The following is a 110,697-nucleotide window of genomic DNA, read 5'->3' as shown; positions in this document are numbered from 1 at the left end:
TTTAGGCCATATCGGGGTTCCCGCGGCCGCTCAGCTCATGAATTTCATCGTCCTGACAGCCGTTCTGTCCTGCCTGAACTCCGGGCTTTATACAACATCACGGATGCTGTATTCACTGGCAGAGCGTAATGAAGCGCCGCGGCGGTTTATGAAACTGAGCAAAAGAGGCGTACCGGTTCAAGCCATTGTCGCCGGCACCTTTTTCTCCTATATTGCCGTTGTGATGAACTATTTTTCTCCTGACTCCGTATTTTTGTTTCTGGTCAATTCATCAGGGGCAATCGCACTGCTCGTCTATCTCGTCATCGCAGTCTCACACCTGAGAATGAGAAAGAGAATTGAACGGACAAACCCTGAATCTCTTAAAATCAAAATGTGGTGCTACCCATACTTAACCTACCTGACGATCATCGCTATTTGCGCCATCTTGTTATCTATGCTGTTTATCAGCTCAATGCGGTCTGAATTTCTGCTGACAGGATTTATTACATTAGTGGTCCTTGCCTCATATGTATTCCACAAAAAACAAAAACCGAAAGAGAACGCTTCCGCAAGCCGGGTTGCGCAATAACCGCAAACACCCGCCCTCAAAAAAGGGCGGGTGTTTTTTTAACCAACCTGTTCCAGACAGCATTAACTGTAGTACAGGATTTCAATAAATGATAAGGACAGGATGAATAATGGCACTTGAAAAATTTGCAGATGAACTGCCGATTATCGAAACACTGAAGCCGCAGAAGACATCAAACGGCAGCACGTATTATGAAGTCACGATGAAGGAATGCTTTCACAAGCTGCACCGTGATCTCCCGCCGACCCGGCTGTGGGGCTATAACGGTTTGTTTCCCGGCCCGACGATCGACGTGAACCAAGATGAGAACGTCTATATTAAATGGATGAATGACCTGCCGGATAAGCATTTTCTCCCTGTGGACCATACCATTCACCATTCAGAGGGCGGCCATCAGGAACCCGACGTCAAAACCGTCGTCCATTTACACGGAGGAGCAACGCCGCCGGACAGCGACGGCTATCCGGAAGCCTGGTTCACACGGGATTTCAAGGAGAAGGGGCCTTATTTTGAAAAAGAGGTATACCACTATCCAAACAAACAGCGCGGGGCGCTATTATGGTATCACGACCACGCCATGGCAATTACGAGGCTCAATGTGTACGCCGGGCTTGCCGGCATGTATATCATCCGCGAGCGAAAAGAAAAGCAGCTGAAGCTTCCCGCCGGAGAATACGACGTACCGCTTATGATTATGGACCGCACGTTAAATGACGACGGTTCCTTGTTTTATCCGAGCGGGCCCGATAATCCTTCCGAAACGCTGCCGAATCCTTCAATCGTTCCATTCCTTTGCGGAAATACCATTCTCGTCAACGGCAAAGCGTGGCCGTATATGGAAGTCGAACCGCGGACATATCGTTTCCGTATCCTTAACGCCTCAAATACGAGAACATTTTCCCTCTCGCTCAATAATGGCGGCCGGTTTATTCAAATCGGTTCTGACGGCGGACTGCTCCCCCGTTCTGTCAAGACACAGTCCATCAGCTTAGCCCCGGCTGAGCGGTATGATGTGCTCATTGATTTCTCCGCTTTTGACGGAGAACATATTATTTTAACGAACGGCACCGGCTGCGGGGGCGACGTCAATCCGGATACCGACGCCAATGTGATGCAATTCCGCGTCACAAAACCGCTGAAGGGAGAAGACACCAGCCGGAAGCCTAAATATCTGTCAGCCATGCCTGATATGACATCAAAAAGAATACACAATATCAGGACGCTTAAACTCACAAACACGCAAGACAAATACGGCCGGCCGGTTTTAACACTCAATAACAAGCGCTGGCATGATCCCGTGACAGAAGCGCCGCGGCTCGGCTCAACGGAAATCTGGTCGATTATCAACCCGACGCGGGGAACCCATCCGATACACCTGCACTTGGTTTCCTTCCAAGTCCTTGACCGGCGTCCTTTTGACTTAGAACGTTATAACAAATTCGGCGACATTGTGTATACAGGCCCCGCCGTCCCGCCGCCTCCAAGTGAAAAAGGCTGGAAAGACACCGTGCAGGCGCACTCCGGAGAAGTCATCAGAATCGCGGCGACATTCGCGCCTTACAGCGGACGGTACGTATGGCATTGTCATATTTTAGAACATGAAGATTATGACATGATGAGACCGATGGACGTCACAGAAAAGCAGTAATCCCCCTTTTTGAGAAGGGGCTTTTTTATTTATACAAAAAGAAAAAATAAGGATCCGCTTATTTGCATATACTGTAATAACAGGAAGACGGTGCACCCTCATTGGAAATATGGATAGAAAAAGGAATTAGGAGATTAGGGAAAAGTATGAGACAATGAAGGTGTGCACGAAAATTCATAAGGGAAGAAGTGACTTTATGTCTTACTACAACAAACGTAATCAGGAACCGCTGCCTAAAGAAGATGTCAGTACGTGGGAATGCACAAAAGAGGACTGTATCGGCTGGAGCAGAAAGAATTTTGCCGGCAGTGATACCCCGACTTGCCCCCTTTGCGGCAGTAAAATGATCGACGGCGTCCGTTCGTTGGTGAATCTCCAAAACAACAGTCAAACGGCATCAAGTTAGACCTCCCTTTTACGAGTCTCAACATAGAGAAGGCCTCCATGTCTCATGAGAGGCCTTTGCGTTATCATGTCCTTTTACGATGCAAAGGAGCAATGAACATGAAAAACGATCGGCAGCAGAAAGATCTCAAGGAAATGGCAAAACAGCAGAAAATGAACCTTGCCGCACAGTCATTCATCGAATCACTCCATTTTGCCGTTCCGATTCTCCGTTTTTTCAAATGGCTCGCCTCAGCCGCAGCCAGCTTTGTTCATTAAAAAACACCCAGCGGGCGCTGAGTGTTTTTTTCATGATTGGATAACGGAAAAACTGTTGATAATGCCATTGTCATTTTCCCAGACTTTTTCACATTTTTTCGTATCCAAATGATAAGCATAAATGGTCCTGACCTTCGCGTTCCGTCCTGTTTCATCCTTCAGACGCTTAGCGCCTTTGGCTTCCGCCATGAAATAAATGATGCTGCCGTCTTTAGAAAACTGAGGCTGGGCATCAATCAGCGGAGTGAAATCCTTCCCGTTTGAGATAATCGTTTCATCTTTTTTCGTTTTGACATTCATCAGACGGATGGACGCTTTTTGTTCAGTCCCTTTTTGTGTATAAGATGTAAAGACAAGATTTTTGCCGTCCGGTGACATCGCGATGTCGCTGATAAACTGTTCAAGGTTTGTCAGATCCTGAAGGTGATCGCCCGCCCCTGCCGCAAACCGTATATTCGTCGGTTCAGGGTCAACCCCCTTCTCATTTGCCTCATCCGTTTTTTTATAATCCTCTTTCACGGAATAATGCAGCAGCGCAAAATCGTTTTGGCTGCGGTTATAAAAGAAGCCGCTCACACTGTCGTCTTTCTCATCCGCCGCAGGGTACAGGTTTTGATAGCGTTTCGTTTTCAGATCAAAAGACGCGAGACGGAAAATATCTTCATCCGCTTTTCCGAGACGGAAATAAATGTGCGTCTTATCCTTGGATAAAAACAGACTGTCAGCGCTTGCCGATCCTTTATAAAGCACCGTCTTCTGTTTCGTCTTCAGATCAAGCTTATACAGACGCATCTCATTCTGATCATTATTACCGACATAATAGAGCACCTGATGGGCGTCATCCAGCGCAAACGCCGGATATGCCGAAAGCTTTTCCTCGTACAGCATACGGCCGTCTTCGTAATATTTCGTCATCAGATCTTTGTCTGTAATGGAAACAAGCAGCTTGTCATGGCCGCCGGAGACAACGGCTTTTCCGCCTCCGTCGCTTTTTCCTTTGATCAGTAAAACGGCCGCGATGACCGCCGCCGCCAGAACAGCGGCTGCGAGGATCCAGATCCATCGTTTCTTATTCATTATCAATCTCTCCGTCAATCAGAAAAAGCAAGAATAGTCTCCTTGCTTTTTCTGATGGTCTATTTTAATAGCTGTAATGTCCGGATACTCTTCCTTTGCTTAACGGATATCCGAGCGCTTTGAACGCTTTCGGGCTGACATCCAATACGGCATTCGGCAGACGGCCTACATCATTTTTATATACTGTGATAACCTTTTTCGGTTTTGCTTTAGCATAAGCTCTGATTTTCGTTCCGTTTCTCGGAACGTCAAATCCTAATTTTGTCGAGCAATCCCAATGTCCCAGTTTTTTACCGGAAGATCCTTTTTTACCGACTCCATTATACCATGTAATATTTCCGTTCACTTTTTTAGCACTTGCATCAGAAGAGTAACTGATCGCTCCCAGCGTACTTCCTGCTAAAATCAATAATGCTAAGAATAACTTCTTCAAGCTTTCGTCCCCCTGATTCTTTATTCTAGGCAAAATTATACACCAAGAAGACGATTATAATATTTCAATCACTTTACATGTTCATTACAACGCGACGGAGACACGCACACAATATTGACACAATTTCCAATTCTATATAATCCCATGGTAAATTATACTACAAAATTTAATTCATAAGCGTTATAATATCCCTAGAGTATTTCTGCATTCAATATGGACTTTTTATAAGGCCTATTGATAGTTGCGTAATATGATATATTTTGAGAAATCAGGCTTTAGGAAGCACTTTTTTTCCTTTTAAACCGTGGTTCATATTGATCATGTACCTATACTCGTTTCCATCAGACTAGGAGTGATAATCAATGAAAGCGGCAAGATGGCACAATCAAAAAGACATTCGAATCGAAAACATTGATGAACCTAAAGCAGAACCGGGAAAAGTCAAAATTAAAGTCAAATGGTGTGGGATTTGCGGAAGCGACCTTCACGAATATCTGGGAGGTCCGATCTTTATTCCGGTCGGCGAACCCCATCCGTTAACTAAAGAAACGGCGCCTGTCACAATGGGTCACGAATTCTCAGGAGAAGTCGTTGAAGTGGGCGAAGGCGTCAAAAATTACAGTGTCGGCGACCGTGTCGTCGTGGAACCGATTTTTGCCACACACGGACATCAGGGAGCCTATAACCTTGATGAACAAATGGGATTCTTAGGCTTAGCGGGAGGCGGCGGCGGATTTTCTGAATATGTGTCCGTTGACGAAGAATTGCTGTTTAAGCTTCCTGAAGAGCTTTCTTATGAACAGGGCGCGCTTGTTGAGCCGTCAGCGGTAGCGCTTTACGCCGTCCGTCAAAGCAAATTAAAAGCGGGCGACACGGCAGCCGTTTTTGGCTGCGGACCGATCGGGCTGCTTGTGATTGAAGCCCTGAAAGCAGCCGGCGCCACAGATATTTACGCGGTTGAACTTTCACCGGAACGTCAGGAAAAAGCGAAAGAACTCGGCGCTATCATCATCGATCCGTCAAAAACGGATGATGTCGTTGAAGAAATCGCAAAACGCACAAACGGCGGCGTTGATGTTTCTTATGAAGTGACAGGCGTCCCTGTCGTTCTCCGCCAGGCGATCCAGTCAACAAGCATTGCCGGTGAAACGGTTATCGTCAGCATCTGGGAAAAAGGAGCGGAAATCCATCCGAACGATATCGTCATCAAAGAACGTACCGTAAAAGGCATTATCGGATACCGTGACATCTTCCCTTCCGTTCTCGCACTGATGAAAGAGGGCTACTTCTCAGCAGATAAGCTCGTCACGAAAAAAATCGTGCTCGACGATCTGATTGAAGAAGGCTTCGGCGCTTTAATCAAAGAGAAAAACCAAGTAAAAATCTTAGTAAAACCGAATTAAACCGTTCAGCAAAATAAACAGACACATCCAAAAAGAGCCGTTCAGGCTCTTTTTTTCGTCCCTTCGTCTTTCCTTCCTTTTCCTTTTAAAAATGATCCGCTCTGCGCAAACTATTTTTCACCCTGTTCCGTCTATCCATAGGTAACAGCCTATGATACGTATTTTTAAAAAAGGAGCCCTTTAAAGCAATGAAGAACGAAACAGCCAAAGCGTCGCTTGTGACGTGCATAACTGAGCGCAAAGAAGACTTTTACCGCCTGGCATACAGTTATGTAAAGAACAAGGATGACGCGTTAGATATTGTTCAGGAATCAATTCAAAAAGCGCTGACATCAGTCGAATCCGTCAAAAACCCCGATGTGATAAAAAGCTGGTTTTATAAAATTTTAGTGCGTACGGCCATTGATTATCTCCGCAAACAGAAAAAACTTAAAGTGATGGACGATGAAACGATCGAGTTTTTAAGCCGCGGAAAGGAAGATCACTACAAAGACACGGACCTTCATGAAGCGCTTGACGACCTGCCGCATCAATATAAAACCATTATCATTCTGCGTTTCTTTGAAGACTTGAAATTAGAAGAGATCGCGGACATTACGGGGGAAAACATCAACACCGTCAAAACACGCCTTTACAGGGGGCTGAAGCTCATGCGCATTCAGCTGACGAAGGAGGATCTTTCTTAATGGAAAAAAGATTAGAACAATTAAGAGAAGAGTATAAAAGTGTGCCCATTCCTAAAGAACTGGACAGCATTGTCGAAAAAGCCCTTCAGCACAAACCGAAGAAAAAACGAATCGTGATGTGGCCGACATCCGCGGCAGTCGCTGCGGCCGTCTTATTTACCGCCGTAGTCAATATCAATCCGGATGCCGCACAAGCCATGTCTAAAATCCCCGTCATCGGGAAAGTCGTCCAAGCCATCACATTCGTGGAGATGAAAGAAGAAAAGAACCAATCAAGCATCGATGTGAAAACGCCTGCTCTGTCCGGCCTTTCCAATCATGAACTTGAAGACAGCATCAACCGGCATTATATGAAAGAAAGCAAAGAGCTCTACCGGGAATTTATGAAGGCGACCTCAAAAAGCAAAAAAGGCCACCTCAGCATCTACAGCGATTATGAAACCGTAACTGACACATCGGATCTGATCTCAGTCCGCCGTGATATCGAAAAAACCCAGGCTTCATCTTATACCCAAAGCCGATATATCACGATTGATAAAAAGAATGAGGCCGTGCTTACGTTAAAGAGCTTATTCAAAGATGACCGTTATATTAAAGTCATCAGCCAAAATATTAAAGAACAAATGAAAAAACAGATGAAAGAAGATCCGAATAAAATATATTGGGTCGAGGAAGATGATATGACGGAGCCTTTCAAATCCATTCATGCCGATCAGAATTTTTATATTACAGATCAGCACAAACTTTTCATCTCATTTGATGAATACGAAGTAGCACCCGGATATATGGGCGTTACAGAATTTAAAATACCGACCTCCGTCATCTCAAAGCTGCTTGTCGGAGACCGCTACATCAGATAAAGAAAGAAAAAAATCCATGATATCCGCAGATCATGGATTTTTTCTTTTTCCCCGGCAACAGCCGCTTGCACAGGGGAACCCTTTCATATAACAGACGCCGGACGAGGGCTGAAAAGTTTAAGAAAATCACAACATTTCATTCATTTTTTCTGAAACAAAATCCCCTTCCGAATGCGTCTATCTAACGGAACAAATGGAAGACTGTACAGAAATCTGCCATAACCATCCGCAAAACAGCGAGAATTTCCGCACACATTATTGGAGGAATACCATGTCAGACAAGTCACTGAATCATCGCTATATTCCCGGACTGGATGGACTTCGCGCCTTTGCCGTCCTCGCAGTTATCGCATATCACCTGAATTTTAATTGGGCCGACGGCGGTTTCATTGGTGTTGATATCTTTTTTGTTTTATCGGGGTATTTAATCACATCTATTATATTGCCTGCCCAAGGCAATGACATCACCCTTGATTTGCGTGATTTTTGGGTGCGCCGGATCAGACGGCTTCTGCCGGCGGCTTATCTCATGATTATCACGACAGTCATTTGGGTCGTATTATTTAATAGCGAGCTCCTGCATACCGTACGCGGAGATGCGGTCTCCTCACTTTTTTACATAAGCAACTGGTGGTTTATCTTTCATAAACTTTCTTATTTCGACAGCTTCGGCTCTCCTTCGCCATTAAAAAACCTTTGGTCGCTGGCGATTGAAGAACAGTTTTATATCATATGGCCTTTCCTGCTGCTTGCAGGAATGCACATATGTAAAACACGGGCCCGGCTTGCGGCAGCGGTCACATTCATCGCGTTATGCTCAGCAGTCGTGATGAGTATGATGTATGTCCCTGGCGGAGATCCGATCCGCGTTTATTACGGGACGGACACCCGATCATTTGAATTGCTTATCGGCTGCGCTTTAGCTTTAGTGTGGCCGATGAAACGATTATCTTCCAAACGGCTGCCGAGCAGCATGAAACACCTGCTTCACGGGACGGAGCTTGCCGCTTTTGCCGCGCTGTTGCTATGCGTCTTTTACACGGATGAATATGAACCCTTCCTGTACAAGGGCGGCATGCTTTTGATCAGCATCACCGCAGCGGTCCTTGTCGCATGTATATGCCATCCGAGCAGTTTTTTGGGACATGTCCTTTCATGGAAACCGCTTCGCTGGATCGGAACGAGATCATACGGAATCTATCTTTGGCATTATCCGGTTATCGTGCTGAGCACACCCGTGCAGGAAATCGGAAATCCGGTTTATTGGCACCGTCAGAATCGGCGCCACTTTCATTCTTGCCGAACTTTCTTATCATTTCATTGAGAAACCGATCCGCACTGCGGGCTTCAGGCCTTTTTTCCGCCGCGTGTTTTTGAACCGCTTTCTGGAATGGAAGACGTCCTCTGTCATCAGCAGAATGTCGCTCGGCCTCATTCTTGCCGCCATCCTCGTATTTGCGGGCGGGCTGTCAGGAATAGCCGAGGAGAAAAAACAGCCGCAATGGACATACGCGCAAAGCGGGCAGCAAGAAACAGCCGCCTCTTCACACAAAACGGCTGATCATGATAAACCGGCAAAAGAAGATGACAGCCAGAAAAAATACGGCGGCGAAAAAACAGACGCCGCATCAGACAAAAACAAGAAAGAATCAACAGGCAAATCAGATACGAAGAAAAACGAAGACAAAAAAGAGCAATCATCTCAAAAAACGGCTGATTCAAAACAAACACAGCCAAAAAAAGAAGTGCTGGCCATCGGTGACTCCGTGATGCTCGACATTGCGTCATACCTGCGACAGTCCCTCCCTCATGTCACCATCGACGGAAAGGTAGGAAGACAAGTCTCTCAAGCACTCCAGCTCACATCGGAATACGCGTCATTTAATCAGCCGAACAAAGCGGTCATCATCGAGTTAGGGACGAACGGCTATTTCACAAACAGCCAGATTGAATCACTGATCAGCTCCTTTTCAAAAGCTGATATCTATCTTGTCAATACGCGTGTGCCGCGGCAGTGGGAAAGCAAGGTAAACGAGTCATTGCGCCAGCAGGCCGAATCACGCAAGAATGTCACCCTTGTCGATTGGCATGCAAAAGCATTGCAGCACCCTGAATACTTTACACCCGACGGCGTACATCTCATCCCTGAGGGATCAAAAGCGCTGACATCCCTCATCGTCCAAACCATGAAATCATGACAAAAAAAGAGGCCTCAAAAGGCCTCTTTTTCGTATATCGTCAGGCAAGCTTCTGTCCGCAATTCGGGCAAAAATTCGCGCCTTCCGTTTTCGTTCCGCAGTTCGGACAGAATTTCGGCTTAGCCGCTCCTTCTGAGCCATTTGCCGGTGCCGTCCCCTGATTCTGCTGATTTTGACTTTGCTGCGGCTGGTTCTGCTGATTTTGATTCATTTGGTTCATCATTTGATTTGCCATATTCATTCCCATCATCATGCCGGCCATATCGGAGGCTGTGCCGCTTCCGCTCATTTTGCCGGATGACATTCCGTCAGTCATGGAAATCTGCTGATAGCGATTCACATCGCCCACCATGCCGTAAGAAGCGTTCTTCGTAATCATATCCTGAACTTCCTGCGGATAGTTAAAGCTCATGATATTGAAGCCCGTAATCGACATCCCGTCTCCGATCAGCTGCATATCAAGATCTTCTTGAATCCCTTTTCCGATTTCAAATGAATTCGACTGCAGATTGAACATGTCTTTTCCTTCTCTGGTGATCCATTTCATCAAAAGCTGATCGAGAATAGACGTAATCCGGATTTTAATGTCCTCTACTAAATAGCTGTCTTTGACACCCGCAATCTTATCAATCAATCCGATGTAGTCAATGACCTTGAAGTTAAATGTACCGTTTGCGCGGATCGGCATACCGCCCGGCATTCCCGCCGCCGGAATGTTGATGGCGTTTTTTGTGCCCCACTTCACGGTGAACTCCTTCGTATTCACAAACAGCACTTCCGCCCGCATGCCGCTGTTAAAGCCAAACTTAAACCCTTTTAACGTCGATAGAAACGGAATGATTTCTGACTCGATATCATAATCGCCGTCATCACGGAAGATCCCTTCAATCTTCCCGTTGTGTAAAAAGATGGCATCCTGTCCCGGCCGGATGATCAGACGGCTGCCTTTTTTAATTTCACGGTTGTTCCATTTATAGAAAACCATGTCGTCTCTGAATTCTTCCCATTCCACCACATTCGCTAACTGATTTCTGAAAAAACCCAAGTATGCTCAAATCCTTTACGTAAAATTTAAAAACTTCCTTTGCTTCCGCTGTAAGACGTGCCGCCCCTCGTGACTCCGCCGTCATTGTCATTATCTTTGTCAGGCTTTCTTTCTCTTGTAACGTCCGTCCGGATATATGTGTCGTGCTGGTCCAGCACTTCAGACGTATCGTGATCCATATACGTGCTGCCGGTGACGGTGACCCTGCCGCCGGAATTGTACACCATCACAGTGACGGCAATTCCGGCTGCGGCTGCGGCGATAATCAGCTGAAACCACCACGTGAGCAGCAGATTGTCAGACTTGTTCTCAGGGTTTTTCCCCATATCTTTGTAGGACATTTTAATATAAGTCTCAAACGCCTTTTCGTAATGGCCTGCGGAAATGTCTGACGAAATCGTATTCCTGATCGTATTCAGCCGGCTGCTGTTCAAATACGTCTCCGCCTTTTTGTATCCGGAGATAAATACTTCCCGATCTTTCATATCAATGGTCAATATCGCCGTGCTTCCGTGAAAATGACTGTCATAAAAATCACCGGCGTACTGCGCGATGTCCTTACCGCCCGTTCCGTTTGCGGTAAGAATAATAAAATCGGTATGGCGCTTTGCCCCCAGCTTCCCCGCCAATTCCTCGAGTTTCTTAGTTTCATCCTTCGTTAATAAGTGAGCATTGTCATAAACATATTGCTTCTGTTCAGCGGCAGACGCTGATGTATGTAAAGAAAAAGACAGCATCAGAAAAAGGACGAAGCAAAAGAGACACGCTTTTTTTATCGATACTTTCATCAAAAACCGCCCCCTATCATAAGTGAGACGAGTCTTAATGCTAAAAACGTGCCGGCTGTAATGCCGCCGAACCACGCGGCCACTTTTCCGGCGCTGATCGGCGGTTTGCCGACAACCTTGCCCGTCTGCCCGTTCATCGCAAAAATGTGCTCAGTCCGCTCATAATCATAGCTGACCATCCAGACCGGAAGAAGCACGTAAAAACTGCTGAGTTTATCCGTCTGAATCTTTTCATCTGTAATGTCAGCCGTCGTATAGCCGGAGAAGGTGGATCTGATATAAGAATCAATATAATGGCTGATTTTATCCTTCGCCCGCGGAAAGAGATCGTCATCGGTATAATTGTACTTTTCCGCTATATATCCCGCCAAATAGGCTGTATTAAACTCCTTCAGCTCACTGTAAGAATAAGGCTCCAGTTTGTCCATTAATTCATCATTCATTTTTTCTGAAGCGTCGACCGGAATTTTGAGATAATCAAGATTAATATCGCGGTACGCGTTGTAATACTCGGTCTCCGTCACCCGGTATTCTCCATCATCATAGTGATGCACTCTCGTACAAACGGCATTGACCTGAACCTTGCTGTTTAAGTCAAACATCCAAAACGGCACGTACATACCGGTTATGTTCTTCACCCGATCGGCATTCATAAATCCCTTAGGTGTCAGGCGGCCGTTTCTGCACCACTTTTTAAAAGCGCTCATGGCCTCTTCTTTGCTGATCGTAAAAGGAATCACCATGGAAGGCGCGAGATTTCCCGATAATCGATCGGCGAGAACGGCCGCACCTCCGCAAAACCCGCACATCGTTGCAGTCGTCTCCGCCTCAGTCATTAATACCGCGCCGCAGTTCTCACAGTGATACTCCTTCGCCTCATTTTCAGAAAATCTGGTCGTAATATACTCTTTAGGCAGGCTTTCTATTTGATCCTGCCGCCCGCAGCTGCGGCATGTCAGCTTGCCAGATGAACTGTCAAAGACCATATCATCGCCGCAGTTCGGGCATTTATAAGAAATGATCATTCTGTTTCTCTCACTTTCTCTTTATATCGGACAAAGCTCAGCCCGCTGTCTATTGATCTTTACTGAAAAGCATTTTCTGCTTGAGCGCCGCCAGTTCATCATCGACACTGCTTTGATTGCTGTCATATTTAGCCGTCAGCTCGTCAATATCGTCTTTCGGAGACGCATTCAGCTCCGCCATCGCATTGGCATGATCAAGCGCCCGGTTGACCTTGTCTTCCATTCTATCGAAAGCTGTCATCGATTGGCCCGCATTTGAAACAGAGGATCCCAGTTTGTTCATTTTCTCCTGTGTTTTTGCCACAGACCACTTCGCTTTAATGGCATTTCGCCGCGACTCAAGCTCCCCGATATCGGCAACAAGCTTGTCATGCATGCTGCGCATTTGAGACGCGTTGGAAGAAGCAAGCTGATAAGCCGTTTGCAGCTCAGTCAGCCTTGATTCAACGGCTGCTTTCCTTTCCAGAAATGTCCGCGCATCAGCTTCATTTCCGGCCTGTAAAGCTTTCATCGCGTAGCTTTCCATCTTTTCGGCCTCAGCCTGGCATTCCGTTAACGCTCTTTTCGCCCGCTGTTCCTCAGCCATGACAGAAGCCGTCTCCGCCTTCACTTTTCCTAAATCACTGTTCAGATTCCGCAAATATTGATCAACCATTTTTTCAGGGTTCTCAGCTTTATCCAGCAACGCATTAATATTGCTTGACATAATGTCTTTAAATCGTCCTAAAATACTCATTTTTCATTTTCCTCCCAAAATTAAATAGTAACAAGTTCACAGTTATATATACTGGTTTTTTTCAAAAAAGTTTCATTTTCTCATGAGTTTATGTATAAATATATAAAAAAAGTCTCATTCAGCCCATTTATGCCGGCGGATATTCTTTATAACCAAATACAATGAAAACAAAAAATAAATAAACAGCCCGATCATCAAACCGCTCACTAACGGATAATGCTTCGCAGAATACACAAAGAAATCCAGCTGCGATATCTGTTCGGGACTTGTGATCGTATCCGTATTATTCAGCAGCTTTGAAAATTTAGCCGTATAATTCCAATCAAACGAATCAGAAACAAGCTCACTCCCCTGATACCAATTCACAGCGGCGAGGCAGAAAAAACAAAAAACAGAAAACGCGCATTGCACGATAAGAAAAACATTTTTCATGTAAAGCATTCCTCCGCGGTTCAATTTCTTATGCCGTCACACTATACATGACGGCAGCAGCAGAAACTTGGTTTTACTTCGATTTTATAAAAACATTATTGTATGTACTTCACATTGGTTCAATTTACTGGATATCCCTATAAAGTATACCGTATATCAGAATGGGTTTCAGACCTAAATAAAAAGGATGCTTCCCGAAGTCCGATGAATTTCAAGAAACATCCCCGATATTTTACAGAGAGACTTCAACCTCTTTTAAGCTAGGCAAAGCATCGATCGCACCGATTTTAGTGCACACGAGCGCCCCTGCCTTATTGGCAAATGACACAATATCACGCAGCTTCGCAAAATCTTCAGCTGCCGTCTGAATTTCATCCGTGCGTGCCAGCTGATACAGCGCTGCGCCGACAAACGCGTCTCCCGCTCCCGTTGAGTCTATTGATGTCACCGGAATGCTCGGAATGATATCAAGATCCTTCCCATTTGAAAGAAGGGTCCCGCTTTTCCCGAGTGTCACCGCCACAATGCCGGCCCCGATCTCATGAAGGATTGCAACACCTTCTTTATGATCTTTCGCACCGCTGCTCAAGCTCCTCGTCACTGACTTTCACAAAATCACTTACAGCAATTGCTTTTTTGGCGGTGCTTATAAACTCTGAAACTATTCCCTTCCATAAATCCTCGCGGTAGTTAGGATCGAAGGAAACAAACTGTCCATTGTCTTTCGCAATCGACATCAGCCGTAAATAGGCCGTGCAAAACGGATCTGATAACAATGCCGTCGCTGAGCCGAAATGAAGGATTTTCGCATCGTTTACCTTTTCCAGATCAATATCCTCCAAAGTAAACAAAGCATCCGCTCCTCTGTTAAAAACAAAGTCGCGCTCCCCATTTTGTTTTAATGAAACAAACGCAAGCGTTGTAGGCGCTTTCTCATCCATGATGAGCATAGAAGTATCGACGTGTACGGCGTCTAAAGTCTGCTTCAGAAAGTACCCAAACGGATCCTTGCCTGTTTTTCCGCTGAAAGCCGCGTCTCCGCCCAGTTTCGCGATGGCCGCTGACACATTCGCCGGCGCACCGCCCGCACTTTTTAAGAAATTGCGTCCTTCCGTCAAATCAACATCATCGGTACAAAAGAAATCAATTAACAATTCTCCAATACAAATAACAGATTGGCTTCCCACATTATCACACTCATTTGTCAGTTCTCGATTATAGTTTCAGTATAGTGCTTTCTCTCATAAATACAACCGTTCACATAGAATATTTTAAATTTTACATATACTCATCTTGCAGCCCTTTGCTCCAGTTCAGACATCATCTGCTTATATTTTTTTTCAGTTAAAGGATAAAGAGAAATGAGAATAATAGACAGCAGAATGAACAATCCCGGAATGAGCGCATTCATATTTTTAATCGCATTCAATGACGATACCGTCTGATCGGTATTCGCGGCATACCCGGCGATTCCGAGATAAACGGCCGAAAATGACCCGGCTAACGCGACTCCGAGCTTATTGATAAAGCTCATGCTCGATATCACCACGCCATCAGCCCGGACTCCGGTTTTCCATTCCGCATAATCAACACAATCGGCAACCATTCCCCAAGCAAGGGTATTCAAAGGCGTCGTGAAAAATCCAGAAACGAAGAGCCAAAAGAAAATAAGCGGAATCGAAGAATACGATGTAAACTGAAGGCCCGCATAAGAAATAAGCGATAACGCCGCCGTAATCATCATGACTTGTTTTCTGCCCCGCTTCTCAGAAAAGAAAGGAATAAACAGATTGCTGATCAGCGCTGCCCCGAAAAACAACACGGTTCCTAAAAACACAAATTCCTTATGATTGACGTTATACGTAAAATAGTACACCATCGTGCTGAGTTTAATGTTAAACCCGATCGCAAACGCCAAAAATGAAGAAACCAAAATGAGCAAAGGCTTGTTTCGGAACAAAACAGATAATGTTTTTTTCATTCCTTGTTTTTTTCTTTTTTCAGGCTGAATCCGCTCCCGTACAGTAAAGAAACTGAACAAATTCAAAGCGATGCTCACCGCCGCATAGATAAGCGCCGTCATCTGGAATCCAAACGCCTGGTTTGTCCCGCCGATGGCGTCCGCAAGCGGTGTCGCACAGGAGATCGATAACAGAATTCCGATATAAACCAAAATCATCCGGGTCGTCGTCAGAACCGTCCGTTCCTCCACGGAATTCGTCATCCGCCCCGTTAAGCTGTTGACCGGAATCGTCTGCATGCTAAAGGACATCCCAAGCAGAATATAGGTGATGTACGCATAGACCATGTTCCCCGTCTCGCCGAAATGAGGGGTCGTAAAACATAAGAACGTAAATAACGCAAAAGGAAACGCCACCCACAGCAAATACGGCCTTGCCTTTCCCCATCTTGTATTCGTCTTGTCTAAAATCACGCCCATAATCGGATCAAAAATAGCGTCCAGCACTCTTACGATCAGAAACAAAGCTGCTATCACCGCAGGCTTAATGCCGCCGACGTCTGTATAGTAGAATAATAAGTATGCGTTTACAAATTGAAAGATAATATTGTACGACATATCGCCGAATCCATATCCGATCCGTTCAATCCAGGTCAGGCCGTGATGTTTCGTCTTTACTGCCGCTGCTTTTTCTGTTTCAATCATCATATCCCACCCCAAGAATCCGTTTTCATTTCCAGTAAACAAAAGGGAGAATGCAAAGATCCTCCCCATTCACTCAGCGATTTGGATACACCATCACTTTTAAGCATTCATTTTTAAATTGGAATGCCCGTTCCATCGCTTCTTGTGTCTGCTCCAGTGAATACTGATCCGTTACAAGATGCTTCGTGTCCACAATGCCGGAAGCGAGAAATTCAATTCCCTTCGGATACGTATTGGCATAACGGAAGATCCCGTATATATCAATCTCGTTATCTGCAATAAACGGCACATTGAGCGGGATTTCGTTCTGAGAAGGCAAACCGACAATCGCCAATTTTCCGCCCCGGCGCACGGAAGCCAGTGCGGATTGCAATGCCGCCGGATTCCCCGCTGTTTCCCAAGCAGCATCAACGCCTCTGCCATTTGTGATCGTTTTGATTTCTTCACCGGCATCCTGTTCCCGGATATTGATGACGTGCGTCGCTCCCATTCTCTTCGCGGCATCTAACCGCAGCGGCTCCAAGTCGGTCACAATGATTGTGCCTGCCCCGTATGCTTTCGCTGCCGCAACGGCCATTAACCCAACAGGGCCCATTCCCATGATCGCAATCGTTGTCCCGGGCTGAAGCTTCGTTCTCACGGCCGCATGAATGCCGACAGAAAACGGTTCAATCAAAGCCGCATCTTCATAGGAAAGAGAATCCGGAATCGAAAAAACAAAGTCCTGACGCATTTTGATATATTGGACAAATGCGCCGTCAACCGGCGGTGTCGCCAAAAACTGCACATCCGGACAAAGATTATAACGCCCTTCCTTGCACGCCTCACAGCGTCCGCACGTGACACCAGGTTCGACAGCGACACGGTCTCCCACCTTGAATTGATCGACAGACGATCCGACCGCGGCAATTTCTCCCGCGCATTCATGACCGAGGATAAATGGTTTTTCCACTATATAATTGCCTATTCTGCCATTTGTATAGTAATGCAGATCCGATCCGCAAATTCCGACAGCCATCACCTTTATCAGCACTTCATCATGATTGATGTCAGGGACGGGCAATGTTTCGATTTTGATTTCTCTCGTGTTATGCATAACTGCCGCTTTCATGTTTTGAGGCACTTTGTGAGTCATTTGGCAAATTCCTTTCTCTGCTCTGAAATGTAAGTGCATACATTTTTGTTTTCTCTGTTACTGCCACCATTTTAACTTCTTTTCAAGACGTTCAACAGCCTTTCCTGCTGTATAAAAGGACAGCCGCACTGTACTTTTTATTTTTTCATATACAAAAAACACTGAATTGATAAAATAGTACTAATAGGAGGTGCAGGCTAAATGGCTGAACTAGAAAACCGGATACAATTTGCAGAACTGCTGGCACCTGCTGTCAAATCGCTGAAACTTCATCCTGATTACAAAGTCAAAAGGACAAAAAACGTAAAAGCAGGACAGACTTATATAGACAAAATTGCACTCAGATTAGGCGTTTCCTCTAACACGATCAAAAGCTGGATCGGACAGATGGGCGCAAACTATATCCCCGGACGAATGGACGACGGAAAACTGTTCGGAATGATCTGGATCATTATAGAAAAGACTGACATGGGTCCTGAATGGCTGACCGGCCTTCTGGAAACCACCACCATTCCCGTCATCAAACCCGCATTGCCCGCTTGGACAGCGTCCTGTCTAAAAAAAGCAAAAATACTCCGGAAAGACGGATCATTCGGAGCGCCGAGTGATGAAGACGTTGAAAAGGCAGTGAAGCGGCTGTTTCACGACAGACCCGGCCTTGAAACGAATGCGCTTACAGAACAGCCTGTGACACATAACCTGCCGTCACGCCGGACGGGGAACTTTATCGGCCGCGGCTTTGACATGGAAGCGATCCGGCAATGGATGCTGTCTCCGTCACCGGTCTGTTTAATCACCGGCTGGGCCGGCATGGGAAAAACGACAATCGCCCTTGAAGCGGCCTATTCGTGTATCGGCGGTTCTTCAGATTGGACGGCATTTTGCAGCATCATCTGGATCAGTGCTGACTGGAAAGGATTGAGCTTCAGCGATTTTTTAAACACGATCGCCTATCACCTCGGACGCACCGAACAAATCGACAAATCAATCAACGAGAAACGGTTCGTCGTCCGCAATGCATTAGCCGCTCATTCAAACGAAAAACCCGTACTGCTGATTATTGACAGCATCGATATGGCGGAACGTGACATTCACGAATTTATCATCAGCCTTCCGCAAGGTGTAAAAGTCCTCCTTACGGCGCGGGAAAACGTAAAACAAACATACCGGGACGGCCTCGGAGAAATGGAGGCCATCCAGCTGAGCGGCCTTGAGCAAACGGATGCCCTTGAATTTTTTCAGCAAGAAGTGCACCGCTGTCTGAAAACATGCAACCTCCCGCATAAACGGGAGAAGCTGGAGCAGCTGTTGAAGCTATCGCCTGACCTTAAGAATGAATTCATCTCGGCAGCCGCCGGCAACCCGAAGGCCATGGCACTCAGTATCGCTTACATGTCGGACGACGACATCCCCGCTCCGCAGCTCATTCAAGAACTTAAACAAGCGGGCTACTCATTATTGGAATTGTTTGAGGTTCTCTTTGGCCGCACATGGGACAGATGTCATGAAGACACACGGAAACTATGGCAGACGCTTTGCTTTTTCGCTAAGCCCCCTGATGAGAAAAGTTTAGCGGCAGCGGCCGGATTAGACGCCCGCCGTTTTCATTTCGCTATTGAACAAATGCGGTCATATGCCCTGATTCAGCCGGAACGAAACGAAGGAAGAACACAGTACTCAGCGCATCAAACCGTTGTTGCTTACGGAGAACAGCACTTATCCGAACATCAGGAATTTGAAAAAGAAGCCCGCAGCCGCTGGGCGCATTATTATATTGATTATGCGGAAACCCATATAAAACGGGAACAGCCCAATTCTGTCTATTGGAGCTATCTGCTGGGACGGAATTTAGAGCAAATGAAAAAGGAATGGCCGAATATCCTAAAGGTCATCGAATGGTCAAGCGAAACCGGACAACATGAAACCCTGATCGAACTCATCACCCGTATCAGTCATTTTCTAAGCAGAATCAACCTGCCCCTGCGAATCGAATACGGATTAAAATCCGCCGATGCCGCCCGTCAATCAGGCGAACACACGCGGGAAGCTTACTTCAGGATCGACACGGCAGGCTGGGCGCTCATGGAAGTCAATGATTTAGACGGAGCTTTGCAGCAGGTAGAAACCGGCCTGAAGATTCTGGAACAATCAGGAGCGCCGGATCACGACGACTTGAAAGTATGGGGGCTCGCCCTGCAATCGAGGCTGCTGTTAAAAACCGGAGACCCGGAAAAAGCGGCAGCAATGCTGGACGACATAAAAGATCAGCCCGTCTCGCCCATTATCCGGCACAGGGTTCTTCTGGTCCGCGGCGACCTGAGTTTCGCCCATTCTCACTACGAAGAAGCCATCACATTATACGAAGCGGCAAACACAACCAGCGCCGCATACGGCGGCGAAAAAACGATAGAAGCCTATTTCAATTTGGGCATGGCTTACGTGAAGTGTAATCAGCTCGAAAAAGCGGAAAAAGCCTTTGAACAGATGCTCTATGACAAACATAACGCCAATCAAGTTGAGCTGATCTATTACTATTACGGAATGGCACAGCTGTTGTACCGTAAAGGAGAGAAACCGAAAGCGATCGAATCGAATCAGAAGGCGATTCGTCTGATTGATTCGTGGGAGCCTGGGATTGGGATTCGGGGTGAGGTGGAGCAAATGGACATTCTCATTTAAAAGACAACTACATTGCGGCTAGCGGTACGAGCTTTGAAAAACACTCATAACCTTGTTGTTTTTAAAGATAAAAAGGTATCTTTATCAGTACAGTAAATTGATTAAGATACCTTGATTGAAAAATTAATATTTCACAGAAAACAAATTTCTAAAGTTAAACTTTTTAACAAGAAGAGGTTAATACTTATACAGCCGTATTAATGCTGTACTGTAATATAATGTTTTAGTTCACCTGACCAATATCTTCCTCCCCACTCCTGTCCAACTTGCACATCATACTTACCTGCAGGAAGATTTTTCGTTGAAAAACTCACACGAAAATTACGTGAACCAATACTATGCAAAATATCTTTTCTGGCAATTACTTTACCTTTATTATTTAATATAATTACTGAAAAGCCATTATCTAAATCCCTAGCCAAAGTACCAGTAACCACAATGGAAGTAGCTCTTTTCGTATATGTATTAGCATCTGTTTTAAATTTGATTGTACCTTTCGAATCCATAGCAAATGCTTCTGACCCACCTGCGAAAATGATAACTCCCAAAAGTGCTGCTGTAAACAGTGTCATTACTAACTTTTTCATCTTTAAAATTCCCCTTTTCTTTTTAATATTTTAAATCCACAATTATAATAACATATCCCCCTAAAAAAAAGAGGTTTTTCCATATCCTTCTTCTGAGAAATGAATAAGTATGATAGAAATTTATTAATATTAATGCAAATTTGAGTTTCTTGTGAAATGAATCTTAAAATTTGAAGTATCATCTATAAAACCTTTGCCAAGGTGGCCAATAAACCCATATACTCGAATAAAAAATTACAAAGTGTTAAACAAATACACTTTTACAAAAAATTTTATTTTTTTCAATTCTAGTAGGCGGATGTGAGGAGAATTTGTTCGCGCGCATTTTATTTGCCTGCTCGAAATAACGAATCAGTTATTATTTTCATCTGCAGAATCGCGTTCTATTTTTTCATAGGATTTTTCCTGAAACTTTAAGTGTTTTTTCCAACCTCTTCTTTTCTTATGGTTTTCCCATACATGCAGGGTGATGACTTTTCAACGGATCTTTGATTTTGTGCAGTTCTAAAGCAGAGGGTATGATGAACACATTTAAGAATTGATCTATATCATCAAAGCCTTTTCAGTCAGTTATTGTGTATGTGAATTTTTGTATATCTTTTCGATTGTTTTCTTGTGCATTTACTCTTGTTGGACATTGGCTTTAAAATAAGTGAAGACACGTCCGGCTATTATGATTGATAGCCTGAAGTACAATTTTATCAAAAACACCTTGTAAGTCGGTTGTATTTTCATAAAGTTAGTGCATTTCTTCTAGTCTATAATGAGTGGTGCAGAATATTATATCGTTGATATTCAATCCAAGAAACCATATGTTACGCCCCTCCCACACAACTATTCCTAGAATTCCAAGCGCCCAATGGATATGGGTAGAAAACACAATGTGAATAACAGCATGATAAGTGACACTATCCCTAAATATCTCCTCATGTTTCCCCCTTTCTCTTTCCTTCCATACTATTAAATTTATTTTTATAATAGCTTATATCTTGAGAAAACAAGACTATTATAATACTCTTGATCTGCATTTAAAATTGGCTTAGTGTTATTATTTAATAAAGATCTGTGCAATGAAAACTCTTTCTGTCCGATATACCCTTAAGTATTCCTAATCAACATTATGCTGGTGAGTTCAAATATTTCTTCATTCAAACTCTAGTTCTTCTGCTCTTTTTCAAGATCCAAACAATTAATGCAATAAAAACGATGTTAATTATAAACGCAGAAATAACATAAGTTTCATCTGAAACGCCAATATACTTCCCTTTCGATTCTAAGAGATTCCTTACTTGCTTACTCCATAAAGAACCATTCAGCGAACTATCGTCTGCTCCAAATGTAATTTGTGCTGTTTCCTTATTGTTGCTTGTAATATTAACACCATAAAATACTGTATACCTATTGTTATAAAAGATAGGCATATAAGAATAGTCAGAAACTAAAGGCTTTACCTTTTTGGCAGGTAATGATACGTACAAAATCGCAGAATAATTACCTATCCCTGTTTCAAATTGCTCTGCTTTAATAAACTTCGTGTTTGAAGGTAGATCAATATTATAAAAATGCTCAAAAATTTGAATATCTTCTTCCGAAAAATCTGTTAATTGGTAGTAATGCGGATCAATAATACATTTATGAAAATACCATCCATTAAACAATAAAAAACAGGCACTTATTAAAATTACTAATACTGCCTTATATATAATCTTTAACTGTATCACAATGATATGCGCCCCCCTCATAATATGCATTATAACGCTTTTCCCAAAAGTAAATCAAAACAGCGATTTACTTTTGGGAAGAATTAATTATTCAGATTTTATTTTTTCTTTAAGGCAATCTGCAAATGCTTGTGCAATTGCTTGACCATCCTCTTGGGTATAATTATTAACACTAAAATGCTGTTTAAATTCCAAACAGACAGGATTGTTGGTGTTTAAATAGTACTCTGCATCCTTAGTAACTGCTTCAAATGAATTATTAAATCTGTTTTTGAAAAATTGAGAGTATCTTGTACTATAGCCGGTAGTATAGTATTCTTCAAATACCTTGTAAACTGGTTGTGAGGCAATCCCTGTTCTTGTATTCATAGCAAGGTTAACAGCGTCTACATCTCCTAATAAATCCGGAAGTCCAAATGTACCAATTTGACCTCCTATTAAATCTATTGCAGCATCATAAGTTGTTTTATAATTAGCATTATATTTGACAGTGTCTCCCCCTACTGTAATTAAATCACCTGCCCATCCTGCAAGATCTTGTATCATTCCTACAGAACTATGAATTATTGCATTAAAAGTGGCCATCATATGTGCGTCATCTAGTGTCAGTTTAGAAATTGGATCTATCAGGATTCTCTTTTCTTGTCCCTTCAATACATCATCAGCTATTTTAACAAAATCTGATTCAATAAAATCCGCTGTTAAAATCCACAATAAACCATCATATTCATCTTTTCTTAGATACTGGGCAACTAATTCATTTGCCTGTTGAGTAATATTCCCGACCGGATTAGGTTTATTTCCTTCCTTTTTAGTAACATAATCTACTGCTGTATTATATAAAACTTTTAATTGATTTAAGAACTTATTATTTGTCGTCGAAACATAATCGTTACTATTTTCTTTATTATAAACTATAGAATTAACGCCTTTATCCTTGCCCGATGAGATATTATTATCAATCTCTATTTTCCCAAGCCCATCCCCTATACTCCTTGTTTTAATTTGGTCAAATGCCCAATCGGTGGGAAGTGAATAGCCGCGGTTACCGCTAAATCCTGAAGACATATCACATACAAAACTACTGACTGAGTAACCTGCTGCGGCCACGCGGCTACAAACATTTCTCGCGCCATAAATACCAATTTGATAACCCCTATTGAGTTGGGCAAATGTCCTTTTAATTGCTTTAAAATAAGGGAGTATACGACTGGTAACCTCACCGTCAACAGCGTCGTAATCTACAGTAAAATAAATAATAGTATTTTCTTTAAAACCATATCCCTTAGCCGCACCAATAGCTGCTCTTGCATCGAATACCCCTTGAGTTTCTGTAAAATAAGAAGCTTCAGTTGATTTTCTCTCGTAAATTGGAAATACGCTAAGACCTGCAGCAAATATAGTCTCTAATTCAGGCAACGTCATCTGATGCGATCCAGTAAGGTATCTCCCAACCGTTTTATACCCGTTGGATTTCAAAGTTGCTGCTCTGGCAGCATTAATTGGTGTCGCACAATCACAAGCTGTTCCTTTCCTATCTTCGTCACCTTTGCTTACTAAAAGAGATGCCCAGGTCTGCATTCCAGCCACTCCATCGGCAGGTAATGCTGAAAACCTTTGAAAATCAATAAGTGCTGTTCTCATATTTTCATCGAAGATACCATCAAATCTTCCTGGATTACGATTATTACAGTACAAAGCATATTGTAAGAGCTTTACAAAATTAGCTTTTGTGCTACCCATTGAGATTGTCGGGCATTTTGATTTTGTAGCAGGTCCAAATGTTCCAGTTGGTTCTGCTATTCCTTCTTCGACCTGGAGTGCGTAAATTAAAGCCTCATTAGTTTGTCGGGAGTATCTACCGTCACATGGATTAAGGCCAGTGACCTTATAATATTTCCGATTCAGCTCTTGTTGAATATTACGAATTTTGGCATCTCCTACATTTACAAAAGCGTCCATATTTAATAGCGCTTTAAAGATTATAGGAGTTGCAATTCCATCTTGATTAGACAACCCTGCATCAGTTTGAAATTTTTTTATAGCAGCCTTTGTACCATCACCATAGGTTCCTGTAAAACCAGTTGGATTATATCCCTTGCAATACAATGCACCTTGAAGAATCATAATTTGATTTCTTGTTTTTTCATTCGAAGAATCAGATTTAGTTGATAATGTAGGACATTTTGCCATAGTAGCCGGTCCAAATGTTCCAGTAGTTGACGTAATTCCTTCTTCAATTTGTAATCCTGTAATCAAAGCCTCAATCACAGGCCACCCTGTTTTTCCATTTTCATCAATTTTTACATAACCTGGCCTGTTTAAGTAAACAAGATTTACCCATTGTTGAACTTTTTTTACCATTTCATCCATTTTTCCCACTCCTTATTTTTTGTTAGTATGGTACTTTCATTTAAAGGTGGCAAACGTATGACAAATTAAGAGTATCTACTCTTACTTCAAAAGATGTAAAGAATAAAACCTATGAACACAAATCCTTCTACAAGATTTGTAACAAAGTCATATACCTTGATGCAATTGAATAAATTATTCTAATTTATTCGTAATTTGAGATTAATGATAGAAATAAAAAAAGGCCTCTCACAAATTCATTGAACTTGTGAGAAGCCTCGAACATTCATAAATAGATCAAAGGGGCATCAAAATGACGTCCGTTGCCGACAAACCCTTGTAAATCAAGGGTTTTTTGTCGGTTTTACATCATTCCGCCCATAGATCAATCTCTTTCAAGAACATACATTCCTATTCATTTGAGCAATTCGATATTTGTTTTTTCGCTCGATTGCCCTCATATCTCTCATTGATATTCATATTTGAATTTATAAATCGTGACCAATTGTGTGACCAAAATTGAACCCTTTTTTATTGTGATGCAATTAAGCGGGATGGTAAAAATTATATTTTTTTAAGTCCTCCGTAAACTGCTCCATTTGCTCCGGCTCCAATGTAAGCTTCCACCGTTTTGGAATTTATAATAACTCCAAGCCATTTGAAGCCGACAACAGACTCTACATAAATCCGGGAGTAAACTTCTCTATATGCATATCCCCCATAACTCGCGTCTCTTTCAGCACCTAATTTTCGTACTGATATGTCGAGGCCCGAACCACCGAAATGTTTGTTATAATCTCCGTCCTTTTGTGCAACAGAGACTTTTTTTCCGTTATATTCAAATCGGCCTTCAGCCCATAATGTAAACAATTTTGCTCCATTAGTACCGTAACCGATTCCAGTAGTTCTTTCTGTTCTTGTACTAAGTTTTGCACTTGCTTGATCGTCGGAATCTTTAGGTGCAGAGACAGTTTTTCTCTCAATAATTTGAATATCTCCAATATCGCCCACGAAGACTTTCACAGTGCTGTTTTCATTTTTAAACGTGAAGACTTTTCCTAATGATTCTGTTTTATCTTGTTCAAAAATAAAATCGTTAATATTCAATGCCTTCCCTTTATATTTATCCAGTTGGGATTTCATTTCAGGAAAAACATTATTTGTTGATAAGTTGGGATTGTTAAATGCACTTGGTGTAGGATGATTTTTGTAGTGTTTGGAAATTGTTTTTTCAATTTTTTCTAAAGAAGAGTCTTTTGGCAGAAATTCTATGCTGTCTTGTAATAATGGCACAGCATTTTCAACGTAATTTTTAATCTGTTCTTTGTCCCTCTGAGAGTCTTTTGGTTCGACCGCACTTGCCGTCCCTCCGTAAATACTGGTAACAAGCGAAATACTAAGTAAAAAGAATAGAATCTTTTTCATTTTATTACCTCCGTTTATATTCACCCCGCTTGTTATACATTTCTATACATTTTTACTTTTCCCTTCCAATTATTTTTCGGGAATAATGATAAATCAGATAAATAACTAAAAGTATCAATAGTGCAAGTGCAATTATATAGATCGGGAGAGCCAAAAACGAAGCATAATTTGCTACTAAAACCAAGCCAAGCACAGTAAGTGCCATTAAGCTTATAAACCTCAGTAAAATCATATCTAATCCTCCCTTTATGATTTATCCTCATTTTAACAAAAAACAACCCCGACCAAAGGGCTGTTTTTTGTGATTTGTGAACATCTACATATTAATATTCAGTTTAATGCAAAATATCCTCCAGTTTCGCTTTTGTCTTCGGCCCATAAATCCCGTCAGCAGGAAGACCATACATAGATTGGAATCGTTTGACCGCGTTTGCTGTTTTCGCGCCATATGCGCTGTCGATTCCGAAATTCTTTGCGCTCTTATCCGGGTAGTAATGAAGAGCCGCCAGCGCCGTTTGAATCTGTTTTACGGCCTCCCCTCGGGTCAACGGGCTTGTGACTTTAAAAATACCCGCTGGCAGGCGGAAAGATGATTTTTTGCTGCTGGATGGTGAGCCGGCCGAATCCGTCAGCTTTATTACCTGTCCGACTTTGATTAGATTTGGATTCTTGATGCCGTTCAAGCTTTGCAGGGTTTTCATGCTTACTCCTGTTTTCTCTGCAATTACAGAAAGGACATCGCCTTTCTTGACGGTGTACGTCGCCCCGCTGGTCTTTGAATCTGTTTTTTGTGGTTTGGATGCTTTTTCACCCCCAAGACGTTCTAATTCTGCAGCAATGGCCGCTTTCACTTGATCCCAGCGCCCCTCAGAAAGAATAAGATGCGGACAGTATTTTCCGTTCCAGTCCTGATGCTTTCTGATTTTGTCAACGCCCCATCCGCGTTCTTTAAGAAGTTGCGCCACAAACTTGATAGCTTGCGCCTCTGCTGCTCGGTACCGCGCGCCACCTGACTTACTGTAGCAGATTTCTACCGCGATAGACTTACGGTTCCCGGTTCCGTTTGTGCCGTCGCCAGAGTGCCAAGCGTTCCGATCCAGGGGAATTCCCTGAATTACCTCTATATCATCGACGGCAAAATGATAGCTTGTCGATTCGCTGTTACCGGTCATATAACTGATTTCATTGGCGGCTGATGCATCGTTTGCCGTGTTATGAATAGTAATATACTCTGGCGTCATTGGGTTCGGGCATTTCAGGGCGTATTTTTCACTTGGAACTAATCTTTTTTTGACTGCAATTGTCATGAAAAATCTCTCCTATTCTGTTTTGAAATATAAAAAGGCCGCCGAACGGCAGCCCTTACTTGGTTAAATCGTTCTGTTTTAAAACGGCTTTTTGCTTATGGCCTTTTTCAGTCACATAGTTGTTTTTGAACCATGCTACCAGTGACATGATGATCGTAAATCCGATGGAGCCGCCTAAATAAACCGCGTCCGCAAGGTCATTCACTTGATCATCTGCAATCGGTAGCACATCCTTACCAAACATCACTAAAACTTGGTTTACGAGAGCAATAAAAAGAAGCACAGTCCGGACGACTGTACCTTTGTCGAATTTTTTCATATGTTGTTTTCCTCCTTATTTTTGCAGCAGGTTATACATGATCGCGATAGCCCCGCCGATAAAACCGGTGCTGACTGCTGTTATTATGGCCCCTGTGATGGTCCGTTTGATCCAAGTCGTATTTTCATCAATTTTGTTCAGCTTTTCATTTAATGAAATGATTTGCTGATCATGCCTGTCTGAAGAACGCTCAAGGACACTCACTCGTTGTTCAAGAGTCTTTTGCCCGGCTTTAACCTCTGTAATTTCTTTTTGTAAAGCATTCACTTCCGGTACCTCCGTCATTTGTGACATTAGTACGCCCCCCTTTTATCTATCTCATACGCTTCACCTCCTTCGAGGCAAAATAAAAACACCTATTCGGTTACAGGTGCTGGTTCACTACGGCCTTCATTTGCTGACAGTGCAGCATTTAATTGTTCTTGAAGTTCCTCGCGCTTCTTTTGAGCAAATGTATATAAAGCTTTGTATTCGGCGCGTTCCTTATTCTTTTGATCCAATTCTTCTTGCAGTGAAATAGATTTATAGATTTCAATCTGCAGCTGTTCCTGAAGCTGCTCTTTTGTCATTTCTTGCACCCTGTTCCCCTCCCTATTCTTGATCCGGATACGCATTACCGCGTTCGTTTTCTGTAATTTCATCATATTCCGCTTGTGTGATGCGGCCTTTCTCAACGGCTTTTCTCATTTCAACGGTCAAAACAGTTCCATTTTTCCAGCAGTCTTCAAAAAAACCGAAGAGAACGCTTCGATTCTCCAATGAAATTTCCTCCGCTTCTTATGATTGATTCATTAAGAGATTGCAAACACGCTGAAGATCAAGAGTTCTAGCTTTCAAATTTTCCTCTTCATCAGTTTGAGAACCTTCGCTTTCTTCTTTAATACGTTCAATATCTTCCGTTGATAAGCCCTCAGTCCAGCAGTTATTTTCAAAATCTCTTTTAACCATAAAAAACTGTTCGGCCGGAGCTTCATAAAAACCTTCAGGTGGCTCACGATCTTCAGAATTCTGATAAAACACGCCGTTTACAAAACCTTCTTTATCAACTCCTAAAAAAGTTTTCATGGCAATCCCACCTATTTATCTTTTGGTCTAAAATGGATGTTACTTATTGATACTTCATATTCTCGTCCGTCAGTCGGTCCATAAAATAGCTTTATATCGCCGCTCGGATACACAGTAAAACGTTCCTTTCCGGTTCCGTTCCAAACGTAAGCAGGAAAGATCTGCTGATACTCCGGTGCAACTTCTTCAGGCAGACTGCAAATTACATAATCACGCAGTTCCCCAGCACCCATTTTCCTCAAAAAGCCCCGCAACATTACATCGCCGCTTTCATTAATTCGATATTTAACCGGACCAAAAGAGCCTCCTTTACTTGCGAAAGGACTCATAACCTGCAAGAATTCCCACCCACTGTCTTTATTTCTTATCACAAATCTTGATTTTTTGTGCTCCAAAACCGCTTCATATCTATCTCCAACTAAGCCGTCGTAATTTACTGTGTTTTTCAACTGCATAACAACCTCATTGTTCAGCGAAAAATCAAAATATGTGCCAGCTGAATCACGAGTATCAATTTGATTTTGTGAATAGATTTTCAGGGCCGAAGTATAAGTTTCTTCCGGAAATGTTTTGCCTCCGTCTATCGTAATTGTGCCATTCTCGATTAACACACGGTTTATGTCATATTTAACATTCCCACTTGTATCTTCAGCCTGCCTTCTTTGTGAGAATGATGAAGCTGTCAATTCTAAAACATCATAGTTTAACCCTTCACTTGCTCTTTTTCTTTGATATATTGTACCCGCTTCAATATAAGCAGTCAGTGAATCCGAGTTTGAGATTGGCTCAAACCGGGCTCCTTTTATCAAAGAACCTTCTATCGTGATCCCCTTGATCGTGCCGGCGGTTATTTTATCAGCAGACAGATTGGCGATTTTTGCGTTTGTAATTGCTCCATCAATAATATGTGCGGTGTCAATTATGGCCGTTCCAAGGTGTGCCTTTTTAATTGCGGCGTTCGCAATAGCAGCAGACCCTACCGCCGCATCTGCAATTTTTGCTGATGTTATCGCGGCTGATTGAATATTGGCTGAACCGACCGCAAGGTTTGCAAGATAGTTATTCGTGATGACCCCATCAACCAGGGCTACGTCATAGGGACTGTAGCCATATTCTTTAATTACCGCTCCTTTTCTGACTTGAATTTTTCTTACGACATAACTGCAATTACTGTTATCATCCGAACCACGGCCGCCCAAACCAATTGTGTAATTATTACCGGTTTCTGGTGCCGTGAATTGAATATTCACTCTCACGAATTCATCAGCCGGGTAATTGCTTATGTCAGTGAGCCCGCTTGCATCCAATGAAATGAATGTGCTTCCTTTTTTTAGATGATTCCAAGATATATCTGTTGTATTATTTCGTTTCACTTCAAAAGACAAAGTATATACTTGATCTTTCACAAGCGCCATCGTCTGTTTTACAGAGAGTTGACAAACACCAAAAGCCTTGGTGCCATCCTGAGAAATTGTCATTTCATTGAATTCTTTTTTGTCTATCGTGTACTTGGCGCCTGAATAGGCATACCACCAGTTGCTATCCAACAATGAACCCGGCAAAATATTGGCATCATCAAAATTTCTGGAAAGCTTATCAGCATCAACGGCCAGGTCGGCCAGTTTTTCTTTCGTGATCGCTCCGAAAACAATGTCATCAGTCAGAATGCGCTGAGTGGTCGCGGAAAACTGATCCGTGAATTCGCTCGCAGTGCCCCGTGTGTTGATTGAGCGCAAGCGATAATACCAAACTTCATTTACTCCCGTAAAATGCTCGTATCCGCCTGTTTTGCCTCTGAAAATACGATTCTCTTTTAATGGGGTGAATCCATTTACTTGTGAAGCATATACCTCATAAGCTGCGATATAACTGGACGGATCATAATCCCATGTCAGGGCCACATTCTGAAACATTGGCTTGATCACTACATTCGACGGAACAGGCGGGGCTTTATCAGGGAAACTGCCATCCGTAACCTCTCCGGCGTCCGGTTTGCTTTCCCAAGTGCCACGGTTCTTTTCGATCACACTTTCAATCTGCTCAAGCCTACCGTCTTTTTGTAATGCCGATAAAAATTGCCCGATCTCAACAACGCAAGTATTTTCAGGATCGGTAATATCGTATTCCATTGAAATAACGCGCTGTGATGTCTCAATTGGGATAGCGAAATTTCGATCAATTGCGATCGTTGTATCTCCCAATTCCACATGTTCGTGTTCGTGTCCCGGCACGCTCTCGAGCAGTTGCACGGACAGTTCGTAATTGATTTCTGTCTTACATGCAGTCGTAATCAAATGATCATATGTGGCCTTTAAGAGCTCTTCCGGCTCCGTTATGTCTTCATTATTGAACTGGCCTTCCCGATGGATCAGCTTTCCATCTTTAAGGCGCCCCAATCGTTCTAATAAATCCGGATCGCCAACCCATTCCTGGCCTAAAGGCTTATCGACCGGGTCGCCTTTTGATTTTTTCCATTCTACTTCAGAGAAATCAATAAAACGGGAATAACCGCCCGTTTCCTCTCCTTCCTCATCCGTAGACGCTATGGATGCCCCGTAACCCCAAAGGGCTGTCACCGGGTAACTGATAACGGTCCGCCGGATATTCGTTGTATCCTTATCACTCTCAAAGCGCTTCCCGCTGTCTTTACCGCGACGAGGAAGTATTTTTATGATTCGTTTAACGACCTTATTTCCATCAAATTCTATAGTGTCCTGAAGCTCTCCGCCCCATATATTGATCACATCAGCGATACAATCCAACGCTGTTTTTTTATAGAAGGTAGTCGAATTCACTCCAAGCTCCGCCGTTACTTCCGCCACCCATCTTGACCGAGAAAGAACATTATCCAGTACAAACTGAGCAGTTTTATTGGTAGGGCGAAAATCTTTTACAAAGGTTTCAGCAAGCTCCATCATGGCAGCTTCACAGGTAACCTGAGTGTTAATCTCTCCTTCTTCACTTGTATCATCCAGTTCCTTGATGACAAACAGACGCATTACACCGTCCTTATCGTTGAATACCACTTGATTCTCTTCGAATAGGAAGCGCGCGTCAGGGTGGGAGGCATCGGCTACAAAAGAAAAAGAAGAGCCCTTGTTGAGCTCTTCCTTGTATTTTGCATCCCAGAACGTACAGGTTTCTCGTCCGTGGCTGGACAGCACTGTCAATAATTTATCATCTGGTGAAAGTATATAAATGTCAGCCATGATCGGACCTCCTTACAAATATGCCTCATTAAATTTGATACTGCTCTTATGACTGAACTTGATTTTAACTGGCGTCCTGGGCGGCAGCAGAAACCAATCTGATTGAATTTGAAGTGCTGTCATGATTAAATTACCGCTGCAAGTGACCTTTCTTTTTGCTGAATCAATTACAAGTGTGTCACCAGCGATGAAATCGTACAGCAGCTTGATCGTTTTCGATACAGACCCATCATCATTAAGAAGAGCCACCTCATATGAAGTGGCTTTCTCTTCAAAGACGCATTCGATTGTCGGGTCTACGGCCGCATATCCCGGATTAATGATAGTCTGAATACCTGAATTAAATTCAAAATCCTTCGCCGGGCCGTATTTTTTTGGGTCAGGACAGATAAAAGTCAATGTTGCAGTCTGAAAGCCTCCCTGTTCTTCGCCTTCTGAAATGCTTTCAAAGACAGCGTTATAGAATCTGTCGGGCTCATCATGAAAAATTAACGGTTTAGGCTCTTCAGTGTGCAGAATAAAAGTCAATTCCTCCTGCTTTTTCTTCAACTCTTCTTCACTGCTGAAGGCAAAAAGAACCTCAATGGTTATGACTCTTACAGGGATTCTTGTGTTCCGCAGGAAACCGCCGGGGCGATTCCCGATAGTGGCTGTATTCACTTCTCTTCCTGTCACTCCCCGGCCGCCCGTGGTCTTCACATAAAAGAAGGGTGATATATCAATACCATCAAACGTGATTTTCCATTGGTTAGGCAGTAGTTCCTGATAATTGATCAATTAATTCTCGTCCTCCTTGCGTTCGACCTTTTCTGAGCGTCTGTGACAGGTTTTTCTACGCCTTGACCGACCTTCTTGCTGTCCAGCTCAACAACAATCATTCTGTCAGGCAATTCAAGGTTCCGGATGTCCGCGCTTAATTCTTTTCTAACCGTGCCGAGTTCGCTGCTAGAAATGGATGTGTCATATGCAAAATTCATATCCTCTTGCTGAATAGTCATAGCTTCACTGACGGCTCCCATAGCTTTTTGAACAGTGCCGATACCATTCTGAATCCCCACAGCGATACCAGCAGGAACCATGATCCCCACCTGATCCCGCATCAATCTGGATGGGGAGTGGATTTTCAATTTTTTCTTAATGGTTTTCTCAATTGTCGAGGCGATGGAATTTGCTTCTTTCGCCAGCTCGCCTTGCATATTCTTCATTCCAGAAATAATGCCAGCCATTGTATTTGAACCGATGGCTTTTCCGCTTTTCTTGAGAGAACCAAGCTGTTTTACATCCACTGTAAGCTCCCCAATTTTGCGGAGATAGTCATTTTTCAAAAGTGCCAGTTCTTTATTTGCGGCAGATCGTAATTCAACTATTTTCTTGGTTGTCTCGTTCTTCAGTCCGGTTAATTCTTGTTCCGCCTGAGTGCTCGCCAGCTTATGCTTTTCCTGCCACAGCTTGACATACTCATTTAACTCGGAATCTGTCATGCGTGAAATCGCATTAATCTGATCAGCTGACCCGATACCCATTTCTTTCAATTCGTCTGTGAACGCCTTCGGTGCCCGGCTTGCTATTTTTGAAATGTCATTGTTGAACGTTTTGATCTTGTCCAGCTGCTTTTTAAGATTTGCAGTCAGCTTGGAGCCGTTCACTTTTTCACTTGAGACATCATCAAATAGACCGATGGCGTTATAAATCGCGTTAGTTCGGTCTTGCAGCTCCTTTTTATAGGCATCGTTGGCCGCCTTGGTATCAGCAGTCAGTTTATCATTCACACTTTTGAATTTTGAGAGATAAGTATTGTTTGCGGAAAGAATGCCCTTGTTAAGCTTATCAGCCGCTTTCTTTTCGGCTTCCTTCTGCTTTCTGGCCTTATCAGCCATCGTTTTTTGAGTCTGATAGATTTCCCGTTGAACCTTTATTTGCTGGTCAGAATTCAGCTTGTTCTTCTTCTTGATTTTCTCAAGTGTTTTGATATACGTATTCCCGCTGATTTTTCCTGTATCGTATTTTGCCTCAGCTTTCTTAATCTGATCTGATACTTTCTTGGTATGCGCCAGCTTCGCCTTCGCTTCCTTGCGCTGCTGCTCTTTCAGAAGCTTCTTCTGCTTATCAGAGGCGCTTTTGGATGCCTGATATATCTCGCGTTGGATTTTTCGGTTTTGCTCGCTGGTAAGCTTGTTTTGCTTCTGAATCTTCTGCAATGTTTTGATATACGTATCGGCGCCCATTTTCTTGGTGTCATACTTCACTTCAGCGTTCTTAATTTTATTGGAAACCTTTACCTCAGCCGCCTTCTGAGCCGCTTTCGCTGCTTTTGCCGCGGCCGCTTTTACTTTGCCCTGCGATTTATCAATACCAGCCGCCATACCGGTGCCGACGTGATATCCGACCTGGTCACGCATTACCCTTGACGGTGAATGGATTCCCAGAAGCTTTTTCATGCCGTTAGGAATTGCGTTTGCCATTGATTTAACTTTGCTCGCTAATGCACCCGCCATGCCGCTGATACCATTTATTAAGCCTTGTATGATGTTGCGGCCAATGGACTTGAGGTTGATGCCTCTAAAAAATTTCATGACACCATTCCAAATGCTGACAATGCGTTCTTTCGTTGCTTGGATACGGTTTACGATTTGCGCTTTCATATAGCTGAACGCTGTAGAAGCTGCGCTTTTAATGCCGTTCCAAATGGACATCACTTTGCTTTTCACTGTATTCCAGAGGCTTATTACTCTGTCTCTCGTCGCTACAATTCTATTGACGATTTGCGCCCGCATGTAGTTGAAGGCTGTTACAGCTGCACTTTTTAAAGCATTCCAGACAGATGTCACTTTGCTTTTTATCGAGTTCCACAAACTGACCATTTTGTCTCTGGTTGCAATAATGCGATTCACAATTTGTGCGCGCATATAGGTAAAAGCAGTCACTGCAGCACTTTTCAGGGCATTCCATATGGACGATACTTTACTCTTAATTGCATTCCAGATGCTGATCATTTTATCTCTCGTCGCAATGATCCTGTTAACGATCTGCGCCCGCATATACGTAAAGGCTGTGACGGCCGCCGATTTAAGCCCCGACCAAATTGAGGTAATAGTGTTCTTAATGCCGTTCCATACTGAAGTCGCAGTCTTTTTAATACCATTCCAGACAGAAGAGGCAAACGATTTTATAGCATTCCAAACTGTTGTGAAAATGGTTTTGTACAAATTGAATTCCCATTTAAAGAAAGCAGATAGCCCGTTCCAAATGGTTTTAGCTGCCGAAACAATTCCATTCCAAACAGTGGAGAAAAACGACGTTATTGCGTTCCATGTTGATGTTGCCGCTGTTTTAATGCCTTCCCATACAGATTGGAGCCACTGAGATATGACGCCCCAAACTTGAAGGGTGTACTTCTTGACTTTATCCCAATTGGCAATAATGAGAACAACTAAGGCTATAACCGCCGCTGTAATCCAACCGATAGGCCCCATTGCGATGATCCATGACGCTGCCATGCGCGCCGCATTTGCCGCTGCTTGAGCTGCCAAAATGACCAAGCGTTTACCAAATAAGATCATTTGTTTAATACCTGCCGCCAACATTGACACAAATGAACTGATTTTTGCCGCAGTCCACGCCGCTGCCATTCGTGTTGCTTGGGCTGCTGATTTTGCCGCTAAAACAGTTATTCTGGCAATGAAAAGCCCCATCTGCTTAATGCCGTTTTTCAGCATTGTTATGAAAGAGCTGATTTTCATCGCAGTCCATGACGCCGCCATTTTAACAGCATTAGCTGTTGCTCTTGCTGCCATCGCTGTATACTTCGCAATGAATTGTCCCATAGTTGCTATCGCTGATTTTAATTGACCAATCAGGCCGGCCAGCTTTATACCCGCAGCTGTGGTTTTGAAGGTTCGTAGATATTCAGCTGCATCTTTAAAATCTTTAAGACCGTTGGTAACAGCACTGACTGCTACTATCGCCGGAACAATAGCTCTTAAAGCACCGATTAATGAAATGCCCGCTGCAATGAACTTCCCAATTGCCGGGTTTGCTTCCATCGCCGCATTAGTAAATTTCAAAAACCCGTTTACATTCTCCAAGATCGTTTTGCCGAGTGGAGCCATGCCAACAAGCAAGTTGATGATAGTCTTCGCGATCTGCCCCAATGTGCTCCATACTGTAGGGCCGTTAGTTTTGATATAGTCAATGAACGATTGAAATTCTTTTGTTTTCGTAACGCTGCCAGCCCACTCATTGAACCGCTTTGTCATACCTACCAGCGATGTCATCATGTCTTGAGACATAGGAGCGAATCCAGTAAACAGCTTAGTCAGACCGCCCGAAAAGTTTCTGATGATCTGCAGCAGTTTCGGGCCGTTGGTTTTTGTATACTCCACGAAAGCCTGAAATTTCTTTGAGGAGCCCAAGTTCGCTGACCACTTCACCCATGATTGGGTCATTCCTTCGATGGATTTTGTCATGCTCTTTCCGGTCGGTCCGAATGCTACGATCAGATTAAAAACTGTCCGTAAGACATTCCCGGCAGATCGGCCGAATGAAGCAAACGCCCCCGGAGCTTCTTTGTTCAGATAGGAAATGAATCTCTGCATGTCCGGAGCTTTAAAAGCCTTGTCCATGCTTTTAGCCAGTCCCACGCCCTCTTTTGCCAGTCCATCAAACATTGGAATGAGTGAGTTAAGCGCGAGTTTAAACGTATTTAGAGACATACCGAATGTTTTTAAGATCGGCTTTTGAACCATCGTACCGATGTCCCGCCAATTGTCTTTAAAGTCTTCGAGGTTCTTTAATGCCTCTCTCTCTTCTTTTCCAAGAGATTTTTGCAGATTATTGATCTGTTTCATGATTTTAGCGCGCTCTTTCGCGCTTGTTGCATTGTCCAGCTTCTCCTGCAGCTTGGAAAGGTCTTCGGATGCTTTGAATACACCGCTTATCGAAGTAATAGCAAGGGCGCCGAATGCCGCCGCGCCTGTTCCCGCTGTTGCAAATGCACTGGTTAACCCCATTACTCCGCCGGCTGCCACCCCGAGCATAGGACCCAATGAGCCGATTACCCCGACAATACTTGCAAGGGCTGGCGAGATTGCAGGGAGTAGGGACGTTAGTGCCCCGGCAATTGAATGACCGATGACCGTTGAAACTGAGTTTGTGATCTTGGCAAGCCTGTTCATTGACGTTTCAAACCGATCAATTCGAGCTTCTATACTAATCCATACTTTTCTCGGCAAGGACGCCAGAGCAGCGCGTGCCGTTGCTACAGAGCGCATAAGCGCAGCTGTGTTTCCGTTTATGACCGTGGTAATTCTGTTTGGCAGTGAAGCCAAAGCTGAACGGACTGCCGAAACCCCGCGCATGATAGGCGACGTGGCCGCATTAAAAGTGGTAGTTACGTTATGAGATACTGATGCTATGGCTGACCGCGCAACAGCGACAGCACGCCCTAAAGGAGTGGGATTTCCGTCTATCGTCGTTGTGATTCTGTTCGCCACCGCCGATAGCCCTGCTTTAGCGCGTGCCAATGCGGAAGATAACGGCCGCACATTCCCCATTAATTGCGTGGTGACAGTTTGGGGAATCTGTCTTAATCTTTGCTTCGCCCAATTGATGGCCCGTGTTAAAGGGTCTGAATCCGCATCTAAATCAACCCGCGTTCGTTCATGTCGATGAACAAAATTATCTATTTGTTGCGCCGCCTGCCGTACTCTTGCTTGAAAGCTGGCAATTTCGGCGTCAATCTCGACAGTGTGATGATCAGCCATCCGGCGCATTATATCGTTGACACGATCCATACTGCGATTAAATTTTCGTGTCTGTGCTTCAACTATCGCTGTCAGTCTTTCGATCATTCCCTCACCCCATTCCTTGTCCGGATTTTGAAAAGTGGTTGCGGATTGCATCATTAAACCGCTGAACCCCTTTGGCTCGTTTGCCAAGCTCGTTTACATCTGACTTGCGCCATTTGTCGTTATCGCCAGTGATATTGCGCTCCAATTGACGTCTGGCCTTCTTTGCATCAAACATTTTCGTTTCTTTGGGGCGCTTCTCATTCATGGCGTAACGGTGAAACATGGCGTTTCTTGCCATAAGCTCCAATTCATCTATTTTTCGCAACTTGGCCCCTTTGAGCAGAAGCTTGTACTCGTTAGGAGTCCATGACATGATTAAATCCACATCATAAACCCCGAGCCAATGTGCGGAGTTCGTAATTATTTGGTCGTAGTCGATCCCGTTCTCTCTTTGTATGCCTCTTTCATCATCTTCAAGACTTCCTTGCCGTTCTCTTCGTCCTCCAACCGTTTCGCTTCCATTTCCGGTGTTTCGTTCGGAGCCGGTTTCTTCCCTTTGTTCATCTTCTCCATCATCTTCCAACGCTGACGGATCACACCTTTGAAAAAACCCGCTGAGTCCAGTGTCGTGAATGCTTCATTGATCATCTTGTCAATTGCCTCGCCTGTCTCGTCTTCATCAATGATTTTCATGATTGCTTCTTCAATAGCCTCAGTTGAAGGCTTTTCTTTCTTCAAGTAAGCAAGTGCGCAATCCCAAAAAGCAGAAAGGTAGGAAGCCTCTTCATTCAGCAGACTCATGTAAATATTCATTGTGCCGCCTTTGCCCTTTTCGTCCTCAGTGGAGTATTTTTCGTTTGCCAATCTGTCAAAAGCAAAGTCGCAACGTGATTTGTATTCTTTATCTCCGATAGTTAAGTAAGCCATTTATAAAACCTCCGATTATTTTTGTATGTTAAAAAAGAGCCCGGGAAGCCCGGACCCTATGATTCCTTTTCTGTTCGTATCGTAAAATTGGCCGATCGTTCCGATTCCCCGGCCGAGTTCACTGCCGACACGTTAAAAATGTAGGCGGTATCCGGCTTCAGGTTAGGATTCGACGTGTACGAGTTCGTTGAGACAGTCGCTATTTTTGCGTAAAATCTGTAAATGTTGTAAGATGTCGCCCCTTTCACCGCATCCCATGAAAAACTCACCTGATTTGAAGTGGCGCTTTTCGCAGTTATATTGCGGGGTACGTTAGGGCGTAACCGCTTGTGTTTGCGTAACAATCTCAGACATTGAGGACTCGCCCGCATCGTTCACAGCAGAGACGTTGACCGTCAGTTTCGTGTCGGCCGCAATTCCTGTCAAGGTGTGGGATGTGCCTGTGACATTTGCGTCCAGTTGCTTGCTCGCTCCCCTGTATACCTTATATGAAGTTGCCCCATCTACCGCATCCCATTTCACGGTCACGCTGTCAGTCGTAGCCGTGAACGATAGATTTTGGGGCGCATTAGGGCGTAGTCGTGCCGCCGAATTCCTCAAACTTAGTCGCGCCGGCAGAGGATTCAATCATCGCTAAAATTTCATCTGATAGTGGCGGCAATTCGCCTTTGAATGTTTTCCCGAGCACAGGCAGAGTTATTGAAACCTCAACAAACCCATCCTGCGGCTGACTGAATTCCAAACTTTCAATAATTGCATGTCCAAAGACAGAATCATGCTTATCATTTTTGTTTTTGTTTTTATTGACTTTCCAGACCTTAATTGCCTTTTCGTTATCATAAGCACTTTCAATCGCTTCCTGCCCCGGATCGGTCACAGCAGCATAATAAGTCAGCTCAAAGCTTTCATTTTTTGTACCATAACCGACAATACGGCCTGATTTTGTGGACTCATCCAGCGTGTCCTGTTCTTTCGTGTGTGACCCTTCTGTTTGAAAGGCGATGAACAGCCCGTCTGCCCCTTTTGCATCCATCGGCTGCACAAAATAAATCTCATCTTTACCGTTTAATAAATCTGGCATTTCTTTCATCCTCTCAATTGTTTATTGTGAAGCGCATTCTGAGAATGCCGTGACGCGTGTACCCGTCAATATCGGTGATCACCTGCATGCTGCGCATCTCAGAACGGCATAAAGAAAAGCCCTCTATTGTTAGGGGCCTGCTTGTTAACGCTTGAAGCATGAGGCTCAGAATCTCCATTGCTTCTTTTTTTCCGTTGTAACCTGACCAGCAGTGTAAAACCACATTGATTTCTTCACCGCTGGATGTCTTGGTTTTAAATGGGGATACATCATCATCGCCCATTGTCACATAAGGCTTTTGCTGATCTTTCGGGACTGCATCAAAGACGCCCGTGACGCGCCCGTCCAGCTCTTCGTCTGTTGATAACCTCTTAAATAGAGCAGCCTGCAACGGCCACAGGGCAGATCGCATGATGACAGCTCCTTTCTATCACATTTGACTGGCAAAATACCGCATGCCTTCGTCCACAGCTGGATTCCAGAACGGCTGCGCCCGCATTCCCCGGGTGACTACCCATCTATTTAGCTTGGTGTCGTAATAAACCCACGGCGTTTGCCGGCCGCCGCCTTCCTCTGCGTAAATCCCTGTTCCGTATTCCACATATACGGCATAATCGGCACCAACAGAAATAACGGCCCGTAAGCCGCCCTCTTGGTAGTCGATTTCAATTGAATTTTTCAGGTTCCCCCCGTCTATTGCGGCGGTCGGAGCATTCAGAACAGCATGGCTGTAAATCAGCTCGGCCGTGTCTGTGACCAGTTGCTTAATATCATCTATGACCCGGCTTCTGAATTCGCTCGTGGCTCTTTGCATCTGCCTGACCCATCTTCCGCTCACCTCAGCCATTGCCCTTCAGTACCCCCGTTACCTGACATTTCAAATTCATAATCTCATGCATGCCGCCCTGGTCGATCGGATCTGATTTGAGAGTCAGCACCTTGTTTTCGTAGATGATCCGCATTGTCTTCTCAATATCATTGCGGTACGGGAAATACACATTGCAATCAACCGGATTCTGAAGCTGTTGAGCCTGATAATATTCCCGGGACGTAATCCCACCGACAAAGGCCTCTGTTGTGAGATAATCAGTGAATTTTTCAACATAGCCCCCGCCGCCGTCCGGCACCTCTTCCCACCGCTGAAACGTTATGACATGCGGGAATTCTTCATAGATCATCGGAATGCCTTTCTGTATGGGTACAGATTCTTCATAATGTGTTGCGGGAATTCCGTGTTATACGAATATGACACATCCCCCATACTTCTCCCAGACAGACCAGACGGCGTCATATTGTATTCAGCCGCTTTCGCAACAAATATTTTTACACCAGCGGGCAGCGCTTTTGGATCAAAAGTATTTTTGCATTCGTCTGCGGCAACCTCAATTAAAATAGGGACAACCTCAGACAAATAAGCGTCATGCTTATCGGTTGTTATCCCTATCATTCGTTTCACTTGTTGGATGTCCATTGGATCACCCTTTCAATTTTTCGAGAAGTGTTTCTCGTTTCATGTTGTAATAACCTGAGATCCCTTTATCCTTTGCTACCTGCTTGAGTTGCTCGACAGTCATTTCGTCATAAGACAGTTTTTCTTGAGCTGCCTTATCGATGTTTGCACGCCTTTTCAATTCTTGTTCCAAGAGCCAAAAGGTTGTTGCTCCCATTTATTCGCTGCCTCCCTCTGCATTGGTTTTAGTTGCGATTTCCGACATTGCAGATTCGCCGCTCTCATTAACAGAAGTGACATTGATTGTTAACTTAGTATCAGGCGTTAGACCGTCCGTGCTGTATTCAGGCTTGGTTACATTCTTATCAAGACGTTTGTCTGCTCCCCGATAAACATTGTATGAATCCGCCCCAGCTACGGCATCCCAATTGACAGTCACAGAATTACTCGTGCTTGTAAACCGTAGATTTTGGGGCGCATTAGGGCGTAGGAGTAGGCTCATCTACTGGAAGTGAATCATCAACAATAATGGACTTTTGAAGGTATGTTCCAAAACCTACATCAGCCCTGTTGTTAGGAATGAACTCAATCAAGTTTTGTTTCTGTAAATTTGTATGCGTTACTGAATGCATTGCAATTGAAGTGAATTTCCCTTTAGCATCCCCGAGTAATTGAGCTGCATCAAGAATCACTTCACCGCTTAATTTTGATTTAGTTGCTGCTTCTGGTCCTTCATTGGAAATGATCTTCACAATTCGGACTTTCTTTTTGTCATAAACACGTTCATAGTTCTTTGCGCTTGCCAATTCTTTGAATGTAGGCATTTCAGCAGCAACATCAGCTTCGGTCCATTTGAAACCACGAGGATGCATAATGAACTTCTTACGATTGATCAAAATGTCCTCACCTTTTAGTGAGTTTCGATCTGTTTCGGTTGGTGTTTTCGGCATACCTGGGGCATAACCAACGGCACCTCCAGCAAATAGGTAAGTTGTGTACTTTTTCCCGTCACCGCTCGAAATATCTAATACAAGATCGCCATCATTATTAGTGATGTTGCTACCAAAGACACCATCCAACATAAGGAAGATCATTTTTTGAAACTGTCTTTCCCAATAGTAATTGACACGATCCCCAATTGCTCTCATTGGATCTGATCCCGCAAGCTCTCCCGCTAAATCTTCTGCGCTCCAAGCCTTACCATATTCGAATACCCGAGCAACGTCTTTCCCTGCTTTGATTTTTTCTGGAGTCAATGCAAAGTTTGATTGAATCGCCTCTGGATCTCCTTCAAGATCGTTCCAAAAAGGCATATTGACTGTATCCCCACCACTCGGAACAATTAAGCCCGGTACAGGCTGAATAATTCCACTTCGATATACCGCTGTTTGTTCAACAGTATTGTTCATTGTGTATTGGTTAAAAATTTCTGGGATGATAACATCCTGAACTCTAGTTACTGTCATTTAAATTCTCCTTTATAATCCATAGATTGCAGGATTTCCGCCTGCTTGGATAATTAATTTTCTTGCTTGTTCTGGATCACTTTTCAAAATGTGACCTTGCTCAGTCAGGTTTAAATGGTCCTGACTAAATGGATTCTTGCCTGTTGGTGAATGAACACCTGAATTTGCTGTGTCGTGTGGCTGCCTACCTGCTAAAGACGGAGCGCCTTTTTGGTCTTCCTCAAAAAGATAGCTGTCGCTTTCCCTGAGAGCCGTTAGCTGTTCGTCAAGACCAATCACCTTGCCGTCAGCTAATTTCAAACCATCAAGATTTAAATTGGCTTTAACAGCCTTGATGTTTTTTGACTTCGCATCCCGCAATGCTGATTCAATCGCGAAGTCAAAAGCCTGCTGATCTAATTTTTGCTGATACTCCTCAGCAGTTTTTTTGTTGTCTTCTTGCAATTGTTCAATTGCCGCCTGAAGCTCTTCGTTTCCTTTAGCCTGTTTCTGCAAGGCAGTCAATTGCTGGTCCCGCTCGTCAAGCTGGCTTTTCAAGTCCTTCTTCTCATTGTTGACTGCATCAAAACGCTCCTTTGGGAACCATTGGCCGTTACTGACAATATCAATCTTTTGATCTCCGGCTTTTTCGATCACCTGAGCATATAAATCATCACCGAGCAATTCTTTTAAACTCATTTCATTCTCTCCTTTGATGTTTTTTTGCGTGTCCACCTCACGCGCAGGATTTACGTTTGTTTTTGCTCTAAACCTTTAAAACGAGCAGACAAAAGAGCCTTTTAACGTCATGCTCAGGACAAAAGAAAAAAGCTGTCACATGAGTAACCAGCTTTAAAGCTTACCTATTTTGTTATCGAAAATGTTTGTTAGCTTAGGAGCAACAATGCCCCATCCATTAAATTGACTAGAGTGATTGTCTTTCGCTCTGTACTCTTTCTGTAATTCAACCATTTTTTCAGCAGTCTTTGTATCAAATGCTTTAGGAGTAAACAGTGATTGCTTCAACTCACTGATAATCTCGTTGTAGCTATCAGAGTCATTATATTGAATTGCACTATTCAACATTTCTAGGAGGTATTTAATACGTTCGTTCTCTTTCATGAATCATTTCCCCCTTTCCTCAATGGATTTGTACCACTCTTCATAGGTTTGGTATGGGATGGTCTCGCCAGCTCCATTCCCGCGCTTACGGGCCCTTCTTGTATCCGGCAGCACGCCGTTTACTTTGAAAGTAATCGTGCAACGGCAGTTAATATCATCCTTGGCATTATTCATGTGCCCCGGAGCCGGCCCGACGCCGCCGTAAATTGATTTGAAGAGCCCATTGCGCTCTATTGTCTTCCCGTCCAGCTTCCTGTGCCCGGCTCGTGTTTTAAGATCAAGGGTAGCATTCCACATTTTTTCAAGATTGCTCCGTTTTGAGGCCTTCTCAGCGCTTTCCATCCTCGCCGACACTTGTACCCTATGAGCTTCTGTTCTCGCTACGTCACGGGCTTTTCTGCGCGCGAATTCCGTCGCTCTTTCAATGCGGCGGGCGATCTTTGAATAATCCTCCCCCGCTTGCAGGCCCTGAGCGACGGAAATTTGAATCTGTCGGACATAATCGTCTCGATGTCGCCTGTATATCGCTGACAAAGTCAATTCGGCTATAGGGTTTAGAATGGCCTGCCGAATGACTTCGGCTGTCGGGATGCTAAAACCCAAGTTTACCACAGATTCCAATTCAAATAGATAAGCAGAACGCATGTAATTCTCTAAAAACTGCTTGGCTGCTAATGCCTCAACAATTGTCAGAATGGTTTTGAAAGCCTTGTGAGATTCCTCGGCCATCCTCTCCATTTCCTTGTTCAGACGATTGTATTTGTTGGCATCGGCAAAAGTAAGCTGGCCGTCCTTGCTGTACTTCGCATACAGCCGGGCAATTTGTGCATTGATCTCCTTTAAGCGAGACGCAAAAACGACATCAATCTTCTGAGCATCCTCAGTGATCATGTCGTCCAGGTACTTATCAATATCATTCTGGTTCATCTTCATCACCGCCCGCGTCTGTTTCCACATCCGTTAACGGCGGCATGCTGTTCCTGTATTCGATTTCTTCAGATTCAATTCGCTTCATTTCAGCTTCTACATCGTCAACCCATGGATGATGAGCGAGACGGGTTTCTTTGCTTAAATCAGTGCTTTGATTACCCATCTGCACCTCTTCAAGTTCATTGGTCATACGTGAACGATTGAATGTCATTTGTAAGAGAGTGTGATCGTATTCCCCTTGGCCGGTCATCCGCAAATATTCAGTAAAAAACCAAAAGAAGGCATGCAAAGCCGGACGGAATTTCCTCTCAGCTTCATTTGCCTTCAGATCAAGTAAAGAATATAGGTTTTTAATTGCAACGTTCGTCGGTGAATTTCCCACTTTGTCAGGATTATTGTTAACTCCCTGCCCGAACCGGTATATATTTTCTTCAAGTCGGTCAAGGTGGGTGTTCGCGCTGTCAATCGGTACTTCAGCAGTTTTCATATCCATTCCGCCATCCGAACCGACTTCAACGGCCTTGTAATAACGTAGATTTGTCATGAACTCGCTCAAATTTTGACCGCCGAAGTTTTTAAGGATGTAAATGAAGTCTTGCATTTCATCAAAAGTATTTGCGTTATTTGAAATGTTGCTGTTGTATTGATCAATTAAATCCTTGTAAAAAACAAGATCGCTGACGCCTTCTTCATTGTTCTTGAACTCGATTAAGGGGACTTTTCCCCATCCATACCCGGCATTACCTAAATAAAAATGACTCTCCGGGTTTCGTTCGTAGTCAAAATCAAGAACGAGAGTGCCATCGTGCATTACGTAGTAGAATATCTGCTCATCCGTATACAATTCGACCTTACGAGTGTATTCATCATCAATGTTTTTCACATCATAATACCTGATTGCATACAGAAGCTTCCTCTTTTTCGTTGTATCGTATACCGCAATGACTTCTTCAGCAGGAATCCGGATAAAATCAAATTTCCCGTCTTCATCAACAAACGGGTGGAGCCATTCACTGCCCTTATTACTGGCGTTTTTCAAAAGCTCATTCATTACGTCATCAAAATCTTCGTTTACAAAGTCGTTGACCAGCTCCAAGAACTTTGAATCTTCAGCATTAAAAGTGATTGGTTTCCCGACCAGATATTGCACTTTCTGTTGGACCAGCAGCTTGTGCCAGTTATGAGAAATACGGTTATTGGGCTTTTCCGTATCTATTTTGCGTACGCCATCCTCATAGAAATAGCGCAGTCTTTTTTTTATGTCGGCCTGATTCATGTAATATGCGACGCCCTCAAGCATTCGGTCACGATCTAATTCGTGTTTATCAATCATCTTTTGAATAACCGTAGTGTCCGGCAGAGTATCTGATGTTTCTGCACTGTCCTCAATGATTTTCAACAGCTCTTCTGTGTGTGTTGGGGTTATTGGATACAATAGAAATCAGCTCCTTTCTTTTTATCTCGTCATGACCCGTACGCCCGGCCGCTTCATATCCCGTTCAAAAGCATAACGAGTGGCATCTATAGTGTGGTTGTCAGCGTCCTCAAGCCGCGCCTTCGGATTGCCATCTCTATCAGTCTGATAGTCGATATTCTCGAATTCCCGGGCGATATTAGGAGTTCTCAACGGATCAATGATAATGGCGTCTAAATCATCAAGCCATTCCTCGCCATATTGAACCGAGTCAGGTCCTTTTTTCGCGCCTGTTATGCGTCGGATACCGTGATCGATTTTCAGTTCATCAATACTCTTAGGCTCGGCACTGTCAGCAGTAATTTCCTGACTCTCATATCCTTTTGACCTGATCCATTTTGCCAGCTCTCTATTGGAAACCTTTTGATCATAAAGCTCATCAATCGCATAGATACTGTTCCGCTTCTTGTCATAGTGCCACCTGACGTAAGCGAGAGGATCAGGACCATATCCAAAGTCAACGCCCTGCCGGATGTTGTCGAATGAACGAACCATTTCATCAGTAATGCAGCCGTTCTCGATTTTCAAATTATCAAATGGCACAACACCACTCCCTAACGCTTCGCCGAGATATTCCCATCTGTACTTTAGTGGGTTCCGTTCCTTAACGATCTCAGCCTCTTCCTTAAAGGCTTTTGAGATATAAGGATTTTCGAGATATGTTGAATGATGGATATATGTGTTCTTTGGTACGAATGAAGATTCATATTTTTTGTTAACCCACGATTGCTTTCTTTTCGGCGGATTGTATGAATAATAAAAAGCATAAAAAAGACCGTCCGGGAGTTCAGCCCGCAGGACGGAATTTTCGATCATTGAAATTTCTTCTTCAAGTTTAAATTCGGCCAGCTCTTCGACCCACAGGAAGGCAACCGGAAATTTTGCGATCTTGAGTGACTTGATTTTTGCCGGATCGTCCGCACCCCTGAAAATGATGCTGTTTCCCCTGGGTTTGTACGTGAGCCTCATCGGCGATTTATTGACATGCCAGTATTCACCCACGCCCAGCAGATCAATTGCCTCTTTAAGCTGCTCGAAAACCGATTCCCCTAATGTGTTGGCGACTTTCCGCACCACAAGTGTACTGACCGGGTATTTCATCATGTCGTTTACTATTCGGGTGCCAATATGCGTCGATTTCGAAGAGCCACGGCCTCCCTTTAAGACATACCGAAGATATTTGTGACTGTTGGCTGCCGCCCAGAACGAACGGAATTTCGGCGTTACGATGTCCGATATTCGCTTAACCTTCGTCAACGTCTTCACTTCCTATATCATCAATGATCGTCACGCCGCTGTCTTTTGGAGCGTCTTTCTCGACTTCGTTCCGTGTTTTCTCGATATTTAAGCGCATTTGTTCCAATTTAAGGCGCCGTTCATCTTGCTCATGCGCCAGCTGGTCGAACTGCTTGATCAGACTCCGGAGCTCACCCATTGCCCGAGATTGAGCGTTCAGGAATGTTGCATGACGATCCCATGCGAATTGTATCTCAAGTTCTTCTTCTACAATGTTTTTTTCATATGTTAAATTGCCTTCTTCGTCCTCATCTTGATGATAAGCGTATTTTGCCTTTTTAAGCTCTTTTGCCGTATCATCTTTATTCTGCACAAACATAATGCGTTGCGCTCGTAGAATGGCTGCATATTGTATCTGAATCTGATCCCATATCATATCAGCAGGGGAACGTTCCTGAATCTCTTCCATAATGGACAGCGTTTCCTCTGGCAGATACTTTGAGAAAAATCCATGCGAAACCGCGTTTCGATTTCTCTCCGGGGCGCCGCCGTTGTTTCCCAATGCATTTTTATTACCGGGTGGGGCGCCTGCCTTTTTTGTGTGCACACTTTTTTCAGAGGGTGCACCCTTTTTTCGTTCCCAACCATGCCGCTGCTTCCACGATTTAATGGTGTTCATTGACACCCCGTATTTTTCGGCAAGGTCCTTGTATTTCATGCCTTTGGCGTAATCCTTATACGCCTGAATGTGCTTTTCAGCCATCTACATTCACCGCCGCCTCCTTTTGAATTGAGTTGTTTTGGAGATTATTTTCTCGGACTAAACTCGTCATCGTGTGCAAGCTGATGGATAGTGTCTTTCCCTATTTCTACGAGTCCAACAGCCTGCAAATATGATTCTGCGTCGTATACAGTCATCGTGGTGCCGTCTTTCATGTTGAAAGTAGCGACATAGCCATCAATCTCATGAAAATTCTTTTCCATCCAGTTAATAAGTCCGTTTGTAGGGCCGGGAAAAACTCTTTTCACTTTACTCATCGGATCATCCCCTTCATATTCTCTCTAAACCAAGCCCACACTCAGAGGCTGTCAGCCGCCAATTGTTTTATCTGAGATTCACTGGACCCGGTTTACAGAGAACATAAAAAAACACCCCGAAGGGTGTTCATCACATTAGCTTATCTCCCAAACAATCAGTGTTTCTTTGTCATTAAGTTTAACAAATTGAGTAAGTCTCACATTTGTTGCTTTATGCTCTTCACCCAATTCTCTGCTAAACTCTCCAAGGAATTCCGCCCAATCTTCTTTAGGTTCGAAGACATGTTGATAAAATTGCTTTACCTTCACACCACTAACTATCATAATTCTCACCTCCCACCTTATTATCGGTTAAGGAGTATGACAAAGGAACTATTTGCAAAATTTGTCGAACGAAAGCGCCCTTCATAAATAGGTGGCAACCGTAAGACGAAAAAACACCCTTTTGACAGGGTGCTCATTTCCGCCTATGCTTTTGGAAATCCAAAATATCCTCTTTCAGAAAAAGCCTGTCCCGGGGCATTTCTTTCATCGGCTCCAATTCCCCGGTCTTTACTAACTGGTTCAGATACTGACGGGTGAACCCCAAAATCTCAAGCGCTTCACTTGTATTGAGTATCTCTTCATTCAGGAATTTCTTGATTGCGTCACGCTCTTTAGGCTTGTACATTTTTGAATCATCCTTTTTTCTCGCGATATTTCAAGTAAAGGGAAAATGCTTTCTCGATGATCGAAACAACAAATAAAATGATCAGGCTAATGTCGAGAGCCGTTTTCAATGGTCCCGCTGCCACATCCTGACGGAAAAACAGCATATACGCCAGGGCGAGAAGAACAACAATATCGGTGGTGGACTGTACACTTTTCATTTTTTGAAAGTGGCTGGCTTTCAGGTATTTTTCTTTAGTCGCCGCATTTGCTATACTTGGAGCAAGGGAGAAGCGCTACCTTCTCCCTCGGCTCAAAATCATCTGCGCTTTCTTGGACGTCTGCGTTTTTTGATTTTGGGCTTTTTTGTTTTAAGCTTTTCCCTGATGATGAGGACTTTCTCAACAACTGTGAGAGTTGTGAGGATAATCCCCAGTAACAATGCGATTTCAGCCACTTTCTTTCCCTCCTTTCTATACTTTAATTATACCTCTTTTATTTACTCACGTCAAGTAATATCGTGGGCTTTTTTCATTATTTCTCCAATAAAAAAGAGCCTATTCACGCTAAACAGAATAGGCTGTGATCTGCTCTATTTTTCATTTTCAGGCGGGAACGTTCAATGTTCTTTTGTACGGTTCCTTTTTTAATCCCCAATAACTGCGCTATCTCTTCGAATGACATGTTTTGCACAGCATGCATCATGAATATGTCTTTTTCTCTTTCGGTAAGCACGGATAGGGCATCAGCGATTCTTTCCTTATCCCAGTCACTTACCTCTCCCTCAGCCTCTTGAACGATTGCATATTCTCCCGGCAGCGCATCAATTAAGCGCGGATCAGCAAGAATCGTCCTTTGGTATGCATCTCTTCTGTCAGCACCTCGGCGAGCGCCCGGCTGTCTTCCGTTCTGCAGCCATTCAAGAGTGAATTCAATATCGCTGATCATGCTACTGATAATCTTTTTGTCGTTGATCTGTTCAGCTGTCAGATTGACTTCAGCTGTATCTTTGTAGAGCCGATACATTTTTCTCGTTTCTCTTAAAGCCCGTTTGTATTCAATGATTAAATCTTGCATTCTGATTCCTCCCCTTATTTGCGCTTAAATGCGCCGCCCTTGCCTCGTTTAAGCCTTTGCATGTCTTGTCCCATCATTTGCCGCCAAAAGCGTTCAGATCGCTCCTGCGCGTTTTTATTGGGCTTTTTCTTTTTCTGCTTCATGTCATCCCTCCGCTCAAATAAAAAACGGACACCAATCAGAGCACAGTGATTCTGTGCAATGATCAGTGTCCGCAGGCTCTCCGTCTTGGACATAGTTCAATTTTCAAGAAAATATTGCTGGTTATATTGATTCTTTCTCAAATTCAAATAACTCTTTTCGCAACATTGGATATATAAGTTTGTAAAAGGCATATCCCACGGCAATACCTAAAGTATTTAATATTAGATCATCAACATCAAAAGTTCGATATGTAGCCCCAATTATACTTGAGATTGTTAATTGTGATATTTCAATAAGAAGAGACACACAAAATCCTACTATTATCAAACGTTTTAATTTACAAAATTTCTTTGATAAAACAGGTAGAAATACTCCTAGCGGCGACAAAAGAATTAAGTTTCCACCGAGTGTACGAGTAATTATAAATAAACTTCCAAGACTAAAAGTTGAAGCCATGCTTTTGAAAGGAACAAAGTTATTATGTTCACCCATGTTTTTAGTTTCTTGTATATCAACACTACTGATTGGCAAAGGGAACAATGTAACAGCTATTAATGCTCCAAAATAAATGAATGTCGCGAAAACAATGATATGCTTTTCAAAATCCCACTTATTTTTTTTCAAGACTAGACGAGCTATTACTCTGTAAATGAGAAAGAGCAAATAAGCAACGACCGACAAAAATAAAGGTAAGGTTCCACGAATCACAAATAATCCCCACTTTTCAAATTATTTGTTCTTAGTTTCTCATATCTACCCAACCTTGTGTAGGGATTCCATTATTGGTTTTTGTGAATTTCAAAAAATACTTTCCACTTTTGTTGTTTTTATAAGTTTCAGTTGATGTAGCATTCCCGGGGAAAGACTTTGTACCAATTGATTCATCACTAAACCAACCTGTAACCCTTCGAACATTAATGTTAAATTTAATTGCTTTTCCATCTGTATGGGCATGTGCTGTCAACTTAATATTAGAACCACCCATACTATAATTTGGTGTAGTAAATTGATGATAAAAATCGAACTTCGGACTATAGCTTGCAGCTAATGCCCCAATTGGAATCAATAGAATAGCACTAAAGACTACAGCAAAAATACTTTTTCTTACTTTCAACATATAAATCTCCCCTTTCATTTTCCATATTATTGTAACATTCGTCCCGAAAAAATCAACTGAATTTGTAAAATTATCAATAAATTTGTAAAATCGTTTAGGGAAATGATTCATTTTACTCGCAACAATTGGGCTTATTGATTTTTGATTACTTCACATAGAATTTAGCTGATTCAAATGTTCCGATGTAGTTCCGCTTGCCGGAATCAGAGTAGCAGTCAAGCTGGATGACATAGGTTCCCTTTCCGGTCTTATTCCGGATCGTTTTCACGTTGAATGATTTCAGAGGCGTTGCCGTTTTGAAGCTGCCCCGCTGTACTAAATTCGTATCAGTCAGCCCGCCGCCGCTGCGCTTCTTGTATACGCCGGCCGTGTAATAAAGTGTTCTTGAGCCTTTTTTCTCGGCTTTCCAGTCCACCGTTGAGGCGCCGGCCGTGTAAGTCGTGGCATCCGTAAACACCCGGCCACTGTACCCGGATTCGTTTTGCCAGCCTGACCATGCGGCGGAAGCAGACGGCGCAACGGCCGCGGCTCCCGTAAGTAATACTGCTGATAGAATGATTGATTTGAATAATTTTTTCATAGTCATTAATCCTCCGTCCTTTCGGATACTCCATTTAGTTTTTTAGAAGTGAAATGAAATGTAGTGTTAAAATCCACATGGAAAGGCTTGCGGCACTTCTCGCAATTCATTTCAAATTCACCCGACATATCGCCTCCCTCAATGTAATCGTAAAATTCCATTAAATACTCGCAATGCGGGCATTTGATTGCGTCAATCACTGAAACTGATTCATTTTTCGTCAATTTATTCCCCTCCTTTTCCTTTGAACCATCCACGGACTACAACATTCATTCCGCGCTCTTCTTCTCCAATTGTTCAAGCTCTTCCCTGATTTCCATGATTTTCTTCCTTCTTTTGTAAATCTCTTTAAAGATACCCTGTTTTGTATCAGGGTCATCGACGATCAACAAAGCCTCTTCAAGCGTCTTCCACTCTTGTTTTTCTCTATGGTAAGCCTGTGCCATTGTAAGTGCGTTCACGATTGTTCCTCCTTATTGTTTTCAATATATTTCATGATTTCTTCTCCGGTAGCAGGCCGTATAAAATGCATTTGATTAGCAAGGTTTGCTTGCGTGGAAGATTCTATTCTTGAAACCTTCTGCGATATTGAAAGAAAAACGTAATCACCGATCATAAATTCTATTTTGCTTCCCCGGTTAATATCTGCTGTTTCCTCAATGTATTTTCTCATGGTATCTGTGGCTTTGAATTCCAATTCGGTTAAGCATAATGCACAAAGTGTAATGGTTGTGGAATGGTCGTTGTCATCAGTAAACGAAACTGATCTCACTGCTTTGCTCCCCGGATGCATCGTGCATGTTTTCTTCATAGGTATAGGCCTTGTAAATTCAATCATTTTGCTTTTTCTCCTTTTCTCTTTGTTCCTCTAGCAATGTTTCTATTGTCATCCCGGTATGCTTCAGAATTTCGTCAATAGCATGACGGACACCTTGTGTGAACTGCGTTTCACGCAACAAAGAACCGTGCGTCAAAGAAAGGACTTTGATATTTTTCTTTAATATTTCTAGCTGTTTGTCTGGTGTCAATCCAAGAATATTCTTCATTTCTTCAACCGAATGTCCGCTATTGAACCAGTCGCCGTTTTTCAATTCAACCCGAGAACCTTCCGGAATTTCTTTGATGGCCGCTATATCCTTTCTGTCAAAAGCCCATAATATTTCCGAGCCGCGCCAGATTTTAATGTCTTTGCTCATTTTTCTTTCGTACTCCCTCTGAGTTATTGGGTCGAAAAATATTTCCGGTTGCGCTTCAGGTTCTATTTCCGCAAATACTTGATCCTTTGATTTAAAAAGAGCAGCAGCCGTTAAATGTTCATTATTCGGCTTTTTCGCTGTTATAGCCATCATTGAGCTGTATGGCTCCGGGAATAATGTAGTCTTCACTCCGCGCCCTCCAATAACTCAGGATTCTGAAATACATCCCCTAGAATTTTGTTTTTCGCTGTTTCCGAAAATACCGGACGCACTTCTCCCTTTTTCTCGTTAACGATGCACCATTGGCCGTCCAACATATTAACCGACCCAATGATTACACCCTCATATGGACTCCCTAGTTCCGTTTCCTCCTGCTCGATAACATGACCTTCATAGACAGTAATAACTTGATGGTTGCATATTTCCGCTCGATCTGTTCCCCACATGAGAGCCGCATCCCAGTCATCACTGGACGCAACAATAACTCTGCAACCATCACGCCATAAAATCCATTTTCCCCCTTTGAGTTCAAGGCTCAACCCTTCATCATCCCAATAATGCATCTGCTCGCCGTCCCACACTCTGTATGCCGTGTTCATAGGAGCGAACCGTCCATGATAAGGACTTTAATGTCCGGATCGTTGAAAGTCCCTGAAATATAGGTGTAAGACATCAACTCTCCATCTTCACCCTTTACTTGCGAATACATAATGAGCGCATAGTCTCGTTCCACTTCTCGGATTTCATCGTCTTGAAAATTTTCGTAATCGTCCGTGTCAGAAATATACTCGTTGTAAATCCTTTCAGCATCCGCCTCGTCTTTCGCTTTGAGAAGCGCGTAATATGGATCATGGATTTCATAGAATTTCATTGTTCTTCCCCCTTCAATAATTGAGCTGATTTGAGAATCTGTTTAAAATGTGACATTGCATGGTCCCAACCGTCGTAATGACAGGGACGATTTAGTCTCTTGATGTCTTCCCTACCTGCTTCCATTTCATTGAACCCTTTGATGACTTCTTTGATATTTTGATTGTCGTACAGCGTTTGGATAGCCGCTTCCAGATAGACTGCCTGGTCAAGAGTTTCTTCAAGTGCGTGCTGCAACCAGCCGCGCAGATCATAGGCATTAACTTGGACGGGCTGGCCGTACTTGGCAAGCCCCTTTTCCTGTTGTGCGTTTAATTTGCTGATGACGGCTGAAATGATCGGGTTGTCGGTGTGGTTCATCAATACCCCTCCTGCTGCCGCTGATAATTGACGGCGTTTTTGTCCATGTAAGCCGCTTCGATCTGTTCCAAAGTAAATCCGAAACCGATAGTTCCAATGCTCAAGAACAAGGCCCAAGCCAAACTGAAACTGGTCTTTTTAGTGCTCTGATCTTTGGACATGTAAGAATTTAATAGCATCCATTTCATTTCTAGGAACACACCTGTTAAACCGCCTTCAAATCCCTTTTTCTTCATTTCGACAAACCCTTCTTCCGGTAGACTCATAGCATCTTCCCAGCCTTTTTTAATGGCTATTGAAAGGAAAAAGTGTAGGCAGTCGACAAATTCTTCAAGCAAAGAATACGATTTGTAGCCATATTCAGGTTTCCATTCAAGGGCGCCTCCGTCCTCAGATGGTTTCCAGTTATACTCCGGTTTTTTCGGCAGCTGGTTATTACTCCAATGCTTGAACCAGCGTCCTTCATTTGCAAATTCAGCTAATTCAGTATCCAGAGCAACATAAGTGTTTGGGAGCAAGTCCTGCCCCTCAAGCCCCTTTTCTTTGATGATCCGATCGTCAAGCACCTTTTGCATTTCAAACATTTTTTGTAGATTCATGATTCAACTTTCTCCCTTCTCCGTTTACGCGGAACGCCTATTTTTCTTGCATGATAGAAATAAGTATCAATACATTCGAAACCGAAATGCTGTGCAATTTGGAAGTGTGTCCAATTCTGGTTACGAAGCTCCGTCCATTCTTCCAGAGTGAACAGGCGATACGGTTTCTGGATTACTATCCCGTTAGCCTTTTTCCAGACGGAAAGAGTAGATGGAGAGCAATGGAGTTCCTCTCTCGCTATTTCCGTGTCAGACAAACCGATTTCACGAAGCTCTCGATATTGCTTTTCTGTGAAGCCGATATCATCAAGTAAAGTCACACTATTCCCTCCTAATTAGCCTTTAGCCTTGTAAACTTGGTCATATGTTCACTTACGCAGAATTCAGGAAGGTTTGCCCTGACAAGCTGCTCGGCGAAGGGCGGCGGAACTGCGTTGCCACATCGCTCAATCTGCTTCTTTTTCGAATACGCTACGCCGTTTATATCCCTATCAATCACGTAATTAGTCGGGAATCCCTGCGCCGCAAATAATTCATGAGGCTGAAGCATCCGCATCCCGATGTCTACGATCTGATAGTTTTCGCCTTTAATCGTGACCAGGCCGAACCTGTCTTTTGTGGTGACTGTATGCAGAGGGTCACTGAGAGCCTGCCCCGTGTCTGACCCGTAATATTTCGTCAGGAAAGCCCTGACTTCGCCAACGTGCAGGCCGCCCGCGGTTATCGTAGGCATTGGGTTCGTCACCGTTTGGCCGTCTCTACAAGTGCCGCGGAGCTTGATCAAGTGACTTGTAGCAAGAGCGAATTTATTGCCGCCGGCCGTTATGGTGCCGAGTGGTTTTTTCAGATCGAGCACCCGCCGGCCTTCCGGATCGCCGTATCCCATTTGAATGAGTGAATTACCGCGCTCCCCTATAACAAAAGGTTTTTTACTGTCAATGACAAAACGTTGTATACCTCGAGCGATGCGCCGCATTGTATTTTCTGAAAGAGGCTTTTTCCTGTTGAAAATTGACGGCGTTTCCAGTGACCAGTCCATAATCTCGGAGGCAGTCCGCCACGGTTTAAGCTTTCCGGACTTCACTGTCGCACTTTTTGGATCGCCATGTGTCGGCTCGGGCCATATGATCGGCCGCCCGTCACGCCGAGCGATTAAGAACAGCCTTTTCCGTATTGTCGGGGCGCCGTAGTCGCACGCCTTCAGCTCTTTCCATTCGACTTTATATCCGTGTCTGTTTAACGCTCTGACAAAGGAACGGAACGTATATCCTTTTTTGTCCGGGTCCGGCCTTCCATCTTTCCCAAGAGGCCCCCACGTCTTAAATTCTTCGACGTTTTCAAGAATGATTACCCGCGGACTTACCGTTGCCGCCCACCTGACCGCTACCCATGCAAGCCCCCGGATGCTCTTCTCAACGGGTTTGCCGCCCTTGGCTTTCGAAAAATGCTTGCAGTCCGGGGAGAACCAGGCTAAACCAATCGGCCGCCCCTTGGCTGCTTCCCTTGGGTCTACTTCCCAAACAGACTCACAATAATGTTCTGTATCCGGGTGGTTTACCTGGTGCATGGCAATGGCCGCCGGATCATGGTTAATCGCAATGTCCACCGAAAGCCCGGTAGCCAATTCAATTCCGGTACTGGCTCCGCCTCCGCCCGCGAAGTTATCGACAATGATTTCTCTGAAAAGTCCCAGTTGTTGCTTGATCATCCCGTCACCCCATCAATCCCGGCAGGACAGCGACAGCGAAGAAGAAAAGCCCCACGCATGCCCCGACCAGCCAGATACTTGTTTTATCCCGTTTAGCGATAATGGTATCGCCGATCATTTTGAGATCGTCAGAACGAGCGACAAGCGTCGGGATGTAGTCCGGGTGAACCTTTAAAAGCTCGGCCGCCTGCTCGACGGTCATTGCTTCGTCCTTCGTGGCCTTCACGTTCCGTTGCAGTTCTACTTGTAATGGCATCATTCCGCAGCCCCCTCCAGTGCCTGAGTTGCAATATGTTCAGCTATTTCAAGAGAATCAACTTTAGGATTTCCGGCTATTATATCGAGAGATTTTCGATAGTGTTCTTTTTCCTTAGTAAGCCGCTGAATCTCTTCCCGCGCCTGCCGAAACTGATTGACCGTGACTTCCTGCTGGCGTTGGTGTTCCTCAATGATTGCCTGCTGCTTAACAGACAGTTCAGTTCTATCAATCAGAAAATCAACATGTTCTTTAGTCATCCAGTATTGATCTGTTGACTTAGCATTTTCATAGCCTTTTAATTTTGAAATACGCGCTTTAATTTCCTGTAATTTATCCATGCCCGTTCCTCCCCCGCAGGGGAAACCCCTGCTATTTGAATTTGTGGCCGATCTCGTAATCACAACGAGCCAGGCCGCCTTTTATTGTTTGAATGATTGTTTTACCGTGTTCCGGGGCGTCCATTAAATGAGCAGTCCCTTCAGTGCCATCTAAAACGATGATGCGAACTTTCCCCGGCTCGATGCTTTGCTGAATAGTTGTTTCATGATTTTTTATTTCTGTTGGCTTGTTCACTCTGGCCGCCCCCTGTGCTATGATAGAAGTACCAGTTCATATCAAAGGCACTGAGGCGCAGCTTCGGTGCTTTTTTACGTTTTACGACGGCAGCCGCATCGTTAAGCCGGCAGATGGCTTTAATTCCTCACGGTAGATGATTGGATGCTTTTCGACGTATGCCGCCAACTGCTCCGCCGTCATTTTCCACTCCTTAACTGGACCAGGCTTGTATGGATCGATTTTTTCTTGCATAGCGATAACCTCCTGAATTGATTTTGGGAATTTCTGAACCTCCAAGCTTTTTGCAATCCGCTCCCATGCGGCTGGCGCATCGTTTGTAATCGGAACAGAGCATCATGCAGGCCATGAGCTTATCTTCTTCCTGCACCCACAACGGCCGATCGTCTACGATTACCACGTTTCGCAGTGGTCTTCCCCGCCTTTCTTTTGAGTTTTTTCAGCTCGTCCAGCTCAATGAAGCCGAGTGCCTTATCCAGCGCCAGCACCTTGAGTGGCGTCTCGTAAAGCCGCTCATACAGCTTGCGTTTGATGGCAAATTCCTTTGTTTCCACGCCCTTGATATCAATGATCTCGATACTGCCGTCAAGGTTATGAACCTCAAGTCTGCAATATATTCAATCTTCCGAAAAGTCTTGCCGTTCTTTTTGAATGCCTCTTGAAGCAGGAACCGCGGCTGCAGCTTAAAATCTTTGATCTGCTTGCTCATCTTGAGCCATTTCAGCTGTTCATAGTATTTGGCTTCGGCCCGGCTATCGAACGTGATGCCGTCCATCTGCGTTTTTCTGGCGCCGTACTTATTTGCTGGCATGCGATGCCTCCAAAAGCTCAGGATTTTGGTGAATATTGCCGATGACTTCTAAATCAACATGAGCTACAAATACAGTAGTCAAGCCTCGCTTTATTCGCTTGAATCTAAAACCTGGCACCTCTTTTGTCCAATAGATCCCGTCTGAAGCATGTTCAGCCACTTCTTCCTGCCATAAAACTTCTAATAGCTCATTTGAATTATCACGGTGGTTCCTTACAATGTCTCCCTCATAAATCTCCCGGCCGTTTTTGTCCTTTAATCCAGTGAATTGCCCAACTGTTTCCTGCCTCACACTGTAAGCGAATGGAACCCCAGCTTTATTAGAGATATAAGAACCAGGATCAATGCCCATGCTCTTAATTCTTTGTTTAATGATTGATAGGTTCCCGCAATACCATTCTCCGTTGATGCCCATTCCTCGAAACTTAACTTCTCTCATTCTTCCGCCTCCATATCTCTGACTATTTCCTTATCGGCCCGTTCCCGCGTGCCGTCGTTACCTCCCGTCAATTTGTTCCCAGTGCTGAATTTGCTTTTCCTTGTACGGCGCTGTGAGGATGATGGCTGGCAGCAGGATAACCGCTTTAAGCACTGTGCATCAGCTCCATTTGTTTGATTTTTTCCTCAAGCACCCGGATCGCCGGAGTAAGGTCCTGGCCGGCCGTTTGCTCGGCGGGCCCGAACAGATACATGCCGCCGGTTGCTGTGAAGTTCGCTTTTTCCGTCATTCCCAATCTCCTAACCTATGATTTAATTGCATCCGGTCGCCCTTAATGATCACCGTGTAATCTCTGCACATTTGATGAATCCGGGAGCCCAGCGCCTCGTCAATATCCAAAAGTTCACCCGTGTCGAGTTCGGAAGAGATTAGCAGAGGCTTGTGATTCAAGTACCGGTAATTCACAACCGATTGAATTTGCTCAATCTGCCATTCGGTAGCACGAGGCTTTTTGATTCGCCCCTCCATGGTCGTTGCAAAAACTGGCTTGAATAAATCATCAATGAACAGAACCTCAGCTTTTCGCATGGCGTCGAGCTTTGTTTCCAGCTGGTCAAAATCATTTCGCAGATCGCCCATTCCCTCAACGTACGGGAAATACATGCAGTAAATTGATTTTTTCTTGATCAAATTGTTCATGATCGCCGTTAACAAGTGCGTTTTTCCGCTGCCCGGTTGCCCGAGCAAAGCGATGCTGTTTGAACGATTTCCCCTAATGCTCTGAAAATCCTTATAGTATTCCACCGCGCACTCATAAGCGTCCTTGATCATGTCCGGCTTCCCGTCCTTAATGAAGTTTCCAAAAAGGAGCTTTTCGAATTCCTCCGTGATGCCGCTGGCCTTCATAAGCCGGGCGATCTTTTTCCGTTTTACACACTCGCATTGCTTTGAAAATGTGGTTTTCCATTCCCGGGCCTTATCCGGCAAGCATACTTTCCCTGCAAGATAATCCTCTTCCCTGACCATTTGATCGGGGGCCAGGCTCTCCATTGTCTTATGATCTTTCCTCAGTTGGCGCTCTGTGTCTTGGTGAATACGGTAAACAATAATGCCCTTATCCTTGCAGTCAGAGCACTCGTATTCAGCCTTTTCTTCTGAGGCGGCCTGTCCCGTTGAAGATGCTGCTGACCGATCCCGGAGCTTGGTTAGAATGGCCTTCATTGCCGCGTCCATATCTTGCGTTTTGCGAGCTTCCATACTGCTGTTTCTCCTTTCGTCTCTGGCTGAATGGGTTTGAGAGGATTGCTTCAATGTAATTCAGATTGACGTTGTTGCCCTTGCTTCTGAAAGCCTGTTTCATTGCTTCCATGACTTTCTCTTCGCCGTAATCATCCACCATATACCCGAGCCGCTGAACCTCCATTGTGCCAATTGTGCGGGCTGTTTTGTTTTCGAATAGTTCAAATGCGTTTTTCATTTTTTCGTCAACCTCCTGCTGTGCTTTTGGCGCTGATTCTTTTGGCGATGCTGCGTCTGGTATATCTGCTTTACCGTTCTCTGTTTCCTCATTACGCACTGGATTTTCAAAAGAGATCAGTTTGTATTTCCCGGCCTTTCTCCCCTGCGGCTCATATTCTATTCGTTTGAGCTCGATTAGAATTTTTCGATGCTTTATTAGTGTTGCTTCTGTGATTTCTATTTTGGCTTGAAGAGTGGTATTTGAAGTGGTGAACCACTCCCGCCACCCGGTTTTATTGTTGATGTGCATCAGATGGAACCATAACGCTTGTGTTGTTGCAGACAACGGATTCGTTTCTAACCAATTCATGAAGCCGTTCATTTCTTTCAGGTAGTTCATGGCTCACCTACTTCCTTTCACACAGTGCTGTCATGCCGCTGATGCGGACTAAACGTAAGCCAGGTTCATTTGTTCTGAGATAGCCTTCGACATAATCACGGAACAGCTGGGCGCGATTTGGTGCCCCTTCCGTCATCCACTTGTAACAGAAAGGGATGCCAACCTTAATCAAATGGCAGGTCATTTTCACTAATATCAACAGGCTTACCATCAAAAGGATCAGCATTCTGCGCGCTTGGCTTTTCTTCCGGTGCTTCAGCATCAATAATCTCTGGCTCTGCCATTGCGTCAGTAATGTCAATCCGCTCACGTTCCTCGTTATCCTCGATGACTGCCTTTTGCATTTCAACGGAGAGAATCCCCCATTTACTAAGCATGGATTTAAGAACGGTTTTAAGCGCCATTGCGTCCCAGTCCTTGCCCCAGCCAAAGTCCGACTTACTAAACTTCTTTTTGTGTTTCTCTACTTGCGTCTTTGTCCAATACACTGTTTTCCGGAAACCGTTTAAAAGCTCAAAGTAAGCAGCGTAGCCAATAACCGCATCTGATTCCCGTTTTTCAAAATCAATCTCTATTTCCTCGGTTAGTGGGTTCCACTTTTGCAATTCTCCTTTATGGACAGGTATGCAATTGATAGATTTATATTGGCCTGTCCGCAAAGCAAGCTGAATGTATCCTTTGTAACCAAGCTGAAATTGCGCGCGCCCTTTATACGGAACGATCCAGGCATAACCCAAGTTCTTATCCACTGGCAGATCAAGCGTTGCCGCCACCATAGCCGATGAAATTACACTCATAGGTTCTGCTTTTTGAAGAGTATTTTCACTGTTGTACAGACTTAAAATTGATGCTGTGAATTGAGACGCCCTTTTCCCCAGAACTTCTTCAAACCGGTTCATGACTGCCGGAGAAGAAAGCAGGCCTTTCATCGTTGTTCCCTGCGGCTGCCCTGGCGCGTTATTCTGTTTTTGAATGTTATTTTTAAGTGATTCATTTGTAGCCATATTTAGCTAACCTCCTTAATTCCAAAGCGTCTGTATTGAACTTCTTTTGTGACTTTCTCATATACATCTGGAAACTGCTCTTTCAGTTTATTAGTGTCGATCCGGTTAGTTATAACCGGTTTCCAGCTGGTCTGATAGTTTCCAATGAATCCGTATTCTGCTTCCTTCATTTCGTGCTTGATTTGGTTTTCTAATTCTTTCGCCTGCAATTGCAATTCAGCGATGCTTTCCTTTAATTGCAAATACTGCTTTATCCGTTCACGGTTTACCGCTGTAAGATCAATAACCTTGTTGCTTTCCGTTTCCGCATACCTTTTTTTCAGATATTCTTCTGCTGCGCTTGATCCGTCCAATGCGGGAGCAACCCCACCCAACACCGCAGTATTCCAAAACTCGACTTCGGCAGTGAATATCATTTCGATTAATTCATCATCCCGCTCAATTTCTTTCCAGACGAATTTATTGCCGCCGATCAGAACAGCAAAGTATGCTTTTTTATACTCGGGACCAAGCACTCCAAGATAGTGCTGGACCTGAACAATATAGTCAGCAGGGATCTCGTCATTTTCCCATTCTTTCAAGTTGTATTCCGATGTGGTCTTACATTCCAGAATGGCCTTTTCTCCAACGATCATTCGGTCAATATTCGCCAAAATGAAATCATGTTCAGGATGCTTCAGCATGGACCTTTTACGCCTAACTTTTTTCCCGCTCCGCACTTCAAATTCTTTTGCGACAATGTCCTCAAGGATTGAGCCGAAGTAAGCCGCCTCACTGGCTGACTCACTGACCGGGACTTGTCCCGTTTTGTCCAGCCATAATTCAAATGCGGTTCTCCATTTGTTTAACCCCAAGATTACGGAGGCATCTGAACCACCGATGCCCTTCCGTCGCTCAAGAAGCCATTCGTCCCGACTCATGTCCGCTGTCGAAGCGAAAACCTCTGCTTGCATTAAATAATCCCTGCCTTTCTTTTGTATGCTTCCGCACCAAGCCGCTGCCATTCTCGGTATGCGTCCATTGACGGGAAGGAAAATATGGGTTTGCCTTTACTGAACATGATTGAGCCGCCGACTTCTCTCAGGCGCTGTTGATCGTCCGCCCGGTCACTGAAAGATGCTGTTATTCGTTTAGCCATGTATAAAACCTCCATTGTTTTTTATGGGGCGTTTTGGTATAATAGGAATACAATCAATTACCAAAACGCCTTACCTAGTCCACTCTGCCAAGTGGGCTTTTTTATTGCGCTGAATGAAACCTAAATCCGAGTTGTTCCTTTAAATAGCGTTTAAGATTGTCTTGTAAAATCATCTCGCCGCTGTCGATTACATAATTATCTGCTGACGTTACTTCATCCCCGAAAAAGTCCTTTTTTGTTTCCGGTTCAGTCGCCTTGTCATGCCAGTTGTTCAAGACCATTGGATTTTCAATATTCATTGTGAACACCTACTTACAACACTCAGGTGAATCCCTCGGGCCGCCATATTTAAAACGGTTTGATGTAAGCGCCCTTTATTCGCCAGTCGGCTGATATCCTCTGTAAGAACCTTGATGCTCCCTGCAAGACTGATAGCTTCTTCATAATCGCCATCCCGTAACGCCTCCGATAGCATGATAGAGAGCTCTTCCGCCGACTCGATTTTTCTTTTTGCTGAATCTGCATCCGATTTAAGAAACTGATTGATCTTCATACCAGCACCGCCTGCCTTTCTTCTGTTTTCGCCATTGCAACCTGACTCATTAGCGCTTTCCGTGTCCACCTTTCAGCCAGTTCCTTCATGTTCAGTCCATGACTACGGGCCAGCGAATATATCAGCGTTTTGTTTGCCGGAATTAGATCAAAAATCTGCTTAATATCGGCCATGGGCAGTTCTTCAGGTTGTCGGCCTGGCCTATCGTTTGCCAGCCAGCGCGCTAAATGCCTTGTTGCTTGCAATGCTTCTTCAAGCTGATGAATCATATTGATTACCGCCGCGCTTGCGCTCTCGTTAAGTGCTGGATCAATTGGTGCCGCCGTCGTCGGGTGAAGTTTGAAAAGGTAATGTACCAGATCAATATGTTCGTACGCCTCGCACGCCTCAAACCACTTGATGCATAATTCCGGAGTAAGCTTACTGAATCCATTTTCAACGTCCGAAACATACCGCTGATCTTTCCCCCCTATCAAATTACCAATCTGATACTGTGCAAGTCCTGCCGCTTTGCGGACACTACGCATGATCCGGGGTAGATTATGCAAATTGTATGGGTTGTTCTCCATATGTTTGCCTCCTGATATATCCAGTTATTCACTGGTAAAATTTAATTAATGAAGGGACAAGCTTGTCCTTTTCTCGAACATTAATCTCCCCAAATTTGTGGAGATTGTTTCAAGCTGTTTCTGATGAAATGAATTTATTCACAAAATAAATCTGACCTTTTCCCGTAACCTTTGGCGTTCGGGTAGTTCTAATTGAACCATCAGGGTTATTCATTGTTCTCTTCTTAATTTCAAAGAGACCCAAATCCATACTTCGCTGTGTTGGTAGATTGAAAGACTCGCCTGTCTTACGAATTAAATAACCATTATCACGGAGCCATTGAAATAACTTGTTAGGTCCAATCTTTACGCCGTTCTGTTGAATGATTTTCGCTAACTCGCCAACAAGCACAGATGATTCAGATGCTTCCACGGATTCGGCGAAAAGAGCTTTTGGCTTCATAGATTCAATTTGCTTATTTTGCTCCTTTAGTGCGTGAAGAGTTGTTTTGAAAAATAATTTGGTATTTTCGTCTGCGTTGGACAAATACGTCTGAATGAACTGTTCATCATTTGCGACATATCCCCCGGTTTTTCTGATTGTGGGTATAACTTCAAAGGCTAACCAATCTTGAAATTGTTCGGCAATTTGATTAGATGCTCTAAAAGCCAGCTTGTACACCAATGGTTCAGGAATAAAATCACCTTTCTCTACTTCTGGAAAGTTATCCGGAAGGTAAGTATTCACACGGCTCCATCGGATTGTCACGTTGCCACTTTTGGCAACGGTAGTGAGGCCTAAGTTCCGAGCAACTTGCTCGGCATCAAAAAGGATTTGATCATTCTCAATTTTGGCTGCAACTTCGAAAATTTCATTTTTGAATGTTTGTAAATTATTCATGCCGAAGCTCCTTTCTGATAGTATGCGGTGTTCTCAGCAACCCAACGCGTGTTGCTCTCAATCCATTTAAAAAGCAAAGTCGTAGGGATTTTTTTGCCACATTCTTCGTTAACCGGAAAATCCGGACGGGCCATCAGTTCCGACATTTTAGTGGGACCGCACCGCAGCACCTCCATCGCTTCAGTTCTCGTCAAGATGTGAGGAAGCTCGTTCAAAGAGCTGAGCCGCTCTACCAACATCTCTGTTGCTCTATCAGCAATTTTGGCAGCGATCTGATCAATGAATTTGTCGTCGTATTGCATAGTGAACATGCTTTTAACCTCCTATGCTGTGTTGAATTTGAGTTCACTACTCGAAACGCGTAGTTCCTCGTCAAAAAAAAGGGTCCAATGGAATCCAAGAACCTGCGCGATAGCCTTAGCTGTTGAGACACCAGCATTTCTTTCGCCTTGCTCAATAGATGCGTATGTTGTTCTTGCGATGCCCGCTCTATCAGCAACTTGTTTTTGGGTAAGATTTTGGGATAATCGTATTTGCTTTAACCAATCCCTTACAATTGCAGGCATGTTGTTCACCTCCATAACTCATTTCGTGTCGTTGAGTTAAATATACTACGCAATTCGAGTCTTGTAAACCCCTTTTTTAAAAAAAATGACTCTTTTCGAGTAATCTATATTACTACGCTTATTGTGTAGTTATAATGTAGGTAGTTCTAAAAACGTGATGAGGCGATACTATGAATTTTTCATTTAGACTTAAAGAGCTCCGAGTGGGGAGAAAATTAAATCAACAAGAGGTTGCAGATAATTTAGGCATTGCCCGCACAACATACGCATCATACGAACAGGGCAAAAGAGAACCGGACCATGAGACACTTGTTAAAATTGCGGATTTCTTTGATGTTTCTATAGATTTTTTGCTCAGAGGCGAAGATCATTATAGAGATAAGGCCAGAGAACTCCGTAAACATAATGACGTTCGTTTTGCCGCTGTCGATGGTCGGGAGTTCTCTGATAGTGAAAAAGAGGAGATTCTTGCTGACGCATTAAGGCGCATTGACGGAATCGAAAAAATTATTGAAGAGAGATTCAAAAAGAAGAATGAAGATAAGAATTAATTATTTATTATTGTTTTGTTTAGTTTAAATAATGCTGAACAGATCGCTTTAATTTTTAAAGTTTAGTGTTAAGTTGACTGATGTTCAACTTTAATTTTTAAAGCGAAGCTTGTAATGAAACCTTCAGTTATTTTCCTTTCAAATGAACTTAGCTTTTTTAGCACGCCTCATGAAATTATTAGCAAAATTGGTAATTACCCCTTGAACTTTCAACAATTATAGTCGATTATATATAGGTATTCTATTATATGAACTGGGGGAATCAGGTTGAAAAAGTGGTTAGTTTTATTCATGTCTCTGGGCTTGGCTCTAGCTTTAGCAGCATGCGGGTCGACAGACGATGTCTCTACTGGCAGCAGTGATTCAAAAGACAAAAAAACTGAAGAGAAGAAAGACGACAGCTCCAAAAAGATTGACGCTAGTAAGCAATCTACAGAAGCACTAGGAATGAAAGTTAACCTAGGCGACGTCAAGATTATGAAAGATAAAATAAATGTTGGGCTTAACATTGAAAACACTACAGGAAAAGTCCTTACTTTTTATCCCGATCAAGGTAATGCAGTCATTGGCAGCATGCAATTATCGGCAAATATGTTCCTGACTGACGGAGAAGTCGGCGGAGACGTTCAAGGCGGAGTGAAACAGGAAGGTGTACTTGAGTTTTCAGCGCCGGACGGAAAAGAAATTGATGTTGATAAAGTCAAAGAAATCAAATTAAATTTCGGTGATGTGGTCACAGATGACTTCATGAAAACTAAAGCAGTAACAATCACTGTACCAGTTAAGTAAGGGAGAGTTAACAATGAAAAGAACAACAGAATTTGTTTTAGGCTTATTGGGCGGAATTTTCGGTTTTATTGGAGCAATTATGGCATTAATTATCGGTGGACTCGATGCCTCTTTTAATTCAAGTGGCACAAGCGATATAATTGGTTTGGGCTGGGGCGCTGTTTTCTTATCAATCTTAGGCATCGTTGCTTCAGTTGTAGTTAAGAAGAAACCTAAAGTCGGTGGAGTATTACTTCTCATTTCAGGAATCGGTGGATTGATTTGTATATCCCTCTTCTATTTACTACCTGCTGTTCTTCTTATTATCCCTGGTATCATGGGACTTGTCAGAAAAGATAAAACAGTAACGACAGCAGCTTAAAGAAAGGCCCTTGAAAGGGCTTTTCTTTTCCAGTAAATACAGAACAAACGTTCTTTATAATGCCACTTTAATCTATTTATGGACGCATTTACCGGTGTAAAATGGTACATTTTTCCCCTATAATTACATACAATCAAACAGATTTTCCACAATTTAAGCATTGACAAGGTAATGAGGGGGTCAATTACAACATGGGGTATACGCAAAGTCACTTAGAGGATTGGATCGAAAGTTTTCTCAGGGAACACAAAATAACAACGCCTTCAGAACTTAAACTTGTTAAATTATGCAGGAAGCTCAATGTATTTGTACTTTTTGATGATCGAGAAAGTTATATGTTAGATATTGCGGGGGTTCATATCGTAGGCATAAACAACCGATTAAGCTATCAACAGCAACGATCGGATTTAGCTCACGAATTATGGCACATCTTATTAGAGGGCGGCGACAACGAGCTTATGCCGCCCCACTGGAAACAGTATCAAGAATCAAAAGCAGGTTATTTTTCATATCACTTTTGTGTCCCAACATTCATGCTGCGACAGATGAACTTACCTGCAGATGAGGAAGCCGCTGCACGGTTGGTATCAGATACTTTTAAGGTAACTTTTGATTTTGCAAAAAAGAGACTAAGAATTTACTTTAATAAATTAAACTATCGTTAAGGAGGATTAAAATGGTTGTCTTTAAAAAGGAGAAATCAAAGCGTTCATCTAAAGGATATACTTGGTATTTTGTGATGGAAAACGGCCGCGATCCAAGAACAGGAAAACGCAGACAAATAAAAAGACGTGGTTTCCTATCAAAAGCATCGGCGGAGGCCGCTTATCTTGAATTGAAAACGAAGCTCATTTCAGGGATTGATGTCGGGAAAGAGAACATTCTTTTTCAGGAAATCAAAGACCTATGGTACAAAGAATACAAGCATACCGTCAAAGTCAGTACCCTGCGAGCACGAAAAAGTGAAATAGAGAGTTTGGAAGAATACTTCGGAAAAATGAAAATTAAAGACATAACCAGGGGTGTTTATCAAAAGTTTTTAGATTATCTAAGGGAGGAAAATTATTCCTTCAATACAATAAGTGGTATCCACACTACAGCAAGCATGATCTTCAAATATGCGAGACAAGAGGACATCATAAGCAAAAGCCCGACGGAATTTGTAAAACCTCAGCGTCCAAAGCTTACAGTAGAAGATATTGAATCACAAGAAGAAGCCGAAAACTTTCTTGAAGGAGAAGAACTTGTAGAGTTTTTAGACCTTACAGAGAAACACGGCCTTTTTCTCGACTTTGAATATTTCTGCATGGCTGCATTTACAGGCACTCGTTCCGGGGAGCGATTGGCCGGCAAATGGAGAGACTTAACTTTAGAAGGAGACGACCTCAAAACATTTCGAGTTACCAAAACGCTTTATTGCCCATCAAACAAAGCATCTGACTATGAACTGCTGCCACCGAAAACGCCAGCTGCTGTTAGAGATGTACCTTTATCGGACTTTTTAGCATCTTTGTTGAAAAGACTGAAGCTCAAACAAGCTAAAATAGCATATGCGAATGGGCGAACATTCAGTGATGATGATTTTATATTCGCTCGTCCTGACGGCCACCCTGAGAACATTAAAAAGATGGATACCAGAATGAGAAGGATTTTAAAACGGATGGACATAAACAAACATATTACCCAGCATACTTTTAGGCACACATTCACTTCGCTTGCTGCTGAAGCAGATGTACCTTTAGAAGAGATACAAAAAATATTAGGCCATCAAAATGATGACATAACGAAAAAAGTCTATTTACACACTACTAGAAAAACCAAAGAAAGAACTTCGCAAAAATTCAATTCTTTCATAGGTGACCTCTCAATGAAAATACAGTTATCATGACTCCTATGTGACCAAAATGTGACCAATTTCATAAAACAAAAAGAAAAACCCCTTGAAATCAAGGGGTTTCGGCATTCTTTACATCATTCCGCCCATACCGCCCATGCCGCCCATGTCAGGCATTCCTGCGCCGCCGGCATTTTCTTCTGGTTTGTCAGCAACAACCGCTTCAGTTGTTAATAGCATTGCTGCTACAGAAGCTGCGTTTTGAAGTGCAGAACGTGTAACTTTTGTCGGGTCAACGATTCCTTTTTCGATCATGTTTACCCATTCGCCAGTTGCAGCGTTGAAGCCTACGCCGATTTCTTCGTTTTTCAGGCGCTCAACGATGACAGATCCTTCAAGACCAGCGTTGTGCGCGATTTGACGGATCGGCTCTTCAAGCGCGCGAAGCACGATGTTGATACCTGTTTGCGCATCGCCTTCAGCTTCAACTGCAGCGACTTTGTTATATACGTTGACAAGCGCTGTACCACCGCCGGATACGATGCCTTCTTCAACAGCTGCGCGAGTTGAGTTGAGGGCGTCTTCGATGCGAAGTTTACGCTCTTTCAGCTCAGTTTCAGTCGCAGCGCCGACTTTGATGACAGCTACGCCGCCAGCAAGTTTCGCAAGACGCTCTTGTAATTTTTCTCTGTCGAATTCAGAAGTTGTTTCTTCCACTTGAGCACGGATTTGGTTGACGCGTGCAGCAATTTTTTCAGTATCGCCGGCGCCTTCTACGATTGTTGTGTTTTCTTTCGTTACCACAACTTTAGAAGCGCGTCCCAATTGTCCGATTTCAGTAGATTTCAGGTCAAGACCTAAATCTTCTGTGATGACTTCTCCGCCAGTAAGAACAGAGATGTCTTCAAGCATTGCTTTACGACGGTCACCGAAGCCAGGAGCTTTAACGGCAACAGCGTTGAATGTGCCGCGAAGTTTGTTGACAACGAGTGTAGCAAGAGCTTCACCTTCAACATCTTCAGCGATCAGAAGCAATGGTTTGCCTTGCTGTACAACTTGCTCAAGCACAGGAAGGATTTCTTGAATGTTTGTGATTTTTTTGTCTGTGATTAAGATGTAAGGATTATCAAGAACCGCTTCCATCTTATCAGAGTCAGTCACCATGTAAGGAGACGCATATCCGCGGTCGAATTGCATACCTTCAACCACTTCAAGCTCAGTTGTGAAGCCTTTAGACTCTTCGATTGTGATAACGCCGTCGTTTCCTACGCGCTCCATTGCTTCAGCGATAAGGCTTCCGACTTCCTCATCAGCAGCAGAGATTGCAGCAACCTGAGCGATAGACTCTTTGCCTTCGATCGGCTTAGAAATTTCTTTTAAGTTTTCGATTGCCACGGTTACGGCTTGTTCCATACCTTTACGCACGCCGACAGGATTAGCTCCCGCAGTTACGTTTTTAAGGCCTTCGCGGATCATAGCCTGTGCAAGCACAGTCGCAGTCGTCGTACCGTCACCGGCAACGTCGTTTGTTTTGCTGGCTACTTCAGCTACAAGCTTCGCACCCATGTTTTCAAACGCATCTTCAAGTTCAATTTCTTTTGCGATTGTCACACCGTCATTTGTAATTAACGGAGAACCGAATTTTTTCTCCAGAACCACGTTGCGTCCTTTTGGCCCTAAAGTTACTTTTACAGCGTCAGCAAGCGCATCGACACCGCGAAGCATAGCGCGGCGTGCTTCTTCACTAAACTTAATATCTTTTGCCATGTTAACGAAACCTCCTCGAATTTTTAAAAATATTTATTTGCTTAGCCGATAACAGCTAAAATGTCGCTTTCACGTAAGATTAAGTATTCAGCACCTTCGTATTTCACTTCAGTACCGGCGTATTTTGAGAAGATAATGCGGTCGCCCTCTTTTACTTCTAAAGCAACGCGCTCTCCGCTTTCCAACACGCGACCTGAACCAGCTGCCACGATTTTGCCTTCTTGCGGCTTTTCTTTTGCAGAATCCGGTAATACGATTCCGCTGGCAGTTTTTTCTTCAGATTCTACGAGTTCAATGACAACGCGATCACCTAATGGCTTTAACAATGTAATAACCTCCTCAATAGTATGAATATGTAATTTTAGCACTCAGCTCTAAAGAGTGCTAACACATTTATTATAATAAAGAATCTCACTTCCAATTTCAAGTCATAAGAATAAAAAATTTTCACGCTTACATGATTCTCTCTTACACCGATTTTCTCCTTTTTTCACGTCAAGTTCACTTGTGTTACAATAAGAACAAATAAGTTGATTTTATAGGATAAAGGAGTACATATCATTTGAGAAAACAGTATTGGTATATCATTTTGACATATGTTATCATGCAGCTTTCCGCATTGATCGGCATTCCTTTAATGTACAGATTCGGCTATGCGGGCGGGCAGCCTACGAATGCGAATCTCACCATGGCTCAGGGGATTTATTCCGTCGTAAGCTTTTTTATCTGCCTGATTATCGTTCTCCTGATTTTGAGAACCGCGCCGAAGCAGACATTAAGAAACGGGAAGAAAGCATCCGCCGGCATGTCCATTCTTTGGGCGGTCGCGGGAATATGGCTCGCTTTATTTTCTCAGGGAATTGCCGGGATGATTGAGCAGTATGTCTTTCACGTGAACAGCGGTTCGGAAAACACGAAAGCCATTCTCAACATTATCAAAGCCATGCCGCTTATGATTATCGTTTCTTCTATCGTCGGTCCGATTCTTGAAGAAATCATTTTCCGGAAGATCATCTTCGGTGTATTATATGAAAAAACGAATTTCTTTATCGCCGGACTGATCAGTTCCGTCATTTTCGGCATTGTGCACCAGGACCTCACACACCTGCTGCTTTACACGGCCATGGGCTTTACCTTTGCGTTCTTGTATGTGCAGACGAAACGGATTATTGTGCCGATATTCGCCCATGTCATGATGAATACCATTGTCGTGGTCATGCAGCTCGGCCCCGCCCAAAAATATATTGAACAGCATAGTGAGCAAATGCAATTAATTATTGGAGGATTGTTTGTATGAGGAACCCAATGACTTGGGGCTTGATTTATTTCGCAGTCGGCTGTATCTTTACGTATTTGGCCGCAAGCTCGCCGGGAAGCATGTGGTCTTTTTATTCCATACTGCTGATGGTTTTCGCCGCTTATAATATCAGCATCTCGTTTAAAATGTTCGCTTTCTCATTTAAAGTGAAGAAAAATCAAAAATAAAAGAAAAGCCATTTCTCATCATTGAGAAATGGCTTTTTTTATGCTGATACATCCTGGTCAGATTCGCTGCTGCCGGTCTGCTTTTTCCGATATGCGGCTTTTGAAATAAGAATACTGATCTCGTATAAAATGCAAAGCGGAATCGTAATCATCATGTGAGACAGCAGCTCAGGCGGCGCAATCATCGCGGCGATCACAAGCAGCACAAAATACGCGTACTTCCTGATTTTCGATAAAAACATCGGCGTTACAACACCGAGCCTCGTCAAAAACATGATCAGCACCGGCATCTGAAACAGCAGCCCGAACGGAATTGTCAGCTGCAGCAGAAAATGAAAGTACTCGCTGATTCCGATCACCTGATTGACATCCAAGTCATTCGAAACCCGCTTCATAAAATCAACGACCAGCGGAAATAAAATATAATAAGAAAATGACACACCGCTGACAAACAGCACGATTGAAATCGGAATATAGCTGAGTGTTACTTTGCGTTCCTTCTCATACAGCCCCGGACTGACAAACGCCCAAATCTGATATAGAATAATCGGCGAAGTCAAAATGATGCCGATAATAAACGCGAACTGCAAAAAGATAAACAGCGGATCCGTCAGGTTAAAAGCATTAAGGGTGAGCTCTTTTACTTCATCGGCTTTTTGAAGATACACAATGATAGGTTTTGCCAGAAAAAAGCCGGCAATAAAGAAAACCGCAAAGGATAACGCCACAATCAGCAATCGTTTCCGAAGTTCGGCAATATGCTCCACAAGCGTCATTTGATTCACTCTCATACGTGTCATCCTATCTTACTGTTCTTCTTTCTTTTTTTCCTCTTCTTCACCGGCTAATCCTTTAGTAGCGTTCTTAAATTCTCGAAGCGTGTCCCCCGCAGCTTTTCCTAATTCGGGAAGCTTCTTCGGACCGAAAATAATCACCGCCACCACACCGATAACCGCCAGGCTTCCAGGACCGATCATGTGCAGCTCCTCCTTTCGTTATTCAATTTCTTCCAAAACAGAATAATGCTTTAAGAAATAAACCAATGATTGAAGCTCTACAGCTAAATCTATATGATGAATTCGAATGTGATCCGGCACATTCAAACGGGCCGGCGTAAAGTTAAGGATTCCCTTGATTCCGAGCGCCACGAGCCGGTCGGTGATTGACTGAGCGGCAACCGCCGGAACGGTGAGAATCGCCACGGGTTCATCCTTAATGTGAAGCTCTAAATCATCAAGATCAAAGACAGGCACACCGCCTACCTCAGTTCCTATTTTACTCTGATTCACATCAAAAGCCATAGATATTTTTGTGTTATTATTTTTTGTGAAATTATAGTGAAGAAACGCTGTCCCTAAATTCCCGACACCGATCAAAATGACATTTGTCGTTTCATCCTGATCCAGTGTTTTTCTGAAAAATGACAGCAGGTAATCCACATTATAGCCGTATCCTTTTTTGCCGAGCGCCCCGAAATAGGAAAAATCCCGGCGGATCGTGGCCGAATCGACTTTTACCGCATCGCTCAGTTCAGCTGAGGAAACACGCTGCTTTCCTGACGCGTGTAAATTCTTTAAAAAGCGATAATAAAGCGGCAGCCGTTTTGCCGTCGCCTGCGGAATTTTTGATTGATCCTTGTTCATGATTGGTCCTCCACTTTATACTCAGATGCATCTCTTTTAAAATCACCGTTTTTGCCGCCCGTTTTTTCCATGAGGCAGGTCGGGCCGATGACCATTCCTTTATCCAGCGCCTTGCACATGTCATAAACGGTCAATGCGCAGACTGAAGCGGAAGTTAGCGCTTCCATTTCCACACCTGTACTCCCTTTCGTTTTTACGCTTGCCTGTATATGAAGAACGGCTTCGGAATCCTTTTCCTCCCAGCCGAATGAAATGTCGACGCTGCTTAAAGAAAGCGGGTGGCACATCGGGATAATCGCTGACGTCTGCTTTGCAGCCATGATTCCGGCCACCTGTGCGACAGCCAGCACGTCTCCTTTTCCGATCTCCCGGTTTTTGATTCTGCTGTACACGTCATGCTTCATGTGTACGCTCGATATCGCAGCGGCAGTACGGACTGTTGAAGATTTATCGCTTATATCCACCATGCGGGCACGGCCTTCTTCATTAAAATGAGAAAATCCATTCATATTTAAACTCTCCTTACTTCTGATCATACACTATTTTCTCCCTGATGTCTTATCCTATAATGTTCCAATTCTGATGTATTGTTTGCTGACAGCAGGTTGATAAGCTACACTTAACTTATTATAACAGAGGTGAAATAATATGATGATCTTACAAATTAATCAGCTATCCAAATCTTTTGGCGCTGATCCTATTTTAAACAATATAAAGCTTGAAGTCAGATCCCGGGATCGCATCGCCATTGTAGGCAGAAACGGAGCCGGCAAATCAACTCTCCTTAAAATTATCGCAGGTCACCTTTCATATGAAAAGGGTGAATTAATCAAACCGAAAGAATTAACGATGGGATACCTTGCCCAGCACACAGGCATGGAATCTCAGCTTACCATAAAAGAAGAATTGCTGAGTGTTTTTGATTTCCTGAAAGCAATGGAAAAAGAAATGCGCTCTATTGAAGAAAAGATGGCCACTGCCGCCCCGGCGGAGCTTGAGACGCTGATGAAAACCTATGACAGGCTTCAGCAGGACTTCAAGAATAAAGGCGGCTATCAATATGAAGCGGATGTCCGGTCTGTCCTTCACGGCCTCGGCTTCGGCAAATTTGACGATTCCGTGAAAGTGCAAAGCCTGAGCGGCGGTCAGAAAACAAGGCTTGCTCTCGGAAAGCTCCTTTTGACCCAGCCTGATCTGCTTATTTTGGATGAACCGACGAACCATCTCGACATCGACACGCTCACATGGCTTGAGCATTATTTACAGGGATATTCTGGCGCCATCCTGATCGTCTCCCACGACAGATACTTTCTTGATAAAGTCGTCAGCCAAGTGTACGAGGTCTCACGGACAGAAAGCAAAAAATACCTCGGCAACTACAGCGCCTATTTAGAACAAAAAGCCGAGCAGTACGAGAAAGACCTGAAGCTGTATGAAAAACAGCAGGACGAAATCGCCAAGCTTCAAGATTTTGTCGACCGCAATCTGGCCAGAGCATCAACAACGAAAAGAGCCCAGAGCAGACGAAAACAGCTTGAACGGATGGATGTCATGGCAAAGCCGCTCGGTGATGAAAAATCAGCGGCCTTCCGTTTTGAAATTACAAAACAGAGCGGCAACGACGTGCTTCGCGTACAGGATGTCTCCATCAGCTACGACGGCCAGCCTCCGCTCTTGAAAAACCTGACCTTCGGCGTTACAAGAGGCGAAAGCGCCGCCCTTGTCGGACCCAACGGAATCGGCAAGTCAACCTTGCTGAAAACCATTATGAACACGCTCAGTCCCGAATCCGGGTCGATCTCGTACGGTTCCAATGTCACAATCGGCTACTACGATCAGGAGCAGGCCGAACTGACCTCGTCCAAACGCGTTTTGGACGAGCTGTGGGATGAATATCCGGACATGCCGGAAAAAGAGATCAGGACATGCCTCGGCAATTTTCTGTTCAGCGGAGACGATGTCCTGAAACCGGTCCGTTCTTTAAGCGGCGGTGAGAAAGCAAGAGTCGCGCTTGCCAAGCTGATGCTTCAAAAAGCAAACTTTCTCATCCTTGATGAACCGACAAACCACCTTGACCTGGACAGTAAAGAAGTGCTGGAAAACGCCCTGATCGACTATCCGGGCACACTGTTATTTGTATCGCATGACCGCTACTTTATTAACAGGATCGCCACAAGAGTGCTGGAGCTGTCTCAAGACCATGCAGAAGAATATTTGGGAGACTATGACTATTACACCGAGAAAAAAGCCCAGCAGCTGGAACTGGAAGAAATGAAGCGGCAGGAAAAGGAGCAAGCACAGCCTGCCGGCAAGGTCAAACAAGACACGAAAAGAACATATGAAGAAGAAAAAGAATGGAAGAAGAAAGAGCGGCAGCGCCTGAGACGCATTGAAGAAATCGAAGCGGCCGTCTCATCCGCCGAAGAGAAAATCAGCGCCAATGAGGAGCTGCTGTGCGACCCTGAGGTGTATCAGGATCATGAAAAAGTACAGACCATTCACGCTGAGAACGAAGCTCTGAATCAAGAGCTGGAACAATTATTAGCGGAATGGGAAGAACTCTCATCAGAAGAATAGTAAAAGTCAAGCACCTCTTTAAGGGGTGCTTTTTTATCCACAGCTTTCTTCCTTGTCAGCCATTTAAGTAAGCGCTTTATACACACTATCCACAAAATTTTCTGATTTTATCCACTTTACTCACAACTCGCAGCCCCTTATCCAGTATGGATTTCTGAATATATACACAATCCTGTGGATATGTTTGAATTATCTGTTAATAAGTCAAAAAAAAGCCTCACGTTTTACAACGTGAGACGATCAAAAGACATTAATTCCAAACCAGGCTGTCCGTTCATATCGTATGAACCCCGAATCCCCTTTTCAAAAGCAACAGTTCCGGCAGCCGCAATCATCGCTGCATTGTCCGTGCATAAAGAAAGCGGCGGGATGATAAGTTCAGGATCTCCCGCATGGCTGAATTCCTGCTGCAGCGCGGCTCTCAAGCCCTTGTTCGCGGCTACGCCCCCTGCAAGCAGCACTTGTTTAACCCCGTATTCTTTCGCGGCCTTAGAGGTTTTTGCCGTCAGTACATCAATGACACTCTGCTGAAAGCTCGCGGCAAGATCCTCCGGAGGAATCACCTCATTTTTTTGCGAGGCGTTATGAAGCGTGTTAATCACGGCTGACTTCAAGCCGCTGAAGCTGAAATTGTAAGACCCTTCTTCCAGCCACGCGCGCGGAAGCGGAATGGAGTCCGTTCCCACAGCAGCCAGCTTATCAATCTGCGGTCCTCCCGGATAAGGAAGCCCCATCGTTCTTGCCACTTTGTCGTATGCTTCACCTGCTGCATCGTCCAGCGTTTCACCGATAACATCGAAGGAACCGTGCTCTTTCATATAGACCAATTCCGTATGTCCGCCCGACACAACCAAAGCAAGCGCCGGGAACTGAAGCTCTCCTATCAGCCTGTTTGCATAAATATGGCCGGCAATATGATGAACGCCGACTAACGGAATTTGATGGGCGAAGCTTAACGCCTTTGCCGCATTGACGCCGATTAAAAGAGCCCCGACAAGACCCGGTCCTTCCGTTACGGCAATCGCGTCAAGGTCATCTAAGCCCAACTCCGCTTGTAAAAGAGCTTCCTCAATCACAAGGGTAATCTGTTCCACATGATGTCTGGACGCAATTTCAGGTACGACCCCGCCGAACCGTTTATGGCTTTCAATTTGAGAAGCGACAACGTTTGAAATGATGTCTTTCCCGTTTTTCACGACTGAAGCCGCTGTTTCATCACAGCTTGTTTCGATTCCTAATACATATATATCTTGTTTTTCACTCATGTAATGTCACCCACATTAATAACGCATCTTCCCCGTTATCTGTATAGTATTGTTTTCTGATTCCTCCGGCCTGAAGACCGAATTTTTTATATAAGGATTGGGCGGGATGATTTGAGACCCTGACTTCGAGAGAGAGCCTTCTTGCCTTTTTTTCTCTGCACAATTCTATCGCAGAGCCAAACAGCGCTTCTCCCAATGATTGGCCCCGGTATTCCGGCTTAATGGCTATGTTCGTAATCTGCGCGTCATCTATAATAATCCAGATTCCGCAATAACCTGCCAGACAGCCGTCCTTTTCAATGACAAGGTAGTGCGCATACGGATTTTCCAAAAGCTCATGATAAAATGAATCCTTCGTCCACGGAGAAGTGAAGGATGCTGTTTCAATTTCATAAATTTGATCAATATCTTCCGGCCGCATGCTTCGAATCGCCGTTTTCGTTTTCATCCCCATCACCCTATTTTTGAGATTCCATCCATTTCGCTTCAGCCTCTGCCAGACGCAAATAATCCGGAACAAGGCTGTGGACATCCGCTTCTTCTTTTTCCAAGCCTAAAAACGCCAGCTCTGACGGCCGCGGATTATGCTGCGCAGCCGTTCCTATCACTGCTTGAGAAGCCAATTCATGTTTAATGGTTTCTTCATGAATGGCTGTATCGTGCCCTAAAAATAAAACCGGAGACGCTTTTTCTCTCAGCATGCCAAGCCAATCAGTCAAAAGCACATTCTGGTCAGGAAGAACGGATTGTAATCGGCCGTCCTGATATTCATAAAGACCCGTATACACTTGTCCGCGACGGGCGTCAAATAACGGGCAGATCAGCCCTTGAAAGTGCCGTCCGTTAGCCGCCAGCACCTCCAGGCTCGATACAGCGGAAATCGGAAGCTTCAGCGACCAGGCCAATGTCTTCGCCAGCGTCACACCGATTCTGACACCTGTGTACGATCCCGGCCCTTTCGCCACTACTATTTTCGTAAGGTCCTGCGGTGTTAAACCGCAATCCGCCAGCAATGAATTGACAGCAGGCATCGCCCGCACGGAATGATTCTTTTTTAAATATGTAATATACTCCGCCATCACCGTTTTTTCACGAACGAGCGCGGCACCCAGCGTGTAATTTGACGTATCAATTGCCAGTATTGTCATGTTTACTTATCTCCTCACAAAGCGTTTCATACCGTGTTCCGCAAGCCGTAAAGGTAATGTCCCTTTCCTCATCACCGGCTCTCTTGATGACGATCTGCAGCCGTTCGACAGGCAGCTGCTCCTGAATTAAATGAGCCCATTCAATTAAACAGACGCCTTGTCCCTCAAAGTATTCTTCAAGTCCCAAGTCTTCGCTTTCATCCTCCATGCGATAAACATCCATATGATATAGAGGAAGCGAACCGTCATGGTATTCTTTTATAATTGTGAAAGTCGGGCTGTTTACCACTCTCGTGATCCCCAGACCTTCGGCAAAACCCTTTGTAAAAGTCGTTTTTCCCGCGCCTAAGTCGCCTTCCAGTGTCAGAATATCTCCCGGCTTTGCCAAAGAAGCGGCAAGCTTGGCAACGGCTTTTGTTTCTTCGGGGTTTTTCGTTCTCCATTGTAATGTCTTCAAAGTGAGTCACCCGTCTTATTTAAAATGATTGTATCCTTTTTTCTCAAGGACGATTTGTCTCTGATCATTGGCTGTCATAAGAACACTTGCTTCCTTCCGTTCAGAAACTGCTCCAATCTTAGCAATCGGAATGCCTGATTGAGTGCAGTAATCAAGCAAAGAAGTCCACTCTTGCTGAGATACCGTTCCAACCAATTCAAAATCTTCACCGCCGAATAACACCCATTTCTCCCACTGAGGATCCGCCTCAGGTAAATCCGGATGCACGGGCAGAAGCTGTTCTTCAATTTCTATCGTAACTGAACTTGACTCAGCTATTTCATGCAGCTCACTGGCCAATCCGTCACTGATATCATTCAGAGCCGCTCGCTGAAGCTGGGAGCAAAAGCGGCCGACCTGGACCCTCGGAACGGGCCGTTTATGTTTTTTGATAAAATAATCACTCGTGTGAAAAGCAGAGGGAGGTGTTTCTCCCAATAAAAGAGACAGCCCAGCTGCGGACGAACCGATATCTCCCGTAACAAAAACAACATCCCCGGGCCTTGCCGAGCTTCGCAGACAAGCGCGATCCTTTTCGACTTCTCCGATGACAGTAACAGTAATAACGGCTTGACCGGAAGCGGAGACGGTATCTCCTCCGATCAAATCCATCCGGTATAGTTTCGCCAGTTCCGCCATCCCTTCATACATTGCCTGGACATCAGCTTTCTGCCAGCAAGAAGGAACCGCAAGAGATACCAGATAAAACTTCGGAATGCCTCCCATCGCCGCCACATCACTAATGTTAACAGCAAGCGCCTTATAACCGATATCTTGAGGAGAGGAATACTCTGATTTAAAATGGACATCCTCCACCATCGTATCAAGGCAGACAATTTGCTGCATATGAGATGATGCTGTATAAACTGCACCATCATCACCGATCCCTACATTGACGGAAGGATGATAATGCGTATGCGGCGTAATACTGTGAATCAAATCAAACTCGTCCATGTTTCTCCCGTCTCCCTTTCTGACGCTCTTGTGAACAGCTCTTTCTAGTGTATCGGATTATGTTTCAATATCCAAGACTTTAACGATATAAAAGAAAGCTTGGTTAGATACCAAGCTGCCAGCATTTAAAAGAAAACACAAAAAAAACGAAAACATGATCGTTTCGTTTACAATGAAAATGGCGGTCCGGACGGGACTCGAACCCGCGACCTCCTGCGTGACAGGCAGGCATTCTAACCAACTGAACTACCGGACCATTTTTATTTTTGGTTGCGGGGGCAGGATTTGAACCTGCGACCTTCGGGTTATGAGCCCGACGAGCTACCGAACTGCTCCACCCCGCGATGATAAAATTTTAGAAAAGCTTGGCGGCGTCCTACTCTCACAGGGGGAAACCCCCGACTACCATCGGCGCTGAAGAGCTTAACTTCCGTGTTCGGCATGGGAACGGGTGTGACCTCTTCGCTATCGCCACCAAACCATTGAGAGTGTTCTCTCAAAACTAGATAACAGTGAGTATACATTCAAAATTGGTTAAGTCCTCGATCGATTAGTATCTGTCAGCTCCATGTGTCGCCACACTTCCACCTCAGACCTATCAACCTGATCATCTTTCAGGGATCTTACTTCCTTGCGGAATGGGAAATCTCATCTTGAGGGGGGCTTCATGCTTAGATGCTTTCAGCACTTATCCCGTCCGCACATAGCTACCCAGCGATGCCCTTGGCAGAACAACTGGTACACCAGCGGTGCGTCCATCCCGGTCCTCTCGTACTAAGGACAGCTCCTCTCAAATTTCCTGCGCCCGCGACGGATAGGGACCGAACTGTCTCACGACGTTCTGAACCCAGCTCGCGTACCGCTTTAATGGGCGAACAGCCCAACCCTTGGGACCGACTACAGCCCCAGGATGCGATGAGCCGACATCGAGGTGCCAAACCTCCCCGTCGATGTGGACTCTTGGGGGAGATAAGCCTGTTATCCCCGGGGTAGCTTTTATCCGTTGAGCGATGGCCCTTCCATGCGGAACCACCGGATCACTAAGCCCGACTTTCGTCCCTGCTCGACTTGTAGGTCTCGCAGTCAAGCTCCCTTGTGCCTTTACACTCTGCGAATGATTTCCAACCATTCTGAGGGAACCTTTGGGCGCCTCCGTTACCTTTTAGGAGGCGACCGCCCCAGTCAAACTGCCCACCTGACACTGTCTCCCCGCCCGATAAGGGCGGCGGGTTAGAAGGTCAATACAGCCAGGGTAGTATCCCACCGATGCCTCCACCGAAGCTGGCGCTCCGGTTTCCAAGGCTCCTACCTATCCTGTACAAGCTGTACCAACATTCAATATCAGGCTGCAGTAAAGCTCCACGGGGTCTTTCCGTCCTGTCGCGGGTAACCTGCATCTTCACAGGTACTATAATTTCACCGAGTCTCTCGTTGAGACAGTGCCCAGATCGTTGCGCCTTTCGTGCGGGTCGGAACTTACCCGACAAGGAATTTCGCTACCTTAGGACCGTTATAGTTACGGCCGCCGTTTACTGGGGCTTCAATTCGCACCTTCGCTTACGCTAAGCGCTCCTCTTAACCTTCCAGCACCGGGCAGGCGTCAGCCCCTATACTTCGCCTTACGGCTTCGCAGAGACCTGTGTTTTTGCTAAACAGTCGCCTGGGCCTATTCACTGCGGCTCTCTCGGGCTTGCACCCTAACAGAGCACCCCTTCTCCCGAAGTTACGGGGTCATTTTGCCGAGTTCCTTAACGAGAGTTCTCTCGATCACCTTAGGATTCTCTCCTCGCCTACCTGTGTCGGTTTGCGGTACGGGCACCTCTCACCTCGCTAGAGGCTTTTCTTGGCAGTGTGGAATCAGGAACTTCGCTACTATAATTCGCTCGCCATCACAGCTCAGCCTTCACGGGAAACGGATTTGCCTATTTCCCAGCCTAACTGCTTGGACGCGGATATCCAATACCGCGCTTACCCTATCCTCCTGCGTCCCCCCATTGCTCAAATGGTGAGGAGGTGGTACAGGAATATCAACCTGTTATCCATCGCCTACGCCTTTCGGCCTCGGCTTAGGTCCCGACTAACCCTGAGCGGACGAGCCTTCCTCAGGAAACCTTAGGCATTCGGTGGAGGGGATTCTCACCCCTCTTTCGCTACTCATACCGGCATTCTCACTTCTAAGCGCTCCACAAGTCCTTCCGGTCTTGCTTCACAGCCCTTAGAACGCTCTCCTACCACTGTTCGAAGAACAGTCCGCAGCTTCGGTGATACGTTTAGCCCCGGTACATTTTCGGCGCAGAGTCACTCGACCAGTGAGCTATTACGCACTCTTTAAATGGTGGCTGCTTCTAAGCCAACATCCTGGTTGTCTAAGCAACTCCACATCCTTTTCCACTTAACGTATACTTTGGGACCTTAGCTGGCGGTCTGGGCTGTTTCCCTTTCGACTACGGATCTTATCACTCGCAGTCTGACTCCCAAGGATAAGTCATCGGCATTCGGAGTTTGACTGAATTCGGTAACCCGGTAGGGGCCCCTAGTCCAATCAGTGCTCTACCTCCGAGACTCTTACCTTGAGGCTAGCCCTAAAGCTATTTCGGAGAGAACCAGCTATCTCCAGGTTCGATTGGCATTTCACCCCTACCCACACCTCATCCCCGCACTTTTCAACGTGCGTGGGTTCGGGCCTCCATTCAGTGTTACCTGAACTTCACCCTGGACATGGGTAGATCACCTGGTTTCGGGTCTACGACCACGTACTTAATTCGCCCTGTTCAGACTCGCTTTCGCTGCGGCTCCGCATCTTCTGCTTAACCTTGCACGGGATCGTAACTCGCCGGTTCATTCTACAAAAGGCACGCCATCACCCGTTAACGGGCTCTGACTACTTGTAGGCACACGGTTTCAGGATCTCTTTCACTCCCCTTCCGGGGTGCTTTTCACCTTTCCCTCACGGTACTGGTTCACTATCGGTCACTAGGGAGTATTTAGCCTTGGGAGATGGTCCTCCCGGATTCCGACGGAATTTCACGTGTTCCGCCGTACTCAGGATCCACTCAGGAGAGAACGAAGTTTTGACTACAGGGCTGTTACCTCCTATGGCGGGCCTTTCCAGACCTCTTCATCTACCTCGTTCCTTTGTAACTCCGTACAGAGTGTCCTACAACCCCAAGAGGCAAGCCTCTTGGTTTGGGCTGGTCCCGTTTCGCTCGCCGCTACTCAGGGAATCGCATTTGCTTTCTCTTCCTCCGGGTACTTAGATGTTTCAGTTCCCCGGGTCTGCCTTCTCATATCCTATGTATTCAGATATGGATACCACTCCATTACGAGTGGTGGGTTTCCCCATTCGGAAATCTCCGGATCAAAGCTTGCTTACAGCTCCCCGAAGCATATCGGTGTTCGTCCCGTCCTTCATCGGCTCCTAGTGCCAAGGCATCCACCGTGCGCCCTTTCTAACTTAACCGTTAAAAAGAATCACTACGTGATATCTTGCATTACAATTGAATGTGAATTACTTCTGTTATCTAGTTTTCAAAGAACAACATCTCGAAGAATCGAATGATCCTTCAAAACTAAACAAGACAGGGAACGTTCTGTTTATAAGACCCAAGGTCTTATATTCCGTTAAAATCCTTAGAAAGGAGGTGATCCAGCCGCACCTTCCGATACGGCTACCTTGTTACGACTTCACCCCAATCATCTGTCCCACCTTCGGCGGCTGGCTCCAAAAAGGTTACCTCACCGACTTCGGGTGTTACAAACTCTCGTGGTGTGACGGGCGGTGTGTACAAGGCCCGGGAACGTATTCACCGCGGCATGCTGATCCGCGATTACTAGCGATTCCAGCTTCACGCAGTCGAGTTGCAGACTGCGATCCGAACTGAGAACAGATTTGTGGGATTGGCTTAACCTCGCGGTTTCGCTGCCCTTTGTTCTGCCCATTGTAGCACGTGTGTAGCCCAGGTCATAAGGGGCATGATGATTTGACGTCATCCCCACCTTCCTCCGGTTTGTCACCGGCAGTCACCTTAGAGTGCCCAACTGAATGCTGGCAACTAAGATCAAGGGTTGCGCTCGTTGCGGGACTTAACCCAACATCTCACGACACGAGCTGACGACAACCATGCACCACCTGTCACTCTGCCCCCGAAGGGGACGTCCTATCTCTAGGATTGTCAGAGGATGTCAAGACCTGGTAAGGTTCTTCGCGTTGCTTCGAATTAAACCACATGCTCCACCGCTTGTGCGGGCCCCCGTCAATTCCTTTGAGTTTCAGTCTTGCGACCGTACTCCCCAGGCGGAGTGCTTAATGCGTTAGCTGCAGCACTAAGGGGCGGAAACCCCCTAACACTTAGCACTCATCGTTTACGGCGTGGACTACCAGGGTATCTAATCCTGTTCGCTCCCCACGCTTTCGCTCCTCAGCGTCAGTTACAGACCAGAGAGTCGCCTTCGCCACTGGTGTTCCTCCACATCTCTACGCATTTCACCGCTACACGTGGAATTCCACTCTCCTCTTCTGCACTCAAGTTCCCCAGTTTCCAATGACCCTCCCCGGTTGAGCCGGGGGCTTTCACATCAGACTTAAGAAACCGCCTGCGAGCCCTTTACGCCCAATAATTCCGGACAACGCTTGCCACCTACGTATTACCGCGGCTGCTGGCACGTAGTTAGCCGTGGCTTTCTGGTTAGGTACCGTCAAGGTGCCGCCCTATTTGAACGGCACTTGTTCTTCCCTAACAACAGAGCTTTACGATCCGAAAACCTTCATCACTCACGCGGCGTTGCTCCGTCAGACTTTCGTCCATTGCGGAAGATTCCCTACTGCTGCCTCCCGTAGGAGTCTGGGCCGTGTCTCAGTCCCAGTGTGGCCGATCACCCTCTCAGGTCGGCTACGCATCGTCGCCTTGGTGAGCCGTTACCTCACCAACTAGCTAATGCGCCGCGGGTCCATCTGTAAGTGGTAGCCGAAGCCACCTTTTATGTCTGAACCATGCGGTTCAAACAAGCATCCGGTATTAGCCCCGGTTTCCCGGAGTTATCCCAGTCTTACAGGCAGGTTACCCACGTGTTACTCACCCGTCCGCCGCTAACATCAGGGAGCAAGCTCCCATCTGTCCGCTCGACTTGCATGTATTAGGCACGCCGCCAGCGTTCGTCCTGAGCCAGGATCAAACTCTCCGATAATGGATCACAGACTAAGTTCACTGCATCCTGCAGTAACGTCTGTGTGATCTGCGTCGTGCAGACCTTAGTTTGACTGACTACGCACATCGCTGTGCGATTTATTTAAAACTTTGAATTAACAGGTACGTTTTGTCTTGTTTAGTTTTCAAAGATCATTATAATGGAGCGGGTGATGAGAATCGAACTCACGACATCAGCTTGGAAGGCTGAGGTTTTACCACTAAACTACACCCGCATTTAAATTGGCGCGCCCGAGAGGAGTCGAACCCCTAACCTTTTGATCCGTAGTCAAACGCTCTATCCAATTGAGCTACGGGCGCTTATCAGGCGACTTAACTATCATACCACTAATCAGTTATGATGTCAAGCGTTTTTTCATTTTGTTTCGAAGTCTTTTTCTCGACCTCATTTATTATACACACTTATGAGAATTTGTAAAGTCTTTTTTCAAAAAAACATTTTCTCATTTGGCGTTACCGCTTTGTTCATCAGCGACGTTTAATAATATACCACGCCCCTTAAAACACGTCAACACTTTTACACAACTTTTTTCTCGCTTATTATTTCCTTCTATATAATAAAAGAATGAAAAAGCAGGATCCCTAAAAACCCTGCTTCTCTCCTGATTACCCGCTCACCTCGGCTTCAACGGTTTTTCGATCTGTTTTTTCATAGGCGCGGAAATTTTGTTCAAGCTGTTCGAGCGAAAGACCTTTTGTTTCCGGCAGGAACCTTTTTACGAATATGACGGACGCTATCCCTAACAGGACAAAGATGAAGAAGGTTGCAGACAACCCGATGTTTGCGAGCAGAACCGGGAAAGTCAAACCGACAAGGAAGTTCACGATCCAGAGGCAGAAGACAGTGACTCCCATACCGAGCCCCCGCAATCGAAGCGGGAATATCTCCGACAGCATCAGCCAGGTCACCGGAGAGACAGCTCCCTGCTGAAACGCAAGGAAAGTGACGGTTAATGAAAGAATCACATAAGGAAGTGCAGGCGATCCTTTCAGCATGACAGACAGAATCCCGATCAGCAGCAGGACGACAGTCGTTCCGATCAGCCCCGTCATCAGCATCGGGCGGCGGCCGACTTTGCCGAGAAGCCATATGCCCACAAAAGTCGCGAGCACAGAAATCACACCGTTAGCGATATTGCCGATCAATGCAGCCTTTGTTTCGAAGCCGGCATCTTTTAAAATTTGAGTTCCATAGTACATAATTGAATTTACGCCGGTGAGCTGCTGCACTACCGCAATTCCGATTCCGATAAACACAATGCGGCGCACCCACGGGACGGCAAGGTCCTTAAATGTCGCCTGCTCCATCTCCGCTTCCTTATGAAAAGCAGATTCAATCTCAGCAAGCTCAGACTTTGCTTTTTCTTCATTGCGTATTCTCCGGAGTACGCGCAGAGCATCTTCTTTTCTTCCTTTAGAAACCAGCCAGCGCGGACTCTCAGGAACTTTAAGCATACCGAAAAACAAGAATACCGCCGGAAGCGCCGCGATAACAAGCATGTAACGCCAGGCATGAGAGGTATCACCGAGCACATTGCCGATAATAGCATTACACGTAAAGGCAAGCAGCTGGCCCGTTACAATCATCAGTTCATTTTGGGTAACCATTCTCCCGCGACTTTCCGCCGGAGACATTTCAGCCAAGTATGCCGGAACTGTTACGGACGCTCCCCCGACAGCAAGCCCCAGCAGAAAACGAGAGATAATCATAACCGATACATTAGGCGCCAGCGTACATCCAAGCGTCGCCACAAAGAACAGAACGGCAAGGATAAGGATATTTTTACGTCTGCCATTATAATCCGACAGCCGCCCGCCAAAAACCGCGCCGATCGCAGCGCCCAAGAGCAGGGAGCTTGCCACCATGCCCTCAGTCAGAGCCGTAAGATTAAGCTGATCAGGTTCCGCCATAAACGGCAGCGCTCCATTAATTACACCTGTATCGTAGCCGAAAAGAAGTCCTCCGAACGTCGATACTAAAATGATGGTCCTCAAAAATGAATACTGGCTGCTATTTTTATTCATCTTCAAATCCTCCTAGCTTTTATGCTGAGATAATACCTGAATATTCAGTTATCGATATTTACACCTATACCGTCTGCACACATGCTCCGACCGCCCAAAACAGTCCTATAATGAAGAAATCAATATGAAAGCGTTATCATTTATAATTAATATTCACTTCCCTTCCGACAAATTGTTATTTTATAGTTACTTTGTAGTGAAGTTATAATGATATTATTGGCACTTATGTTATTATCATAATTTTAAAAGCGCTTTCAGTCAATAAATATTTCAGAAAATTTTATAATTTATCTATATGTGACCTATATATAATCATTTCATATTTATAATCAGCTTACTTTTATAACTTACTCAATATTTAACCTTACTTTTAACCAATAATTGATTATATATTGAAAAAACCCCCAACTAATGTTGAGGGTTTTCGCTTTATTCTTCATTCAATTTAACGATCGTTCTTCCTCTCGCTTCTCCTTTTAAGAGAGCAGGAAGCGTGTCCGGCAGCTCCTCAAGTGTAATTTCCTTTTGAATAAAGGCCTCCAGATCTGCAGGCTTGAAATCATCAGCTAAACGCTGCCATGTTTTCTTTCTTATTTCCATTGGACAGAATACGGAATCGATTCCCAAGAGACTGACGCCGCGCAATATAAACGGGAATACAGTAGCCGGGAGTTTCGTTCCGGCTGTCAGTCCGCTCACTGCCACTGCCCCGCCGTACTGAATCTGACTGAGAACTGACGCAAGCGGCTCACCTCCGACCGGATCGACGGCCGCTGCCCATTTTTGTTTTTGCATCGGTTTTAACGTGCCGTTATAAACTTCGTCACGGTAAATAACCGTCTTCGCTCCGAGACTTTTCAAATAGGCGCTTTCTTCTTCTTTTCCCGTACTGGCCTCAACGTCAAAACCTAAGGAAGAAAGAATGGAAACCGCAAAGCTTCCGACACCGCCTGTTGCTCCCGTCACCAGGACCTTCCCTTTTTCAGGGGCGGCATGGTTTTCTTCAAGCCGCTGAACGGACAACGCAGCCGTGAAACCGGCGGTTCCGATCGTCATGGCTTCTTTAAGTGTCAAACCATCAGGCAGAGGCACAACCCAATCTGCCGGAATGCGGGCCATCCCGCTATAGCCGCCGAAGTGGGAAACACCTATGCCGTAGCTTGTCGCAATAACTTTGTCCCCTTCTTTGAATCGGTCGTCATCTGAGGAAACAACGATTCCCGCTAAATCAATTCCCGGTACGAAAGGATACGAGGTTACGATCTTGCCGTCCGGAATGGCGGCCAAGCTGTCTTTATAATTCACGCCTGAATAGCAAACCTTAATCAGCACTTCGCCCTCGGGAAGGTCCTGAACAGCCAGCTGCCGTACGCTTACTGAAAACCGGTCTTCACGTTGATCGACTACTAACGCTTTAAATTGATCTGTCATCACTACGTCTCCCTTAAAATGAATTGAATTGCTTTGGAAAAGCATAAAATAAGTTTGATTTGTTTTCAAATGTCCTGCCCTGTGTAGTATGATCAAAAGAAAAAACAGCGAAAGAGTGGTTACACAGCATGTCTGATAAACAAAACAATGATAACAAAAACAGCAACAGCGGTAATCAAACATTACCGGACATTATTCATACCGCCGTTTTCAAGGCGCCGATACAAGTTGTCTGGGATACGGTCTCCACTGCAGACGGACTGTCCCTCTGGTTTATGCCGAATGATTTCACGCCTCAGGAAGACAGTGAGTTTCAGCTGGAATCCCCATTCGGTCCATCTCCGTGCAAGCTGTTGGATATCGAGGCGCCATACCGTCTTTCTTTTTCGTGGGATACGGAGGGCTGGATCGTTTCTTTTGTCTTAAAAGAAACGGAAAGCGGAGATACGGAATTCACTCTCATTCACGGCGGATGGAAAGAACCGGATGCCGTCATCAATAAAGTCAATCGGAAAAGCTCTGAGATTCACAGTACAATGGATCAAGGATGGAACGGACTTGTGAACACAAAACTCCGCGGGGCGGTCGAAGCTTAAAACAAAGGGACGGGATACGCTTTCCGTCCCTTTGTTTGCTGCCGATACATAAAAATCGACTTTGCAAAGACACTAACAGAAGAACCGAAAACTTATTTCAGGGGGCGCTGTTTGTGTATTATTACAAAGAAGAGCTGATCAATATCATTAAACCGGACAAGCCGGACCCGGCCGCAGCCAAGGTGCTTCAGGAAATTTTAGGCGGGCATTACGGGGAAATGCGGACGATGATGCAATACTTTTTCCAAAGCTCTAATTTCAGAGGAAAAGAAAAGCAGTTCCGCGACCTGCTTCGCGGTGTATTTTTAGAAGAAATTGCACACGTTGAGCTCGTCCAGAATACGATTAATGCGCTGCTCGACGAAAGCGGCGCTGAGGGTGCCGGAAATCAGGCAGCAGATCAGGCGCCGATTGATGAAGCGGTGAAGCATGCCAATCCGCACCATTATATTATCGGGGCGCAAAGTTCCCTGCCTGCAGATGCCAGCGGCAACCCATGGAATGGCTCTTGGGTCTACAATCACGGTAATCTGATTGCCGACTTATTGGACAATGTTGTGCTGGAATCAACCGGCGTTCTGCAAAAAACGCGCATTTATGAAATGAGTTCAAATCAGACGTTCAGAGAAACACTCGGTTTCCTGATTGTCCGTGACAACGCCCATCAAAATGCTTTTACAAAAGCGCTGGAAACTCTGGGTGTTGAATGGGGGAAATTATTCCCCGTGCCGAATTATGATATTGAAAAATATCCGGAATGCCGGAAATTCGTTGAGATGGGTTATCATAATACCCAATTTAATTTCAGGCTGGACCCGACACGGATCGGAGAAATTCTGCAGGGAACGACGCCGAGCCGAAACGGCGGCGAATTAAGTGTGTCCGAACCGCCTAAAGGTTTTCCTGTGCCTGAGCTTCCGGAGCTTCCGAATGAGCACAGCCCAGGACTGAAAGATATGAACTTGTAATAAAAAACGCCTGCTTCGTTCGGGCGTTTTTTTAATTTTTATGGGAATGAGGTTTGAACGCGGTCAAAACAGGGAATATATGCGGGGAGATCTTGAGATACGGCCGTTTTTCAAGTCACTCCATTATAATTTGAGCACATTGCTGTACATACCATCAACTCGAAAGTTGTCCTAATTTTCCAGCCGGCCGGCTGGGTATGTTCGAATGATAATGGGAATTATGTAAATAGAACAATGTCTTTTTAAGGAGGCAGCGAATGTCTAAGCAAGGAAACTTCCAGAAATCCATATCACTATTTGATCTTATTTTAATCGGCATGGGAGCCATATTCGGTTCGGCATGGCTGTTTGCCGTCAGTAACGTCGCCTCTAAAGCGGGTCCATCAGGGGCTTTTTCCTGGCTGATCGGCGGGGGGATTATCTTATTGATCGGCTTGGTTTACGCGGAACTGGGCGCCGCTCTGCCGCGGACCGGAGGAATTATCCGGTATCCCGTTTATTCACATGGACATCTCGTCGGATATTTAATTTCCTTTGTCACCATTGTGGCATACACGAGCCTTATTTCTATAGAAGTCACGGCAGTCCGCCAATACGTGGCGTATTGGTTTCCCGGTTTGACCGTAAAAGGCTCCGATTCGCCGACAATTGCCGGGTGGATATTGCAATTTGCGCTGCTCTGCCTGTTCTTCCTCCTCAATTACTGGAGTGTCAAAACCTTTGCGAAAGCAAACTTCATTATTTCGATTTTTAAATACGTCGTTCCGATTACGGTTATTGTGGTACTGATTTTTCATTTTCACCCGGGCAATATGACCGTTCACGGATTTGCGCCTTTTGGTTTCACCGGTATTCAGGCGGCGATTTCCACAGGCGGTGTCATGTTTGCCTACCTCGGGCTGCACCCTATTGTAGCTGTCGCCAGTGAAGTGCAGAATCCGAAGCGCAACATTCCGATCGCATTAATTGTCTGTATTATTGTTTCTACCATAATTTACACCGTGCTGCAGATCACTTTTATCGGGGCGATTCCGGGAGACACACTGAAGCACGGATGGCCGGCTATCGGGCAGGAATTCTCCCTTCCGTTCAAAGATATCGCCGTTTTACTCGGTTTAGGGTGGCTGGCGACATTGGTTATTTTAGATGCGATTTTATCACCGGGCGGCAACGGAAATATCTTTATGAATACGACTTCACGTCTCGTCTATGCCTGGGCCAGAAACGGAACATTATTCAGCATCTTTTCTAAAGTCAATAAAGAAACCGGAACACCGCGTGCCTCTCTTTGGCTCTCGTTCGGTCTGGCTGTTTTTTGGACGCTGCCGTTCCCTTCCTGGAACGCTCTCTTCAACGTATGCTCCGTCGCATTGATTCTGTCTTATGCGATTGCGCCGATTTCTTCAGCAGCGTTGAGGGTAAACGCGAAGAATATTAACAGACCGTTTTATTTAAAGGGTATGAGCATTATCGGACCGCTGTCATTTATTTTTACTTCTTATATTGTATATTGGTCCGGCTGGCGCACTGTTTCCTGGCTTCTCGGTTCTCAAATTGTCATGTTTCTCGTCTACCTCTGTTTCAGTAAATATGCCCCTAAAGATGATGTCAGCATACGGCAGCAGCTGAAATCAGCCTGGTGGATCGTCGGTTTTTATGTCATGATGCTGATTTTCTCCTATATCGGCTCGTTCGGCCATGGATTGGGCATTATCAGCAATCCGCTTGACCTGATTCTGATCGCCATCGGTTCGCTCGGCATTTATTACTGGGCAAAATATACAGGGCTGCCGAAGGCTATAATCGACAGTGATAAATGACGAATGCCGGAAAGAAGCACGATCTCTGTTAAGGATGACAAAAAAACAATCATATGATAAAATGAATGACAGTCATTCACAAAGGAGGAATCCCTCTATTGGCAAAACAAAGCTCGGGAAAATATGAAAAGATCCTGCAAGCCGCGATTGAAGTCATTTCTGAAAAAGGGTTAGACAAAGCATCCATTTCAGAAATCGTCAAAAAAGCCGGAACGGCCCAAGGTACGTTTTACTTATATTTTTCTTCCAAAAACGCACTGATATCAGCGATTGCAGAAAACCTGCTCGACCTTACGCTGGACAGAATTAAAGGGAAAACCGACGGCACGGAAGATTTTTGGACGGTGCTGGACATTTTGGTTGATGAGACATTTCACATCACCCAGCTTCATAAAGATATTATCGTCCTCTGTTATTCCGGTCTTGCCATCGATCACTCAATGGAAAAATGGGAGGCCATTTATCAGCCTTATTATTCCTGGCTGGAAGACGTGATCAATACCGCCATTGAGCAGAATGTGGTTATCAGCGGCATTCATGTCAGATGGACGGCCAGAACGATTATCAACGTTGTCGAGAACGCGGCTGAACGATTTTATATCGGCTGTGAACAGGATGTCGATCTCGAAGTGTATAAAAAAGAAATATTCAGCTTTCTTAAAAGAAGCTTGCAGAAATGATTGGCAGAGACCGATCATTTTTGACCGCCATAAAAATGACTGACATTCATTCATAATTGAGGTGACTGTAAATGTATTGGCTGCTTGTACTGATAGCCGGACTGTTAGAAGTGATTTGGGCGTCTGCCCTGAAGCATGCGGATTCGCTCATTGATTGGATTGGTATTTTCCTTCTGATTGCCGTCAGCTTTCTGATGTTGATCCGCTCTTACAAAAAAATCCCCATGGCTGCCGCGTATACCGTTTTTGTCGGAATAGGCACGGTCGGCACATATGTAACGGGGGTTATTTTAGGAGAACCTTTTTCAATCGGGCAGATATTCTTTTTGGCTTTGCTGCTGTCCGGCATTTTAGGAATGAAGGTATTTACGAAAGAAAGTAAAACAAGGGGTGAACATTAATGGCTTGGCTGCTGTTATTTATTGCCGGAGCGGAAGAAGTTGTAGCGGCCGTTGCCATGAAACATATTGACGGCTTTAAGAAAAAGTGGCCGCTGATTATCATGACAACAGGCTTTATGCTTTCATTCTTTTGTCTTTCTGAAGCGATGCAGGTCCTTCCCACAGGTGTTGCGTATGCGGCTTGGACCGGCATGGGAAGCATCGGCGTTTCGGCCGTGGGCATACTCTGGTTTAAAGAAAAATTCAATCTGTCACAATTGGTGTCTCTGGGGCTTATCCTCATCGGTGTCATCGGTTTAAAACTGACGACATGATGGTCGGAGACTGCTTTTCAGATAAAAAACAAAGGACCCGTCTCGGGTCCTTTGTTTTTTTATGCTGTTTTGATCTGTTCTGCTTTTCCCGCTCCGACTCCGAAAATAAAGATCAGAACGGAGACTGCGATCAGCATGAATAACGGAACCGTCCAGCCGTGCGTGATGTCATGCAGCAGGCCGAATACAAGCGGCCCGAAGGCGGCAAGCAGGTATCCGAATGACTGGGCCATGCCGGAAAGCGCCGCGGCTTCATGAATATGCCGGGTCCGCAGGCTGAAAAACATCATCGCCAGACTGAACGCACAGCCTCCCGCAATTCCGATCAAAATGACCCATAGCGGAGTAAGAGACGGGCTCCCGCAAAGAACACCGGCAATGCCGATGAGGAAAAATAAGGCCGTCAGTCCGGCGAGAGCGCGCTGATTTTTCATTTTAGCGGCAGCGATCGGCACGATAAAGGTAATCGGCAGGAGTGAGAACTGCATTAACGAAAGCATCCATCCCGCCCTGCTTGAGCTGAGTCCATTCTGCTGAAGAATTTCCGGCAGCCAAGCGATGACTGTGTAAAAAATAAGGGATTGCAGGCCCATAAACATCGTCACCTTCCAAGCCAGCGGGGACCGCAGCAGACTGCTTTTCTTCCCTCCGTCTGCCCCCGGCGTGCGGACGGGCAGTTCGCGTCCCCTCATTTGCGGAATCCACATGACGAACGCTATTAAAGAAAGAATGCCCCAGCAGCCGAGCGCGCCTTTCCAGCCCAATCCAGCTGAGTAGGCGATCGGTACGCTGATGCCGGATGCAATCGCGCCGCATAGATTCATAGAAACCGAGTAGACGCCGGTCATGACGCCTAAATTTCCCGGAAACTTATGTTTAATGAGGCTCGGCAGCAGTACGTTGCATACAGCAATCGACAATCCCAACAGGATCGTCCCGAAAAAGAGAGTGCCGATCCCGGCGATTGAGCGCAGCAGGATACCGGCTGTCAGAATAATTAATGATGACAGTAAGACAAGTTCAGTTCCGAAGCGCCGGGACAATAAAGTAACAAACGGCGACAGACATGCAAAGGCCAAGAGCGGCACTGTGGTAATGGTGCCGGCAGCCGCATTGGTCATTCCGAGGCTGTCCCGAATTGAGGAAACCAGCGGTCCGACCGATGTCAGAGGCGCTCTGAGATTGGCCCCTATCAATATGACTCCGATGATCAGCAAGATCAGTTTCTTACGCTGACTTGCTTGTAACATTTGATGTTCGTCTTCAATTTTCATGTTTATCCTCCATGTGTATTGTATCTTTAAATCCTGTGATGTATTGATTGACAGCCTCCATGGCCTGATCCGGTTTCTGTCCGGCAATCGCATCGGCAAGCTGGCTGTGGACCCTGATATCAGGGGTGATTTCCAAAAGGTTATGGACTGACGCACAAAGCGCCTCCGTCATATGTTCGTATAGATCAGAAAGCATATTGTTATGGGCCGCCTGTACAATTGTTTTGTGCAGCTTAATGTCGGCTTCGGCATACCGTTTTCGATCTTCGTTTTGCAAGGCCGCTTCACATTCATCCAGACATGCCTTCAGTGCCTCCAAGTCTTCATCAGTACGCCTTTGGGCCGCCAATCGTGCGGCTTCTCTTTCAAGTGCGTATCTGACTTCCAATGTTTCAAGCAAATTTGATTTTTTTATGTGACGGTAAAATGCCGCGCCGAGGACACTGGATGAGCTGACATACGTACCGCTTCCCTGCCTTGTCTGAAGCAGGCCGGCATGTACGAGCGCCCGGATGGCCTCACGCAGCGTGTTTCGGCTCACATCAAATTGCTTCATTAAATCCAGCTCAGGGGGAATGCGCGTCCCGACCGGCCATTTATCCGATTGAATTAACGATTCAATTTGCGCCACCACTTGTTCTACGAGCGACAGTCTGCTTGTTTTGGATATATCCATCAAAACACCTCATGTAATTTGTAGGATGATTCTATCATTGGATAATATAACATAAAATCAGCGAAGGTGTAAATCAGGCGCAACGAAAAAAAGAGTGAGTTTTTTCTCTCACTCTTCGGCGCTTTTACGAACGTTTTATATTAACTGAGGTCACGACAAACTTGTCATGGCGGTGACGGGAAAATGAATATTCAAAGGGGGTGCCGTTATCCAAAAAGCCTACATGCTCGACTTCCAGTATCGGGTCATCCGACCGGCAGCCGAGATATTGCTGATCCATATCATCCGACTTGCACGCTCTGATTTTTCTGTGTGTGCCTGCGATTTTGAGCTGCAGCTCTTGCGTAATATGATCGTAGATGGAATGGTTGAGCACCTCGTCGTTAATGCCGGGTATAAGGCTCGCCGGCATGTACGTTTTTTCAAGAACGTACGGTTCGCCTTCGACGATTCTCAGCCTCACTACATAATAGACGGGAGTCTTTTCGTCGATGGCCAAATGCGCGGCGACATCTTGAGACGGGAACTGCACTTCAAACCGGATGACCTTGCTTTTGACGTCTTTGCCTTTTAACAAATTGCTCAAGCCGAGAATTTCGTTGCTGACTACGTGAACGTGCTCGTCCTGCATGGCTGATTGAATAATAAACGTGCCGTGCCCTCTTTTTCTGAAAAGCATCCCTTCAGCCGCAAGTGTGTCGAGCGCCCGCTTCATCGTCATCCGGCTGCACCCGAACTCCAGTGCGAGCGTTTTTTCATCCGGGATCGGCTGATCTATGTCATAAACACTGCTTTTAATCCTCGTTCTCATTTCGTTGGCGATTTTTTCGTACTTATTCATCGGTTTCCTCCGGCTGTGTAATGTTTGATCTGTATAGACTCCTTACGGTTATCATAAATTTTTTTCCCTGCTTCATCAATGACGTTACAGCCGCCGTTATTAAATTTGAAAGGATTTCCTCGAATTTTCTATGGAATCTCTCTCACTATTATGGTAGAATTTTTTGCAGAAACGGACACAAACGAATATTGCATACATTGTATAACCTCAATGATATGGTTTGAGGGTGTCTACCAGGAACCGTAAAATCCTGATTACAAAAAACTGTCCCGCACACTTTTTGTAATCAGGATTTTTTATTTTCTAAAAAATAAAAAAAGGAGTATCTGTACATGAATTTCAAAGTATTTCTGCTTGCAGCATCTACTATTGCAGTCGGATTGGTTGAATTAATTGTGGGCGGTATTCTTCCGCAAATCGCTTCCGACTTAGACATATCCATCGTCAGCGCCGGGCAGCTGATCAGCGTGTTCGCGCTCGGTTACGCGGTATCAGGCCCTCTGCTTTTGGCAGTGACGGCAAAAGCTGAACGAAAGCGGCTTTATTTAATCGCACTCTTTGTTTTCTTCCTGAGTAATCTGGTCGCTTATTTCAGTCCCAATTTCGCCGTACTTATGGTGTCACGGGTGCTCGCTTCCATGAGTACAGGACTGATTGTCGTCCTTTCTTTAACGATTGCTCCTAAAATCGTGGCGCCGGAATACAGAGCGCGGGCAATCGGCATCATTTTCATGGGCTTCAGCTCCGCAATCGCTTTAGGCGTGCCTGTCGGCATTATCATCAGTAATGCCTTCGGATGGCGCGTGCTGTTTTTGGGAATCGGCGTATTATCTCTGGTTTCCATGCTGATTATCAGCGTCTTTTTCGAAAAAATACCTGCTGAAAAAATGATTCCGTTTCGTGAGCAGATTAAAACGATCGGGAACGCCAAGATTGCCAGCGCGCATCTTGTCACCTTATTTACATTGGCGGGGCATTATACACTCTATGCCTACTTTGCGCCTTTTTTGGAAACAACGCTTCATTTGAGTTCTGTTTGGGTCAGTGTATGCTACTTTTTGTTCGGCCTGTCAGCGGTATGCGGCGGCCCGTTCGGAGGCTGGCTGTATGACCGTTTAGGATCATTTAAGAGCATCATGCTTGTGACCGTTTCTTTCGCTTTGATCCTGTTTATCCTTCCGCTGTCAACGGTTTCTTTAATCGTTTTCCTGCCTGCGATGGTCATTTGGGGATTGCTCAGCTGGAGCCTTGCGCCGGCCCAGCAAAGCTATTTGATCAAAATCGCGCCTGAGTCTTCCGATATTCAGCAAAGCTTCAATACGTCCGCTTTGCAAATCGGCATTGCGCTCGGGTCAGCCATCGGCGGCGGCGTGATCGGACAAACGGGTTCTGTCACAGCAACCGCCTGGTGCGGCGGTTTGATTGTCATTATCGCAGTCGGCTTAGCCGTATTCTCTTTAACGAGACCCGCTTTGAAAAGAAAATCCGCATAAGTGTGAGACCGCAAAAAAGCCAAAGGAGTTCCTTCGGCTTTTGCGGTCTTTTTTATTTGGCGGCGGTAAGCTCATCTTCTGTCACCCATTTATGGTTGGTTACTTTTTTGCCCCCATCAGTTGGTGTATAGTCGACCATGTAAACGGTTGTCTTTTTGGCTGAATCAATGACGGCTTCAGCACCCTTCATGCCTTTCATATGGACTGCCTCGATGACTGCCTTGTCACCCGGCTTTAACGTTTTATCACCGGCGCCCTTCAATTCTTCCTGAATGACCCATTTATGATCTTCAACGCGCTTTCCTCCCGTTTCCGGAGTGTAAGATACACTGTAAACCGTTGTATCATAAGCACCTTTTACGGTTCCTTGCGCATTTTTCATGCCTTTCATATGAGAAGCTAAAATCATGACGTCACTGCCAACTTTATAAGTCGGATTTTCAGCCTTCTTTAAACCCTTCGGCACCTCGGATGAACCTGAGTGATTCATGTCTTCGTGGGAGTGCGTTTCTTTGTCTTTCGCTTTTTCGCTTCCTCCTGAAGATTGGCTGTTGCATCCGGCAAGCGCCAGAACGGGAATCAGGAGAAACATGCTGAATAAAAATAGTCGCGCTTTCATTTCAATTAACTCCTTTGCTTTTTTGATATTTTTGCGTTTCCCTTTCGGTTCCTCAGTAAAACAAAAGATGAATTGCGGCCTGTCATTTCTCCTAATTCTTCAAATCTCTCTTTATCGCCTTTCGTCAGGTGAAATTGTTCACAAAATGTACACATTAATAGAAATGCAGTATAATTCAATTATCAGATAATAGGGGGTACTCATCATGAAAACGAAGGTTTTTGCGGTGGTATTGGGCGCTGTTTTAATGATTGCGGGTTTGCTTTTGGCAGAGGTTTCACTTTATATGGAATACATCACAATGCTTGGAGCTATGATTTTTTCTTCTATATTTATGTCAGAGCCGAAAAGAAAATTTCGCATAATCAAAGGGGTTTGACTTTTCTGTTACCGCCGTCTTCTCAGGACGGCGGTTTTTCTGTATGTCACTCAGTCTATTCGCAGAGCTGTTTCTTCTGTGGCGTCCTGATATAAAACGAAATGTGAGGCTGTTTGTGCTTTATCACCTGCAAATTCAATTTCAATCGGCAGCGCCCTGACAAAATAACGGGTTTCTGTCATTGGGAATAATTCGAATGGTGTTTGTCCGTCTATTGTAATATACAATCGGTTTTCTCTTACCGTCACCGCTGCATAGGTACCATCCTGAAATGAATAATTACCGATAAATCTGCTGTAAACGGCGGGGTCGATGTCTGCTTTTTTCTGATCCGCCGGACGTTTCGGAATCACATATGGCTGATCAAATAAGATGTTTACCGCCGCTTCGATCACAACTTGTTCAAATTGATCCGATTGTTCCATGTTGCTGAGATAAATCAGAGTTTTATTCTGATCAATATATCGAAGCATCAGACTGGAATATCCCGGCCAGCCTCCGTCGTGGCTGATCATCTTCCCTTTTTCGCTGCTGTTTCGGATCATCCAGCCAAAACCATATCCGAATTGCTCTTCTTCATTCCAATAGCCGGGTGTAAACGCTTGATCTTTAGATTCCTTGCTGATAATTTCTTCCGTATAAAGAGCCTGATCAAACAGATATAAATCCTTTATGGCAGAGTTAACGGTTCCGTCGCCTTGAATCCCGTCAAGAAAGACGACATAATCGGTTTCCTCAAGTTCATCCGGCAGCACATACTCTCCGGAATGAACATCATAGACATAGCCATATGCATAGTTCGGAATGGTTTCTTTGCTCAATCTTCTGTTATAAATCCGCGTATCGTGCATACGAAGGGGATGAAATACGGCTTGTTTCATAAATTCAGCAAAACTCATGCCTGATACAATTTCAATAATAACCGCTAACACAACATACCCCGTATTACTGTAAAGCCAGCCTTTATTCGGCGGGAAATAAACATCCGGCTTATGCCGTTTGAGCATATTCATAACATCTTGATTAACGGCAATTTTGTTCCGATCCCAATGTTTTAAGAACAACTCTATATAGTCCGGCAACCCTGACGTATGATGAAGTAAATGCCGAATGGTAATGCCCGGGTAAGGAAAATCAGGAAGCCACCGCTCTATCATATCGTCATAGCGCAACTTCCCTTCTTGCTCTAAAATGATGACACCCAGAGCTGTAAACGGCTTCGATACTGAAGCCAATTCAAAGACCGATTGGTCATTCAGCATCCTGTTTGTTTCCAGTTCTGCAGTTCCGAATGAACCCTGATATAAAATGCGGCCGTTTTCTGCTGCTAATACAGCTCCGTTTATTTCATGTCTTCCGTCTAATGTGCTGAAAAGCTGTTCAAAAGCTTGTTTTTTCTTATCGTTCATTCGCGTCCTCCCTTCTAAAAACTGATTCTCTCTTTTATACGGATACCTGCTTTATAGGTTTCAATATTTTTCCTTTTTAATGTGATTCTTTTATTCACACCATACAGTGCAGGCTTCGAATTCAACATGCTTCTCGTCTTTCTTTGCCCCGGCAATTTCCATGGTTGAAAACATCGCACAGACGACAGCTTTGTATTCGTTCATGACGGTTTGTGTTTCAATCAGGAACCGTTCGGATGAAGCCGCATATTCCATTACGTACTCTTTCATTTTCCCGATAATATCATCTGCCTGACGGCTGAACCCGGCCGCCTCCAAGTCACTCTCAAACTGGTTTTTGTTGATCATATGAATATGCATTTTTAAAAGCCCCTTTCAGCAGCGTATTTGTGATTATATTCACTGTAAAGGACAGGCTTGGATAAACTTTTAATAAAATATGAACAAAATATGAATTGGCTCATCCGCCAAACCGGCGGTGAAACTTGCAAATGAAGAGCATCATATCATCTGAAAGCCATTATAAAAAGCCTGTTTCCCCTTTGGAGGCGGAAACAGGCTTTTTTTCATTTTAATGAGCATTTTTCGTTTCAATAAACCGGTCGATCCGTGCCAGAACATCCTTCATGTCCATGCATTCTTTAAAGCTTTCATTGATGGCTTGAATGCCTTGTTTGTATTTCCCGTTGTGAAGGACTTCTTCTGCGGCAAGCTTTAACTTTTCAGCGCTTACTTCATCTTTTTGCACTGTAAAGCCCGCATTCAATTCAGTCAGCCGGCCCGCAACCATCGGCTGATCTTTATCGTGCGGGATGACGACCAGCGGCACTTGATAATGAATGCCTTCATTTACACTGTTCATTCCGCCATGTGTAACAAACACGTCTGCCTGCTCCAGCACTTCAAGCTGCGGCACGTATGGAGCGATGATAAAGTTTTCGGGCGCCTGTTTGATTTTCGACAGATCGGCTTTTTCCCCGGCGGCAATGACAACCTTGCCTTCAAAATCTGAGAACGCGTCTATGCACAGATTAAAAAACGCTTCCGTGTTCCCGAGCACCGTTCCCATTGAGATATAAATGACTTTTTCATTCTTTAAAGAGTCAATCGGGAAGGCGGTGTCCCCTTTTCTCTTCGGAAAACTCGGACCGATAAATAAATACTCATCTCCGAATGTCTCGCTTTCGGGCTGAAAATATCTGCTTGTATAGACGACGTTCAGTTCACCCGTGTTGTTCATAAACTGAACCAGGCTGTCAGGAGCAACGCCGTATTTGTCTTTCATCTCGGCCAACAGCTCTTCACATTCCCTGTCCGGCTTAAACGGCACGCCTGATTCCGGATGGAGCGGCAGTATTTTCAGACGGTCTTCATTGAACAGGAAGGATGCTGAAGAAGAGATGCCGGGGATGTTGAGATAATCTCACACCAGCTCTCCCGCACCGAATTTATCATAATAGACGGCGTCGAATTGAATGTCCTCAGCCAGACGCTGCACAATCTGTAAAATCTCCAGTGACGTTTTGATATGAACCTTTAAAAATGCAAGTATACCGGCCGGGGTGCCGGGATCAATGGGTGTCATTCTGAGCAGATCGCGGTGAAGATGGACCTCCGCCCCTACTCCTTCCAGCCTGCTTTTGTATTTTTCCGTTGAGATATAATGAACGTGATCGCCCCGTTCACTGAAGGCCTTTGTCACACCCAGAGTCGGATTTACGTGTCCTTCTGCGGGAAAATTGATCATTAGAATATGTTTAGCCATTTTTTCAAACTCCTTTGCCTTTTCGCCCTTTTTCCATATCCATCATAAATGATGCGAAAAAAATCATGCAAGGAACATCCGTCGGGTCTTTATGGCGATTTAATGACACCAACAAAAAAAGACAAGGCTTTTCACCTTGTCAATCGTGACGATTCGTCTGTTTCTTCCGCTTTCAGCACGCCTTTCAGATGTTCTACATCATGCTGGAGATGCTCGGTCATATATTGCACGGCTTTTGCTTTGTCGCCTTTTTTTATTTCTTCAAAGACTTTCCGGTGCTCATGCAGGATAACCTCCGCACGGTCATCTCCTTTAAAATTAAGAACTCTGCAAAAATGAATCAGCACATTGACATGCTCAAGCAGCTTGGCCAGCTGGCTGTTGCGGCTGAAATCCACAAGGAGCTGATGAAACGTTTCGTTCAAGGAAATAATCTCAGTCTCTTTGGCGCCTTTATGAATGGCTTCTTCCGTCTCCCGTAGCTGCTGTTCAATACGTTCAATTTCGCTCTCAGCCGCTTCATCAATGACGAGTTCGACCGCCAGTGATTCAAGCGATATTCTGATTTTGTAAATCTCTTCGACATCCTTAATGGACAGCGAATAGATGACAAAGCCGTTTCGATCGTCTGCCGTCAGCAGCCCGTCCTTTTCAAGGAGCCGCATGGCTTCTCTGATCGGTGATCGGCTGACTCCAAAATCCTTGGCCAGCTGTGTTTCATTCAGCCGTTCTCCCGGTTTAAACACCCCGTCGAATATCATTTTTTTCAATTGAGAATAAAATTGCAGATAATACGGGGTTGGCTTATCTAATTTAAAATTATCCATCTTTCCTACCTCTTCATACAATTTAGGCCTTATGTTACCAAGATCATATAACAGTTTATCTATGGAAGCAACATTCCCAAGCTTGTCAGCCCAGCAAAAGTGGCGTAATATGGAATTATTACAAACGACGGTCGACGGTCTTCCGTAAACCGAAACAATTCATTCAGAGGTGATGGAAACATGAAAACATACAAGATTGCCAGCATACCGGGAGACGGCGTGGGAAAAGAAGTAGTCCTGCAAGCGGAGCGGGTATTGAATGCGATCGCCGAATTACATGGGGGCATTGCATTTGATTTTACTTCTTTTCCGTGGAGCTGCGAGTATTATCTGGAGCACGGAACCATGATGCCGGATGATGGATTAGAAACGTTACAACACTTTGATGCTTTGTTTTTGGGAGCGGTGGGAAATCAAAAACTCGTCCCCGACCATGTTTCGCTGTGGGGGCTGCTCATCAAGATACGCCGGGAATTTGAACAGGTGATTAATGTACGGCCGGCCAAGCTGCTGCCGGGAATCACCTCCCCTCTCGTGAACCCGAAGGATTTTGATCTGTTAGTCGTCCGCGAAAACAGTGAGGGCGAATACAGCTCTGTCGGCGGCAGAATCTATCAGGATGAAGACGAAATCGCCATTCAAAACGCGGTCTTTTCCCGCAGAGGAACGGAAAGAGTGATGCGGTATGCCTTTGAACTGGCGGCAAATCGGCGGAAACACGTCACAAGCGCGACGAAATCTAACGGTATTGTACACTCTATGCCGTTCTGGGACGACATCTTTAAAGAGGTCAGCCGGGATTACGCCGGGATTAAGACAGATTCGCAGCACATCGATGCACTGGCGGCCTTTTTTGTCACTCATCCGGAACGCTTTGATGTCATTGTCGCTTCAAATCTGTTCGGAGATGTGCTGACAGATATCGGCGCGGCGATTATGGGAAGCGTCGGAATCGCTCCTGCGGCCAATATCAATGTAAACGGAAAATATCCTTCTATGTTTGAGCCTGTTCACGGCTCCGCTCCGGATATTGTCGGGAAAGGAATTGCCAATCCTATAGGGCAAATATGGACGGCAAAATTAATGCTCGATTCATTCGGAGAAGAGGAACTGGGCAATCTCCTCTTACAATCAATTGAAACCGTCACAAACAGCGGCGTCCTGACCCCTGATGTCGGCGGAAAGCATTCAACGGAAGACGTCACCTCCGCTATTATTTCTCAAATAAAAAAATAAAATTTTATGAGGAGAGAGAAAATGGATTCTTTTCGTGAACAATTTGAAAAGCATGTGACCCATGATTCAATTGAGGTAAATGGCATCCGCCTTCATTACGTCTTTGCGGGAAAGGAGGATGCTCCCCCCGTCATCCTCCTGCACGGCTTTCCGCAAAGCTGGGTGACGTGGCGTTATGTAATTCCGACGCTTGCCGCTTCTCATAGAGTCATCGCTGTGGATCTGAGGGGCTACGGCGATTCTGAAAAGCCGAGCGGCATAAACGGTTATGATAACAAAACGATGGCAAGCGATATACAAGGTCTGATGCGCCGCCTGCATATACAAAGAGCGTTAATTGCAGGGCATGACAGAGGCGCAAGGGTAGCAAGGCGGCTGACTTTAGATGCTCCGGAGCTGGCGGCTGGCCTTGTGCTCATTGACATTATGCCGACTGAATACGTCTATGATTCTCTGACCGCAGCTGAAGCGGCAAAAAAATACTGGCACTGGACATTTCAAGTCGTTCCCCATCTGCCGGAAGAATTAATAAAAGGAAAAGAAGAGGAATATCTTAGATTTTTATTAAGCAGAGGTGACGGGCTTTTTGACCTGCTGACATCAGACGGCGCCTGGGACCGGTACTTAGCCGCCTGGAAGCAGCCCGGCGCTGTCCAGGCTGCGCTTAATGACTACAGAGCCGCTTATCAAATTGATTTGCCGAGATATCGTTCAGAAAAGGAATCACAGAAAAAACTGGATGTTCCCACACTTTTGCTGTGGGGAGAAAAAGGGAACTTAGCCGGTCTTCCCGTGCTTGACACATGGAGAGAATCAATTCGTGAAGTCAGTGGTGGATATGAGGTAAAAGGCTGCGGCCATTATGTCCCCGAGGAAAAACCGACAGAAACCGCCCGCAGGATTATCGATTTTTCAAAAACGGTTTTTTAAGGGGCGCACCACACCGAAACAGGCAGACTCTTAAAACCCGGCCTGATGACTTACCTTCTCTATCACAGGCCGGATCATTCATAAGTGAAATGGTTCTGAACCAGCCCCCTCTTTTTCCTGCTTGCTGCCTTAATCAAAATAAACGGGTTTGTCCGGATGTTTGAGATATGAAAACATCCTTTCAATCTGACTTTCCGTATTGCGGGCGGCAGATAGCGGCGGCAGCTCCGTTTCCGCAAAAAAAGCGGCCGCGCTGGTTTCCGTTCCCTCCCTGAGCTGTCCGCCGATGATCTCACATTTGATAAACACTTTGTAAACGTGGACGGCGGACGGCGGATGGGAATGGCATTTCTTATCCATTACAGCTAACAGTTTGACCGGCTTTACGTCGATTCCCGATTCTTCTTTTACTTCTTTGACAGCGGCTTCGCCAGGAGAGATCCCGATATCAGCCCACCCGCCCGGCAGCGCCCATTTGCCGTCGCTTTTCTCTTTCACCATTAATATGCTCTGATCTTTAAAAACTGCCGCTCTGATATCAACTTTCGGAGTGGGATAGCCCCTATCACCGGCGAATATGTCTTTTATGATCCTTTTCTCGATGCCTGTATAATGCACCATGATATCCACGCTTATTTTTCTTATTTCTTCAAATCTCTCAATATCATATATGTCTTTGGAATAAGCCAGCCCCGCTTGCGCCGCGGATTGAAGCTGTTTTGCCCATTCAAGCCATTTTGGCTCCATTATTTTCACCGCCTAACTTTGATTCACGAACTCCCGAGGACCCAGGTATTGCACTTTGAGAGTACTCATGATCCGTTTCTGCTTCTTGTTTTCTGTGTATGGCGGGACGAATCCTGCTGTTACACATCAGAAAAAAGCCATTCTGCAATGAATGGCTTTTTTTCAGACACTATTTTTCTTTAATAACGAGCACGACGCCTGCAGCAATAAGAGCCGCCCCGATCCAGAAGGTTCCTCCGATCTTCTCCCCCAGCAGCAGCCAGCCGAGCAATGTCCCGGAGAGCGGCTGAAAGAAGAAAAACAGACCTCCGCTTGCCGCATTCAGCAATTGCAATCCGCGATTCCACAGCATGAACGCACAGGCCGTTGAAATCACACCCAGATATAAAAGGCCGCCCCATATCTCAGGCCGGGCAAGCTGAGACAACGGAATCTCCTGAAGCGGGCCCGCTGTAAACGGGGTCAGGATGACAAATGCGACACAAATGGAATAGGTTGTGACGACAAGCGGTGAGTAACGGCCGGGAACCCGTTTAATCAGCACGGACATCAAAGCCCATGTCAGCGCCGCAGCCAGAAGCGAGAGACCGCCGAGCTGGCCCGACATATTGATATCTCCGTTCCCTACGATGAGCAATACCCCGATGGTCGCCAGTCCTACCGATATTCCTTTTTTCAGCGTTAACCGTTCTTTCAGAATCAGACGGGCAAATACAACCATAAATGCGGGAGTGGATGCCGTAATGATCGCTCCCATTTGCGCGGTTGATAATTTCGTGCCGATCTCCTGCGTGACGATCGAAATCGTGTTGCCGATCAACCCGATCACAGCAATCAGTAATAGATCACGTTTATGAACTTTCCAGGATTGACGTGTAAACAAACTGAGAAGTAAAAGCGCCACAAGCGCGACCGCATATCTCAGCCATACCAGTTCAAGCGGCGGAATGACCGCTACCACAACTTTTACAACGACATACATACCGCCCCAGATACTGGCGGCCAATGCCAAATAAATCGAACCGAACAACGTATTTTTCAATTTGATGCACCCTCCGTTATCATATTAGGTCATGTGACATGCCCTAACGGAGAGAAGCGCAGTCACTTTCCTCCATTAAGGGCGGAGAAGTGCTGCCGGTACATCATGTTCAAATAAAGGCGCCAAAAACATATCGCTTTTCACCTCAATTTCCAATCTGATTTTTCTCATTATACAAGGTTTGTTAAAAGGCGTAAATGATCAGCTTTATGTGCCGCGGACTTGCAGCTGAATTCTTGTGATTTGATTGTCAAACCCATCCGCCACAACTTCATCGAGCATGTATTCTTCATATGCATAATCCCCCATTTCCAGCCCATACTCTTCAATGAACTGCATGATTCTGCGGTAAGCCGCTTCCGCTTCATCTCCTATTTGATACCCGACCGCATAAAGCCCTTTCGGCTTGATATGGAGGTCTTTATTCACTATGCCTTCTTCTGTCTTGATATAAAAATGAGTGTAGTTGTAGAATTCTTTCTTCAGAATCTGCTCCCGCGCAAACAGGCCGCCGACCGGGTGCCCCTGATCGAGTTCATGGATTTGCCTATAGCGGATCAATTCGGAAAGAGCGGCGGTGTATTGCCGTTCAGGCAAATTGAGTACAGGACGCCCGATCATAAGCGGTTCTTCATCTGAGTGCTGCAGAGAGACGGAGGAAAAGTCCGTCTCCAAGGCCTGTTCGGTCAGTTTCACCTTTGTCTGAATCATCCTTTGCAGGTGTTCGAGCTTTTTGATTTTGCTTTCGATTTCTGAGGATTTCTCCTTTAAAAGCGCGATGATATCCTCGGGGGTTTTGTCTGTTAAGAGCGGTTTGATACGCTTTAAGGGTATGCCGACCTCCTTAAACAGACTGATGACCTGAAACAGCTCGAATTGATGATAGGAATAATATCTGTATCCGTTCGCTTTTTTGATTTCCGGAGAGAGCAGGCCGATCTCGTCATAATGGAACAGGGTTTGTTTTTTTACGTGGCAGAGTTTTGCAAATTCACCCGTTGTAAAGTATTTTCTGACGTCTTCGCTCATAATACCTCCTTGACTATACGGTAACCATATCCTTTATGATGTTCATTGTATCTGAGAGAAGGCTGACTCACAAATCAGCTTACCTATGGACGGACGCTTACGGCAATCGAAGCTTTTAACCGTCTCAGAAAAAGCGGAAGAGGAGTATTAAGTATGACTATTGAAATCAAAGCAGTCACGGAAGAAAACCGTGCTGATATACTGGCGCTTCATGTAAGCGAAAGCCAGACTTCATTTATTGAAACCGTGGAAAAGTGTTTACAAGATGCTGAGGATTGCCGGCATTATCAGCCGGCCGGCCTTTATTTTAACGGAGAATTGGTCGGCTTTGCCATGTACGGATGGTTTCCGGAATATGATGAGGAAAACCAAAACGGCAGAGTGTGGCTTGACCGTTTTTTCATTGATGAACGATATCAGGGACGCGGTTTGGGCAAACTGATGCTTGATGCCCTTATCCGGCACCTCGCTCGATTATATGATTGCAGACGGATTTATTTAAGTCTGTTTGAAGATAACGTGCACGCATTGCGCCTTTATCAAAGATTCAGCTTTATATTCAATGGAGAGCTGGACTTCAACGGGGAAAAAGTGATGGTCAAAGAGCTGTAGACTCTCTGTATAAAAGCCATTCGTCTTCTTGCCAATACCTTAAATTTGAGGTAACATAAAAGTATTGAACGACGGTCGACGGACGACCAATGTCGATTGTTAAAACCTGATACAGCGGATCGGAATATTGTGATCAGGCATCTAAATGGAGGAGAAGATTGTGCTTATTATACTCGTTATGTTTCTTCTCGGGATTATTCTCGGGTTTATCGGCGCGGGGGGAGCCGGTTTTGTCATTGCGCTTTTAACCATACTTTTTCACGTACCAATTCATACGGCTTTGGGCACTTCCCTTGCCGGAATGGCTTTCACAAGTTTATCGGGGGCTTTCAGCCACTACCGTGAAGGCAATATTCAGATGAAAATCGGTCTCATCGTCGGCGTTTTTGCGGCATTCGGTTCGTTTTTCGGAGCCAGACTTACTTCTCTTATTCCCGCAGATTTGCTGCATTACTTGACGGCGGGCATGCTGTTTTTATCTGCTCTGCTTATTTTGGTCCGGTTATTTATTTTAAAAGAAACACAAGAAGACTCCGGACGGCAAAGCAACCTGAACATATGGGTGAAAGCCGTTGTGCTCGGTATCATCGCAGGGATCTTGTCCGGAACGTTCGGCATCGGTTCTGCCCCCTTCATCCAAATCGGCTTAATGATTCTTTTGCGCTTATCCATCCGCCAGTCGGTCGGCACCACCATGCTTGTCATTATCCCGCTTGCAGTCGGCGGAGGACTCGGTTATGTGACGGAAGGATTTGTCGATTATATGCTGTTGGTCAAAGTGCTGATCGGAACGATGTGCGGCGCGTATGTCGGAGCGAAATTCACCAATCTCGTGCCGAAAGTCATTCTGAAATCAGCCATCTTTTTAACACCGGCCATCGCCGGTCTGATGCTTTTATTTTAAACTGAAACGGAAGGCAGCCGCCTCCCGTTTTTTTCTGTTCTTTACCGGTTTTCGCAGAGCTTTTTCAGCTTTGCCTCCGTTTCGGTGTGATCTACCGGCGTATACACGCTGCAGCGCAGGTCACTGTTGCCCTGAACCTGAAAGGAAGTCAGGTTAAAAACCATTTTTCCCGCCTTCGCGTGGCGGAACTCAATTAATACTTCGGGAGCCGAGCTGACTTCGCTCTCATTCCACAGCGTATGAAACTCTGAATATGTCTGCTCCATTTCTTCTATAAACTGAGAATACCACGTATCCGCGACATACTGGCCGTAATACGTTCTGAAAATGGCGATGAACCCTTTCACAAAATGCTCCCAGTTCACGGCTAGACTTCTTAATTCTTTTCTGGAAAACAATAGCTCTATGAGATTCCGCTTTTCAGGAGGAATTTGTTCAAAATCCAAAAACACGTGAGCCGCCGCCTGGTTCCACCCTACGATATGGCACCGCCTGTCCGAGATAATGGTGGGACAATAACGGAGCTCCTGGAGGATTTTTGAAAGGGACGGGCTGATGACCGCTTCTTCCTCCGCTGTAAACGGCTGCTTCACGCCCTCATCAATGGCAAGCGCGTACAAATAATTTCTCTCATCTTTATTCAGCTGAAGCGCATCGGAAACGGCGTCCAATACGGCTGCTGACACTTTAATGTCTCTGCCCTGCTCCAGCCACGTATACCACGTGGTGCTTACGCCGGCTAATTGCGCGACTTCTTCTCTTCTGAGGCCCGGCGTTCTTCTCCGTGTGCCCATTGGCAGCCCGGCCATCTGCGGAGAAATTTTGGCCCGCTGCGTTTTTAAAAACTCAGAAAGAGCCTGCAATCTTGCTTCTGGTATCATTCTGACCCTCTCCTTTCTTACCCTGGTACTTATTATACTAGGATAATCAACAACTTGTAATAGGATAATTGCGAGTTACAATAAATACATACCGAAGGAGGAATGACCATGAAAAGAGTTGTGATCACCGGAATGGGAGTGATTTCACCTCTCGGCAATGATGTGCATACATTTTGGAAACACCTGACGGAAGGAAAATCAGGAATCTCTATCATAGATTCGTTTGATGTCTCCGGCTCCAAGACAAAAATAGC

At 44.9% G+C, this 110,697-nt stretch carries 129 protein-coding genes, 4 tRNA genes, 3 rRNA genes, 4 pseudogenes and 1 riboswitch (2 of these 141 only partly in view); of the genes and pseudogenes, 30 read left to right on the top strand and 110 right to left on the bottom strand.

The window, feature by feature from the left end; genetic code table 11:
• From gabP to ACW5MY_RS03455, 4 genes are all read left to right on the top strand, one after another.
• Nucleotides 1–571: the 3' end of a GABA permease gene (gene gabP / locus ACW5MY_RS03470; RefSeq protein ID WP_289394198.1), read on the top strand. Its footprint begins 815 nt before the window's first position; 571 of the gene's 1,386 nt are visible here — the last part of the coding sequence; its start codon lies off the left edge, out of view; the stop codon is at nt 569–571.
• 109 nt (nt 572–680) lie between these two features.
• Complete coding sequence (gene cotA, locus ACW5MY_RS03465) at nt 681–2,219, top strand: outer spore coat copper-dependent laccase CotA (protein ID WP_013351262.1); 1,539 nt, start codon at nt 681–683, stop codon at nt 2,217–2,219.
• A 196-nt stretch (nt 2,220–2,415) separates the two neighbouring features.
• On the top strand, nt 2,416–2,625 hold the full coding sequence (locus ACW5MY_RS03460) for a cold-shock protein (RefSeq protein ID WP_013351261.1): 210 nt from the start codon (nt 2,416–2,418) through the stop codon (nt 2,623–2,625).
• Between the two features lie 98 nt (nt 2,626–2,723).
• Nucleotides 2,724–2,882, top strand: coding sequence for a hypothetical protein (locus ACW5MY_RS03455; protein ID WP_014469842.1), 159 nt, complete (start codon nt 2,724–2,726; stop codon nt 2,880–2,882).
• Between the two features lie 30 nt (nt 2,883–2,912).
• On the opposite strand, the gene ACW5MY_RS03450 is transcribed toward ACW5MY_RS03455, so the two are convergent.
• Nucleotides 2,913–3,959 carry a TolB family protein gene (locus tag ACW5MY_RS03450; RefSeq protein WP_013351259.1) on the bottom strand — a complete coding sequence of 349 codons (1,047 nt, stop codon included), beginning with the start codon at nt 3,957–3,959 and terminating at the stop codon, nt 2,913–2,915.
• A gap of 64 nt (nt 3,960–4,023) precedes the next feature.
• On the bottom strand, nt 4,024–4,392 hold the full coding sequence (locus tag ACW5MY_RS03445; protein ID WP_289394197.1) for an RlpA-like double-psi beta-barrel domain-containing protein: 369 nt from the start codon (nt 4,390–4,392) through the stop codon (nt 4,024–4,026).
• A gap of 362 nt (nt 4,393–4,754) precedes the next feature.
• On the opposite strand from ACW5MY_RS03445, the gene ACW5MY_RS03440 reads away from it, so the two are divergent.
• The 4 genes and pseudogenes from ACW5MY_RS03440 (at nt 4,755) to ACW5MY_RS03425 (ending at nt 9,539) form a co-directional block, all read left to right on the top strand.
• Nucleotides 4,755–5,795 (top strand): 2,3-butanediol dehydrogenase, encoded by a 1,041-nt coding sequence (locus ACW5MY_RS03440; protein ID WP_013351258.1) that lies wholly within the window; start codon nt 4,755–4,757, stop codon nt 5,793–5,795.
• 188 nt (nt 5,796–5,983) lie between these two features.
• On the top strand, nt 5,984–6,481 hold the full coding sequence (locus ACW5MY_RS03435; protein ID WP_013351257.1) for an RNA polymerase sigma factor: 498 nt from the start codon (nt 5,984–5,986) through the stop codon (nt 6,479–6,481).
• On the top strand, nt 6,481–7,341 hold the full coding sequence (gene rsiV / locus ACW5MY_RS03430) for an anti-sigma-V factor RsiV (RefSeq protein ID WP_013351256.1): 861 nt from the start codon (nt 6,481–6,483) through the stop codon (nt 7,339–7,341). The genes ACW5MY_RS03435 and rsiV overlap by 1 nt, the downstream gene beginning before the upstream one ends.
• 271 nt (nt 7,342–7,612) lie before the next feature.
• Nucleotides 7,613–9,539, top strand: a pseudogene (locus ACW5MY_RS03425) (acyltransferase family protein).
• Nucleotides 9,540–9,579: 40 nt separating this feature from the next.
• Here ACW5MY_RS03425 and ACW5MY_RS03420 read toward each other — a convergent pair.
• The 8 genes and pseudogenes from ACW5MY_RS03420 to gutB all read right to left on the bottom strand — a co-directional run bounded on the left by ACW5MY_RS03420 (nt 9,580) and on the right by gutB (nt 17,365).
• Nucleotides 9,580–10,584: an SPFH domain-containing protein gene (locus ACW5MY_RS03420; RefSeq protein ID WP_013351254.1), complete on the bottom strand. Its 1,005-nt coding sequence runs from the start codon at nt 10,582–10,584 to the stop codon at nt 9,580–9,582.
• 26 nt (nt 10,585–10,610) lie between these two features.
• Nucleotides 10,611–11,372, bottom strand: a complete 762-nt coding sequence (locus ACW5MY_RS03415; protein WP_013351253.1) for a TPM domain-containing protein — start codon at nt 11,370–11,372, stop codon at nt 10,611–10,613.
• A complete protein-coding gene (locus tag ACW5MY_RS03410) occupies nt 11,372–12,397 on the bottom strand; it encodes a TFIIB-type zinc ribbon-containing protein (protein ID WP_013351252.1) in 1,026 nt (341 codons plus the stop codon). Before ACW5MY_RS03410 ends, ACW5MY_RS03415 begins: the two co-directional genes overlap by 1 nt.
• Before the next feature lie 49 nt (nt 12,398–12,446).
• Nucleotides 12,447–13,133, bottom strand: a complete 687-nt coding sequence (locus ACW5MY_RS03405) for a PspA/IM30 family protein (protein WP_013351251.1) — start codon at nt 13,131–13,133, stop codon at nt 12,447–12,449.
• A 114-nt stretch (nt 13,134–13,247) separates the two neighbouring features.
• Complete coding sequence (locus ACW5MY_RS03400) at nt 13,248–13,565, bottom strand: DUF4306 domain-containing protein (protein WP_013351250.1); 318 nt, start codon at nt 13,563–13,565, stop codon at nt 13,248–13,250.
• A gap of 232 nt (nt 13,566–13,797) precedes the next feature.
• Nucleotides 13,798–14,752: pseudogene (locus ACW5MY_RS03395) on the bottom strand (carbohydrate kinase family protein).
• Between the two features lie 101 nt (nt 14,753–14,853).
• Complete coding sequence (locus ACW5MY_RS03390; protein WP_044051885.1) at nt 14,854–16,230, bottom strand: MFS transporter; 1,377 nt, start codon at nt 16,228–16,230, stop codon at nt 14,854–14,856.
• Nucleotides 16,231–16,303: 73 nt separating this feature from the next.
• Complete coding sequence (gene gutB / locus ACW5MY_RS03385) at nt 16,304–17,365, bottom strand: sorbitol dehydrogenase (protein WP_061573927.1); 1,062 nt, start codon at nt 17,363–17,365, stop codon at nt 16,304–16,306.
• 201 nt (nt 17,366–17,566) lie between these two features.
• Here gutB and ACW5MY_RS03380 point away from each other — a divergent pair, with 201 nt between their 5' ends.
• A complete protein-coding gene (locus tag ACW5MY_RS03380; protein ID WP_013351246.1) occupies nt 17,567–20,044 on the top strand; it encodes a tetratricopeptide repeat protein in 2,478 nt (825 codons plus the stop codon).
• Between the two features lie 197 nt (nt 20,045–20,241).
• Here ACW5MY_RS03380 and ACW5MY_RS03375 read toward each other — a convergent pair whose 3' ends face one another.
• From ACW5MY_RS03375 to ACW5MY_RS03040, 68 genes and pseudogenes are all read right to left on the bottom strand, one after another.
• Nucleotides 20,242–20,631 carry a hypothetical protein gene (locus ACW5MY_RS03375; RefSeq protein ID WP_013351245.1) on the bottom strand — a complete coding sequence of 130 codons (390 nt, stop codon included), beginning with the start codon at nt 20,629–20,631 and terminating at the stop codon, nt 20,242–20,244.
• A 1,148-nt stretch (nt 20,632–21,779) separates the two neighbouring features.
• Nucleotides 21,780–22,382, bottom strand: coding sequence for a hypothetical protein (locus tag ACW5MY_RS03370; protein WP_014469835.1), 603 nt, complete (start codon nt 22,380–22,382; stop codon nt 21,780–21,782).
• Between the two features lie 57 nt (nt 22,383–22,439).
• Complete coding sequence (locus ACW5MY_RS03365; RefSeq protein ID WP_462061664.1) at nt 22,440–24,725, bottom strand: glycoside hydrolase domain-containing protein; 2,286 nt, start codon at nt 24,723–24,725, stop codon at nt 22,440–22,442.
• Between the two features lie 543 nt (nt 24,726–25,268).
• Nucleotides 25,269–26,129, bottom strand: a complete 861-nt coding sequence (locus ACW5MY_RS03360; protein ID WP_013351243.1) for a hypothetical protein — start codon at nt 26,127–26,129, stop codon at nt 25,269–25,271.
• A 335-nt stretch (nt 26,130–26,464) separates the two neighbouring features.
• Nucleotides 26,465–27,436, bottom strand: a complete 972-nt coding sequence (locus ACW5MY_RS03355; RefSeq protein ID WP_013351242.1) for an N-acetylmuramoyl-L-alanine amidase — start codon at nt 27,434–27,436, stop codon at nt 26,465–26,467.
• A gap of 55 nt (nt 27,437–27,491) precedes the next feature.
• A complete protein-coding gene (locus ACW5MY_RS03350; RefSeq protein ID WP_013351241.1) occupies nt 27,492–27,755 on the bottom strand; it encodes a phage holin in 264 nt (87 codons plus the stop codon).
• Between the two features lie 15 nt (nt 27,756–27,770).
• Nucleotides 27,771–28,040, bottom strand: coding sequence for a hemolysin XhlA family protein (locus ACW5MY_RS03345; RefSeq protein ID WP_014470540.1), 270 nt, complete (start codon nt 28,038–28,040; stop codon nt 27,771–27,773).
• A gap of 71 nt (nt 28,041–28,111) precedes the next feature.
• A complete protein-coding gene (locus tag ACW5MY_RS03340; RefSeq protein ID WP_013351239.1) occupies nt 28,112–28,324 on the bottom strand; it encodes a hypothetical protein in 213 nt (70 codons plus the stop codon).
• Nucleotides 28,325–28,346: 22 nt separating this feature from the next.
• The gene (locus ACW5MY_RS03335) at nt 28,347–28,514 is read right to left on the bottom strand and encodes an XkdX family protein (RefSeq protein ID WP_013351238.1); all 168 of its coding nucleotides are present in this window, start codon (nt 28,512–28,514) and stop codon (nt 28,347–28,349) included.
• An 18-nt stretch (nt 28,515–28,532) separates the two neighbouring features.
• Nucleotides 28,533–28,820, bottom strand: coding sequence for a hypothetical protein (locus tag ACW5MY_RS03330; RefSeq protein WP_007408580.1), 288 nt, complete (start codon nt 28,818–28,820; stop codon nt 28,533–28,535).
• 11 nt (nt 28,821–28,831) lie between these two features.
• Nucleotides 28,832–32,029 carry a phage tail spike protein gene (locus tag ACW5MY_RS03325; protein ID WP_013351237.1) on the bottom strand — a complete coding sequence of 1,066 codons (3,198 nt, stop codon included), beginning with the start codon at nt 32,027–32,029 and terminating at the stop codon, nt 28,832–28,834.
• Nucleotides 32,030–32,041: 12 nt separating this feature from the next.
• Nucleotides 32,042–32,806 (bottom strand): distal tail protein Dit, encoded by a 765-nt coding sequence (locus ACW5MY_RS03320; RefSeq protein ID WP_013351236.1) that lies wholly within the window; start codon nt 32,804–32,806, stop codon nt 32,042–32,044.
• Nucleotides 32,803–37,878, bottom strand: a complete 5,076-nt coding sequence (locus ACW5MY_RS03315; protein WP_013351235.1) for a phage tail protein — start codon at nt 37,876–37,878, stop codon at nt 32,803–32,805. The genes ACW5MY_RS03320 and ACW5MY_RS03315 overlap by 4 nt, the downstream gene beginning before the upstream one ends.
• Before the next feature lie 4 nt (nt 37,879–37,882).
• Nucleotides 37,883–38,191, bottom strand: coding sequence for a hypothetical protein (locus tag ACW5MY_RS03310; RefSeq protein WP_041481705.1), 309 nt, complete (start codon nt 38,189–38,191; stop codon nt 37,883–37,885).
• A gap of 47 nt (nt 38,192–38,238) precedes the next feature.
• Nucleotides 38,239–38,745: a tail assembly chaperone gene (locus ACW5MY_RS03305; RefSeq protein WP_003155845.1), complete on the bottom strand. Its 507-nt coding sequence runs from the start codon at nt 38,743–38,745 to the stop codon at nt 38,239–38,241.
• 56 nt (nt 38,746–38,801) lie between these two features.
• Nucleotides 38,802–39,116: a fibronectin type III domain-containing protein gene (locus ACW5MY_RS03300; protein WP_223253963.1), complete on the bottom strand. Its 315-nt coding sequence runs from the start codon at nt 39,114–39,116 to the stop codon at nt 38,802–38,804.
• Complete coding sequence (locus tag ACW5MY_RS03295; protein WP_013351233.1) at nt 39,058–39,372, bottom strand: fibronectin type III domain-containing protein; 315 nt, start codon at nt 39,370–39,372, stop codon at nt 39,058–39,060. Before ACW5MY_RS03295 ends, ACW5MY_RS03300 begins: the two co-directional genes overlap by 59 nt.
• The gene (locus ACW5MY_RS03290; RefSeq protein ID WP_013351232.1) at nt 39,314–39,826 is read right to left on the bottom strand and encodes a phage major tail protein, TP901-1 family; all 513 of its coding nucleotides are present in this window, start codon (nt 39,824–39,826) and stop codon (nt 39,314–39,316) included. Before ACW5MY_RS03290 ends, ACW5MY_RS03295 begins: the two co-directional genes overlap by 59 nt.
• Nucleotides 39,827–39,839: 13 nt before the next feature.
• Nucleotides 39,840–40,238 (bottom strand): DUF3168 domain-containing protein, encoded by a 399-nt coding sequence (locus tag ACW5MY_RS03285; RefSeq protein WP_013351231.1) that lies wholly within the window; start codon nt 40,236–40,238, stop codon nt 39,840–39,842.
• Between the two features lie 18 nt (nt 40,239–40,256).
• Nucleotides 40,257–40,673 (bottom strand): HK97 gp10 family phage protein, encoded by a 417-nt coding sequence (locus ACW5MY_RS03280; RefSeq protein WP_014471518.1) that lies wholly within the window; start codon nt 40,671–40,673, stop codon nt 40,257–40,259.
• Nucleotides 40,666–41,004 carry a phage head closure protein gene (locus ACW5MY_RS03275; protein WP_013351229.1) on the bottom strand — a complete coding sequence of 113 codons (339 nt, stop codon included), beginning with the start codon at nt 41,002–41,004 and terminating at the stop codon, nt 40,666–40,668. Before ACW5MY_RS03275 ends, ACW5MY_RS03280 begins: the two co-directional genes overlap by 8 nt.
• Entirely contained in the window at nt 41,001–41,297 is a 297-nt protein-coding gene (locus ACW5MY_RS03270) for a phage head-tail connector protein (RefSeq protein WP_013351228.1), read from the bottom strand. Before ACW5MY_RS03270 ends, ACW5MY_RS03275 begins: the two co-directional genes overlap by 4 nt.
• A gap of 4 nt (nt 41,298–41,301) precedes the next feature.
• On the bottom strand, nt 41,302–41,493 hold the full coding sequence (locus ACW5MY_RS03265; RefSeq protein WP_013351227.1) for a Rho termination factor N-terminal domain-containing protein: 192 nt from the start codon (nt 41,491–41,493) through the stop codon (nt 41,302–41,304).
• The gene (locus tag ACW5MY_RS03260; protein ID WP_076983707.1) at nt 41,494–41,778 is read right to left on the bottom strand and encodes a fibronectin type III domain-containing protein; all 285 of its coding nucleotides are present in this window, start codon (nt 41,776–41,778) and stop codon (nt 41,494–41,496) included. It abuts the gene before it with no gap.
• A complete protein-coding gene (locus ACW5MY_RS03255) occupies nt 41,756–42,742 on the bottom strand; it encodes a hypothetical protein (protein ID WP_013351226.1) in 987 nt (328 codons plus the stop codon). The genes ACW5MY_RS03260 and ACW5MY_RS03255 overlap by 23 nt, the downstream gene beginning before the upstream one ends.
• A gap of 12 nt (nt 42,743–42,754) precedes the next feature.
• Nucleotides 42,755–43,420 carry a phage scaffolding protein gene (locus ACW5MY_RS03250; protein ID WP_013351225.1) on the bottom strand — a complete coding sequence of 222 codons (666 nt, stop codon included), beginning with the start codon at nt 43,418–43,420 and terminating at the stop codon, nt 42,755–42,757.
• Between the two features lie 153 nt (nt 43,421–43,573).
• A complete protein-coding gene (locus ACW5MY_RS03245) occupies nt 43,574–43,843 on the bottom strand; it encodes a hypothetical protein (RefSeq protein ID WP_013351224.1) in 270 nt (89 codons plus the stop codon).
• Between the two features lie 3 nt (nt 43,844–43,846).
• On the bottom strand, nt 43,847–44,770 hold the full coding sequence (locus ACW5MY_RS03240; RefSeq protein WP_013351223.1) for a phage minor head protein: 924 nt from the start codon (nt 44,768–44,770) through the stop codon (nt 43,847–43,849).
• Complete coding sequence (locus ACW5MY_RS03235) at nt 44,757–46,208, bottom strand: phage portal protein (protein ID WP_013351222.1); 1,452 nt, start codon at nt 46,206–46,208, stop codon at nt 44,757–44,759. Before ACW5MY_RS03235 ends, ACW5MY_RS03240 begins: the two co-directional genes overlap by 14 nt.
• Before the next feature lie 21 nt (nt 46,209–46,229).
• The gene (locus ACW5MY_RS03230; RefSeq protein WP_013351221.1) at nt 46,230–47,504 is read right to left on the bottom strand and encodes a PBSX family phage terminase large subunit; all 1,275 of its coding nucleotides are present in this window, start codon (nt 47,502–47,504) and stop codon (nt 46,230–46,232) included.
• A complete protein-coding gene (gene terS, locus ACW5MY_RS03225; RefSeq protein ID WP_013351220.1) occupies nt 47,491–48,246 on the bottom strand; it encodes a phage terminase small subunit in 756 nt (251 codons plus the stop codon). The genes ACW5MY_RS03230 and terS overlap by 14 nt, the downstream gene beginning before the upstream one ends.
• Before the next feature lie 44 nt (nt 48,247–48,290).
• Entirely contained in the window at nt 48,291–48,521 is a 231-nt protein-coding gene (locus ACW5MY_RS03220) for a hypothetical protein (RefSeq protein ID WP_013351219.1), read from the bottom strand.
• 135 nt (nt 48,522–48,656) lie between these two features.
• Nucleotides 48,657–48,845, bottom strand: coding sequence for a hypothetical protein (locus tag ACW5MY_RS03215; RefSeq protein ID WP_041481605.1), 189 nt, complete (start codon nt 48,843–48,845; stop codon nt 48,657–48,659).
• Between the two features lie 133 nt (nt 48,846–48,978).
• Nucleotides 48,979–49,191 (bottom strand): helix-turn-helix domain-containing protein, encoded by a 213-nt coding sequence (locus tag ACW5MY_RS03210; protein WP_003155868.1) that lies wholly within the window; start codon nt 49,189–49,191, stop codon nt 48,979–48,981.
• Nucleotides 49,192–49,488: 297 nt separating this feature from the next.
• Nucleotides 49,489–49,626 (bottom strand): hypothetical protein, encoded by a 138-nt coding sequence (locus tag ACW5MY_RS03205; RefSeq protein WP_164848964.1) that lies wholly within the window; start codon nt 49,624–49,626, stop codon nt 49,489–49,491.
• A gap of 104 nt (nt 49,627–49,730) precedes the next feature.
• Nucleotides 49,731–50,246 (bottom strand): sigma-70 family RNA polymerase sigma factor, encoded by a 516-nt coding sequence (locus ACW5MY_RS03200; protein ID WP_013351217.1) that lies wholly within the window; start codon nt 50,244–50,246, stop codon nt 49,731–49,733.
• Nucleotides 50,247–50,260: 14 nt separating this feature from the next.
• Nucleotides 50,261–50,389: a hypothetical protein gene (locus ACW5MY_RS03195; RefSeq protein ID WP_014304492.1), complete on the bottom strand. Its 129-nt coding sequence runs from the start codon at nt 50,387–50,389 to the stop codon at nt 50,261–50,263.
• A 121-nt stretch (nt 50,390–50,510) separates the two neighbouring features.
• Nucleotides 50,511–51,098, bottom strand: a complete 588-nt coding sequence (locus ACW5MY_RS03190; protein ID WP_044051884.1) for a VanZ family protein — start codon at nt 51,096–51,098, stop codon at nt 50,511–50,513.
• Between the two features lie 31 nt (nt 51,099–51,129).
• Nucleotides 51,130–51,507 (bottom strand): hypothetical protein, encoded by a 378-nt coding sequence (locus ACW5MY_RS03185; protein ID WP_041481604.1) that lies wholly within the window; start codon nt 51,505–51,507, stop codon nt 51,130–51,132.
• Between the two features lie 145 nt (nt 51,508–51,652).
• Nucleotides 51,653–52,087, bottom strand: a complete 435-nt coding sequence (locus ACW5MY_RS03180) for a hypothetical protein (protein ID WP_041481603.1) — start codon at nt 52,085–52,087, stop codon at nt 51,653–51,655.
• A gap of 5 nt (nt 52,088–52,092) precedes the next feature.
• Nucleotides 52,093–52,311 (bottom strand): hypothetical protein, encoded by a 219-nt coding sequence (locus ACW5MY_RS03175; RefSeq protein WP_013351215.1) that lies wholly within the window; start codon nt 52,309–52,311, stop codon nt 52,093–52,095.
• 45 nt (nt 52,312–52,356) lie between these two features.
• Complete coding sequence (locus ACW5MY_RS03170) at nt 52,357–52,548, bottom strand: hypothetical protein (protein ID WP_013351214.1); 192 nt, start codon at nt 52,546–52,548, stop codon at nt 52,357–52,359.
• The gene (locus ACW5MY_RS03165) at nt 52,545–52,925 is read right to left on the bottom strand and encodes a hypothetical protein (protein ID WP_013351213.1); all 381 of its coding nucleotides are present in this window, start codon (nt 52,923–52,925) and stop codon (nt 52,545–52,547) included. Before ACW5MY_RS03165 ends, ACW5MY_RS03170 begins: the two co-directional genes overlap by 4 nt.
• Nucleotides 52,918–53,472, bottom strand: a complete 555-nt coding sequence (locus ACW5MY_RS03160) for a hypothetical protein (RefSeq protein WP_041481602.1) — start codon at nt 53,470–53,472, stop codon at nt 52,918–52,920. Before ACW5MY_RS03160 ends, ACW5MY_RS03165 begins: the two co-directional genes overlap by 8 nt.
• Complete coding sequence (locus ACW5MY_RS03155) at nt 53,469–53,846, bottom strand: YopX family protein (RefSeq protein ID WP_232469717.1); 378 nt, start codon at nt 53,844–53,846, stop codon at nt 53,469–53,471. Before ACW5MY_RS03155 ends, ACW5MY_RS03160 begins: the two co-directional genes overlap by 4 nt.
• 32 nt (nt 53,847–53,878) lie before the next feature.
• A complete protein-coding gene (locus tag ACW5MY_RS03150; RefSeq protein ID WP_013351210.1) occupies nt 53,879–54,154 on the bottom strand; it encodes a hypothetical protein in 276 nt (91 codons plus the stop codon).
• A complete protein-coding gene (locus ACW5MY_RS03145) occupies nt 54,151–54,513 on the bottom strand; it encodes a hypothetical protein (RefSeq protein ID WP_013351209.1) in 363 nt (120 codons plus the stop codon). Before ACW5MY_RS03145 ends, ACW5MY_RS03150 begins: the two co-directional genes overlap by 4 nt.
• Nucleotides 54,513–55,112 (bottom strand): dUTP diphosphatase, encoded by a 600-nt coding sequence (locus tag ACW5MY_RS03140; RefSeq protein ID WP_013351208.1) that lies wholly within the window; start codon nt 55,110–55,112, stop codon nt 54,513–54,515. Before ACW5MY_RS03140 ends, ACW5MY_RS03145 begins: the two co-directional genes overlap by 1 nt.
• Nucleotides 55,109–55,432 carry a hypothetical protein gene (locus tag ACW5MY_RS03135; RefSeq protein ID WP_013351207.1) on the bottom strand — a complete coding sequence of 108 codons (324 nt, stop codon included), beginning with the start codon at nt 55,430–55,432 and terminating at the stop codon, nt 55,109–55,111. Before ACW5MY_RS03135 ends, ACW5MY_RS03140 begins: the two co-directional genes overlap by 4 nt.
• 11 nt (nt 55,433–55,443) lie before the next feature.
• Nucleotides 55,444–56,820: a DNA cytosine methyltransferase gene (locus tag ACW5MY_RS03130; RefSeq protein WP_013351206.1), complete on the bottom strand. Its 1,377-nt coding sequence runs from the start codon at nt 56,818–56,820 to the stop codon at nt 55,444–55,446.
• 4 nt (nt 56,821–56,824) lie between these two features.
• Nucleotides 56,825–57,079 carry a hypothetical protein gene (locus ACW5MY_RS03125; RefSeq protein ID WP_013351205.1) on the bottom strand — a complete coding sequence of 85 codons (255 nt, stop codon included), beginning with the start codon at nt 57,077–57,079 and terminating at the stop codon, nt 56,825–56,827.
• Complete coding sequence (locus tag ACW5MY_RS03120) at nt 57,076–57,417, bottom strand: hypothetical protein (protein ID WP_013351204.1); 342 nt, start codon at nt 57,415–57,417, stop codon at nt 57,076–57,078. Before ACW5MY_RS03120 ends, ACW5MY_RS03125 begins: the two co-directional genes overlap by 4 nt.
• A 31-nt stretch (nt 57,418–57,448) precedes the next feature.
• Nucleotides 57,449–57,652: an XtrA/YqaO family protein gene (locus tag ACW5MY_RS03115; RefSeq protein ID WP_003155894.1), complete on the bottom strand. Its 204-nt coding sequence runs from the start codon at nt 57,650–57,652 to the stop codon at nt 57,449–57,451.
• 81 nt (nt 57,653–57,733) lie between these two features.
• A complete protein-coding gene (locus ACW5MY_RS03110) occupies nt 57,734–57,886 on the bottom strand; it encodes a hypothetical protein (protein ID WP_013351203.1) in 153 nt (50 codons plus the stop codon).
• 119 nt (nt 57,887–58,005) lie between these two features.
• Nucleotides 58,006–58,463, bottom strand: a pseudogene (locus ACW5MY_RS03105) (DUF1064 domain-containing protein).
• Complete coding sequence (locus ACW5MY_RS03100) at nt 58,450–58,902, bottom strand: YopX family protein (RefSeq protein WP_013351201.1); 453 nt, start codon at nt 58,900–58,902, stop codon at nt 58,450–58,452. The pseudogene ACW5MY_RS03105 and the gene ACW5MY_RS03100 overlap by 14 nt, the downstream one beginning before the upstream one ends.
• Before the next feature lie 145 nt (nt 58,903–59,047).
• A complete protein-coding gene (locus tag ACW5MY_RS03095) occupies nt 59,048–59,191 on the bottom strand; it encodes a hypothetical protein (protein ID WP_013351200.1) in 144 nt (47 codons plus the stop codon).
• Complete coding sequence (locus tag ACW5MY_RS03090) at nt 59,188–60,159, bottom strand: ATP-binding protein (RefSeq protein ID WP_013351199.1); 972 nt, start codon at nt 60,157–60,159, stop codon at nt 59,188–59,190. The genes ACW5MY_RS03095 and ACW5MY_RS03090 overlap by 4 nt, the downstream gene beginning before the upstream one ends.
• A complete protein-coding gene (locus tag ACW5MY_RS03085) occupies nt 60,044–60,760 on the bottom strand; it encodes a DnaD domain protein (protein WP_013351198.1) in 717 nt (238 codons plus the stop codon). The genes ACW5MY_RS03090 and ACW5MY_RS03085 overlap by 116 nt, the downstream gene beginning before the upstream one ends.
• A 164-nt stretch (nt 60,761–60,924) precedes the next feature.
• Entirely contained in the window at nt 60,925–61,764 is an 840-nt protein-coding gene (locus tag ACW5MY_RS03080; protein ID WP_013351197.1) for a recombinase RecT, read from the bottom strand.
• A 2-nt stretch (nt 61,765–61,766) separates the two neighbouring features.
• On the bottom strand, nt 61,767–62,717 hold the full coding sequence (locus ACW5MY_RS03075) for a YqaJ viral recombinase family nuclease (protein WP_014471495.1): 951 nt from the start codon (nt 62,715–62,717) through the stop codon (nt 61,767–61,769).
• Nucleotides 62,717–62,902 (bottom strand): hypothetical protein, encoded by a 186-nt coding sequence (locus tag ACW5MY_RS03070; RefSeq protein ID WP_013351194.1) that lies wholly within the window; start codon nt 62,900–62,902, stop codon nt 62,717–62,719. Before ACW5MY_RS03070 ends, ACW5MY_RS03075 begins: the two co-directional genes overlap by 1 nt.
• Nucleotides 62,903–63,003: 101 nt before the next feature.
• On the bottom strand, nt 63,004–63,201 hold the full coding sequence (locus ACW5MY_RS03065; RefSeq protein WP_013351193.1) for a YqaI family protein: 198 nt from the start codon (nt 63,199–63,201) through the stop codon (nt 63,004–63,006).
• The gene (locus ACW5MY_RS03060; RefSeq protein WP_013351192.1) at nt 63,198–63,455 is read right to left on the bottom strand and encodes a YqaH family protein; all 258 of its coding nucleotides are present in this window, start codon (nt 63,453–63,455) and stop codon (nt 63,198–63,200) included. The genes ACW5MY_RS03065 and ACW5MY_RS03060 overlap by 4 nt, the downstream gene beginning before the upstream one ends.
• Nucleotides 63,452–64,024 carry a helix-turn-helix domain-containing protein gene (locus ACW5MY_RS03055; RefSeq protein WP_003155916.1) on the bottom strand — a complete coding sequence of 191 codons (573 nt, stop codon included), beginning with the start codon at nt 64,022–64,024 and terminating at the stop codon, nt 63,452–63,454. Before ACW5MY_RS03055 ends, ACW5MY_RS03060 begins: the two co-directional genes overlap by 4 nt.
• A gap of 109 nt (nt 64,025–64,133) precedes the next feature.
• Nucleotides 64,134–64,904: a phage antirepressor gene (locus ACW5MY_RS03050; protein WP_013351191.1), complete on the bottom strand. Its 771-nt coding sequence runs from the start codon at nt 64,902–64,904 to the stop codon at nt 64,134–64,136.
• Nucleotides 64,901–65,215 carry a hypothetical protein gene (locus ACW5MY_RS03045; RefSeq protein WP_041481599.1) on the bottom strand — a complete coding sequence of 105 codons (315 nt, stop codon included), beginning with the start codon at nt 65,213–65,215 and terminating at the stop codon, nt 64,901–64,903. Before ACW5MY_RS03045 ends, ACW5MY_RS03050 begins: the two co-directional genes overlap by 4 nt.
• 12 nt (nt 65,216–65,227) lie before the next feature.
• Nucleotides 65,228–65,470: a helix-turn-helix transcriptional regulator gene (locus ACW5MY_RS03040; RefSeq protein ID WP_041481598.1), complete on the bottom strand. Its 243-nt coding sequence runs from the start codon at nt 65,468–65,470 to the stop codon at nt 65,228–65,230.
• 170 nt (nt 65,471–65,640) lie between these two features.
• Here ACW5MY_RS03040 and ACW5MY_RS03035 point away from each other — a divergent pair, with 170 nt between their 5' ends.
• The 5 genes from ACW5MY_RS03035 (at nt 65,641) to ACW5MY_RS03015 (ending at nt 69,059) form a co-directional block, all read left to right on the top strand.
• A complete protein-coding gene (locus ACW5MY_RS03035) occupies nt 65,641–66,021 on the top strand; it encodes a helix-turn-helix domain-containing protein (RefSeq protein ID WP_013351190.1) in 381 nt (126 codons plus the stop codon).
• Nucleotides 66,022–66,288: 267 nt separating this feature from the next.
• Nucleotides 66,289–66,810, top strand: a complete 522-nt coding sequence (locus tag ACW5MY_RS03030; protein WP_013351189.1) for a hypothetical protein — start codon at nt 66,289–66,291, stop codon at nt 66,808–66,810.
• A gap of 13 nt (nt 66,811–66,823) precedes the next feature.
• On the top strand, nt 66,824–67,171 hold the full coding sequence (locus ACW5MY_RS03025) for a DUF4064 domain-containing protein (RefSeq protein WP_013351188.1): 348 nt from the start codon (nt 66,824–66,826) through the stop codon (nt 67,169–67,171).
• A 191-nt stretch (nt 67,172–67,362) separates the two neighbouring features.
• On the top strand, nt 67,363–67,836 hold the full coding sequence (locus ACW5MY_RS03020) for an ImmA/IrrE family metallo-endopeptidase (protein WP_041481597.1): 474 nt from the start codon (nt 67,363–67,365) through the stop codon (nt 67,834–67,836).
• 11 nt (nt 67,837–67,847) lie between these two features.
• A complete protein-coding gene (locus ACW5MY_RS03015) occupies nt 67,848–69,059 on the top strand; it encodes a site-specific integrase (protein WP_013351187.1) in 1,212 nt (403 codons plus the stop codon).
• A 78-nt stretch (nt 69,060–69,137) separates the two neighbouring features.
• Here the strand turns inward: ACW5MY_RS03015 and groL are convergent, their stop codons facing one another.
• Complete coding sequence (groL, locus tag ACW5MY_RS03010; RefSeq protein ID WP_013351186.1) at nt 69,138–70,772, bottom strand: chaperonin GroEL; 1,635 nt, start codon at nt 70,770–70,772, stop codon at nt 69,138–69,140.
• Nucleotides 70,773–70,813: 41 nt separating this feature from the next.
• Nucleotides 70,814–71,098, bottom strand: a complete 285-nt coding sequence (groES, locus tag ACW5MY_RS03005) for a co-chaperone GroES (protein ID WP_013351185.1) — start codon at nt 71,096–71,098, stop codon at nt 70,814–70,816.
• A 236-nt stretch (nt 71,099–71,334) separates the two neighbouring features.
• On the opposite strand from groES, the gene ACW5MY_RS03000 reads away from it, so the two are divergent.
• The gene (locus ACW5MY_RS03000; protein WP_013351184.1) at nt 71,335–72,069 is read left to right on the top strand and encodes a CPBP family intramembrane glutamic endopeptidase; all 735 of its coding nucleotides are present in this window, start codon (nt 71,335–71,337) and stop codon (nt 72,067–72,069) included.
• On the top strand, nt 72,066–72,257 hold the full coding sequence (locus ACW5MY_RS02995; protein WP_003155975.1) for a YdiK family protein: 192 nt from the start codon (nt 72,066–72,068) through the stop codon (nt 72,255–72,257). Before ACW5MY_RS03000 ends, ACW5MY_RS02995 begins: the two co-directional genes overlap by 4 nt.
• 38 nt (nt 72,258–72,295) lie before the next feature.
• Here ACW5MY_RS02995 and tatC read toward each other — a convergent pair whose 3' ends face one another.
• The 4 genes from tatC to moaC are packed head-to-tail and all read right to left on the bottom strand — an operon-like array spanning nt 72,296 to nt 74,409.
• Nucleotides 72,296–73,057, bottom strand: coding sequence for a twin-arginine translocase subunit TatC (tatC, locus tag ACW5MY_RS02990; protein ID WP_088030482.1), 762 nt, complete (start codon nt 73,055–73,057; stop codon nt 72,296–72,298).
• A 6-nt stretch (nt 73,058–73,063) separates the two neighbouring features.
• Entirely contained in the window at nt 73,064–73,234 is a 171-nt protein-coding gene (locus ACW5MY_RS02985; RefSeq protein WP_003155981.1) for a twin-arginine translocase TatA/TatE family subunit, read from the bottom strand.
• Between the two features lie 18 nt (nt 73,235–73,252).
• Nucleotides 73,253–73,900, bottom strand: coding sequence for a redox-sensing transcriptional repressor Rex (locus ACW5MY_RS02980; RefSeq protein ID WP_013351182.1), 648 nt, complete (start codon nt 73,898–73,900; stop codon nt 73,253–73,255).
• The gene (gene moaC, locus ACW5MY_RS02975) at nt 73,897–74,409 is read right to left on the bottom strand and encodes a cyclic pyranopterin monophosphate synthase MoaC (RefSeq protein WP_003155986.1); all 513 of its coding nucleotides are present in this window, start codon (nt 74,407–74,409) and stop codon (nt 73,897–73,899) included. The genes ACW5MY_RS02980 and moaC overlap by 4 nt, the downstream gene beginning before the upstream one ends.
• Before the next feature lie 139 nt (nt 74,410–74,548).
• Here moaC and ACW5MY_RS02970 point away from each other — a divergent pair, with 139 nt between their 5' ends.
• Nucleotides 74,549–76,477 (top strand): ABC-F family ATP-binding cassette domain-containing protein, encoded by a 1,929-nt coding sequence (locus ACW5MY_RS02970; RefSeq protein WP_014469833.1) that lies wholly within the window; start codon nt 74,549–74,551, stop codon nt 76,475–76,477.
• Between the two features lie 224 nt (nt 76,478–76,701).
• Here the strand turns inward: ACW5MY_RS02970 and tsaD are convergent, their stop codons facing one another.
• From tsaD to ACW5MY_RS02900, 14 genes are all read right to left on the bottom strand, one after another.
• A complete protein-coding gene (gene tsaD, locus ACW5MY_RS02965; protein WP_013351180.1) occupies nt 76,702–77,742 on the bottom strand; it encodes a tRNA (adenosine(37)-N6)-threonylcarbamoyltransferase complex transferase subunit TsaD in 1,041 nt (346 codons plus the stop codon).
• Nucleotides 77,735–78,190, bottom strand: a complete 456-nt coding sequence (gene rimI / locus ACW5MY_RS02960) for a ribosomal protein S18-alanine N-acetyltransferase (protein WP_013351179.1) — start codon at nt 78,188–78,190, stop codon at nt 77,735–77,737. Before rimI ends, tsaD begins: the two co-directional genes overlap by 8 nt.
• Nucleotides 78,191–78,200: 10 nt before the next feature.
• Nucleotides 78,201–78,890, bottom strand: a complete 690-nt coding sequence (gene tsaB / locus ACW5MY_RS02955; RefSeq protein WP_013351178.1) for a tRNA (adenosine(37)-N6)-threonylcarbamoyltransferase complex dimerization subunit type 1 TsaB — start codon at nt 78,888–78,890, stop codon at nt 78,201–78,203.
• On the bottom strand, nt 78,871–79,347 hold the full coding sequence (gene tsaE, locus ACW5MY_RS02950; protein ID WP_013351177.1) for a tRNA (adenosine(37)-N6)-threonylcarbamoyltransferase complex ATPase subunit type 1 TsaE: 477 nt from the start codon (nt 79,345–79,347) through the stop codon (nt 78,871–78,873). The genes tsaB and tsaE overlap by 20 nt, the downstream gene beginning before the upstream one ends.
• Nucleotides 79,348–79,362: 15 nt before the next feature.
• Nucleotides 79,363–80,340 carry a thiamine-phosphate kinase gene (gene thiL / locus ACW5MY_RS02945; protein WP_014469832.1) on the bottom strand — a complete coding sequence of 326 codons (978 nt, stop codon included), beginning with the start codon at nt 80,338–80,340 and terminating at the stop codon, nt 79,363–79,365.
• 179 nt (nt 80,341–80,519) lie between these two features.
• Nucleotides 80,520–80,596 (bottom strand) — tRNA-Asp (locus ACW5MY_RS02940).
• An 11-nt stretch (nt 80,597–80,607) separates the two neighbouring features.
• Nucleotides 80,608–80,684 (bottom strand) — tRNA-Met (locus ACW5MY_RS02935).
• A 19-nt stretch (nt 80,685–80,703) separates the two neighbouring features.
• Nucleotides 80,704–80,819, bottom strand: a 5S ribosomal RNA gene (rrf, locus tag ACW5MY_RS02930).
• A 51-nt stretch (nt 80,820–80,870) separates the two neighbouring features.
• Nucleotides 80,871–83,800: ribosomal RNA gene (locus ACW5MY_RS02925) — 23S ribosomal RNA — on the bottom strand.
• A gap of 174 nt (nt 83,801–83,974) precedes the next feature.
• Nucleotides 83,975–85,524 (bottom strand): 16S ribosomal RNA (locus tag ACW5MY_RS02920).
• The 16S, 23S and 5S rRNA genes sit together here with 4 tRNA genes alongside, the layout of an rRNA operon.
• 161 nt (nt 85,525–85,685) lie before the next feature.
• Nucleotides 85,686–85,759: transfer RNA gene (locus ACW5MY_RS02915), tRNA-Gly, on the bottom strand.
• A gap of 8 nt (nt 85,760–85,767) precedes the next feature.
• Nucleotides 85,768–85,844 (bottom strand) — tRNA-Arg (locus ACW5MY_RS02910).
• A gap of 306 nt (nt 85,845–86,150) precedes the next feature.
• Nucleotides 86,151–87,569: a sugar porter family MFS transporter gene (locus ACW5MY_RS02905; protein WP_013351175.1), complete on the bottom strand. Its 1,419-nt coding sequence runs from the start codon at nt 87,567–87,569 to the stop codon at nt 86,151–86,153.
• A 429-nt stretch (nt 87,570–87,998) separates the two neighbouring features.
• The gene (locus ACW5MY_RS02900) at nt 87,999–89,000 is read right to left on the bottom strand and encodes an NADPH:quinone oxidoreductase family protein (protein ID WP_013351174.1); all 1,002 of its coding nucleotides are present in this window, start codon (nt 88,998–89,000) and stop codon (nt 87,999–88,001) included.
• 128 nt (nt 89,001–89,128) lie between these two features.
• On the opposite strand from ACW5MY_RS02900, the gene ACW5MY_RS02895 reads away from it, so the two are divergent.
• The 6 genes from ACW5MY_RS02895 (at nt 89,129) to ACW5MY_RS02870 (ending at nt 93,779) form a co-directional block, all read left to right on the top strand.
• The gene (locus ACW5MY_RS02895) at nt 89,129–89,596 is read left to right on the top strand and encodes an SRPBCC family protein (RefSeq protein WP_013351173.1); all 468 of its coding nucleotides are present in this window, start codon (nt 89,129–89,131) and stop codon (nt 89,594–89,596) included.
• Between the two features lie 113 nt (nt 89,597–89,709).
• On the top strand, nt 89,710–90,564 hold the full coding sequence (locus tag ACW5MY_RS02890; RefSeq protein ID WP_013351172.1) for a manganese catalase family protein: 855 nt from the start codon (nt 89,710–89,712) through the stop codon (nt 90,562–90,564).
• A gap of 257 nt (nt 90,565–90,821) precedes the next feature.
• Nucleotides 90,822–92,384 carry an APC family permease gene (locus ACW5MY_RS02885; RefSeq protein WP_289394177.1) on the top strand — a complete coding sequence of 521 codons (1,563 nt, stop codon included), beginning with the start codon at nt 90,822–90,824 and terminating at the stop codon, nt 92,382–92,384.
• Nucleotides 92,385–92,482: 98 nt separating this feature from the next.
• Nucleotides 92,483–93,064, top strand: coding sequence for a TetR family transcriptional regulator (locus ACW5MY_RS02880; RefSeq protein ID WP_289394176.1), 582 nt, complete (start codon nt 92,483–92,485; stop codon nt 93,062–93,064).
• Between the two features lie 71 nt (nt 93,065–93,135).
• Nucleotides 93,136–93,465, top strand: a complete 330-nt coding sequence (locus ACW5MY_RS02875) for a DMT family transporter (protein ID WP_065521825.1) — start codon at nt 93,136–93,138, stop codon at nt 93,463–93,465.
• On the top strand, nt 93,465–93,779 hold the full coding sequence (locus ACW5MY_RS02870; RefSeq protein ID WP_065521824.1) for a DMT family transporter: 315 nt from the start codon (nt 93,465–93,467) through the stop codon (nt 93,777–93,779). Before ACW5MY_RS02875 ends, ACW5MY_RS02870 begins: the two co-directional genes overlap by 1 nt.
• Before the next feature lie 59 nt (nt 93,780–93,838).
• On the opposite strand, the gene ACW5MY_RS02865 is transcribed toward ACW5MY_RS02870, so the two are convergent.
• From ACW5MY_RS02865 to ACW5MY_RS02855, 3 genes are all read right to left on the bottom strand, one after another.
• Complete coding sequence (locus tag ACW5MY_RS02865) at nt 93,839–95,053, bottom strand: CynX/NimT family MFS transporter (RefSeq protein WP_289394175.1); 1,215 nt, start codon at nt 95,051–95,053, stop codon at nt 93,839–93,841.
• On the bottom strand, nt 95,043–95,729 hold the full coding sequence (locus ACW5MY_RS02860) for a FadR/GntR family transcriptional regulator (RefSeq protein ID WP_088612242.1): 687 nt from the start codon (nt 95,727–95,729) through the stop codon (nt 95,043–95,045). The genes ACW5MY_RS02865 and ACW5MY_RS02860 overlap by 11 nt, the downstream gene beginning before the upstream one ends.
• Before the next feature lie 124 nt (nt 95,730–95,853).
• Nucleotides 95,854–96,570 carry a GntR family transcriptional regulator gene (locus tag ACW5MY_RS02855; RefSeq protein WP_065521821.1) on the bottom strand — a complete coding sequence of 239 codons (717 nt, stop codon included), beginning with the start codon at nt 96,568–96,570 and terminating at the stop codon, nt 95,854–95,856.
• Between the two features lie 177 nt (nt 96,571–96,747).
• Nucleotides 96,748–96,847, top strand: a riboswitch (purine riboswitch).
• A gap of 55 nt (nt 96,848–96,902) precedes the next feature.
• On the opposite strand from ACW5MY_RS02855, the gene ACW5MY_RS02850 reads away from it, so the two are divergent.
• Entirely contained in the window at nt 96,903–98,063 is a 1,161-nt protein-coding gene (locus ACW5MY_RS02850) for an MFS transporter (protein WP_088612240.1), read from the top strand.
• Between the two features lie 52 nt (nt 98,064–98,115).
• Here ACW5MY_RS02850 and ACW5MY_RS02845 read toward each other — a convergent pair whose 3' ends face one another.
• Complete coding sequence (locus ACW5MY_RS02845) at nt 98,116–98,682, bottom strand: YdhK family protein (protein WP_289394174.1); 567 nt, start codon at nt 98,680–98,682, stop codon at nt 98,116–98,118.
• Nucleotides 98,683–98,887: 205 nt separating this feature from the next.
• On the opposite strand from ACW5MY_RS02845, the gene ACW5MY_RS02840 reads away from it, so the two are divergent.
• Complete coding sequence (locus ACW5MY_RS02840; RefSeq protein ID WP_171866173.1) at nt 98,888–99,061, top strand: hypothetical protein; 174 nt, start codon at nt 98,888–98,890, stop codon at nt 99,059–99,061.
• 50 nt (nt 99,062–99,111) lie between these two features.
• On the opposite strand, the gene ACW5MY_RS02835 is transcribed toward ACW5MY_RS02840, so the two are convergent.
• The 4 genes and pseudogenes from ACW5MY_RS02835 to ACW5MY_RS02820 form a co-directional block, all read right to left on the bottom strand.
• Nucleotides 99,112–100,470 (bottom strand): serine hydrolase, encoded by a 1,359-nt coding sequence (locus tag ACW5MY_RS02835; RefSeq protein ID WP_013351162.1) that lies wholly within the window; start codon nt 100,468–100,470, stop codon nt 99,112–99,114.
• A gap of 90 nt (nt 100,471–100,560) precedes the next feature.
• Nucleotides 100,561–100,830, bottom strand: coding sequence for a hypothetical protein (locus ACW5MY_RS02830; protein WP_013351161.1), 270 nt, complete (start codon nt 100,828–100,830; stop codon nt 100,561–100,563).
• Between the two features lie 211 nt (nt 100,831–101,041).
• Nucleotides 101,042–102,235, bottom strand: a pseudogene (locus tag ACW5MY_RS02825) (macrolide family glycosyltransferase).
• 131 nt (nt 102,236–102,366) lie between these two features.
• Complete coding sequence (locus ACW5MY_RS02820; protein WP_013351158.1) at nt 102,367–103,062, bottom strand: GntR family transcriptional regulator; 696 nt, start codon at nt 103,060–103,062, stop codon at nt 102,367–102,369.
• Between the two features lie 180 nt (nt 103,063–103,242).
• Here ACW5MY_RS02820 and ACW5MY_RS02815 point away from each other — a divergent pair, with 180 nt between their 5' ends.
• Both ACW5MY_RS02815 and ACW5MY_RS02810 read left to right on the top strand, forming a co-directional pair.
• Entirely contained in the window at nt 103,243–104,298 is a 1,056-nt protein-coding gene (locus ACW5MY_RS02815) for a tartrate dehydrogenase (protein ID WP_013351157.1), read from the top strand.
• Between the two features lie 21 nt (nt 104,299–104,319).
• Entirely contained in the window at nt 104,320–105,228 is a 909-nt protein-coding gene (locus tag ACW5MY_RS02810) for an alpha/beta fold hydrolase (protein ID WP_013351156.1), read from the top strand.
• Between the two features lie 129 nt (nt 105,229–105,357).
• On the opposite strand, the gene ACW5MY_RS02805 is transcribed toward ACW5MY_RS02810, so the two are convergent.
• The 3 genes from ACW5MY_RS02805 to ACW5MY_RS02795 form a co-directional block, all read right to left on the bottom strand.
• Nucleotides 105,358–105,975, bottom strand: coding sequence for an NUDIX hydrolase (locus ACW5MY_RS02805; RefSeq protein WP_013351155.1), 618 nt, complete (start codon nt 105,973–105,975; stop codon nt 105,358–105,360).
• A 169-nt stretch (nt 105,976–106,144) separates the two neighbouring features.
• Complete coding sequence (locus ACW5MY_RS02800) at nt 106,145–107,017, bottom strand: DMT family transporter (protein WP_013351154.1); 873 nt, start codon at nt 107,015–107,017, stop codon at nt 106,145–106,147.
• Between the two features lie 207 nt (nt 107,018–107,224).
• On the bottom strand, nt 107,225–108,046 hold the full coding sequence (locus ACW5MY_RS02795; protein WP_013351153.1) for a MerR family transcriptional regulator: 822 nt from the start codon (nt 108,044–108,046) through the stop codon (nt 107,225–107,227).
• 153 nt (nt 108,047–108,199) lie between these two features.
• Here ACW5MY_RS02795 and ACW5MY_RS02790 point away from each other — a divergent pair, with 153 nt between their 5' ends.
• A complete protein-coding gene (locus ACW5MY_RS02790; protein WP_013351152.1) occupies nt 108,200–108,658 on the top strand; it encodes a GNAT family N-acetyltransferase in 459 nt (152 codons plus the stop codon).
• Between the two features lie 160 nt (nt 108,659–108,818).
• Nucleotides 108,819–109,562, top strand: coding sequence for a sulfite exporter TauE/SafE family protein (locus ACW5MY_RS02785; protein ID WP_014469825.1), 744 nt, complete (start codon nt 108,819–108,821; stop codon nt 109,560–109,562).
• A 41-nt stretch (nt 109,563–109,603) separates the two neighbouring features.
• Here ACW5MY_RS02785 and ACW5MY_RS02780 read toward each other — a convergent pair whose 3' ends face one another.
• Nucleotides 109,604–110,443 carry a helix-turn-helix transcriptional regulator gene (locus tag ACW5MY_RS02780; RefSeq protein ID WP_013351150.1) on the bottom strand — a complete coding sequence of 280 codons (840 nt, stop codon included), beginning with the start codon at nt 110,441–110,443 and terminating at the stop codon, nt 109,604–109,606.
• A gap of 108 nt (nt 110,444–110,551) precedes the next feature.
• Here ACW5MY_RS02780 and fabF point away from each other — a divergent pair, with 108 nt between their 5' ends.
• A protein-coding gene (gene fabF, locus ACW5MY_RS02775) for a beta-ketoacyl-ACP synthase II (RefSeq protein ID WP_289394173.1) crosses the window boundary here: on the top strand, nt 110,552–110,697 show its 5' end (the start). Its footprint extends 1,090 nt past the window's final position; the window shows 146 of its 1,236 coding nt (coding positions 1–146); the start codon lies at nt 110,552–110,554; its stop codon lies beyond the right edge, outside the window.

This window comes from Bacillus sp. Bwzl_19 (assembly GCF_054900515.1).
Note: the sequence above shows the minus strand (reverse complement) of the source record. Positions and strands in the feature narration are given on the sequence as shown.

Excerpts from the sequence above, each read along its gene's own strand:
- cotA (WP_013351262.1), top strand. The coding sequence starts at position 681 with ATGGCACTTGAAAAATTTGCAGATGAACTGCCGATTATCGAAACACTG.
- ACW5MY_RS03460 (WP_013351261.1), top strand. The coding sequence starts at position 2,416 with ATGTCTTACTACAACAAACGTAATCAGGAACCGCTGCCTAAAGAAGAT.
- ACW5MY_RS03455 (WP_014469842.1), top strand. The coding sequence starts at position 2,724 with ATGAAAAACGATCGGCAGCAGAAAGATCTCAAGGAAATGGCAAAACAG.
- ACW5MY_RS03450 (WP_013351259.1), bottom strand. The coding sequence starts at position 3,959 with ATGAATAAGAAACGATGGATCTGGATCCTCGCAGCCGCTGTTCTGGCG.
- ACW5MY_RS03440 (WP_013351258.1), top strand. The coding sequence starts at position 4,755 with ATGAAAGCGGCAAGATGGCACAATCAAAAAGACATTCGAATCGAAAAC.
- ACW5MY_RS03435 (WP_013351257.1), top strand. The coding sequence starts at position 5,984 with ATGAAGAACGAAACAGCCAAAGCGTCGCTTGTGACGTGCATAACTGAG.
- rsiV (WP_013351256.1), top strand. The coding sequence starts at position 6,481 with ATGGAAAAAAGATTAGAACAATTAAGAGAAGAGTATAAAAGTGTGCCC.
- ACW5MY_RS03415 (WP_013351253.1), bottom strand. The coding sequence starts at position 11,372 with ATGAAAGTATCGATAAAAAAAGCGTGTCTCTTTTGCTTCGTCCTTTTT.
- ACW5MY_RS03410 (WP_013351252.1), bottom strand. The coding sequence starts at position 12,397 with ATGATCATTTCTTATAAATGCCCGAACTGCGGCGATGATATGGTCTTT.
- ACW5MY_RS03405 (WP_013351251.1), bottom strand. The coding sequence starts at position 13,133 with ATGAGTATTTTAGGACGATTTAAAGACATTATGTCAAGCAATATTAAT.
- ACW5MY_RS03400 (WP_013351250.1), bottom strand. The coding sequence starts at position 13,565 with ATGAAAAATGTTTTTCTTATCGTGCAATGCGCGTTTTCTGTTTTTTGT.
- ACW5MY_RS03390 (WP_044051885.1), bottom strand. The coding sequence starts at position 16,230 with ATGATTGAAACAGAAAAAGCAGCGGCAGTAAAGACGAAACATCACGGC.
- gutB (WP_061573927.1), bottom strand. The coding sequence starts at position 17,365 with ATGACTCACAAAGTGCCTCAAAACATGAAAGCGGCAGTTATGCATAAC.
- ACW5MY_RS03380 (WP_013351246.1), top strand. The coding sequence starts at position 17,567 with ATGGCTGAACTAGAAAACCGGATACAATTTGCAGAACTGCTGGCACCT.
- ACW5MY_RS03375 (WP_013351245.1), bottom strand. The coding sequence starts at position 20,631 with ATGAAAAAGTTAGTAATGACACTGTTTACAGCAGCACTTTTGGGAGTT.
- ACW5MY_RS03370 (WP_014469835.1), bottom strand. The coding sequence starts at position 22,382 with ATGCATATTATGAGGGGGGCGCATATCATTGTGATACAGTTAAAGATT.
- ACW5MY_RS03365 (WP_462061664.1), bottom strand. The coding sequence starts at position 24,725 with ATGGATGAAATGGTAAAAAAAGTTCAACAATGGGTAAATCTTGTTTAC.
- ACW5MY_RS03360 (WP_013351243.1), bottom strand. The coding sequence starts at position 26,129 with ATGAAAAAGATTCTATTCTTTTTACTTAGTATTTCGCTTGTTACCAGT.
- ACW5MY_RS03355 (WP_013351242.1), bottom strand. The coding sequence starts at position 27,436 with ATGACAATTGCAGTCAAAAAAAGATTAGTTCCAAGTGAAAAATACGCC.
- ACW5MY_RS03350 (WP_013351241.1), bottom strand. The coding sequence starts at position 27,755 with ATGAAAAAATTCGACAAAGGTACAGTCGTCCGGACTGTGCTTCTTTTT.
- ACW5MY_RS03345 (WP_014470540.1), bottom strand. The coding sequence starts at position 28,040 with ATGACGGAGGTACCGGAAGTGAATGCTTTACAAAAAGAAATTACAGAG.
- ACW5MY_RS03340 (WP_013351239.1), bottom strand. The coding sequence starts at position 28,324 with ATGACAAAAGAGCAGCTTCAGGAACAGCTGCAGATTGAAATCTATAAA.
- ACW5MY_RS03330 (WP_007408580.1), bottom strand. The coding sequence starts at position 28,820 with ATGAAAACTTTTTTAGGAGTTGATAAAGAAGGTTTTGTAAACGGCGTG.
- ACW5MY_RS03325 (WP_013351237.1), bottom strand. The coding sequence starts at position 32,029 with ATGGCTGACATTTATATACTTTCACCAGATGATAAATTATTGACAGTG.
- ACW5MY_RS03315 (WP_013351235.1), bottom strand. The coding sequence starts at position 37,878 with ATGATCGAAAGACTGACAGCGATAGTTGAAGCACAGACACGAAAATTT.
- ACW5MY_RS03310 (WP_041481705.1), bottom strand. The coding sequence starts at position 38,191 with ATGTCATGGACTCCTAACGAGTACAAGCTTCTGCTCAAAGGGGCCAAG.
- ACW5MY_RS03305 (WP_003155845.1), bottom strand. The coding sequence starts at position 38,745 with ATGGCTTACTTAACTATCGGAGATAAAGAATACAAATCACGTTGCGAC.
- ACW5MY_RS03300 (WP_223253963.1), bottom strand. The coding sequence starts at position 39,116 with ATGCGGGCGAGTCCTCAATGTCTGAGATTGTTACGCAAACACAAGCGG.
- ACW5MY_RS03290 (WP_013351232.1), bottom strand. The coding sequence starts at position 39,826 with ATGCCAGATTTATTAAACGGTAAAGATGAGATTTATTTTGTGCAGCCG.
- ACW5MY_RS03285 (WP_013351231.1), bottom strand. The coding sequence starts at position 40,238 with ATGCGATCTGCCCTGTGGCCGTTGCAGGCTGCTCTATTTAAGAGGTTA.
- ACW5MY_RS03280 (WP_014471518.1), bottom strand. The coding sequence starts at position 40,673 with ATGGCTGAGGTGAGCGGAAGATGGGTCAGGCAGATGCAAAGAGCCACG.
- ACW5MY_RS03275 (WP_013351229.1), bottom strand. The coding sequence starts at position 41,004 with ATGATCTATGAAGAATTCCCGCATGTCATAACGTTTCAGCGGTGGGAA.
- ACW5MY_RS03270 (WP_013351228.1), bottom strand. The coding sequence starts at position 41,297 with ATGGACATCCAACAAGTGAAACGAATGATAGGGATAACAACCGATAAG.
- ACW5MY_RS03265 (WP_013351227.1), bottom strand. The coding sequence starts at position 41,493 with ATGGGAGCAACAACCTTTTGGCTCTTGGAACAAGAATTGAAAAGGCGT.
- ACW5MY_RS03260 (WP_076983707.1), bottom strand. The coding sequence starts at position 41,778 with ATGAGCCTACTCCTACGCCCTAATGCGCCCCAAAATCTACGGTTTACA.
- ACW5MY_RS03255 (WP_013351226.1), bottom strand. The coding sequence starts at position 42,742 with ATGACAGTAACTAGAGTTCAGGATGTTATCATCCCAGAAATTTTTAAC.
- ACW5MY_RS03250 (WP_013351225.1), bottom strand. The coding sequence starts at position 43,420 with ATGAGTTTAAAAGAATTGCTCGGTGATGATTTATATGCTCAGGTGATC.
- ACW5MY_RS03245 (WP_013351224.1), bottom strand. The coding sequence starts at position 43,843 with ATGAAAGAGAACGAACGTATTAAATACCTCCTAGAAATGTTGAATAGT.
- ACW5MY_RS03240 (WP_013351223.1), bottom strand. The coding sequence starts at position 44,770 with ATGAACCAGAATGATATTGATAAGTACCTGGACGACATGATCACTGAG.
- terS (WP_013351220.1), bottom strand. The coding sequence starts at position 48,246 with ATGGCTGAAAAGCACATTCAGGCGTATAAGGATTACGCCAAAGGCATG.
- ACW5MY_RS03220 (WP_013351219.1), bottom strand. The coding sequence starts at position 48,521 with ATGAGTAAAGTGAAAAGAGTTTTTCCCGGCCCTACAAACGGACTTATT.
- ACW5MY_RS03215 (WP_041481605.1), bottom strand. The coding sequence starts at position 48,845 with ATGATAGTTAGTGGTGTGAAGGTAAAGCAATTTTATCAACATGTCTTC.
- ACW5MY_RS03210 (WP_003155868.1), bottom strand. The coding sequence starts at position 49,191 with ATGTACAAGCCTAAAGAGCGTGACGCAATCAAGAAATTCCTGAATGAA.
- ACW5MY_RS03200 (WP_013351217.1), bottom strand. The coding sequence starts at position 50,246 with ATGCAAGATTTAATCATTGAATACAAACGGGCTTTAAGAGAAACGAGA.
- ACW5MY_RS03195 (WP_014304492.1), bottom strand. The coding sequence starts at position 50,389 with ATGAAGCAGAAAAAGAAAAAGCCCAATAAAAACGCGCAGGAGCGATCT.
- ACW5MY_RS03185 (WP_041481604.1), bottom strand. The coding sequence starts at position 51,507 with ATGTTGAAAGTAAGAAAAAGTATTTTTGCTGTAGTCTTTAGTGCTATT.
- ACW5MY_RS03180 (WP_041481603.1), bottom strand. The coding sequence starts at position 52,087 with ATGAAAAAATTATTCAAATCAATCATTCTATCAGCAGTATTACTTACG.
- ACW5MY_RS03165 (WP_013351213.1), bottom strand. The coding sequence starts at position 52,925 with ATGATTGAATTTACAAGGCCTATACCTATGAAGAAAACATGCACGATG.
- ACW5MY_RS03155 (WP_232469717.1), bottom strand. The coding sequence starts at position 53,846 with ATGCATTATTGGGATGATGAAGGGTTGAGCCTTGAACTCAAAGGGGGA.
- ACW5MY_RS03150 (WP_013351210.1), bottom strand. The coding sequence starts at position 54,154 with ATGAAATTCTATGAAATCCATGATCCATATTACGCGCTTCTCAAAGCG.
- ACW5MY_RS03145 (WP_013351209.1), bottom strand. The coding sequence starts at position 54,513 with ATGAACCACACCGACAACCCGATCATTTCAGCCGTCATCAGCAAATTA.
- ACW5MY_RS03140 (WP_013351208.1), bottom strand. The coding sequence starts at position 55,112 with ATGAATCTACAAAAAATGTTTGAAATGCAAAAGGTGCTTGACGATCGG.
- ACW5MY_RS03130 (WP_013351206.1), bottom strand. The coding sequence starts at position 56,820 with ATGATCAAGCAACAACTGGGACTTTTCAGAGAAATCATTGTCGATAAC.
- ACW5MY_RS03125 (WP_013351205.1), bottom strand. The coding sequence starts at position 57,079 with ATGATGCCATTACAAGTAGAACTGCAACGGAACGTGAAGGCCACGAAG.
- ACW5MY_RS03120 (WP_013351204.1), bottom strand. The coding sequence starts at position 57,417 with ATGGATAAATTACAGGAAATTAAAGCGCGTATTTCAAAATTAAAAGGC.
- ACW5MY_RS03110 (WP_013351203.1), bottom strand. The coding sequence starts at position 57,886 with ATGCAAGAAAAAATCGATCCATACAAGCCTGGTCCAGTTAAGGAGTGG.
- ACW5MY_RS03100 (WP_013351201.1), bottom strand. The coding sequence starts at position 58,902 with ATGAGAGAAGTTAAGTTTCGAGGAATGGGCATCAACGGAGAATGGTAT.
- ACW5MY_RS03095 (WP_013351200.1), bottom strand. The coding sequence starts at position 59,191 with ATGACGGAAAAAGCGAACTTCACAGCAACCGGCGGCATGTATCTGTTC.
- ACW5MY_RS03090 (WP_013351199.1), bottom strand. The coding sequence starts at position 60,159 with ATGGAAGCTCGCAAAACGCAAGATATGGACGCGGCAATGAAGGCCATT.
- ACW5MY_RS03085 (WP_013351198.1), bottom strand. The coding sequence starts at position 60,760 with ATGAACTACCTGAAAGAAATGAACGGCTTCATGAATTGGTTAGAAACG.
- ACW5MY_RS03080 (WP_013351197.1), bottom strand. The coding sequence starts at position 61,764 with ATGGCTACAAATGAATCACTTAAAAATAACATTCAAAAACAGAATAAC.
- ACW5MY_RS03075 (WP_014471495.1), bottom strand. The coding sequence starts at position 62,717 with ATGCAAGCAGAGGTTTTCGCTTCGACAGCGGACATGAGTCGGGACGAA.
- ACW5MY_RS03070 (WP_013351194.1), bottom strand. The coding sequence starts at position 62,902 with ATGGCTAAACGAATAACAGCATCTTTCAGTGACCGGGCGGACGATCAA.
- ACW5MY_RS03065 (WP_013351193.1), bottom strand. The coding sequence starts at position 63,201 with ATGAATATTGAAAATCCAATGGTCTTGAACAACTGGCATGACAAGGCG.
- ACW5MY_RS03060 (WP_013351192.1), bottom strand. The coding sequence starts at position 63,455 with ATGAAGATCAATCAGTTTCTTAAATCGGATGCAGATTCAGCAAAAAGA.
- ACW5MY_RS03055 (WP_003155916.1), bottom strand. The coding sequence starts at position 64,024 with ATGGAGAACAACCCATACAATTTGCATAATCTACCCCGGATCATGCGT.
- ACW5MY_RS03050 (WP_013351191.1), bottom strand. The coding sequence starts at position 64,904 with ATGAATAATTTACAAACATTCAAAAATGAAATTTTCGAAGTTGCAGCC.
- ACW5MY_RS03045 (WP_041481599.1), bottom strand. The coding sequence starts at position 65,215 with ATGTTCACTATGCAATACGACGACAAATTCATTGATCAGATCGCTGCC.
- ACW5MY_RS03040 (WP_041481598.1), bottom strand. The coding sequence starts at position 65,470 with ATGCCTGCAATTGTAAGGGATTGGTTAAAGCAAATACGATTATCCCAA.
- ACW5MY_RS03035 (WP_013351190.1), top strand. The coding sequence starts at position 65,641 with ATGAATTTTTCATTTAGACTTAAAGAGCTCCGAGTGGGGAGAAAATTA.
- ACW5MY_RS03025 (WP_013351188.1), top strand. The coding sequence starts at position 66,824 with ATGAAAAGAACAACAGAATTTGTTTTAGGCTTATTGGGCGGAATTTTC.
- ACW5MY_RS03020 (WP_041481597.1), top strand. The coding sequence starts at position 67,363 with ATGGGGTATACGCAAAGTCACTTAGAGGATTGGATCGAAAGTTTTCTC.
- ACW5MY_RS03015 (WP_013351187.1), top strand. The coding sequence starts at position 67,848 with ATGGTTGTCTTTAAAAAGGAGAAATCAAAGCGTTCATCTAAAGGATAT.
- groL (WP_013351186.1), bottom strand. The coding sequence starts at position 70,772 with ATGGCAAAAGATATTAAGTTTAGTGAAGAAGCACGCCGCGCTATGCTT.
- ACW5MY_RS02995 (WP_003155975.1), top strand. The coding sequence starts at position 72,066 with ATGAGGAACCCAATGACTTGGGGCTTGATTTATTTCGCAGTCGGCTGT.
- tatC (WP_088030482.1), bottom strand. The coding sequence starts at position 73,057 with ATGACACGTATGAGAGTGAATCAAATGACGCTTGTGGAGCATATTGCC.
- ACW5MY_RS02985 (WP_003155981.1), bottom strand. The coding sequence starts at position 73,234 with ATGATCGGTCCTGGAAGCCTGGCGGTTATCGGTGTGGTGGCGGTGATT.
- ACW5MY_RS02980 (WP_013351182.1), bottom strand. The coding sequence starts at position 73,900 with ATGAACAAGGATCAATCAAAAATTCCGCAGGCGACGGCAAAACGGCTG.
- moaC (WP_003155986.1), bottom strand. The coding sequence starts at position 74,409 with ATGAATGGATTTTCTCATTTTAATGAAGAAGGCCGTGCCCGCATGGTG.
- ACW5MY_RS02970 (WP_014469833.1), top strand. The coding sequence starts at position 74,549 with ATGATGATCTTACAAATTAATCAGCTATCCAAATCTTTTGGCGCTGAT.
- tsaD (WP_013351180.1), bottom strand. The coding sequence starts at position 77,742 with ATGAGTGAAAAACAAGATATATATGTATTAGGAATCGAAACAAGCTGT.
- rimI (WP_013351179.1), bottom strand. The coding sequence starts at position 78,190 with ATGAAAACGAAAACGGCGATTCGAAGCATGCGGCCGGAAGATATTGAT.
- tsaB (WP_013351178.1), bottom strand. The coding sequence starts at position 78,890 with ATGACAATACTGGCAATTGATACGTCAAATTACACGCTGGGTGCCGCG.
- thiL (WP_014469832.1), bottom strand. The coding sequence starts at position 80,340 with ATGGACGAGTTTGATTTGATTCACAGTATTACGCCGCATACGCATTAT.
- ACW5MY_RS02905 (WP_013351175.1), bottom strand. The coding sequence starts at position 87,569 with ATGAATAAAAATAGCAGCCAGTATTCATTTTTGAGGACCATCATTTTA.
- ACW5MY_RS02900 (WP_013351174.1), bottom strand. The coding sequence starts at position 89,000 with ATGACAGATCAATTTAAAGCGTTAGTAGTCGATCAACGTGAAGACCGG.
- ACW5MY_RS02895 (WP_013351173.1), top strand. The coding sequence starts at position 89,129 with ATGTCTGATAAACAAAACAATGATAACAAAAACAGCAACAGCGGTAAT.
- ACW5MY_RS02885 (WP_289394177.1), top strand. The coding sequence starts at position 90,822 with ATGTCTAAGCAAGGAAACTTCCAGAAATCCATATCACTATTTGATCTT.
- ACW5MY_RS02875 (WP_065521825.1), top strand. The coding sequence starts at position 93,136 with ATGTATTGGCTGCTTGTACTGATAGCCGGACTGTTAGAAGTGATTTGG.
- ACW5MY_RS02870 (WP_065521824.1), top strand. The coding sequence starts at position 93,465 with ATGGCTTGGCTGCTGTTATTTATTGCCGGAGCGGAAGAAGTTGTAGCG.
- ACW5MY_RS02865 (WP_289394175.1), bottom strand. The coding sequence starts at position 95,053 with ATGAAAATTGAAGACGAACATCAAATGTTACAAGCAAGTCAGCGTAAG.
- ACW5MY_RS02860 (WP_088612242.1), bottom strand. The coding sequence starts at position 95,729 with ATGGATATATCCAAAACAAGCAGACTGTCGCTCGTAGAACAAGTGGTG.
- ACW5MY_RS02855 (WP_065521821.1), bottom strand. The coding sequence starts at position 96,570 with ATGAATAAGTACGAAAAAATCGCCAACGAAATGAGAACGAGGATTAAA.
- ACW5MY_RS02850 (WP_088612240.1), top strand. The coding sequence starts at position 96,903 with ATGAATTTCAAAGTATTTCTGCTTGCAGCATCTACTATTGCAGTCGGA.
- ACW5MY_RS02845 (WP_289394174.1), bottom strand. The coding sequence starts at position 98,682 with ATGAAAGCGCGACTATTTTTATTCAGCATGTTTCTCCTGATTCCCGTT.
- ACW5MY_RS02840 (WP_171866173.1), top strand. The coding sequence starts at position 98,888 with ATGAAAACGAAGGTTTTTGCGGTGGTATTGGGCGCTGTTTTAATGATT.
- ACW5MY_RS02835 (WP_013351162.1), bottom strand. The coding sequence starts at position 100,470 with ATGAACGATAAGAAAAAACAAGCTTTTGAACAGCTTTTCAGCACATTA.
- ACW5MY_RS02830 (WP_013351161.1), bottom strand. The coding sequence starts at position 100,830 with ATGCATATTCATATGATCAACAAAAACCAGTTTGAGAGTGACTTGGAG.
- ACW5MY_RS02820 (WP_013351158.1), bottom strand. The coding sequence starts at position 103,062 with ATGGATAATTTTAAATTAGATAAGCCAACCCCGTATTATCTGCAATTT.
- ACW5MY_RS02815 (WP_013351157.1), top strand. The coding sequence starts at position 103,243 with ATGAAAACATACAAGATTGCCAGCATACCGGGAGACGGCGTGGGAAAA.
- ACW5MY_RS02810 (WP_013351156.1), top strand. The coding sequence starts at position 104,320 with ATGGATTCTTTTCGTGAACAATTTGAAAAGCATGTGACCCATGATTCA.
- ACW5MY_RS02805 (WP_013351155.1), bottom strand. The coding sequence starts at position 105,975 with ATGGAGCCAAAATGGCTTGAATGGGCAAAACAGCTTCAATCCGCGGCG.
- ACW5MY_RS02795 (WP_013351153.1), bottom strand. The coding sequence starts at position 108,046 with ATGAGCGAAGACGTCAGAAAATACTTTACAACGGGTGAATTTGCAAAA.
- ACW5MY_RS02790 (WP_013351152.1), top strand. The coding sequence starts at position 108,200 with ATGACTATTGAAATCAAAGCAGTCACGGAAGAAAACCGTGCTGATATA.
- ACW5MY_RS02780 (WP_013351150.1), bottom strand. The coding sequence starts at position 110,443 with ATGATACCAGAAGCAAGATTGCAGGCTCTTTCTGAGTTTTTAAAAACG.